General features: G+C 63.7%; 98 protein-coding genes, 1 tRNA gene and 3 pseudogenes (2 of these 102 only partly in view). 68 read left to right on the top strand and 34 right to left on the bottom strand.

Annotated features, from left to right (window positions below; genetic code table 11):
* The 5 genes and pseudogenes from NKJ80_RS13140 to ppa form a co-directional block, all read left to right on the top strand.
* A pseudogene (locus tag NKJ80_RS13140) lies at positions 1-434 on the top strand (TPM domain-containing protein) (its annotated part extends 22 nt beyond the left edge of the window); the annotation flags it as partial.
* 35 nt (positions 435-469) lie between these two features.
* A complete protein-coding gene (locus NKJ80_RS13135; RefSeq protein ID WP_352497691.1) occupies positions 470-1,360 on the top strand; it encodes a TPM domain-containing protein in 891 nt (296 codons plus the stop codon).
* 6 nt (positions 1,361-1,366) lie between these two features.
* Positions 1,367-2,005 carry a TPM domain-containing protein gene (locus NKJ80_RS13130; protein WP_352497690.1) on the top strand — a complete coding sequence of 213 codons (639 nt, stop codon included), beginning with the start codon at positions 1,367-1,369 and terminating at the stop codon, positions 2,003-2,005.
* 168 nt (positions 2,006-2,173) lie between these two features.
* Positions 2,174-2,680 (top strand): GNAT family N-acetyltransferase, encoded by a 507-nt coding sequence (locus NKJ80_RS13125; RefSeq protein ID WP_023668622.1) that lies wholly within the window; start codon positions 2,174-2,176, stop codon positions 2,678-2,680.
* 122 nt (positions 2,681-2,802) lie between these two features.
* Positions 2,803-3,336, top strand: a complete 534-nt coding sequence (ppa, locus tag NKJ80_RS13120) for an inorganic diphosphatase (protein ID WP_023668623.1) — start codon at positions 2,803-2,805, stop codon at positions 3,334-3,336.
* 228 nt (positions 3,337-3,564) lie between these two features.
* Here ppa and NKJ80_RS13115 read toward each other — a convergent pair whose 3' ends face one another.
* Positions 3,565-4,158: a hypothetical protein gene (locus NKJ80_RS13115; protein WP_352497689.1), complete on the bottom strand. Its 594-nt coding sequence runs from the start codon at positions 4,156-4,158 to the stop codon at positions 3,565-3,567.
* A gap of 253 nt (positions 4,159-4,411) precedes the next feature.
* Complete coding sequence (locus NKJ80_RS13110; RefSeq protein WP_023698744.1) at positions 4,412-5,029, bottom strand: TetR/AcrR family transcriptional regulator; 618 nt, start codon at positions 5,027-5,029, stop codon at positions 4,412-4,414.
* A gap of 68 nt (positions 5,030-5,097) precedes the next feature.
* Between NKJ80_RS13110 and NKJ80_RS13105 the strand changes: the two genes are divergently transcribed.
* Together NKJ80_RS13105 and NKJ80_RS13100 are read left to right on the top strand one after the other, a co-directional pair.
* On the top strand, positions 5,098-6,381 hold the full coding sequence (locus tag NKJ80_RS13105) for an MFS transporter (RefSeq protein ID WP_031244297.1): 1,284 nt from the start codon (positions 5,098-5,100) through the stop codon (positions 6,379-6,381).
* 260 nt (positions 6,382-6,641) lie between these two features.
* Entirely contained in the window at positions 6,642-8,216 is a 1,575-nt protein-coding gene (locus NKJ80_RS13100) for an alkaline phosphatase D family protein (RefSeq protein WP_352497688.1), read from the top strand.
* Between the two features lie 46 nt (positions 8,217-8,262).
* Here NKJ80_RS13100 and NKJ80_RS13095 read toward each other — a convergent pair whose 3' ends face one another.
* Positions 8,263-8,541 carry a hypothetical protein gene (locus NKJ80_RS13095; protein ID WP_352497687.1) on the bottom strand — a complete coding sequence of 93 codons (279 nt, stop codon included), beginning with the start codon at positions 8,539-8,541 and terminating at the stop codon, positions 8,263-8,265.
* Between the two features lie 197 nt (positions 8,542-8,738).
* Here NKJ80_RS13095 and typA point away from each other — a divergent pair, with 197 nt between their 5' ends.
* Positions 8,739-10,568: a translational GTPase TypA gene (gene typA, locus NKJ80_RS13090; RefSeq protein ID WP_352497686.1), complete on the top strand. Its 1,830-nt coding sequence runs from the start codon at positions 8,739-8,741 to the stop codon at positions 10,566-10,568.
* A gap of 59 nt (positions 10,569-10,627) precedes the next feature.
* On the opposite strand, the gene NKJ80_RS13085 is transcribed toward typA, so the two are convergent.
* A complete protein-coding gene (locus NKJ80_RS13085; protein WP_352497685.1) occupies positions 10,628-11,254 on the bottom strand; it encodes a DUF1062 domain-containing protein in 627 nt (208 codons plus the stop codon).
* Between the two features lie 342 nt (positions 11,255-11,596).
* Positions 11,597-12,631, bottom strand: coding sequence for an L-idonate 5-dehydrogenase (locus NKJ80_RS13080; protein ID WP_023830137.1), 1,035 nt, complete (start codon positions 12,629-12,631; stop codon positions 11,597-11,599).
* Between the two features lie 141 nt (positions 12,632-12,772).
* On the opposite strand from NKJ80_RS13080, the gene NKJ80_RS13075 reads away from it, so the two are divergent.
* Positions 12,773-13,387, top strand: a complete 615-nt coding sequence (locus NKJ80_RS13075) for a LysE family translocator (RefSeq protein ID WP_352497684.1) — start codon at positions 12,773-12,775, stop codon at positions 13,385-13,387.
* Positions 13,388-13,412: 25 nt separating this feature from the next.
* Here NKJ80_RS13075 and NKJ80_RS13070 read toward each other — a convergent pair whose 3' ends face one another.
* Positions 13,413-13,853: a hypothetical protein gene (locus NKJ80_RS13070; RefSeq protein WP_023736823.1), complete on the bottom strand. Its 441-nt coding sequence runs from the start codon at positions 13,851-13,853 to the stop codon at positions 13,413-13,415.
* Between the two features lie 3 nt (positions 13,854-13,856).
* Entirely contained in the window at positions 13,857-14,420 is a 564-nt protein-coding gene (locus tag NKJ80_RS13065; protein ID WP_352497683.1) for a peroxidase-related enzyme, read from the bottom strand.
* A 131-nt stretch (positions 14,421-14,551) separates the two neighbouring features.
* Between NKJ80_RS13065 and NKJ80_RS13060 the strand changes: the two genes are divergently transcribed.
* Together NKJ80_RS13060 and NKJ80_RS13055 are read left to right on the top strand one after the other, a co-directional pair.
* A complete protein-coding gene (locus NKJ80_RS13060) occupies positions 14,552-19,342 on the top strand; it encodes an NAD-glutamate dehydrogenase (RefSeq protein ID WP_352497682.1) in 4,791 nt (1,596 codons plus the stop codon).
* A 275-nt stretch (positions 19,343-19,617) separates the two neighbouring features.
* Positions 19,618-20,997 carry an MFS transporter gene (locus NKJ80_RS13055; RefSeq protein WP_023750353.1) on the top strand — a complete coding sequence of 460 codons (1,380 nt, stop codon included), beginning with the start codon at positions 19,618-19,620 and terminating at the stop codon, positions 20,995-20,997.
* Between the two features lie 44 nt (positions 20,998-21,041).
* On the opposite strand, the gene purH is transcribed toward NKJ80_RS13055, so the two are convergent.
* From purH to NKJ80_RS13040, 3 genes are all read right to left on the bottom strand, one after another.
* Complete coding sequence (purH, locus tag NKJ80_RS13050; RefSeq protein ID WP_352497681.1) at positions 21,042-22,658, bottom strand: bifunctional phosphoribosylaminoimidazolecarboxamide formyltransferase/IMP cyclohydrolase; 1,617 nt, start codon at positions 22,656-22,658, stop codon at positions 21,042-21,044.
* 106 nt (positions 22,659-22,764) lie between these two features.
* Positions 22,765-24,489 carry a heparinase II/III family protein gene (locus tag NKJ80_RS13045; protein WP_352497680.1) on the bottom strand — a complete coding sequence of 575 codons (1,725 nt, stop codon included), beginning with the start codon at positions 24,487-24,489 and terminating at the stop codon, positions 22,765-22,767.
* 217 nt (positions 24,490-24,706) lie between these two features.
* On the bottom strand, positions 24,707-25,564 hold the full coding sequence (locus NKJ80_RS13040) for a helix-turn-helix transcriptional regulator (protein ID WP_488473620.1): 858 nt from the start codon (positions 25,562-25,564) through the stop codon (positions 24,707-24,709).
* Positions 25,565-25,642: 78 nt separating this feature from the next.
* On the opposite strand from NKJ80_RS13040, the gene NKJ80_RS13035 reads away from it, so the two are divergent.
* The gene (locus tag NKJ80_RS13035) at positions 25,643-26,575 is read left to right on the top strand and encodes a phytanoyl-CoA dioxygenase family protein (RefSeq protein WP_502902201.1); all 933 of its coding nucleotides are present in this window, start codon (positions 25,643-25,645) and stop codon (positions 26,573-26,575) included.
* A 19-nt stretch (positions 26,576-26,594) separates the two neighbouring features.
* On the opposite strand, the gene NKJ80_RS13030 is transcribed toward NKJ80_RS13035, so the two are convergent.
* Together NKJ80_RS13030 and htpX are read right to left on the bottom strand one after the other, a co-directional pair.
* Positions 26,595-27,980, bottom strand: a complete 1,386-nt coding sequence (locus tag NKJ80_RS13030; RefSeq protein WP_352497678.1) for an RsmB/NOP family class I SAM-dependent RNA methyltransferase — start codon at positions 27,978-27,980, stop codon at positions 26,595-26,597.
* Positions 27,971-28,996 (bottom strand): zinc metalloprotease HtpX, encoded by a 1,026-nt coding sequence (gene htpX, locus NKJ80_RS13025; RefSeq protein ID WP_023700198.1) that lies wholly within the window; start codon positions 28,994-28,996, stop codon positions 27,971-27,973. The genes NKJ80_RS13030 and htpX overlap by 10 nt, the downstream gene beginning before the upstream one ends.
* 105 nt (positions 28,997-29,101) lie before the next feature.
* On the opposite strand from htpX, the gene NKJ80_RS13020 reads away from it, so the two are divergent.
* Positions 29,102-29,308, top strand: coding sequence for a DUF1674 domain-containing protein (locus tag NKJ80_RS13020; RefSeq protein ID WP_023688862.1), 207 nt, complete (start codon positions 29,102-29,104; stop codon positions 29,306-29,308).
* A 101-nt stretch (positions 29,309-29,409) separates the two neighbouring features.
* On the opposite strand, the gene NKJ80_RS13015 is transcribed toward NKJ80_RS13020, so the two are convergent.
* Entirely contained in the window at positions 29,410-30,075 is a 666-nt protein-coding gene (locus NKJ80_RS13015; protein ID WP_352497677.1) for an HAD-IA family hydrolase, read from the bottom strand.
* Positions 30,076-30,255: 180 nt separating this feature from the next.
* On the opposite strand from NKJ80_RS13015, the gene NKJ80_RS13010 reads away from it, so the two are divergent.
* Together NKJ80_RS13010 and NKJ80_RS13005 are read left to right on the top strand one after the other, a co-directional pair.
* Positions 30,256-31,125 (top strand): transglutaminase-like domain-containing protein, encoded by an 870-nt coding sequence (locus tag NKJ80_RS13010; protein ID WP_023700201.1) that lies wholly within the window; start codon positions 30,256-30,258, stop codon positions 31,123-31,125.
* Between the two features lie 387 nt (positions 31,126-31,512).
* Positions 31,513-32,781: a class I SAM-dependent methyltransferase gene (locus tag NKJ80_RS13005; RefSeq protein ID WP_352497676.1), complete on the top strand. Its 1,269-nt coding sequence runs from the start codon at positions 31,513-31,515 to the stop codon at positions 32,779-32,781.
* 67 nt (positions 32,782-32,848) lie between these two features.
* Here the strand turns inward: NKJ80_RS13005 and NKJ80_RS13000 are convergent, their stop codons facing one another.
* Positions 32,849-33,586 (bottom strand): MOSC domain-containing protein, encoded by a 738-nt coding sequence (locus NKJ80_RS13000; RefSeq protein WP_352497675.1) that lies wholly within the window; start codon positions 33,584-33,586, stop codon positions 32,849-32,851.
* 9 nt (positions 33,587-33,595) lie between these two features.
* Positions 33,596-35,551, bottom strand: coding sequence for an acetate--CoA ligase (gene acs / locus NKJ80_RS12995; protein ID WP_023693191.1), 1,956 nt, complete (start codon positions 35,549-35,551; stop codon positions 33,596-33,598).
* A 305-nt stretch (positions 35,552-35,856) separates the two neighbouring features.
* Here acs and NKJ80_RS12990 point away from each other — a divergent pair, with 305 nt between their 5' ends.
* Positions 35,857-36,129 (top strand): usg protein, encoded by a 273-nt coding sequence (locus tag NKJ80_RS12990; RefSeq protein ID WP_023668649.1) that lies wholly within the window; start codon positions 35,857-35,859, stop codon positions 36,127-36,129.
* A gap of 60 nt (positions 36,130-36,189) precedes the next feature.
* Here the strand turns inward: NKJ80_RS12990 and NKJ80_RS12985 are convergent, their stop codons facing one another.
* Positions 36,190-37,224, bottom strand: a complete 1,035-nt coding sequence (locus tag NKJ80_RS12985; RefSeq protein ID WP_352497674.1) for an aldo/keto reductase — start codon at positions 37,222-37,224, stop codon at positions 36,190-36,192.
* A 43-nt stretch (positions 37,225-37,267) separates the two neighbouring features.
* Positions 37,268-38,449: an MFS transporter gene (locus tag NKJ80_RS12980; RefSeq protein ID WP_352497673.1), complete on the bottom strand. Its 1,182-nt coding sequence runs from the start codon at positions 38,447-38,449 to the stop codon at positions 37,268-37,270.
* Positions 38,450-38,576: 127 nt separating this feature from the next.
* On the opposite strand from NKJ80_RS12980, the gene NKJ80_RS12975 reads away from it, so the two are divergent.
* Positions 38,577-39,485 (top strand): LysR family transcriptional regulator, encoded by a 909-nt coding sequence (locus tag NKJ80_RS12975; RefSeq protein ID WP_352497672.1) that lies wholly within the window; start codon positions 38,577-38,579, stop codon positions 39,483-39,485.
* Between the two features lie 51 nt (positions 39,486-39,536).
* On the opposite strand, the gene NKJ80_RS12970 is transcribed toward NKJ80_RS12975, so the two are convergent.
* The 4 genes from NKJ80_RS12970 to NKJ80_RS12955 form a co-directional block, all read right to left on the bottom strand.
* Positions 39,537-40,586 carry an aldo/keto reductase gene (locus tag NKJ80_RS12970; protein WP_352497671.1) on the bottom strand — a complete coding sequence of 350 codons (1,050 nt, stop codon included), beginning with the start codon at positions 40,584-40,586 and terminating at the stop codon, positions 39,537-39,539.
* 132 nt (positions 40,587-40,718) lie between these two features.
* Positions 40,719-41,120, bottom strand: a complete 402-nt coding sequence (locus NKJ80_RS12965; RefSeq protein WP_023728699.1) for a type II toxin-antitoxin system VapC family toxin — start codon at positions 41,118-41,120, stop codon at positions 40,719-40,721.
* Complete coding sequence (locus NKJ80_RS12960) at positions 41,120-41,374, bottom strand: type II toxin-antitoxin system Phd/YefM family antitoxin (RefSeq protein WP_023684084.1); 255 nt, start codon at positions 41,372-41,374, stop codon at positions 41,120-41,122. The genes NKJ80_RS12965 and NKJ80_RS12960 overlap by 1 nt, the downstream gene beginning before the upstream one ends.
* 88 nt (positions 41,375-41,462) lie before the next feature.
* Complete coding sequence (locus NKJ80_RS12955; RefSeq protein WP_352497670.1) at positions 41,463-42,125, bottom strand: YggS family pyridoxal phosphate-dependent enzyme; 663 nt, start codon at positions 42,123-42,125, stop codon at positions 41,463-41,465.
* 148 nt (positions 42,126-42,273) lie between these two features.
* Here NKJ80_RS12955 and leuS point away from each other — a divergent pair, with 148 nt between their 5' ends.
* Together leuS and NKJ80_RS12945 are read left to right on the top strand one after the other, a co-directional pair.
* Complete coding sequence (gene leuS / locus NKJ80_RS12950; RefSeq protein WP_352497669.1) at positions 42,274-44,901, top strand: leucine--tRNA ligase; 2,628 nt, start codon at positions 42,274-42,276, stop codon at positions 44,899-44,901.
* Positions 44,888-45,484, top strand: a complete 597-nt coding sequence (locus tag NKJ80_RS12945) for an LPS assembly lipoprotein LptE (RefSeq protein WP_023750361.1) — start codon at positions 44,888-44,890, stop codon at positions 45,482-45,484. Before leuS ends, NKJ80_RS12945 begins: the two co-directional genes overlap by 14 nt.
* A gap of 89 nt (positions 45,485-45,573) precedes the next feature.
* Here the strand turns inward: NKJ80_RS12945 and fsa are convergent, their stop codons facing one another.
* Positions 45,574-46,230, bottom strand: coding sequence for a fructose-6-phosphate aldolase (gene fsa, locus NKJ80_RS12940; RefSeq protein ID WP_352497668.1), 657 nt, complete (start codon positions 46,228-46,230; stop codon positions 45,574-45,576).
* Positions 46,231-46,320: 90 nt separating this feature from the next.
* Between fsa and NKJ80_RS12935 the strand changes: the two genes are divergently transcribed.
* The 4 genes from NKJ80_RS12935 (at position 46,321) to NKJ80_RS12920 (ending at position 52,659) form a co-directional block, all read left to right on the top strand.
* Complete coding sequence (locus tag NKJ80_RS12935) at positions 46,321-48,504, top strand: primosomal protein N' (RefSeq protein WP_023806387.1); 2,184 nt, start codon at positions 46,321-46,323, stop codon at positions 48,502-48,504.
* Between the two features lie 280 nt (positions 48,505-48,784).
* Positions 48,785-50,989: a TonB-dependent receptor gene (locus NKJ80_RS12930; protein WP_352497667.1), complete on the top strand. Its 2,205-nt coding sequence runs from the start codon at positions 48,785-48,787 to the stop codon at positions 50,987-50,989.
* A gap of 15 nt (positions 50,990-51,004) precedes the next feature.
* Positions 51,005-51,379: a hypothetical protein gene (locus tag NKJ80_RS12925; RefSeq protein WP_155923829.1), complete on the top strand. Its 375-nt coding sequence runs from the start codon at positions 51,005-51,007 to the stop codon at positions 51,377-51,379.
* Positions 51,376-52,659, top strand: coding sequence for an MFS transporter (locus NKJ80_RS12920; protein ID WP_352497666.1), 1,284 nt, complete (start codon positions 51,376-51,378; stop codon positions 52,657-52,659). The genes NKJ80_RS12925 and NKJ80_RS12920 overlap by 4 nt, the downstream gene beginning before the upstream one ends.
* 11 nt (positions 52,660-52,670) lie before the next feature.
* Here NKJ80_RS12920 and NKJ80_RS12915 read toward each other — a convergent pair whose 3' ends face one another.
* Positions 52,671-53,837: an MFS transporter gene (locus tag NKJ80_RS12915; protein WP_352497665.1), complete on the bottom strand. Its 1,167-nt coding sequence runs from the start codon at positions 53,835-53,837 to the stop codon at positions 52,671-52,673.
* Positions 53,838-53,958: 121 nt separating this feature from the next.
* Between NKJ80_RS12915 and NKJ80_RS12910 the strand changes: the two genes are divergently transcribed.
* From NKJ80_RS12910 to NKJ80_RS12890, 5 genes and pseudogenes are all read left to right on the top strand, one after another.
* Entirely contained in the window at positions 53,959-55,746 is a 1,788-nt protein-coding gene (locus NKJ80_RS12910) for an IucA/IucC family protein (protein ID WP_352497664.1), read from the top strand.
* Entirely contained in the window at positions 55,743-56,807 is a 1,065-nt protein-coding gene (locus tag NKJ80_RS12905; RefSeq protein WP_352497662.1) for a GNAT family N-acetyltransferase, read from the top strand. Before NKJ80_RS12910 ends, NKJ80_RS12905 begins: the two co-directional genes overlap by 4 nt.
* Complete coding sequence (locus NKJ80_RS12900; protein WP_352497661.1) at positions 56,804-58,624, top strand: IucA/IucC family protein; 1,821 nt, start codon at positions 56,804-56,806, stop codon at positions 58,622-58,624. Before NKJ80_RS12905 ends, NKJ80_RS12900 begins: the two co-directional genes overlap by 4 nt.
* A complete protein-coding gene (locus NKJ80_RS12895) occupies positions 58,621-59,955 on the top strand; it encodes a lysine N(6)-hydroxylase/L-ornithine N(5)-oxygenase family protein (protein WP_352497660.1) in 1,335 nt (444 codons plus the stop codon). The genes NKJ80_RS12900 and NKJ80_RS12895 overlap by 4 nt, the downstream gene beginning before the upstream one ends.
* A 110-nt stretch (positions 59,956-60,065) precedes the next feature.
* Positions 60,066-60,760 (top strand): annotated as a pseudogene (locus NKJ80_RS12890) (aspartate/glutamate racemase family protein).
* Positions 60,761-60,776: 16 nt separating this feature from the next.
* On the opposite strand, the gene NKJ80_RS12885 reads toward NKJ80_RS12890, so the two are convergent.
* Positions 60,777-60,965 (bottom strand): hypothetical protein, encoded by a 189-nt coding sequence (locus NKJ80_RS12885; RefSeq protein WP_352497659.1) that lies wholly within the window; start codon positions 60,963-60,965, stop codon positions 60,777-60,779.
* A 138-nt stretch (positions 60,966-61,103) separates the two neighbouring features.
* Between NKJ80_RS12885 and NKJ80_RS12880 the strand changes: the two genes are divergently transcribed.
* From NKJ80_RS12880 to lepB, 7 genes are all read left to right on the top strand, one after another.
* Complete coding sequence (locus NKJ80_RS12880; protein ID WP_023684099.1) at positions 61,104-61,499, top strand: AGROH133_08824 family phage infection protein; 396 nt, start codon at positions 61,104-61,106, stop codon at positions 61,497-61,499.
* 246 nt (positions 61,500-61,745) lie between these two features.
* The gene (locus NKJ80_RS12875; RefSeq protein WP_023700226.1) at positions 61,746-62,306 is read left to right on the top strand and encodes a F0F1 ATP synthase subunit delta; all 561 of its coding nucleotides are present in this window, start codon (positions 61,746-61,748) and stop codon (positions 62,304-62,306) included.
* Positions 62,306-63,835: a F0F1 ATP synthase subunit alpha gene (atpA, locus tag NKJ80_RS12870; RefSeq protein WP_023684101.1), complete on the top strand. Its 1,530-nt coding sequence runs from the start codon at positions 62,306-62,308 to the stop codon at positions 63,833-63,835. Before NKJ80_RS12875 ends, atpA begins: the two co-directional genes overlap by 1 nt.
* Positions 63,836-63,869: 34 nt before the next feature.
* Positions 63,870-64,754, top strand: a complete 885-nt coding sequence (locus NKJ80_RS12865; protein WP_023668672.1) for a F0F1 ATP synthase subunit gamma — start codon at positions 63,870-63,872, stop codon at positions 64,752-64,754.
* Between the two features lie 70 nt (positions 64,755-64,824).
* A complete protein-coding gene (atpD, locus tag NKJ80_RS12860; protein ID WP_023698224.1) occupies positions 64,825-66,396 on the top strand; it encodes a F0F1 ATP synthase subunit beta in 1,572 nt (523 codons plus the stop codon).
* A gap of 109 nt (positions 66,397-66,505) precedes the next feature.
* Entirely contained in the window at positions 66,506-66,913 is a 408-nt protein-coding gene (locus tag NKJ80_RS12855) for a F0F1 ATP synthase subunit epsilon (protein ID WP_352497658.1), read from the top strand.
* A 618-nt stretch (positions 66,914-67,531) separates the two neighbouring features.
* The gene (gene lepB / locus NKJ80_RS12850) at positions 67,532-68,185 is read left to right on the top strand and encodes a signal peptidase I (RefSeq protein ID WP_023668675.1); all 654 of its coding nucleotides are present in this window, start codon (positions 67,532-67,534) and stop codon (positions 68,183-68,185) included.
* Between the two features lie 28 nt (positions 68,186-68,213).
* Here the strand turns inward: lepB and NKJ80_RS12845 are convergent, their stop codons facing one another.
* Positions 68,214-69,722: a mannitol dehydrogenase family protein gene (locus NKJ80_RS12845; protein WP_352497657.1), complete on the bottom strand. Its 1,509-nt coding sequence runs from the start codon at positions 69,720-69,722 to the stop codon at positions 68,214-68,216.
* A gap of 175 nt (positions 69,723-69,897) precedes the next feature.
* Here NKJ80_RS12845 and uxaC point away from each other — a divergent pair, with 175 nt between their 5' ends.
* The 9 genes and pseudogenes from uxaC (at position 69,898) to recQ (ending at position 79,130) form a co-directional block, all read left to right on the top strand.
* Positions 69,898-71,307, top strand: a complete 1,410-nt coding sequence (gene uxaC, locus NKJ80_RS12840) for a glucuronate isomerase (RefSeq protein WP_352497656.1) — start codon at positions 69,898-69,900, stop codon at positions 71,305-71,307.
* Between the two features lie 38 nt (positions 71,308-71,345).
* Positions 71,346-72,323, top strand: a complete 978-nt coding sequence (locus NKJ80_RS12835) for a TRAP transporter substrate-binding protein (RefSeq protein WP_023684104.1) — start codon at positions 71,346-71,348, stop codon at positions 72,321-72,323.
* 70 nt (positions 72,324-72,393) lie between these two features.
* Positions 72,394-72,957, top strand: coding sequence for a TRAP transporter small permease (locus tag NKJ80_RS12830; protein WP_023668678.1), 564 nt, complete (start codon positions 72,394-72,396; stop codon positions 72,955-72,957).
* Positions 72,958-74,236: pseudogene (locus NKJ80_RS12825) on the top strand (TRAP transporter large permease).
* Positions 74,237-74,259: 23 nt separating this feature from the next.
* The gene (locus tag NKJ80_RS12820) at positions 74,260-75,036 is read left to right on the top strand and encodes a FadR/GntR family transcriptional regulator (protein WP_023684107.1); all 777 of its coding nucleotides are present in this window, start codon (positions 74,260-74,262) and stop codon (positions 75,034-75,036) included.
* A 20-nt stretch (positions 75,037-75,056) separates the two neighbouring features.
* The gene (kduI, locus tag NKJ80_RS12815) at positions 75,057-75,914 is read left to right on the top strand and encodes a 5-dehydro-4-deoxy-D-glucuronate isomerase (protein ID WP_352497655.1); all 858 of its coding nucleotides are present in this window, start codon (positions 75,057-75,059) and stop codon (positions 75,912-75,914) included.
* On the top strand, positions 75,911-76,678 hold the full coding sequence (gene kduD / locus NKJ80_RS12810; RefSeq protein WP_352497654.1) for a 2-dehydro-3-deoxy-D-gluconate 5-dehydrogenase KduD: 768 nt from the start codon (positions 75,911-75,913) through the stop codon (positions 76,676-76,678). Before kduI ends, kduD begins: the two co-directional genes overlap by 4 nt.
* A gap of 10 nt (positions 76,679-76,688) precedes the next feature.
* Positions 76,689-77,027 carry a cupin domain-containing protein gene (locus tag NKJ80_RS12805; RefSeq protein ID WP_023684110.1) on the top strand — a complete coding sequence of 113 codons (339 nt, stop codon included), beginning with the start codon at positions 76,689-76,691 and terminating at the stop codon, positions 77,025-77,027.
* Between the two features lie 264 nt (positions 77,028-77,291).
* A complete protein-coding gene (recQ, locus tag NKJ80_RS12800) occupies positions 77,292-79,130 on the top strand; it encodes a DNA helicase RecQ (protein WP_352497750.1) in 1,839 nt (612 codons plus the stop codon).
* 1,261 nt (positions 79,131-80,391) lie between these two features.
* Here recQ and NKJ80_RS12795 read toward each other — a convergent pair.
* Positions 80,392-81,330, bottom strand: a complete 939-nt coding sequence (locus tag NKJ80_RS12795) for an AraC family transcriptional regulator (RefSeq protein WP_023693170.1) — start codon at positions 81,328-81,330, stop codon at positions 80,392-80,394.
* A gap of 126 nt (positions 81,331-81,456) precedes the next feature.
* On the opposite strand from NKJ80_RS12795, the gene NKJ80_RS12790 reads away from it, so the two are divergent.
* A complete protein-coding gene (locus NKJ80_RS12790; protein ID WP_352497653.1) occupies positions 81,457-82,350 on the top strand; it encodes an SDR family oxidoreductase in 894 nt (297 codons plus the stop codon).
* A 276-nt stretch (positions 82,351-82,626) separates the two neighbouring features.
* On the opposite strand, the gene NKJ80_RS12785 is transcribed toward NKJ80_RS12790, so the two are convergent.
* Complete coding sequence (locus NKJ80_RS12785) at positions 82,627-83,673, bottom strand: class I SAM-dependent methyltransferase (protein ID WP_023755531.1); 1,047 nt, start codon at positions 83,671-83,673, stop codon at positions 82,627-82,629.
* A gap of 267 nt (positions 83,674-83,940) precedes the next feature.
* Here NKJ80_RS12785 and NKJ80_RS12780 point away from each other — a divergent pair, with 267 nt between their 5' ends.
* Complete coding sequence (locus NKJ80_RS12780; protein WP_023684117.1) at positions 83,941-85,920, top strand: putative bifunctional diguanylate cyclase/phosphodiesterase; 1,980 nt, start codon at positions 83,941-83,943, stop codon at positions 85,918-85,920.
* Positions 85,921-86,061: 141 nt separating this feature from the next.
* Here NKJ80_RS12780 and NKJ80_RS12775 read toward each other — a convergent pair.
* Positions 86,062-86,151: transfer RNA gene (locus tag NKJ80_RS12775), tRNA-Ser, on the bottom strand.
* Positions 86,152-86,518: 367 nt separating this feature from the next.
* Between NKJ80_RS12775 and NKJ80_RS12770 the strand changes: the two genes are divergently transcribed.
* The 3 genes from NKJ80_RS12770 to NKJ80_RS12760 all read left to right on the top strand — a co-directional run bounded on the left by NKJ80_RS12770 (position 86,519) and on the right by NKJ80_RS12760 (position 88,315).
* Positions 86,519-87,226 (top strand): 50S ribosomal protein L21, encoded by a 708-nt coding sequence (locus tag NKJ80_RS12770; protein ID WP_023684118.1) that lies wholly within the window; start codon positions 86,519-86,521, stop codon positions 87,224-87,226.
* A gap of 99 nt (positions 87,227-87,325) precedes the next feature.
* The gene (rpmA, locus tag NKJ80_RS12765) at positions 87,326-87,595 is read left to right on the top strand and encodes a 50S ribosomal protein L27 (RefSeq protein ID WP_015315190.1); all 270 of its coding nucleotides are present in this window, start codon (positions 87,326-87,328) and stop codon (positions 87,593-87,595) included.
* Between the two features lie 132 nt (positions 87,596-87,727).
* Positions 87,728-88,315, top strand: a complete 588-nt coding sequence (locus NKJ80_RS12760) for a GNAT family N-acetyltransferase (protein ID WP_023684119.1) — start codon at positions 87,728-87,730, stop codon at positions 88,313-88,315.
* A 191-nt stretch (positions 88,316-88,506) separates the two neighbouring features.
* Here the strand turns inward: NKJ80_RS12760 and NKJ80_RS12755 are convergent, their stop codons facing one another.
* Entirely contained in the window at positions 88,507-89,370 is an 864-nt protein-coding gene (locus NKJ80_RS12755) for an endonuclease/exonuclease/phosphatase family protein (RefSeq protein WP_023668690.1), read from the bottom strand.
* A gap of 167 nt (positions 89,371-89,537) precedes the next feature.
* Between NKJ80_RS12755 and obgE the strand changes: the two genes are divergently transcribed.
* From obgE to NKJ80_RS12730, 5 genes are all read left to right on the top strand, one after another.
* On the top strand, positions 89,538-90,569 hold the full coding sequence (gene obgE, locus NKJ80_RS12750; RefSeq protein WP_023693164.1) for a GTPase ObgE: 1,032 nt from the start codon (positions 89,538-89,540) through the stop codon (positions 90,567-90,569).
* Positions 90,570-90,571: 2 nt separating this feature from the next.
* Positions 90,572-91,750: a glutamate 5-kinase gene (gene proB / locus NKJ80_RS12745; protein WP_352497652.1), complete on the top strand. Its 1,179-nt coding sequence runs from the start codon at positions 90,572-90,574 to the stop codon at positions 91,748-91,750.
* 3 nt (positions 91,751-91,753) lie between these two features.
* Positions 91,754-93,040, top strand: coding sequence for a glutamate-5-semialdehyde dehydrogenase (locus NKJ80_RS12740; protein WP_352497651.1), 1,287 nt, complete (start codon positions 91,754-91,756; stop codon positions 93,038-93,040).
* Positions 93,041-93,203: 163 nt separating this feature from the next.
* Positions 93,204-93,791, top strand: a complete 588-nt coding sequence (locus tag NKJ80_RS12735) for a nicotinate-nucleotide adenylyltransferase (protein ID WP_031246287.1) — start codon at positions 93,204-93,206, stop codon at positions 93,789-93,791.
* 73 nt (positions 93,792-93,864) lie between these two features.
* Entirely contained in the window at positions 93,865-95,145 is a 1,281-nt protein-coding gene (locus tag NKJ80_RS12730) for an MFS transporter (RefSeq protein ID WP_023732984.1), read from the top strand.
* Between the two features lie 15 nt (positions 95,146-95,160).
* Here the strand turns inward: NKJ80_RS12730 and NKJ80_RS12725 are convergent, their stop codons facing one another.
* Entirely contained in the window at positions 95,161-96,015 is an 855-nt protein-coding gene (locus NKJ80_RS12725) for a mechanosensitive ion channel family protein (protein WP_352497650.1), read from the bottom strand.
* Positions 96,016-96,255: 240 nt separating this feature from the next.
* Between NKJ80_RS12725 and rsfS the strand changes: the two genes are divergently transcribed.
* The 8 genes from rsfS (at position 96,256) to NKJ80_RS12685 (ending at position 104,440) form a co-directional block, all read left to right on the top strand.
* The gene (gene rsfS / locus NKJ80_RS12720; protein ID WP_023668698.1) at positions 96,256-96,633 is read left to right on the top strand and encodes a ribosome silencing factor; all 378 of its coding nucleotides are present in this window, start codon (positions 96,256-96,258) and stop codon (positions 96,631-96,633) included.
* 62 nt (positions 96,634-96,695) lie between these two features.
* Positions 96,696-97,178 carry a 23S rRNA (pseudouridine(1915)-N(3))-methyltransferase RlmH gene (gene rlmH / locus NKJ80_RS12715; RefSeq protein WP_023668699.1) on the top strand — a complete coding sequence of 161 codons (483 nt, stop codon included), beginning with the start codon at positions 96,696-96,698 and terminating at the stop codon, positions 97,176-97,178.
* A 122-nt stretch (positions 97,179-97,300) separates the two neighbouring features.
* Entirely contained in the window at positions 97,301-98,659 is a 1,359-nt protein-coding gene (locus tag NKJ80_RS12710) for a murein hydrolase activator EnvC family protein (protein WP_023668700.1), read from the top strand.
* A 1-nt stretch (position 98,660) separates the two neighbouring features.
* A complete protein-coding gene (locus tag NKJ80_RS12705) occupies positions 98,661-99,986 on the top strand; it encodes a S41 family peptidase (RefSeq protein ID WP_023668701.1) in 1,326 nt (441 codons plus the stop codon).
* Between the two features lie 184 nt (positions 99,987-100,170).
* Complete coding sequence (locus tag NKJ80_RS12700; protein ID WP_352497649.1) at positions 100,171-101,352, top strand: divergent polysaccharide deacetylase family protein; 1,182 nt, start codon at positions 100,171-100,173, stop codon at positions 101,350-101,352.
* Positions 101,353-101,354: 2 nt separating this feature from the next.
* A complete protein-coding gene (locus NKJ80_RS12695) occupies positions 101,355-101,870 on the top strand; it encodes an RNA pyrophosphohydrolase (RefSeq protein ID WP_023737900.1) in 516 nt (171 codons plus the stop codon).
* Between the two features lie 74 nt (positions 101,871-101,944).
* Positions 101,945-103,090 (top strand): alanine racemase, encoded by a 1,146-nt coding sequence (gene alr / locus NKJ80_RS12690; protein WP_023737899.1) that lies wholly within the window; start codon positions 101,945-101,947, stop codon positions 103,088-103,090.
* A gap of 93 nt (positions 103,091-103,183) precedes the next feature.
* Positions 103,184-104,440 (top strand): D-amino acid dehydrogenase, encoded by a 1,257-nt coding sequence (locus NKJ80_RS12685; protein ID WP_023668705.1) that lies wholly within the window; start codon positions 103,184-103,186, stop codon positions 104,438-104,440.
* A gap of 104 nt (positions 104,441-104,544) precedes the next feature.
* Here the strand turns inward: NKJ80_RS12685 and NKJ80_RS12680 are convergent, their stop codons facing one another.
* The 3 genes from NKJ80_RS12680 to NKJ80_RS12670 form a co-directional block, all read right to left on the bottom strand.
* Positions 104,545-106,695, bottom strand: a complete 2,151-nt coding sequence (locus tag NKJ80_RS12680; protein WP_352497648.1) for a phospholipase D-like domain-containing protein — start codon at positions 106,693-106,695, stop codon at positions 104,545-104,547.
* Positions 106,692-107,132 carry a phospholipase A2 family protein gene (locus NKJ80_RS12675; protein WP_023693154.1) on the bottom strand — a complete coding sequence of 147 codons (441 nt, stop codon included), beginning with the start codon at positions 107,130-107,132 and terminating at the stop codon, positions 106,692-106,694. Before NKJ80_RS12675 ends, NKJ80_RS12680 begins: the two co-directional genes overlap by 4 nt.
* Before the next feature lie 123 nt (positions 107,133-107,255).
* Positions 107,256-108,137 carry a LysR family transcriptional regulator gene (locus tag NKJ80_RS12670; RefSeq protein WP_023693153.1) on the bottom strand — a complete coding sequence of 294 codons (882 nt, stop codon included), beginning with the start codon at positions 108,135-108,137 and terminating at the stop codon, positions 107,256-107,258.
* Between the two features lie 365 nt (positions 108,138-108,502).
* Between NKJ80_RS12670 and NKJ80_RS12665 the strand changes: the two genes are divergently transcribed.
* Together NKJ80_RS12665 and NKJ80_RS12660 are read left to right on the top strand one after the other, a co-directional pair.
* Positions 108,503-109,999 (top strand): CoA-acylating methylmalonate-semialdehyde dehydrogenase, encoded by a 1,497-nt coding sequence (locus tag NKJ80_RS12665; RefSeq protein WP_023668709.1) that lies wholly within the window; start codon positions 108,503-108,505, stop codon positions 109,997-109,999.
* Between the two features lie 202 nt (positions 110,000-110,201).
* Positions 110,202-110,501, top strand: coding sequence for a hypothetical protein (locus NKJ80_RS12660; protein WP_352497647.1), 300 nt, complete (start codon positions 110,202-110,204; stop codon positions 110,499-110,501).
* Positions 110,502-110,537: 36 nt separating this feature from the next.
* Here the strand turns inward: NKJ80_RS12660 and NKJ80_RS12655 are convergent, their stop codons facing one another.
* Complete coding sequence (locus NKJ80_RS12655) at positions 110,538-111,227, bottom strand: GntR family transcriptional regulator (protein WP_352497646.1); 690 nt, start codon at positions 111,225-111,227, stop codon at positions 110,538-110,540.
* Between the two features lie 69 nt (positions 111,228-111,296).
* On the opposite strand from NKJ80_RS12655, the gene NKJ80_RS12650 reads away from it, so the two are divergent.
* From NKJ80_RS12650 to NKJ80_RS12635, 4 genes are all read left to right on the top strand, one after another.
* Positions 111,297-112,190, top strand: coding sequence for a dihydrodipicolinate synthase family protein (locus NKJ80_RS12650; protein WP_352462251.1), 894 nt, complete (start codon positions 111,297-111,299; stop codon positions 112,188-112,190).
* Between the two features lie 51 nt (positions 112,191-112,241).
* The gene (locus NKJ80_RS12645) at positions 112,242-113,660 is read left to right on the top strand and encodes an NAD(P)/FAD-dependent oxidoreductase (protein ID WP_280940450.1); all 1,419 of its coding nucleotides are present in this window, start codon (positions 112,242-112,244) and stop codon (positions 113,658-113,660) included.
* 13 nt (positions 113,661-113,673) lie between these two features.
* A complete protein-coding gene (locus NKJ80_RS12640) occupies positions 113,674-114,675 on the top strand; it encodes a 4-hydroxyproline epimerase (protein ID WP_023712006.1) in 1,002 nt (333 codons plus the stop codon).
* A gap of 459 nt (positions 114,676-115,134) precedes the next feature.
* On the top strand, positions 115,135-115,343 hold the beginning of the coding sequence (locus NKJ80_RS12635; protein WP_023668715.1) for a branched-chain amino acid ABC transporter permease. Its footprint extends 694 nt past the window's final position; only the first 209 of its 903 coding nucleotides appear in the window; the start codon lies at positions 115,135-115,137; its stop codon lies off the right edge, out of view.

Here is a 115,343-nt window from a genome sequence, read left to right as displayed (position 1 = left end):
TCTTGCTCGTCAGCGTCGCGGCGCTGGCAGCGGAGCTGCCCGCCCTCGCGGGACGCGTGGTAGACAATGCCGACATCATCGATGCCGCGACCGAGGCGGCGCTCACCCAAAGACTGGCCGATTTCGAGACCAAAGGCTCCGACCAGATCGTCGTCGCGACGGTTCCCAGCCTCGACGGCGAGGAGATCGAGCCTTACGCCACCCGGCTGTTCAACGCTTGGAAGCTCGGCCAGAAGGCCAAGAACAATGGCGTGCTTCTGCTGGTGGCCGTGAACGACCGCAAGATGCGCATCGAGGTCGGCTACGGGCTGGAAGCCACGCTCACCAACCAGCACGCCACACGGATCATTGAAGGCATGGTGCCGGCCTTCCGCGCCGGGGATTTCTCCGGCGGTATTTCCAAAGCGGTCGACGACATGATCATGGTGATTGAGGACAGTCATGGTGGTTGAGGGGAACTGGTGACGGCATGACAGTACGCGTCTTCAATCCGCCAAGACCTGGCCGCGCAGCCGCGACGATCGGCATCGCGCTGTTGACGATGCTCACCATGCTGTTTGTAGCTTTGGCGGCAGACCTGCCGGCACTCACCGGGCGGGTGGTCGACAATGCCGGTATTATCGACGCCGCGACCAAGGCGGCACTGACGCAGAAGCTCACGGATTTCGAGACCAAAGGCTCCGACCAGATCGTCGTCGCCACGATCAACAGCCTCGACGGCGAGGAGATCGAACCCTACGCCAACCGGCTGTTCCGCTTTTGGAAACTCGGCCAGGCCGGCGAAAACAACGGCGTGCTTCTGCTGGTGGCCAAGAACGACCACAAGATGCGCATCGAGGTCGGCTACGGGCTGGAAGGCACGCTGACCGACCTGCACACCAAACTGATCATCGAAAACGACATGGTGCCGGCGTTCCGCGCCGGTGATTTCTCCGGCGGCATTTCCAAGGCCGTCGACGACATGGTCATGGTGCTGGAAGGCAACCCGGAAGAGCTGGAGGCGCGCGGCAAGCGCAACCCGGCCGACCGCAGCACGCCCATCGATCCCGTCGTCGCGGTCTTCCTGATCCTGTGGGCGGCGATGTTCTTCGGCGGCCTGGCGATGGCCTTCCTGCCGCCGATCTTCGGCACCAAGCTGTCGCCGGGCGTGTATAAATGGCTGGGCATGACCTTTCGCTACGGCCAGGGGCCGAGCGGATCGTCCTCGGGCTCCAGCAGCTGGACAACAAGTTCGTCGTCGGGCAGCGGATGGTCATCGGGAAGTTCGGGCAGCAGCTGGTCTTCGGGCTCAAGCAGCGGCGGCGGGTTTTCAGGCGGCGGCGGTTCGTCTGGCGGTGGCGGGTCTTCAGGGAGCTGGTGAGAGAAGATGGCAACACGACCGATCAGCCCACAGGACCATGAGCGCATCGCCACCGCGATCCGCGCGGCCGAGGCCAAAACCGACGGCGAGATCTACTGCGTCGTTGCGCATGCCAGCGACGGCTATTTCTTTCCCGCCGCCTTCATGGCGACATCAGGCATGCTGATTGCCAGCCTCGCCGTCGCCTATGGGCTGGAAGCCTGGTGGCTGTCGATCCGGCTGCCGCATTTCGTCATTGTCCAACTGTCGGCACTGGCCTCGGCGCTGGTGCTTTTGTGGGCGCTGCCCGGCTTGCGCATCCATCTGGTGCCGCGCCGGCAGCGTTACCAGGCGGCACATGACAATGCGCTCAGGCAGTTCCTCGCCCGCAACGTCCACCGCACCACGGCGCGCACCGGCGTGTTGGTCTTCGTGTCGATCGCCGAGCGTTATGCCGAAGTGGTCGCCGATTCGGGCATCGACAGCAAGGTCGGCCAGCATGTCTGGGACGGCGTGGTGCGCGATCTCCTGCAGCATGCCGGCGACGACCAACTCGCCGGCGGCTTCGTCAAGGCGGTCGGCCAGGTCGGCGCGGTGCTGGCCGAGCATTTCCCGGTGACGTCGGGCGACGCCAATGAGCTGGACGATCATCTCGTCGAGATCTGAAGAGCCTGCACGCGCTACCCGGACGGACGCCTGACCGCGCCGGCTGGGTGCGTTTTCCAGGCAGGCTTTGCCCATTGTCAGCAGTGTCGCGATCGGCTGTGAGAAAGCGGTCGGCGGGCTGACCTCGACTCTTGCAAATGGCCGATGCGGGTTTATGGTTAACAAATCATGAATACGCTGAGCATCGACATCAGGAAAGCCGAACCGCGCGACGCTGGCGCCATTGCGGACGTGCACCAGCAGGCTTGGGAGGGCGCCTATTCCGGCATCATCCCGCATCGCTCGCTGACCTCGATGATCAACCGCCGCGGCGCCGACTGGTGGGCCAACGCCATCCGCCGCGCCGCCACCGTTCTGGTGGTCGAGATCGGCGGCACCATCGCCGGCTATGCCACGATCGGCAAGAACCGCGCCCGCGAGCTGAAGCAACAGGGCGAAATCTACGAACTTTACCTGCGTCCGGAATATCAGGGCATCGGGCTCGGCAGCCGGCTGTTCAAGGCGGCGCGGGCGCGGCTTGCCGACCACGGGCTGAAGGGAATGGTGGTGTGGGCGCTGGAAGACAACCAGAACGCACTTTCCTTCTATGCCGGCGCGGGTGGCCGTGACGTCGCCGAAGGCGTCGAGATTTTCGAGCAGAGGGCGCTCAAGAAGGTCGCCTTCGTCTGGGAATGACCGGCCTCGGTTACAAATCATCATAAACCGTGCGCTTCCGTTAGCGCTTCGCACCAATCGCCGCATTGCACCATGCCGCGCCGCCCGCTATCGATCTTGGAGATCGAGAGAGGGATTTAAGCATGCGTATCGAAGCCATTGCCATCGGAAAGAACCCGCCCGAGGACATCAACGTCATCATCGAGGTGCCGATCGGTGGCGAGCCGATCAAGTACGAGATGGACAAGGAGGCCGGCACGCTGTTCGTCGACCGTTTCCTGCATACGTCGATGCGCTACCCCGGCAATTACGGTTTCGTGCCGCACACGCTGTCGGGCGACGGCGACCCGATCGACGTGCTGGTCTGCAACACGCGCGCGCTGGTGCCGGGCTGCGTCATCAATGTGCGACCGATCGGCGTGCTGGTGATGGAAGACAATGCCGGCCAGGACGAGAAGGTCATTGCCGTGCCGTCGCCGAAGCTGACGCTGCGCTACGAAAACGTCACCGAATACACGCAGCTGCCCGAGATCACCCGCGACCAGGTCCAGCACTTCTTCGAGCACTACAAGGATCTCGAGCCCGGCAAATGGGTCAAGATCGAAGGCTGGCACGATTCCAAATACGCCAAGAAGATGATCGTCGACGCGATCGCACGGGCGAAGGCGGCAAAGTAGCGCCGAGAGAGGCCTGCGTCTCGTTCAAGTAAGCGGCAAACGCCAGCGCGAGGCACCCCCCTCTGGCCTGCCGGCCATCTCCCCCTCAAGGGGGGAGATCGGATGTCGCAACGGCTTTCGTCAATTTTCAGCGCCGAAAGAAAAAGCGCCGCCAGCGAAGCTGCCAATCTCCCCCCTTGAGGGGGAGATGCCCGGCAGGGCAGAGGGGGGTGCCTTGCACCCACGTGGCTAGTTATCCACCCGACCAAACGCCGGCACGTTGCCGATGACGGCGTGCTTGTCCCTGCCACAGGCGAAACTCTTCGCCTCGTCCGCCAGCTTGCGCGCCTGGTCATTGGCCTGCGGGTTGCCGGTGGCCAGCACGAGGCCGATGGTGCAGCCGTCGCGGGCTTCCATCTGGGCGACCTTGGCGACGAGCAGCACTTCGGTCGGCTTGTTCTCATCCTCGGGATTGCTGATCGAGCGGCGGTGGATCACCGCGAACGGAACGGCAACGTCGCCCTTGGTCTCGATGCGCCATTCGACCTTGGCGCCTGACGAGTTGAAGCCGGAAAAGCTCTCCCAGACCGAGGTCATCTCGCCGCCGGGCGGAAACCCGTAGAATAGCGATTCACGCGCATCGTCATAGGCGATCAGCACGGGATAGCCGCGATAGCCGGAGCAGGCGAGTTCGGCCCAGTCGCCGTCACCTTCCTCGGCCTGCGCATAGGTGACGCAATCCTTTTGCGAGTCGAGGTCGGTGTAGACGCTGGATATTCCGTCGGCATGGGCGGTTTGGGATAGGGCGGCGAGGGCGAATGGAACAAGCAGCAGGGTTCGCATGCGGACGTCTCCCGTGAAGTTCGCCCCAGCCTATCGCCAAATCTGCGGCCGGCCTAGCGTGCCAATCTCAACGTTGGCGCCGCCCAAATCGCCCTGCCGGGCAATTCTCCCCCTGAACGGGAGAAGTGGCCGGCTGCGCCGCTGGCGACAACCTTGCAACGCTGGCAATTGGCGAAATCGTGATGAGAGCGTTCCTCGCCCCATTTCCGGGAAAGGATGCCGGCAGGTGAGGGGCGGCGCCACGTTCGAAATGTTATTTCTTCAAGCTCGCCTCGATCAGCAGGTCGGCGTTGCGGGCGACCGCTGCCGCCGGGCCTCCGAGGCCGAAGAGCTGGCCGCTGATATAGGCGCCTTCGATCAACAGCAGCAGGCCGTCCCCGAGCGTGTCAGGGTCTTTAGCGCCCATCGCTGCGGCCATGGCGCGCAGGCGGTGGCGCAGCTCCTGCTTGTTGGCCTCGCTGACGACACGCGCCGGATGGCCATGTTCGGGATATTCCACCGCCGCGTTGGTCATGCCGCAGCCGCGATAGTCCGGCCTTTGCGTGCGCTTGCCGACGCGAGTCAGGAAAGCCCTGAGCTGTGCCCGCGGGTCGCCGGGATGGGCAGCCACGGCTTCGTCGAAACGCTCCCAATACTCACGGTCATATTGCCTGAGATAGGAAGCGGCGAGCTCGTCCTTGGAGGGAAAGCTGCGGTAGAGGCTGGGCTTGGTGACGCCGGCGCGCTTGACGATCTCGTCGACGCCGATCGCCCGGATGCCGCGGCGGTAGAACAGGTCGTACGCCACGTCGAGGATTTTCTTGGCAGCCTTGGGCGGTGCGGCTGCATGACCGTCTTTGATGGTCAGTTCAATATTTTTGTCCGTTGGCATGGTATGACTCGATTGACGTGTTACCGATCGGTACGTATACATGTCCTCACCCCGTACCGGTCAGTAACATGATAGCTCAATCCCGTCCCTTTGGCCAGCGCTACGCTTTCGTCGTGGTTGGCGTCATCTTCCTCTGCTTGTTGATCGCGGCCGGGCTTCGTTCCGCACCCTCGGTGATGATGCTGCCGTTGGATAAAAGCTTCGGCTGGGGGCGCGATACGGTTTCGATTGCCGCCGCGATCGGCATCTTCCTTTACGGCCTGACCGGGCCGTTTGCCGCCGCATTGATGGAGCGTATCGGCTTGCGCCGCACGCTGCTTGCCTCGCTTGTGATCATGTCGGGCTCGACCGCGCTCAGCCTGCTGATGACCGAGCCATGGCATCTGTTCCTCACCTGGGGCGTGTTTTCAGGTGTCGGCTCCGGCGCGGTCGCCACCGTGCTCGGCGCCACCATCGTCAACCGCTGGTTCAAGACCAATCGCGGCTTGGTGATGGGGCTGATGTCGGCCTCCAGCGCCACCGGCCTCTTGGTGTTCCTGCCGCTGCTGGCATCGCTCGCCCAGTCGGGCGGCTGGCAGCCCGTCGCTACCGCCGTCTCGATCGCCACCGCCTGTCTTCTGCCGCTGGTCTGGCTGTTGGTTCCGGAGCGTCCCGCTTCGATCGGCATGGTGCGCTATGGCGCCGGGACCGATGACGTGCCGCCGGTATCGCCGGCATCGCAAGGCAATTTCCTGGCGCATACGCTGAACACGCTGCGCCGCGCTGCCGGCACCCGCGTCTTCTGGTATCTGTTCGCCACCTTCTTCATCTGCGGCTTCACCACCAACGGGCTGGTCGGCACGCATCTGATCTCCTTCTGCGGCGATATGGGCATCCCCGAGGTGCAGGCCGCGGGCCTGTTGTCGCTGATGGGCATTTTCGACCTGATCGGCACGACTTTGTCGGGTTGGCTCACCGACCGTTTCGACCCGCGCAAGCTGCTCGGCGTCTACTACGGCATTCGCGGTCTGGCGCTGATCTATCTGCCCTATTCCGGCTTCTCGGCGACCAGCCTGATCATCTTCGCCGTGCTCTACGGTCTGGACTGGATCGCCACCGTGCCGCCGACGCTCAGGCTCGCCAACGAGGCCTTCGGCGACCGCAGCGGCCCGATCGTGTTCGGCTGGATCGTAGCCGGCCACCAGGTCGGCGCCGCCACCGCCGCTGCCTTCGGCGGCACCATGCGCGAATTGCAGGGCAATTACGAACTGGCCTTCCTGATCGCCGGCATGACGGCGATCGTGGCTGCGTGTCTGTCGCTGCTGATCAATACGAGCAGGCCGGCTTTCGATCCGGAGCCGCAAGCGGCGTAAGGCGCGGTACTAATCTCCCCCCTGAGGGGGGAGATGGCCGCGAAGCGGCCAGAGGGGGTCCGTGCGACCGGACTCAGCCTCTTGCGCAGAGGTCGGCGCTCCAAGCGAGGCGACCCCCTTCTGTCGCCTTCGGCGACATCTCCCCCCTCAAGGGCGGAGATCACCTGTCGATTGTTATCAAAGTTTCATCTTCCCGAGATGTGGCTGAAGCATTGAAGCTGGAGCTTGCTGGCACCGTTCGAAGCCATCAGGAGACAGCCATGAACAAGATCTCGTTGACCCGCCGCGCTTTCGTCACCTCTGCCAGCGCCGCCGGTCTGCTCGGCGCATCGGGGCTCGCTTTGCCCTATTATTCGCGCGCCAGCCAGCGCCCGGCCTTCACCCATGGCGTCCAGTCCGGCGATGTCGATGCCTCGAGCGGCATGGTGTGGACGCGCACCGACCGGCCTTCGCGCGTCATGTTCGAAGTGTCGTCGACGGAAAACTTCGCCAATGCGACGCGGCTGGCGCCGCTCGATACCTCGCCGGCCAGCGACTTCACGGTCAAGCGCCTGCTTACCGACCTCGCCTCCGACCAGGATATCTTCTACCGGATGACTGCCGCCGACCTGTCGGATATCAACGCCGTTTCCGAACCGATCGTCGGCCGTTTCCGCACAGCACCCGCCTCGAAGCGCGACATAAAATTCGCCTGGTCGGGCGACACGGCCGGCCAGGGCTGGGGAATCGATGAGACCGGCATGAAAACCTACGCCACCATCGCCAGGCACACGCCGGATTTCTTCCTGCATTCCGGCGACACCATCTATGCCGATGGCGCCATGAAGGACGAGGTAGACCTGCCTGGCGGCGGCAAGTGGAAAAACGTCGTCCTGATCGACGGCAAGCGCAAGGTGGCCGAGACGCTGGATGAGTACCGCGACCAGTGGAAATACAACATGATGGACAAAAACGTTCTGGCCTTGAGCGCCATCTGCCCGACCTTCTACCAGTGGGACGATCACGAGGTGCTGAACAACTGGTCGGATTCGAAGAATCTCGGCGCCGACAGCCGCTACACCGAAAAATCCATCTATGTGCTCGCGGCGCGTGCGGCGCGCGCCTTCCATGAGATGACGACGATCCGCTACGAGCCGTCCGAGCCCGGCCGCGTCTACCGCAAGATCGCGCATGGGCCGCTGCTCGACGTGTTCTTCCTCGACATGCGCTCCTATCGCGGCCCGAACGGCCCCGACATGCAGGAGGACATGACGCCGCAGTCACGCATGCTGGGCGAACAGCAGACGAAATGGCTGAAGCGCGAGCTGACGAATTCCAGGGCGACCTGGAAGATCATTGCCGCCGACATGCCGCTCGGCCTCGTCGTCTGGGACGACGGCGCCAAGAAGGTCGGCGCGGAAGCCATCAGCAATGGCGACAATGGCCTGCCCAAAGGCCGCGAGCTCGAGATCGCCGACCTGTTGCGCTACATCAAGACTGCCGGCATCACCAACACGGTCTGGTTGACCGCCGATGTCCACTACACGGCGGCGCACTATTACAACCCCGACAAGGCGCGGTTCCAGGATTTCAATCCTTTCTGGGAATTCGTCTCGGGCCCGATCCACGCCGGTACCTTCGGTCCCAATGATTTCGACATGACCTTCGGCCCGGAGCTGAAATTCATCAAGGCGCCGACCACCGAACAGGGCCAGAACCTGCCACCCTCGGCCGGCCTGCAGTTCTTTGGCCTGGTGGACATTTCAGGGGCGACAGAGCAGCTGACCGTGCGGCTGATGGATCGCGACGACATCGAGCTTTACAAGGTGACGCTCGATCCGGTGCGGTCGGCGTAAGCCTTTGGGTCGGTGCGAAGGATCGCTATGCCTGGAATGGCAGCCGTCAGTCCGGGTAGCAAACCGTCGGAATCTTCGGCCACACCGCGCTGTCGCAGCCTGCAACCTGCTGCCTCTGCTTGAAAGAGGCGCTGACCGGGCCGGTGACCACGGGGTCGACGCCATCAGGGGCGTCGGCAAACATCTGCTCGGCCGTCCGGTCGGACGACGAAGCCGGATTGGCTTCCTTCACCGTGGCGGCCGATTGAGCGGCATTGGCCGCCAGCAGGGCAGCAAATGCGACCGAAGCGATGAGTGGCCAAAATCGGTTGAGTTTGTCGGTCATGAATTTCGAACTACCCGGGCCCAGAAAGGTTCCCGCCTTGGTTAACAAAACCATCTCACACCGAGATGCTTAAGATTTGATGAGTATTTGGTGGTGCGCCTCCTCTTTCGCAATTGCGAAAAACCCTGTATGAGCCGCGCAACCGAAAGAGGCGGCGCCTTTTGGCCTGCTGCCTGCAACGCTCCCGAGACCACAAAATGAAAATTCGTAATATCGCGATCATCGCGCACGTCGACCATGGAAAAACCACCCTCGTCGACCAATTGCTGCGGCAATCCGGTTCCTTCCGCGACAATCAGCGCGTCGCCGAGCGCGCCATGGATTCCAACGACCTCGAAAAGGAACGCGGCATCACCATCCTGGCGAAGGCGACCTCGGTCGACTGGAAGGACACCCGCATCAACATCGTAGACACCCCCGGCCACGCCGATTTCGGAGGTGAGGTCGAGCGCATCCTGTCGATGGTGGATTCGGCGATCGTGCTGGTCGACGCGGCCGAAGGCCCGATGCCGCAGACCAAGTTCGTCGTCGGCAAGGCGCTCAAGGTCGGCCTGAAGCCGATCGTCGTCATCAACAAGATCGACCGTCCGGACGCCCGCCACGTCGAAGTGGTCAACGAGGTGTTCGACCTGTTTGCAGCGCTTGACGCCACCGACGAGCAGCTCGACTTCCCGATCCTCTACGGTTCTGGCCGCGATGGCTGGGTCTCGGAAAATCCGGAAGGCCGGAAGGACCAGGGCCTGGCGCCGCTGTTCGACCTCGTCATCAAGCATGTGCCGGAGCCGACCGTTCATCCCGGCCCGTTCCGCATGATCGGCACCATCCTGGAAGCCAATCCGTTCCTCGGCCGCATCATTACCGGCCGTATCGAGAGCGGCACGCTGAAGTCCAACCAGGCGGTCAAGGTGCTCCACCATGACGGCACGCAGATCGAAACCGGGCGCATCTCCAAGATCCTCGCGTTCCGTGGCCTCGAGCGCCAGCCGATCGAAGAGGCGCAGGCGGGTGACATCGTCGCCATTGCCGGCCTGTCCAAAGGCACCGTCGCCGACACGTTCTGCGACCTGGCGGTGACCGAGGCGTTGCATGCGCAACCGATCGATCCGCCAACCGTGACCATGTCTTTCCTGGTCAACGATTCGCCGCTCGCCGGCACTGAAGGCGACAAGGTGACCAGCCGCGTCATCCGCGACCGCCTGCTGCGCGAAGCCGAAGGCAATGTCGCGCTCAAGATCGAGGAATCGCCCGACAAGGATTCGTTCTTCGTTTCCGGCCGCGGCGAATTGCAGCTGGCCGTGCTGATCGAGACGATGCGCCGCGAAGGCTTTGAAATCGCCGTGTCGCGTCCGCGCGTCGTCATGCAGAAGGGCGAGAACGGTGAATTGCTGGAGCCGGTCGAGGAAGTCGTCATCGACGTCGACGAGGAGCACGCCGGCATCGTCGTGCAGAAGATGTCGGAGCGCAAGGCCGAGATGGTCGAGCTGCGGCCTTCGGGCGGCAACCGTCAGCGCATCGTCTTCCACGCGCCGACGCGCGGACTGATCGGCTACCAGTCGGAACTGTTGACCGACACGCGCGGCACCGCCGTGATGAACCGGCTGTTCCACGCCTACCAGCCCTACAAGGGCGAACTGCCGGGCCGCACCAACGGCGTGCTGATCTCCAACGAACAGGGCGAGGCAGTGGCCTATGCCATGTGGAACCTCGAAGACCGCGGCCCGATGATCATCGACCCGGGCGTCAAGGTCTATCAGGGCATGATCATCGGCATCCATAGCCGTGACAACGACCTCGAAGTGAACGTGCTGAAGGGCAAGAAGCTGACCAACATCCGCGCCGCCGGCAAGGACGAGGCGGTGAAGCTGACGCCGCCGATCCGCATGACGCTGGAGCGCGCGCTGGCCTGGATCCAGGACGACGAGCTGGTCGAGGTGACGCCGAAGACCATCCGCCTGCGCAAGCTCTATCTCGACCCGAACGAGCGCAAGCGCTTCGAGAAGTCGGCCAAGGTTGTGGGCGCGGCGTAATCGTCTGATTGTCTAAATTCGAGAGGGGCGAAGCACCGATGTGCTTCGCCCTATTTCGATTATCTGCTCGCCCTTGAGATGATGGTTTCTCGGTCGGCTTCGCCGGAGAGATCAATTCGCACGATCGTGCCATCGCGAGCCGGCTTGCGCAAAGCCCTGGCGCCTTCGGAAACGACAAACAGCAATCGTTTCTCCTCCAGCGCCTGAAGCCTTGATCGGGAGATGCCGAGTTCGCCGGCGAGCAGACGGTCGAGCCGCAGCGATGTCGGCATTTCCAGCCCAAGCCTGATTTCAAGCGCGGCTGCGGGTCGGCCTTCGCCGCCGAGCCGGTGTTTGTGAACGGCGACATCGGGAAACTCCTCGACGCGGCCGACCCGGTTTCGCAAAGCCACGACATCGAAGGCATGGCGGCGGGCGAGGGCCGGATCGTTGCTTTCGAGCGCTGCCAGCAGCGCGGGTTCGATGTCGCGGCGGTTGCAGCGTTCGAAAATGCCGAAATTCCACGAATTGTCGCAGTCGATGCAGCGATAGATCAGCCAGACATCAATGCGTTTGCCATTGGCGTTGACGCGGAATTTGTCGCTGCAGCGATAGGCTTTCACGGCGCCGCAGCGGTTGCAGTGGATCAGGGGTCGAGGTGCGATTTCGGGCGCGATTGCCCAGTGGATAGCGAGATGTTGGGACAAGCCGGAAGACCTTCCAGTGTGGAAGTTCTTCAGGTCGGCAATGGCGAGATGCCCATGCGGGCACGGCGTGGCGAGAGCTAGCTATGTCGGAAATCAGCTGTCACGGGCGGCAAAGCGCGCGACAACGGTTCAGCAGTGCCAAACCGGTCTCGAACCGCCGCCTGAGGAACACGTGAAATGGAGCAGGCACCGCTTAATGCGGCGCCCTGCCAAGCGTGATCAGGGGAGTTGGCGAGACCGGCGGTTACTGAGGCAAAATGAAGCTCGAAATGGATGTCGGGACGGCTCTTCTAGCGGCAAGATGCCGAGCGGGCAAGGTTAATAGCGGGTGTCTCGCCATGCTCAGGCGAAGGCGATCTGTACCTTCATCGATTTGTTGCGGTCGCCGGCGATCTCGAAGGCCGCAACCGCCTCGTCCATCGGATAGATGCCGGTCAGCAGCGGCTTGACGTCGACGCGACGGTTGTTGATCAGATCGACGGCCAGCGCGAACTCGTCGTGGAAACGGAAGGAGCCGCGCATTTCGATCTCCTTGGCGACGATGAGATTCTGAGGCAGCGACATGTCGCCGCCTAGGCCGAGCTGCACGAGCACCCCGCGCGGCTTCAGCACATCGAGCCCGGCTCGCACCGCGCGCTCATTGCCGGAGCATTCGAACATGACGTCGAAACTGCCCTTCTCGACATTGTAGCCAGCGAGCTTGTCGGCATCTGTGGCGACATTGATGGTGCGGTCGGCGCCGATCTCGTTGGCCTTGGCCAGAACCGCGTCCATGACATCGGTGACGACGATCTCACGCGCGCCGTGGACACGTGCGGCAAGGATGCTGAGCGCACCGATCGGCCCGCAGCCCGTGACCAAGACCCGCTTGCCGAGCAGCGAGCCGGCGCGGTTGACGGCATGCAGCGTTACCGCGAACGGCTCGGCAAAGGCGGCTTCGTTGATGGAGACATAGTCGGCGATCTTGTGGCACTGCCAAGCCTCGGCGACGAGGCGCTGGCGGAAGGCCCCCTGTATGTGCGGCATCGGCATGGCGCTGCCGTAGAATCGCATGTCGAGGCATTGGTTCTGCACGCCCTGCAGGCAGTAGCGGCACGCATTGCAGGGCCGGCTGGGCGAAATCGCGACGCGGTCGCCGACCACGAGGCTGGAGACGCCGGCGCCAAGCGCCTTCACCGTGCCGGCGACCTCATGTCCGAGGATCATCGGCTCGCGCAGGCGCACCACGCCGAAGCCGCCATGGTTGTAGTAGTGCAGGTCCGAGCCGCAGATGCCGCCGGCCTCGACCGATATTTCGACCTGTCCGGCGCCAGGCGCGCCCGAATCGGTCTCTTCGATGCGCAGGTCTTTTGCGGCGTGGATGACGATTGATTTCACGGCCGCGATCCTTTCTCAAACCGCTGGCACGGGCAAGTCCGATCTCCGAAATGTGTCGCGTTCGTTGGCCCATCAGGCAGAGGGGTGCCAAATTGACGCCGACCGGATATCGTTTGCCATCCAACGCTCGAAGGCTCCGTCATGCACCTCACTTCGCTCCTGATCTTCGCCGCCGCCTTGTTCGTCGCTGCCGGTTCGCCCGGCCCGTCGATCGCCGCACTTGTTGCCCGCGTCATCTCGAAAGGCTTTCGCGACGTGTTCCCGTTCCTGCTTGCCATGTGGATCGGCGAGGGCATCTGGCTGTCGCTGGCGGTGTTCGGGTTGGCGGTCGTGGCGCAGACGTTTCACTTCGCCTTCGTCGTCGTGAAATGGGTGGGCGTCGCCTACCTCGCTTACCTCGCCTGGAAGATGTGGACGGCGCCGGTCGACACTAAAGAAGGCGAGATGCCGCGTGAGGACTCGCCGGCAAAATTGTTCTTTGCCGGCATGGCGGTGACGCTCGGCAACCCCAAGATCATGATGTTTTATCTGGCGCTGCTGCCGACGATCATCGACCTCGCTTCGGTCAGCATCGTCGGCTGGGTCGAACTGACGGCGACGATGGCGGTTGTGCTCATCGCCATCGATCTCGCCTGGGTGATCGCGGCGTCACAGGCGCGCAAACTGTTGAAGAGCAAGCGTGCGATGAAGATCGCCAACCGCATCAGCGCCACGACGATGGCCGGCGCTGCCGGGGCCATCGCGGCGCGATCCTGACCGCCTTTCTATGGGAACCTCAAAGCTAGACTTTGTCCAATAGATCCATGCTATCAGACGTGCCAACTTTCCAGCCGGCGAAGCATCCCAAAACGCCACAGGCCGCGCATCGTACGCCAACATACAGCCAGCGAACGCCGTCACGTTCCGGGTAGATGGAAAACCCGACGCCGATGTTTGCAGCTTCGGAGCCGCACTCGGTGCACGCCCATCGTTCCGGCTGGGCTTCGTCCCAAAATTCCGCACTGTCGCAGATAAGATGCTCGGATCCGCAGACCGTGCACGTTCGTCGCGCCACACCCTCGTCATCGTCGGCATCGAGGAGAAACGAGATGGAACCGCACTTGCAGCGGGCGAGCCTGAAGTCATGAACCTCGGCGTTGTCGGCGCCATAGGCTTCCAAGTATTCTCCGATGTCAGTGGGCTCGCTGCCAACCCACCACTTGCCTGACGTATCTATCGTCATTGGTCACCTCGCCATGGCGTGGTATTCGTCGTTCGGGCGCATGTCGATGGCCGCCGCCACGCGGTTCGACATGTTGAAGAAGGCGGCGGTCGAGGCGATGTCCCAGATGTCGCGGTTGGTGAAGCCGGCGTTGCGCAGTGCTTCCCTGTCCGCCTCGACGATCTTTGCCGGCTCTTCCGTCAGCTTGACGGCGAATTCGAGCATCGCCGTCTGTTTCGGTGAAAGATTGGCAGCGCGGAAGTTCATCACCATCATCTCGCCGAGAGCCGGATCGCCGGAGAGCTGGCGCACCGCCGCGCCATGCGCGGTCAGGCAATAATAGCAATGGTTGATCGAGGAGACGACGACCGCGATCATCTCCCGTTCCAGCTTCGACAGGCCGGATTCACCCAGCATCAGATCATTGTAGGTTTCGGTAAAGGCGCGCAGCTTCTTCTCGTCGAAGGCATAGGCAAGAAGCACGTTGGGAACCAGGCCGAGCTTTTCCTCGCATTTGGCGAAATAGGCTTTTGTCGCCTCGCTCAGTTCCGCGATACCCAAGTCAAGTGCGCTGATTTTGCCGGACATGGGGTCTTCCTCCTCGTTCACCGCCGCCTGACCGTCGAATTCCTGTAATTCTTATCGAGCCGTCAAACCTTTGTCGCCAAACAGCGGTCATCTGCTACCATAGTCGTAAAAGCATGTGACGGGAGGACAACATGGCGAGCGTGAAATCCGCAGCTAAGCCGAAGAAAACAGCCACTGCCGGGGTGAAACCCGACGGGAAGCCGGCCAGGCTCGCCGACTATCTGCTGGCCCGCGCGCCGGCCGAAGACATTGCCGCCTATGACGCCGCCGACCTGGAGCGAGCCGCCGACCTGGCAGGACGTGCGGTCGCCGCCCACAAGAAGGGCCAAAGTGTCGTCGCCGTCGATGCCGGGTCGGGCGTCTCCCGCGAGGGCCGCCCGATGACGATCATCACCGTCGTCAACGACAACATGCCGTTCCTGTTCGATTCGATCCTCGGCGAGATCACAGAAACTGCCGGCGAACCGACTTTGGTCACCCATCCGGTCATCGTCGTGCGTCACGGCAAGGCCGGCGTCGACGAGATCCTCGGCGACGGCAGCGCCCTCAAGGACGATGGCAATCACGACCGCCTGAGCGTCGTCCATGTCCATATTCCGCGCCTGACGGCGGAGCAGGCCGACGCGCTGGCCGACCGCCTGCGCAAGATGCTCAACCAGGTGCGCGCCGCCGTCAGCGACTGGAAGCCGATGCTCGCCCGTCTCGACCAGGCGATTTCCGAATTCCGCTATTCCGCCGTGCCGCTCGACAAGAAGAGCGTTGCCGAGGCCATCGCCTTCCTTGAATGGCTGCGCGACGACAATTTCACTTTCCTTGGCATGCGCGAGTTCAAATATTCCGGCGGCGCGGAGAGCGGCAATCTAGAGCGCGCCGACAAACCCGGTCTCGGCATCCTCGCCGACCCGGATGTGCTGGTGCTCCGGCGCGGCACCGAGGCGGTGACGACGACGCCCGAAATCCGCGCCTTCCTGCATGGGCCGGAGCCGCTGATCGTCACCAAGGCCAACGCCAAGTCGCTGGTGCACCGCCGCATTTATCTCGATTATATCGGCGTCAAAACCTACACCGCCAAGGGCACGCTTGCCGGCGAGTTGCGCATGGTCGGCCTGTTCACCTCGACCGCCTACACGCGCTCGGTGATGAAAATCCCGTATCTGAGGTCAAAGGCCGAGACCATCATCGCCAAGTCCGGCTTCGACCGGCACGACCATTCCGGCAAGGCACTGATCAACGTTCTGGAGAGCTATCCGCGCGACGAACTGTTCCAGGTGCCGGTGCCGATCCTGAAGAAGCACGCCGCGGCCATTCTCGGCCTGGTCGAGCGGCCGCGGGTGCGGGCGCTGGTGCGCGCCGACCAGTTCGACCGCTTCGTATCGATCCTCGTCTTCGTGCCGCGCGACCGCTATGACAGCGTCGTGCGCGAGAAGATCGGCACCTATCTCAAGACCGTCTTCGAAGGCCGTTTGTCGGCTTATTATCCTGCGTTTCCGGAAGGCGGGCTGGCACGTGTGCATTTCATCATCGGCCGCTCGGGCGGCAAGACGCCGAAGGTCGAGCAGGCGGTGATCGAAGCGGCGATCCGCGATATCGTGCGAACCTGGGACGACGCGCTGGCCGAAGCCGCGGAAGCCGTCGGCGGCGATCCATCGCTGAAGGCGATCGCCGCGCGTCTGCCTGAGAGCTATCGCGATTCCTTCAGCGCGGCCGTCGCGCTGAAGGATGCGGGGCGCATCGCCGGCATCAGCACCGCCAACCCGATCGCCATCGACTATTACCGCCATGCCGAGCAGAAACCGCATCAGGCAGCGCTGAAGATCTACCACCACGGCAGCCCGGTAGCGCTGTCGCGTCGCGTGCCTGTGCTGGAAAACATCGGCTTCCGCGTCATCAGCGAGCGCACCTTCGAGGTTGGCGAGGACGGCGGCGACACCGTCTTCGTCCACGACATGGAGCTGGAGAACAGCTACGGCAAGCCGATCGACCTCAGCGATGGCGGCGCGCTGTTCGAGGACGCTTTCCTGTCGGTCTGGCGCGGCGACATCGACAATGACAGCTATAACGGGCTTGCCCAGACCGCCGGCCTGTGGTCGGGCGAAGTCAGCATTCTGCGCGCCTATGGCCGCTACCTGCAGCAAGCCGGTATCCCGCAGAGCCAGGATTTCATCGCGGCCGCGCTCAACCGCTATCCCGACATTGCGCGCGGCCTGCATGCACTGTTCGTCGCTCGTCTCGGCCCGACCGCCGAGACGGAAGGCGTCGTCGCCGCCAAGCACCTCAAGGCCAAGATCAAGGACGCGCTGGAGGAAGTCCCCAACATCGATGACGACACCATCATCCGCCGCTATCTCAACCTGATCGAAGCCTCGTTGCGCACCAATCATTTCGTTGCGGGAACGAAGGCGCGGGGCCAGTCGCTGGCGATCAAGCTGGACTCGCAAGCGGTCGATGGCCTGCCGGCGCCGAGGCCGTGGCGCGAGATCTTCGTCTATGGGTCCGAGGTCGAGGGCGTGCATCTGCGCTTCGGCCCGGTTGCGCGCGGCGGCCTGCGCTGGTCGGACCGCGCCCAGGATTACCGCACCGAGGTGCTCGGCCTGGTCAAGGCGCAGCAGGTCAAGAACGCCGTCATAGTGCCGGTCGGCGCCAAGGGCGGCTTCTATCCGAAGAAGCTGCCGATGAGCGCCGGCCGCGACGCCATCTTCGAGGCCGGCACCTCGGCCTACAAGAATTTCGTTTCCAGCCTGCTGTCGATCACCGACAATATCGGCCTCGATGGCGTCATACCCCCAGCCGGCGTCGTCAGGCGCGATCCTGACGACCCCTACTTTGTCGTCGCCGCCGACAAGGGCACGGCAACCTTCTCCGACACCGCCAATGCCATTTCGGAGAAACACGGTTTCTGGCTCGACGATGCCTTCGCCAGCGGCGGCTCGGCCGGTTACGACCACAAGAAGATGGGCATCACCGCCAAAGGCGCCTGGGAAGCGGTCAAGCGGCATTTCCGCGAGATCAACCGCGACATCCAGGCCACCCCCTTCACCGTCGTCGGCGTCGGCGACATGTCGGGAGACGTGTTCGGCAACGGCATGCTGCTGTCGCCGCAGACCAGGCTGATCGCCGCCTTCGACCATCGCGACATCTTCATCGATCCCGATCCAGACAGAGTGGCGTCGATGGCCGAGCGCGAGCGCATGTTCGCGCTGCCGCGTTCGTCCTGGCAGGACTATGACAAGACCAAACTGTCGGAAGGCGGCGTCATCGTCTCGCGCAGCCAGAAGTCGATCACGCTGCCTGCGGCAGCGGCGGCGGCGATTGGCCTCGCCAAGACCACCGCGACCCCGGCCGAGATCATGACTGCCATCCTCAAGGCGAACGTCGACCTTCTGTGGTTCGGCGGCATCGGCACGTATTTACGGGCCTCGGGCGAAACCAATGCCGAAGTCGGCGACCGCGCCAATGACGCCATCCGCATCACCGCGCTCGATGTGCGGGCCAAAGTGATCGGCGAGGGCGCCAATCTCGGCGTCACGCAGCGCGCCCGCATCGAGTTCGGTCTCGCCGGCGGCCGCTGCAACTCCGACGCCATCGACAATTCTGGCGGCGTCAACTGCTCCGACGTCGAGGTCAACATCAAGATCGCGCTGGCGTCCGCCATGCGCAAGGGATCGCTGACCCGGCCGGCGCGCAACAAGCTGCTGGCCGAGATGACCGACGAGGTCGCCGGCCTCGTGCTGTCCAACAATTACGAACAGACGCTCGCGCTCTCCATCGCCCGCAAGCGCGGCCTTGCCGACATCGCGCACCAGAGCCGGTTCATGGCGGCGCTGGAGGCTCGGGGCCTGCTCGACCGCGCTGTCGAGACGCTGCCGTCGCCGGCCGCCCTTGCCGAGCGCGAGGCGCGTGGCGAGCCGCTGACCCGGGCGGAGCTTGGCGTGCTGCTCGCCTATGCCAAGATCGTGCTGTTTTCCGACATCGTCGCCAGCGACGTGCCTGACGACGCGCATTTCGACCGCGATCTGATGGGCTATTTCCCTGACCGGATGGCGAAGAAATATGCGGCCGAGATCCATGGCCACCGGCTGCGCCGCGAAATCATCGCCCGCGTCGTCGCCAACGATCTCGTCAATCGCGGCGGACCGTCATTCGTCAACCGGCTGCAGGAAGCCACGGGGCGCAGCGCGGCCGACGTGGTGCGCACCTTCGCCGTGGTGCGCGACGGCTTCGCGTTGCCGGCGCTCTATCAGGAGATCGATGCGCTGGACAGCCACATCGACGGCCAGGCGCAGCTCGATCTCTACCAGTCCGTCAGCCGGCTTATCTTCGTGACCAGCGGCTGGTATCTGAAGAACGATGCCGGCACCGCAGCGCTCGGCCAGCGCATTGCCGAACTGCAAGAGGCGCGCATGGCGCTGGAGCCGAAGCTGCTCTCGCTGCTACCGGCCTTCTCGCGCGAGCGGGTCGAGGAGAGGCGGTATGGCCTGTTCAAGGCCGGCGCCCCCGAAAAGCTCGCCGGGCAGCTGGCAATGGCCGATGTGGCGGGACTGATCCCCGACATCGCACTGACGGCGCGCACGGCCAATGCCGACGTCGTCGCCTCGGCCAAGGCGTTCTTCGCCGTCAGCGATGCCTTCCGCATTCCGCGCGTCGAAGAGGCGGCGCGTTCAATCACGCCGTCGGACTATTACGACCAGCTGGCGCTGTCGCGCGCCACCGACACGATCGGCGCGGCGCGGCGCGGCATTGCGGTGGCGGCTCTCGCCGGCCATGCCGGGACGGCGGATCCTGTGGCGGCCTGGCTGGAAGCCGGAGGCGAGCGCGTGGCGCGCATCCGCGAGCGGCTGCAGGCGCTGACCGAAGGCGGGGATATCACCGTGTCCAGGCTGTCGGTGGCTTCGGGGCTGATGAGCGATCTGACGGGGATGTGAACATCTCCGAAACGCCGGCGCCGCCCTCATTGCCCTGCCTGGCATTTCTCTCCGTATAGTGACGAGGAGAAAGGGCGGGCCGTAGCCTTGGCGCCCTTGTTGCAACGCTGGCGACTAGCGAAATCATCGATGAGAGCAACCCTCTCCCCGTCACTATTCGGGGAGAGGATGCTGGCAGGCAGGTGAGGGGCAGCGCGAATCTTTGGCGGTTTGCATGAGCATTCGAAACATGCAGACATGGCATCCGACAAGCGCGGTGTCCCGGGGGAATCATCATGGCGGCGGTAGAAACAGTGCAGCGGGCATCCGGGCACGGCATCTGGGGATGGATGTTCTTCGACTGGGCGGCGCAGCCGTTTTTCACCGTCGTCACCACCTTCATCTTCGGGCCTTATTTCGTCTCGCGCATGGCGAGCGATCCGGTCTCAGGCCAGGCGGCCTGGGGCTACGGCATCGCTGTTGCGGGCCTGGTCATTGCCGTGCTGTCTCCCATCCTCGGCTCGATTGCCGACCAGACCGGGCCGCGCAAGCCGTGGATTGCGTTCTTCGCCTCGATCAAGATCATCAGCCTTTGCCTGCTATGGTTCGCCGCTCCCGGCTCGAACCTTTTCCTGGTGGTGCTGTTCTTTTCTCTCGCTTCGGTCGCGGCGGAATTCTCGACCGTGTTCAACGATTCGATGATGCCGCGCCTGGTGCCGAAGAGCGAGATCGGCCACGTCTCCAACATTGCCTGGGGACTTGGTTATCTCGGCGGCATGATCGCGCTGATCTTTGTTGTCGCCTGTCTTGCGGGTTCGCCGGAGACCGGCAAGACGATCATCGGCATCGACCCGCTCTTTGGGCTCGACCCGAAACTCGGCGAGGACGCGCGCGCCACCGGGCCGCTGTCGGCCGGCTGGTATTTCCTGTTCATCCTGCCGATGTTCTTCTTTACGCCGGACGCCATCAAGGGGATTCCGATCGGGCCCGCGGTGCGCGAGGGGCTGTCGGAACTGAAGTCGACGCTGACTGAAGTGCGCCGGCGCAAAGGCATCTTCCGCTTCCTTGTCGCCCGCATGATTTATCAGGACGGCGTCAATGCGCTGCTCGCTTTGGGCGGCACCTTTGCGGCAGCGATGTTCCACTGGTCGATCACTGAGATCGGCATGTTCGGCATTATCCTCAACGTCGTCGCCATCGTCGGCTGCCTGGTTGCCGCATGGCTGGACACCGCGCTTGGCTCCAAGACCATCGTGATGATTTCGCTCGTCCTGCTCAGCATCGCCACCATCGGCATCGTTTCGACCGGGCCAGGCTACACATTGTTCGGCGCCTGGATGATGCCGGGAGCCGATAGTGGCGGCCTGTTCGGCACGGCGGCGGAAAAGGCCTACATTTTCTATGGCCTGTTAATCGGGCTGGCGTTCGGACCGGTGCAGGCGTCGTCACGCTCCTACATGGCGCGCAGCGTGACCGCAGCCGAATCCGGCCGCTATTTCGGCATCTATGCGCTGGCCGGAAGGGCCACGAGTTTCCTGGCGCCGTTCATGGTGGCGTCGATCACGCTCGCCAGCGGCTCGGCGCGGCTCGGCATGGCGGCCATCGTGCTGTTCCTGGGCGTTGGGATCGCGATATTGATCTGGACGCCGTACCCGGCGGATCAGCCGGTGGAATAGCGCCGCACTTTTCCTTCTCCCCTTGTGGGAAAAGGCAGAGGCGCTCAATGCCTGAAATGCCTCACGCCGGTAAACACCATAGCAATGCCATGCGCGTCGGCAGCGGCGATAACGTCGTCGTCGCGCATCGAGCCGCCGGGCTGGATCACCGCCGTGGCGCCGGCTTCGATGGCTGAGATCAGCCCGTCGGCGAAAGGGAAGAAAGCGTCGGAGGCGACCACCGAGCCCTTGGTCAACGGCTCCGCGAGGCCAGCTGCTTCCGCCGCGTCGAGGGCCTTGCGGGCGGCGATGCGCGAGGAATCGACGCGGCTCATCTGGCCGGCGCCGATGCCGACGGTAGCGCCGTCTTTTGCATAGACGATGGCGTTCGACTTGACGTGCTTGGCGATGCGGAAAGCGAATTTGAGGTCGGCCATCTCGGCCGCACTCGGTGCGCGCTTGGTCACCACCTTGAGCTCGAGATCGTCGACCACCGCGATGTCGCGGCCCTGGACGAGCATGCCGCCGGCGACGGATTTCACAGTGATGCCGCCGGCGTGCGGATCGGGCAGACCGCCGGTGACCAGCAGTCGCAAATTCTTTTTGGCGGCGATGATGCGGACAGCGTCCTCCGACGCGTTCGGCGCGATGATCACCTCGGTGAAGGTTTTTACGATCTCCTGCGCCGCTTCCGCATCGAGGATGCGGTTCATGGCGACGATACCGCCAAAGGCCGAAACCGGGTCGCAGGCCAGCGCTCTCGCATAGGCAGCAGCCAGCGAAGCGTCCTCGGCGACGCCGCACGGGTTGGCGTGCTTGATGATGGCAACGGCGGCGCAGCGGTTGGGGTCGAACTCGCCCACCAGCTCGAAGGCGGCATCGGTGTCGTTGATGTTGTTGTAGGACAGCTGCTTGCCCTGCAACTGGCGAGCCGTGGCGACCCCCGGCCGCTTGTCGCCATTGACATAGAAGCCGGCGCTCTGATGCGGGTTCTCGCCATAGCGCATGACACTTTCCAGCCTGCCCCCGAAGGCGCGCCAGGTCGGATGCTCGATCTCCAGCGTTTCGGCGAACCAGCCGGAGATCGCCGCATCGTAGCTGGCGGTGCGGGCAAAGGCCTTGGCCGCCAGCTTCTGGCGGAAATCCAGCGACAGCGAGCCGATGTTCATCTCTAGCGCGTTCAGCACCGAGGCATAATCGCCGGGATCGGTGACGATGGCGACATAGGCATGGTTCTTGGCCGAGGCGCGGATCATCGCCGGGCCGCCAATGTCGATGTTCTCGACAACAGCGGCATAGTCGGCGCCGGAGCGGCGGACCTCCTCGAACGGGTAGAGATTGCAGACGAGCAGATCGATCGGCTCGATGCCGTGATCGTGCATCGCCTTGGCGTGTTCGGGATCGTCGCGCACGCCGAGCAGTGCGCCATGCACCGACGGGTGCAGCGTCTTGACGCGGCCGTCCATGATCTCGGGAAAGCCTGTCAGTTCCGAGACGTCACGCACCGCCAGCCCCGCCTCGGCGATCGCCTTTGCCGTACCTCCGGTCGAGACCAGCTCGACGCCGGCCGCGACCAGCCCTTTGGCGAAGTCGGTCAGGCCGGTCTTGTCGAAGACGGAAAGCAGGGCGCGGCGGACCGGAAGGAGGTCGGGTGCCGGAATGTTCTTGGCGGCGACGGCCATGGGCTGGCGGCCTTTCAGGGCTGATTGGAGAGCGTTGCCGGGCCGTAGCACATGAGGTCAGGAAATCAAGCCGGAAGCTCGATCAAGCCGGCGCCGGCAACGACGCTCAGCTGTTCTCGGGATAGCCGGCGATGCCGGTGCGCGTGAGCTGCCAATGCACCTCGGCGATCTCCGAGGCCTTGAAGGCGAGCACGATCTGGCGGCTGCGGCGCGGGCCGCCAAGGCCGGCGAAATAGATCGATTCCTCGACCTCCGGCACCACTTCGGTGCAGGTGAACACCCAGGTGTCGGCCTGGTCGGCGGTCAGCACCAGGCGGTCATGCTCGTCCTGCAAAAGGTTGATATCAGGGTGGATGTGGAAGCGCACCACGACGAAGTCGCGGCCATTGTTGCGGATCGCCGCACCGCCCGGGCGGAGGAAGCGATCCCTGCCGGCGAGCACATTGCCCTCGCTCGACAGTTTCAGCTCGCGCTCATGCAGGAAGCCAAAGCGCTGCATATAGCCGTCATGGCGGGCGATGAAGCCTTGCGTGCCCTTCTGGTCGATGCGCTTGCAAGGCACATGCTGCGGGCCGCCGAGCAAGGGTGAGCCGAGCAGGTCGTTGACGCGCAGCGAATGGGAAAACCGCGCCGACGAGGTGTCGTTGATGGTGGCGGTCGAATGCGCCGCGGTGGCACGGGCCAGCGGCCGGAACTCGGCAGCGCCATAGGTGTCGATGCCGGCATTGACGATATAATGCTGGCGACCGGACGAGAGTTCGAAGGCCAGGCACCCGGCATGCGCGGCGTTGGACACATCGACGGCCGGCGACGGGCCGGTATCGGCAATCACCGTAACGCCGCCCATACACAGCCGCTCATAGCCGGAATGCGGCGCGTGCAGCAGCGGCGCGCCGGCGGTGTCGTCGTGGCGCAAGATGGTGGCAATGCGGTCGTGGATGGTCGCGCCCATGCCGTTGAAGCGGGCCAGGCTGCCATCCTGATGGCGGAAGAAACGGAGCGCCGGCAGCATGCGGTCGATGGCGCCCATCAGGGCTGCCGGTGGCGTTTCGGCCTGATTGGCATACGTCTGGCGCAGCGGCAGGAGATCGGCGAGCAGTTCGAGCACCGCCATCGGGTTGCGCGAAATATGGCCGCCGTCGGGAAGGATCTGGCGGTCGAGTTCTTCCGCCAGGCTGCGGGTGGCGCCGCGCAGTGCCGAGGCCGGCGCCGGCAGCGACAGCGCGGCGAAGGCAAGCGCGATACGAGCGCGCAGCCTGTCCTTGCCGTCCGGCATCTCGCGCGCCATCGAGCGGAGATAGCGGATCTGCACGGCGAGCGATTTCAGGAAGGCGCGATAGAACGGAAATTCGGCCCCTTGTAGGACAACCGAGGAGTGTTGCAACCAGGCAATGACTCGCTTGGCGGTGGTGCCGGGCTCCCAGGCTATGCCGGAAATCTGGTTGCCATGCATGGCGATCCAGTCGGAGACAAGCGCGCGTGCATTGGCGGCGGCCAGCTCGGTGCCGGCGGCGCGCATATGGCGCAGCCAACGGAAGCCGTGCAGCGTCTTCACCCAGCCGCGATTGGCGACATCGATCTGGAATGGCGATTTGCCGCCGGTCTCGACCAGATGTCCCGACAGCGGATAGCGGCCATAGTAGATCTCGAGCGCGATCTGCGGATCGGCGAGCCTGAGGTCGGGCGGTGCAATCAGGACGCGTTCGGGCGTGCGCCCGGAATAGCGCCAGCGATAAACTGGCCCCGCGCGAAGGCGCCGGCGCGTCTTGCGCCAAAACTCCTTAGCGACAAGCGTCCACAGACGTGTCGTGCTGCCGGCAGCCAGTGCCAAAACCCCTCCTCGTCGCCTGGAGATAGAGCATGCTGTCGCCCGAAAACCGCGTCACACTTTTCGGCATCATGTTCCGGTACCCCAGCACAAGCTTATATGATTCAAGAACTTATGCGAAGTCGAATTCCGCCGACGTGAAGCGCCTCACGCTGCCGGCCACCGACCCACCCCGAAAAAAGTCAAGCGCTTCGCGGGTTTAAGCCCGGCAATCCTGCACTCACTTGCGGTTGTGGCGAGACCGAAATTCGCTGGGCGAACAGTTTTCGCGGTCGCGAAACAGACGGGAGAAATAGAAGGCGTCGTGGATGCCGACGGCGGCCGCAATGGACTCGATGGGCGAATCGGAGGCGGCCAGCATCTGTTTGGCGCGGTCGAGCCTCGTGCGCAGTTGGAAGGCCTTGGGCGACATGCCGGCTGCCCGCGCAAATCTGCGCCGCAAGGTTGCCGGCGACATCGAGAATTTCGCGGCGAAGGCATCGAGATCGACCGGGTCGCACGCGCAGCGGCGCAATTCGTCGACGATGGGCTGCATGTCGGCGGCATCCTGGAGGCTGTGGTTTCGTTGACGGCTGTTCCAATCCATTGCCTGGCGGGCAGCACGCACGACGATGCGATGCATCGTGGCGGCGGCTTCTGCCTGGCTCAGCATCGTATCGAGCGACAGCTCACCATGCAGCCTGTCGAACAGCCGCTGCATTTTGCCGAGGTCGCGCAAGGGGACGACAGGGGCGTCCTCGGCAATCAGCCGCAGCCGGGTGAAATCGCGTATCAAGGCGCCGTCGAAGAGCGCCCAGCGTTCGAGCCAGCCCGATGCGTCCGGCCCGTAGGAATGCATCCTCCCGGGAAGCAGCCAGAACAGGGCCGGCGCTTGGATCGTCTGCATGCCGGCAGTCCTGGTTTCAAGCCAGCCTTGACCGTTCTCAATCAGCACCACGGCGAATTCCGGCAATTTGCGCGCTTGGATCGCCTGCGTGACGCGATGCCGACCAATCCCTGTAACCGACAGGCCGCCGGCCGCGGCCGGTGCGGATCTGTAGAGTGCGTAAGAGAGATCGTTCATGAGCGAAAAGTCCATGGCTTCGTTCCGTCCATGGGCGAGTGTGCAAACAGTATGGCATTTCCAGCTAAGGATGGAAAATCGCAGGTGGCTGAAATGTCTAGCTCAACAGGTGGCATGCAACGACGGAGTCCTGTTGCGTCAATCGATCTGAACGCCAACGGCATGACATTATCGATGGCGCCGAACCGGTTGGGTCATCTCGTGCCGACCGACGCCGGGATCGGCATCGATGCCATTCGAGGCCTCCTTGCCGAGCAAGGCTATGTCTGGCTGAAAGGTATGCTGCCGCGCCGCGACGTCATGGATTTTCGCGGCTGGGTGTTTTCGTATCTGGCCGACACCGGCTTGCTGCAGCCCGGGTCCGATCCCGCGCTTGGCCTGGCGGCCGGCACGTTCGACCGTCAGCTCGCCGATCGCCGGTTGATGGCGCTGGTTCGCTCCACCGCCTATGAAGGGTTCTGCGCACAGCCCCTGATGGCTCGGCTAATGGATGGGTTTGTCGGCGGGCTGTCCTATTTGCACAAGCGCAAGATCATGCGTTTCACCCAACCGGGCTCCACTGTGGCGACGCCGGCGCATTACGACCTCGTCTATCTGCGCGGCGGCACTAGCCGCATCGTCACTGCCTGGATCCCGATCGGCGACGTTCCCGTCGACATGGGCGGCCTGGTCTATCTCGAGGGATCGCACGCCATCGGCCTCGACATGGAGGCCCGGTTCGCCAGGGACAATGCCGGGCTGAGCCCGCAGGAGCGCATCAGCGCCTACAACAGGAACATGAGCGAGGGCGGCTGGGTGTCGAAGGACCTGCCCGACATGGCGGAGCGGTTCGATACACGCTGGCTGATCGCGGATTTCGAGGCCGGCGATGTCGTCCTCCACTCGCCCTACATGATCCACGCCTCGACAACCAACCAGAGCGCGGAGGGGCGTATCCGGCTCTCCACCGATATCCGCTACCAGAATATCGATGATGAGATCGATGCAAGGTGGGGGAAGCACTGGTCCTTGGACGACATGCTTTAGGCATGTCGTCGCGTCGGAGTCAGGCCAGTCGTCGCATGCGGGCGGCGAAGAAGCCGTCCAGGCCGGAAACCCCTGGCGAACCAAGGTCAAGATCGGCGGGTGTGGTGCGCAGCGTGCCTTGCGGGGTCAGGAAGGCGTCGATGCCGGCGATTTCGCCGGGCTGCAGCGGATCGTCGGCGACGGTCTTGCTGCCGGCCAGAAAGGCGCGATACAGATCCTCGCCTTCGATCGGGTCCAGCGAACAGTTGGAAAAAACAATCCGGCCGCCCGGTTTGACCAAAGTGACGGCGCGGGCGAGCAGCTTTGCTTGCAGATCGGCTAGCTTTTCGACGTCGGCTGCCGTCTTGGTCCATGGCACGTCCGGGTGGCGCCGAACCGTGCCGGTGGAAGAGCAGGGCGCGTCGAGCAGGACGGCATCGAAAAGCTCCGCCGGCTGGTATTTCAGCAGATCGGCCTGCACGATCTCGGCGGACAGCCCAAGCCGTTCGAGGTTCTGCGTCAGCCGCGCCAGCCGGTTCTTCGAGGTGTCCAAGGCGGTGACTTTGGCGCCGGCAAGGATAAGCTGAGCGGTCTTGCCGCCGGGGGCGGCGCAGAGGTCGGCGACGCGTAATCCTTTGACATCGCCGAACAGCCGCGCCGGAAAACTGGCGGCGGCGTCCTGGACCCACCATGCGCCTTCGCTGAAGCCCGGCAGTTCGGTGACGGAGGCGCTGAGCTTTTCCACTCGCACCGTGCCGGTCGGCAGCACGATGCCGCCGAGCTTTTCGGCCCACAGTTCGGGATCGGCCTTGACCGTGAAATCGACCGGCGCCTCAACGCGATGCGCCGCCAGGATCTGTCTGGTCATCTCGGCGCCATAGGCGGCCTTCAGCCGGTCGGAGAACCATTTTGGCGCCTCGTCGGTGGCGGCAAGAGCTGCCGGCAGTTCGGTCTCCTTGGCCCGCACCAAAGTGCGCAGCACGCCGTTAACGAGGCCGGAAAAGCGCTGCGTGCGTGGGTCCGACTTGGCGTGGGTCACAGCCAAATCGACGGCGGCGCTGTCGGGGATGTCGAGGAACAGGATCTGCGCCGCCGCAACATGCAGGATGTGCGACAGCGCTGTGGCGTTGGGCGGCAGCGGCTTTTCAAGGCGGCGGGCGAGGAGCCCGGCAATGGTCATGCGGTAGCGCAGCGCGGTTACCAGTATGGCGCGCACCAGGCCGCGGTCGCGCAAGTCGAGCACCTTGTATTGCGGATGGCCGTTCTCGTGGTCCGTCAGCCCGTCGAGCGGCGTTTTGGCGTCGATAACGGCGGCCAGCAGCCGCGCCGCGGCCTTGCGCGCGGCGAGGCCGGCGACGAATTCGTCCGAGCTGTTTTCGCGATCGCCTGAATGTGCGGGCCGGGATCTGGCGCCGCTCACGACCACGGACCTTTGGGTCCGGTCGGATTGCGGCCCCACGGATTGGCTTTCGGCTTGGCCGGTTTGGTCGGCTGCGTGGGGCGTGCTGCCTTGCCCCACGGACCTTGCTCGGCATCGGCCGGCAATTCTTCGATCGGCTCTGGCGTCGGCGCCTGGCGCGGCGCCGGCTGGCGGCCTGCCATGTCGCGCGCCATCGCCTGCAGCGCGGCGATGCGGTTGTCGGTGTTCGGGTGGGTCGAAAACAGGCTGTCCATTCGCTCGCCGTGAAGAGGATTAATGATGAAGAGATGCGCGGTCGCGGGATTGCGTTCGGCATCCGGGTTGCGGATGCGTTCGGCGCCGCGGGCGATCTTGTCAAGCGCTGATGCCAGCCAAAGCGGATTTCCAACGATTTCGGCGCCGCGCCGGTCGGCCTCGTATTCGCGGGTGCGGCTGACCGCCATCTGCACGATCATGGCGGCGAAGGGCGCGACCAGCATCGCCACCAGCACGCCGACAAAGCCGAACGGGTTGTTGTTGTCGCGGCTGCCGCCGAAGAAGAAGGCGAAATTGCCGAGCATCGAGATGGCGCCGGCGAGTGTCGCGACAATGGTCATGGTCAGCGTGTCTCGATGCTGGATGTGGGCCAGCTCATGCGCCATGACTGCCGCCACCTCCTCATGCGACAGGCGCTCCAGCAGCCCGGTCGAGGCCGCGACCGCGGCGTTCTCGGGATTGCGGCCGGTGGCGAAGGCGTTCGGCTGCGGATTGTCGATCAGATAGGTCTTGGGCATCGGCAGGCCGGCCTGCTTGGCCAACGCCTCGACGATGGCGTGGAATTCGGGCGCGTTCTTCGCGTTGACCTCGACGGCGCGGTTCATCGACAGCACCATCTTGTCGGCATTCCAGTAGCTGAACAGATTGGTGCCCGCGGCGACCAGGAAGGCGATCATCATGCCGCCGGTGCCGCCGATCAGAAAGCCGACGCCCATGAACAGCGCCGTCATCGCGGCCAGAAGCATGGTGGTGCGTAGCGTGCTCATCATCTGCTCCCTGTGCGGCCGTGGCAAAAAAAGGTCGATCGGGGTGAACTCATGGCTATATGATGGGAAACGCCGCCCTTCGTTTCAATCCGCCCGGACTATCGCATGACCGACCAACCCAGCAAAGCCGATGCCGACCGGGAGAAGGACCTGACGCCGGCGGCCAGCCGAGCGCTGGCTGAAGCCGAGGCGCGCCGTGAAGCGTATCGCCAGAAGGAAGCTGCGCTGCCGAAGGAAATCGGCGGCCGCGGCGGCAAGGAACCCGGCCGCTACGGCGACTGGGAAGTGAAGGGACTGGCTAGCGATTTCTAGGGGTTCAGGAACGGAAGAACTGGGGAACTGGTGAACTGAAGAGTTGAAGAAAAAGGCGCATAGCAGTCCTCCAGTCCTCCAGTCCTCCAGTCCTCCAGTCCTCAGGCCGCGCTGCGCTGTGCCCCCAGCGTCATCCAGCCGCTGTCATCGATGGCGATGGAGACGGTTTCGTAGCCGCCAATCGAGTTGTGCTGAGTCGTCATTGGATGCTGGTGAGTGGCGCTGATCACCATCACCGACGCGCCCGCTGCTTCCGCCGCCGCGATACCGGCCGGTGCGTCCTCGAAGACCAGACAGTCGGCGATATCGACGCCGAGCCGTTTTGCCGCCAGCAGAAAACAGTCGGGCGCCGGCTTGCCGTGCGACACATCCTCGGCCGCGACCACCAAGGCGGGAACCGGGATGCCGGCGGCCCGCATGCGCAGCAGCGCCAACGGGCGCGGCGCCGAGGTGACGATCGCCCAGCGCTCTGGCGGCAAAGCGTTGAGGAACGGCACGGCGCCGGCGATCGGCAGCACGCCTTCGACATCGTCCGACTCGGCCTGCAACAGCACAAACGCCTCATGAACAGGGTCGACGCCGGGAAGCGCCAGCCTGGTGATGGTCTCGACGGCCCGCACGCCGTGGATCGTCGGCAGGAAGGCTTCGACGTCGAGACCGTGCTTAAGCGCCCACGCCGCCCAGACGCGCTCGGCCGAGGCGATCGAATTGAGCACCGTGCCATCCATATCGAACAGGAACGCGGCGAATTTTCTGCCTGCAAACATCAGGTTTTCCACGGGGTTAGGGATCGTTTCGGGAGGGTCAAAACATGTCGTGCGACCGTAACGTCGCCACGCCTGCCTGGGAAGCTGCGGGAGAGCCTTTTCGATAGTTCCAGGGAACCATGGTCCCGCCTCTGGCGTTTTGAGCATACTGTTTTCCACGGGATCGAAGGGGCAATCATTGTGCTGATCCGGCTCGGCTACGAAATCGCCATTGAATGCGTCGGCGCCACGCCGGTCATCTCGCTGCTTGATATCCACAGGGATCGTCAGGCCGACATCAAACGGCAGACGCGCGTGCTGACGTCGCCTTCAGTGCCGAGCAAGGTCTATCACGATCTGTTCGGCAATACCTGCCGCCGCTTCACCGTACCCGCCGGCAGTTTCCGCATTCTCTATGACGCAGCCGTCGAGGACAGCGGCGAGCCTGACGCGGTCAACACGCTGGCCAGGGAAGTGCCGGTGGCGGAACTGCCGGACGATGTACTCGGCTACCTCCTCGGCAGCCGCTATTGCGAGACCGATCATCTGAGCAGTCTGGCCTGGCAGCTTTTCGGCCATGTTCCCTCTGGCTGGGCGCGGGTGCAGGCGATCGTCGACTATGTCCACAACCGGCTGTCCTTCGGCTATGGCTATGCGCGGTCGACGCGCACCGCGGCCCAGGCGCATGAGGAGCAGGTTGGTGTATGCCGCGACTTCGCCCATCTGGCGATCACGCTCTGCCGCTGCATGAACATCCCGGCCCGCTACGTGAACGGCTATCTCGGCGACATCGGCGTGCCGGCAGATCCGGCGCCGATGGATTTTTCAGCTTGGATGGAAGTGTTCCTCGACGGCAAATGGTATACGTTCGACCCCCGTCATAATCGTCCGAGGATAGGCCGCGTCGTCATCGCGCGCGGTCGTGATGCCACGGACGTGCCGCTGCTGCACAGCTTCGGGCCGCATCAGCTCTCGTTGTTCAAGGTCTGGACCTATGAGCAGGAAGGCAATCTGTTCAACCCGCCCTATCACGGCGTCGACAAGACCGTCAGCGCGCGGATGCTGGCGTGACCGGATTCTGATCGGCTTCGACACACAATCCGGAAATGGAAAAGGCCGCCGCTTCTTGACGAAGCCGGCGGCCTTCCGTGTTTCCGTCCGTGGCGCGGCCAATGGCGGCGACCGAGGTCACCCGCCGCGCTTATCGCGCCTTAACGGGAAGACTGCTTCCCGAAAGTGCAATCCGCTGAGGCCACGTTCTGGAAAACGAAATCACTCGACATCGGATCACCTCCTTTCGATTTGTTGAACACGTACAGATGATGGGGTGCGTTGCAGCAAAAAACAAGATGCCGATTTGAAATAGCTTGCGAGCCGCCTTTTGCGCCGGGTTGCGAAGAGCCGCGAGGGCGGGCAAAATCCATGTAAGGTGGATTGTCAGGACTCGGGAGGATTGCCATGGAGGCAGCCGAGAAGGCCGCGCGCATCGTGCGAACGGTGATCGAAACGCTGAAGCCGGGTTTTGCGGTCAAGCTGTGGACCGGCGAGCGGATCGGTCCCGCCACCGGGCCCGTGCTCACCATCAACGACCAGGACATCGTCTGGCAGGTGGTAAAGCGGCCATCACTGTCGACGCTGATCGAGATGTGGATTTCCAAGACGATAGACATCGAAGACGGGACGATTTTCGATTTTTATGCACTGCCGTCGCAAGGCAAGCTCAGGACCAAGCTCAAGTCGCTGCCGAAGCTGGCGATCCTGCGCGACCTGCCGGCGGTGCTCCTGTCACGCAAGCAGATGAGTGCACGCACCGATCTGTCGGGTCGCAACCCCTATGTCAGCGGGTCGAGCCAGGAGGCGATCCAGCATCACTACGACATTTCGAATGCCTTCTACCGGCTCTTCCTCGACGAGCGCATGGTCTACAGCTGCGGCTACTTCAAGGATTTCGCCAATGGCATCGACCAGGCGCAGGCCGACAAGCTCGACCATATCTGCCGCAAGCTGCGGCTGAAGCCGGGCGAAAAGCTGCTCGACATCGGCTGCGGCTGGGGCGCCATGCTGATCCACGCGGCCAAAAATTATGGCGTCGTCGGCCATGGCGTGTCGCTGTCGCAGGCGCAGACCGATCTCGCCCGCGAGCGCATCCGCACCGAAGGGCTGCAGGACCGCATCACCATCGAGATCAAATCCTATGCGGAACTCAAAGGCTCCTTCGACAAGATATCGTCGATCGGCATGTTCGAGCATCTCGGGCTCGCCAACCACGCCACCTATTTCAAGACCATCCATCGCTTGCTGAAGCCCGGCGGCATCTATCTGCACCACGCCATCACCAGGCGCAGCAAGGGCGACTTGAAGAAAACCTTGCGCAAGGGGCCGGAGTTCAAGGCGCTGCTCAAATACATTTTCCCAGGCGGCGAACTCGACACGATCGGCATGACGCTGGGCAATCTGGAGGCGCATGGCTTCCTGGTCTACGACGTCGAGAATCTGCGCGAGCACTATGCGCGCACCTGCCGGCTGTGGGCCGAGCGGCTGCAGGCTCGCTTCGACGAGGCGGTCGCCGAAGTCGGCGAGGCCAAGGCACGGCTGTGGCTGCTTTATCTCACCGGCTGCTCGATCACCTTCGAGCGCGCCTCGGCGCAGATTTTTCAGACCGTCGTCACCAAACGCGCACGCGGCCCGAGCGGGCTGCCGCCGACACGGGCGGATCTGTATCGGTAGGGATAAGGATTCGGGGCCGAACCCCACGCTTTCCAAGGTCTGCGATTCGCTGCCTCGCGGTAGAGGCCTACACGAACCGCATCGGCGCGCCGATCTCGACGCGGGCCGGCCTGTCCACAGTGCAATAGACGCCAAGATTGTGCGCGTTGTGGCGGACCAGATTGCGCAGGATGCCGGGATCGTGGTCGAAGCCGTCCTGGCTGATGATGGTGAAGCCGCAGCGGCGGCACGGCTCCGAGACGGTCACCAGCAGATCGCCGATGGCGAGCTTGCGGCCAATCCATTCGGTCTCGGGAAACGAGCCTTTGACCGCCGCCATGTCGACGACGATGTTGGGGCGGAAGCGGCGCGGATCGGGAATGCCTTCGGGGTGCAGCGCCTTGAGCCGCGCCAGCGATGCGGTGGTCAAGAGATGGATCGGCGCTTTGCGGTAGCGCGCCGCGGTGAGCGGGCCGGTGTAGCCGGGAGCGTTGTCCTGGCTGAACGGCCTGATCGAGGCGGCGAAGCCGAGATAGGCCGAGACGGCGCTGTCGCATTCCACACCCGGCACTGCCAGCCAGTCGCCGTCGGGAACGGCGATCTCCAGCTTGCGGTCCTTGCTCAGCCGGGTGCGGATGCGCGGCACCTTGTGCCACTTGGCGTCGCGGTCGGGCCGCGCGATCTCATTGTCCGAGACATCGACAAGGCCGAACAGCCGGTCGCCGTCGATGGTTTCAAGGCCGACCGAAATGGCGTACTGGCGTTCGCCGGCAAGCGAACTTGCGGGGTAACGCCAGAGCTCCGTGACTGCGCCCAGTGCAGCCATCAAATCCCCTCAGCCCTTCTTGTTCTGGCGGTTGGCGATCAGATCATCGACCACGGCCGGATCGGCCAGTGTCGAGGTATCGCCGAGCGCGGAAAAATCGTCCTCGGCGATCTTGCGCAGGATACGGCGCATGATCTTGCCGGAGCGGGTTTTCGGCAGTCCGGGCGCGAACTGCAGCTTGTCGGGCGAGGCGATGGCGCCGATCTCCTTGCGGACATGGGCCACGAGCTCCTTGCGCAGTTCCTCGCTCGGCTCCACGCCTTTCATCAAGGTAACGTAGCTGTAGATGCCCTGGCCCTTGATGTCGTGGGGATAGCCGACGACAGCTGCTTCCGACACCTTCTCATGGCTGACGAGCGCCGATTCGACCTCGGCCGTTCCCATGCGGTGGCCGGAAACGTTGATGACGTCGTCGACGCGGCCGGTGATCCAGTAATAGCCATCGGCGTCGCGGCGACAGCCGTCACCGGTGAAGTATTTGCCCTTGTAGGTGGAGAAATAGGTCTGCACGAAGCGGTCATGATCGCCATAGACGGTGCGCATCTGGCCGGGCCAGGAATCGGCGATGCAGAGATTGCCGTCGGCCGCCCCTTCCAGCACCCTACCTTCGCCGTCGACCAGCTGCGGCCTGATGCCGAAGAAGGGCCGCGTCGCCGAACCAGCCTTGAGGTCGGTGGCGCCGGGCAGCGGCGTGATCAGGATGCCGCCGGTCTCGGTCTGCCACCATGTGTCGACGATCGGCACCTTGCCGTTGCCGACGATGTTGAAATACCACTCCCAGGCTTCCGGATTGATCGGTTCGCCGACTGAGCCCAGCACGCGCAGCGACTTGCGCGAGGTCTTCTTCACCGGTTCGTCGCCGGCGCCCATCAGCGCGCGCAGTGCCGTCGGCGCAGTGTAGAAGATGTTGACCTTGTGCTTGTCGATGACTTCCCAGAAGCGCGACTGCGAGGGGTAATTCGGCACGCCCTCGAACATCAGCGTGGTGGCGCCGTTGGCGAGCGGGCCATAGACGATGTAGCTGTGGCCGGTGACCCAACCGACATCGGCGGTGCACCAGTAGATATCGCCATCATGGTAGTCGAAGACATATTGGTGGGTCATCGAGACATAGACGAGATAGCCGGCGGTGGTGTGCAGCACGCCCTTCGGCTTGCCGGTCGAGCCTGAGGTATAGAGGATGAACAGCGGATCCTCGGCCTTCATCTTCTCCGGCTTGCAGTCGCCTTTCACCGTGGCGATCTCGTCATGGTACCAGATGTCGCGTCCCTGAACCCAGCCGGTCTTGCCGCCGGTGCGGCGCACGACGACCACCTTATCGACCTTGGTGCCGGCCTTGGCGGCGATTTCGATCGCTCTGTCGGTGTTTTCCTTCAGCGGGATCGGCTTGCCGCCGCGCAGGCCCTCGTCGGCCGTGATGACGAAGGTCGACTTGCAGTCATCGATGCGGCCGGCCAGCGCGTCCGGTGAAAAGCCGCCGAAGACGATCGAGTGGATGGCGCCGATGCGGGTGCAAGCCAGCATCGCGTAGGCCGCTTCCGGGATCATCGGCATGTAGATGGTGACGCGGTCGCCCTTCCTGACGCCGTGCTTCTTCATCACATTGGCGAGCCGGCAGACATGCTCGTAGAGCTCGTTATAGGTGATCTTCTTGTCGTCGTAGGGATTGTCGCCTTCCCAGATGATGGCTGTCTGGTTGCCGCGCTTCTTCAAATGGCGGTCGATGCAGTTGTAGGAGACGTTGGTTTCGCCGTCCTCGAACCATTTGATCGAGACCTTGCCCTCGAAGGAGGTGTTCTTGACCTTGCTGAACGGCTTGAACCAGTCGATGCGCTTGCCGTGCTTGCCCCAGAACTTGTCCGGATTCTTCACGCTGTCAGCATACCATTTGAGGTAGGTGTCATTGTCGATCAGCGCATTCTTCTTCCACGCCGGCTGGACGCGGTGGATCTTCACCTCGGACATGTCTTCACTTTCCTCCCAAACCACCCCGCCGGCTTGACCACAGCCAGGATCACGGCGACGCAGCCGCGAATTCGGCGGCATTATTAACAGTTCCGCGCTGACGGCAACATTAGACGTTGGATTCGCGTGGCGGGATGCCGCAGCTCCCGTCTCGGTTGTATCAGCACTCGGCAGCGGTCGCTGCTAACTGCATGTTTTCGTGCATAAAACCCGACTGGGATCAGGAAAATCATAGACAGTTAAGGAACGGCGCGCACAATTCGGTGTTGGGAGGAATGGAGAATCAACTAGGCCAAGGGGCTGTCATGCGCGATCATTCCGAAATGGACCTGATGCTCAAGGGGTATGGCCTGACCACGGCCAAGATTCTATACCATTTTCCCGACCACCCGCATCTGCTGCAGAGCTTCATCTGGCAGGATTACGATCTGGCGCCGAAGTTTCCGGTGCTGATCAAGTTCATCGAGTTTTGGAAGGCCAGGCTCGACGGGCCGCTGCATTCGATCAGCTACACGCACCAGAAGCTGATCGCGCCGAACGAATGGCGGAAGGTGGATGGGGAGTTCGTGCTGCACTGAGCGGCAGTATAGCTGATCTCCCCCGCGAGGGGGGAGATTGGCAGCTTCAACGTCGTGCGATCACACCGCAGGCGGGTTCAGTCGGGCGAAACCTTCCTGGCGGCGATAAGGGAAGTACGGGTAGGGCGCGGTCACTTCGCTTGCCTTGTCGAGCTTTTTGACCTGCTCCGGCGTCAATGCCCAGCCGACGGCGCCGAGGTTCTGGCGCAGCTGTTCCTCGTTGCGGGCGCCGATGATGACCGAGGACACGGTCGGGCGCCGCAACAGCCAGTTGATGGCGATCTGCGGCACGGTCTTGCCGGTCTCTTCAGCCATCGCATCAAGCGCATCCATGACCCGGTAGAGATGTTGGTCCGCGACCGGCGGGCCGAAATCGGCGGTGTCGTGCAGCCGGCTCTTTTCCGGCAGGGGCTGGCCGCGGCGGATCTTGCCGGTCAGGCGGCCCCAGCCGAGCGGGCTCCACACCAGCGCGCCGATGCCCTGGTCGATACCGAGCGGCATCAGCTCCCATTCATAGTCGCGACCGACCAGCGAGTAGTAGACCTGATGCGCGGCGTAGCGCGGATAAGCATGCTTGTCAGCTTCCGCCAGCGATTTCATCACCTGCCAGCCGGAGAAGTTGGAGACGCCGACATAGCGCAGCTTGCCGGCGCGCACGAGGTCGTCCAGCGTCGACAACACCTCCTCGATCGGCGTGCCGGCATCGAAGGCGTGCAGCTGCAACAGGTCGATGTAATCGGTGCCCATGCGCTTCAGGGCGGCGTCGACGGCTTTGATCAGCCGCGAGCGCGACGAGCCGTAGTCGGCCGGTCTGTCGCCCATCGGCAGCGAAGTCTTGGTCGAGATCAGCACCGCGTCGCGGCGGCCTTTGATGGCTTCGCCAAGCACTTCCTCGGAGGCGCCGTTCGAATAGACATCGGCGGTGTCGAACAGATTGACGCCGGCCTCGAGGCAGATGTCGATCAGCCGCCGCGCTTCCTTGGCATCGCTGTTGCCCCAGGCCCCGAACAGCGGCCCGGAGCCGCCGAAAGTGCCGGCGCCGAAAGAGAGTGCGGGCACTTTCAGGCCCGATGCGCCGAGACGTCGATAATCCATTTTATGCTCCTTGATGATGTCGAAGAAGGATTGCGCGTGATGCTCATGACTGGGCGCAGACCGGCACCCCGATTGTGGGGGCGCGATCGAGGCGCAGCGCCAGGGCAGCGACGCCAAGAGCCGCGACCGGCAGCAAAGCGGCGATCCAGGTTAGTGAGCCGAGGCCGAGGCCATGGGCAATCACCGCGCCGCCAAGCCAAGCGCCGGCGGCATTGCCGTGGTTGAAGGCGGCGATGTTGAAGGACGAGGCGAGGCTCTGGCCCGCGCCTTGCGCCTTTTCCAGCACCCACATCTGCAGCGGCGCCACGGTGGCGAAGGCGGCGGCACCAAGCAGGCCGACATAGATGACGGCCAGGATTTGGCTGTGGACGGCGAAGGTCATTGTGGCCAGCACCAACGCCAGCACCACGAGGCTGCCGAGCACCGCCGGCACCAACCAGCGGTCGGCGACCTTGCCGCCAAGCAGATTGCCGGCGATAAGACCGCCGCCGAAGACGAGCAGGATCGGCGACACCGCGGCCTCCCTGAAGCCGCTGATCTCGGTGAGCAGCGGGGCGATGTAGGTGAAGACGGCGAAGACGCCGGCATAGCCGAGCACGGTGGTGGCGAGGCCGAGCAGCACCGGCGTGCGGCGCAGCACGGCGAGGTCGGCGCGCAGATTGGTCTTCTCGGGCGCTTCCTTGCTGCGCGGCACCAGAAGCAGGATGACGGCAAAGGCTGCCAAGCCGACCAGGGTTACCGCCCAGAAGGTGGCGCGCCAGCCGAAGGCCTGGCCTAGCCAGGTGCCGAAGGGCACGCCGAGGATGTTGGCGATAGTCAGTCCGGTGAACATCAGCGCGATCGCCGAGGCTTTCTTGTTGGGCGCGACCAGGCCGGTGGCGACCACCGAGCCGACGCCAAAGAAAGTGCCATGGGCAAAGGCGGTGATGATGCGGGCGCCCATCAGCGTCCAGTAGTCGGGGGCGATCGCACAGGCGAGGTTGCCGAGCGTGAAGATCGCCATAAGGGCCAGAAGGACGGTCTTGCGGGGCCAGTTGCCGGTGGCGATGGTCAAAAGCGGCGCGCCGATGACGACGCCCAACGCGTAGCCCGAAATCAACTGGCCGGCGGCCGAGATCGAGATTCCGAGATCTTTGCTGACATCGATCAGCAGCCCCATGATGACGAATTCGGTGACGCCGATGCCGAAGGCGCCGGCAGCGAGGGCGTAGAGAGCAAGAGGCATGGCGGTTTCCAGTTCGAACTCGAATGAGCGCGCTGTCCAGACCCGCGCCCCGACCGCAGAGATCGTGTTGCCATGCCTTGTGAACCAGACTTGCCTCGGGCATATTTCCTGTGAAATAGATTCACAAATGGCCAGACCCGATATCAACCGTTCCGGCGAGATCGAAGTGTTCGTCCGCGTCGTCGAGGCAGGCAGTTTCTCGGCTGCGGCTCGTTCGCTGCGTATGACACCGTCGGCGGTGAGCAAGCTGATCGCGCGACTGGAGGCAAGGCTCGGCGCGCGGCTGGTCACCCGCTCCACGCGCAAGCTGCAGCTGACGCCGGAAGGGACGGCGTTCTATGACAGCGGGGTGCGCATCCTGGCCGATATGGCGGCGGCCGAGCGCGAGGCCGCCGTGGTTGCCGCGCCGCGCGGACGGCTGCGCGTCAACTCCTATGTGCCCTTCGGGGTGCATCGGCTGATCCCGCTGCTGCCTGATTTCCTCGAACGCTACCCCGGGATTTCGGTCGATCTGGTGCTGACCGACAGCGTCATCGATTTGATGGCTGAGCGTGCCGACGTCGCCATCCGCGCCGGGCCGCTCGGCGAGTCGCGGCTGGTGGCGCGCAAGCTCGGGCAAAGCCGGATGACAGTCGTTGCCGCACCGTCCTATCTCAAGACGCATGGCACGCCGCTGGTTCCAGCAGATCTCGACCGGCACAATCGCATGGCTTTCGGCTTTGTCCGGCATGTCGATGGCTGGTCGTTTGTCGATGCAACCGGGAACGCCGTCATGGTGCCGATCACCGGAAACACGCTGGTCGGCGATGGCGAGTCGATGCGGTTGATGGCGGTCGGCGGCGCCGGCATCGCCCGGCTGGCACACTGGCATGTGGCCGATGACATCGCGGCGGGGCGGCTGACGGCGCTGCTGGAGGATTTCAATCCGGGCGACGAGGAGCCTACCCACGCCGTCTATGTCGGCCAGGGCCGGCATTTGCCCGCACGGGTGCGGGCGTTTCTCGACTTTCTGGTCGAGAGCGTGCGGATGAGCTGAAAAGACGTTGGGGAGCCAGATGACCCTCCAAGCATCAGGCGACAGCGATGACTATTTCTTCGGGGTGAACGGCGACGGGCGGCGACCGGCGGCCTGACGCTCCAGCATCCAGCCGGGATATTCGGCCGGCAGCGCGCTGACCTCATCCAGTTTGGCGAGATCGTCGGCGTCGAGCTTCACCTCGGCCGCAGCTAGGTTCTGCTCGAGCTGCTCCATGCGGCTGGCGCCGATGATGACGCTCATGACGAAAGGTTTGGCCAGGACATAGCCGAGCGCCACCGTGGCGACGCTGACGCCGTGCTTCTGGGCGATCTCGCGCATGACGGCGACAGCCGCCCAGGCGCGGTCCTCATTGACCGGCGGGAAGTTGAAGGCGGCGCGGCGGCCTTCGCCATTGCCGGGCGCGCCCGGTCCGTACTTGCCGGACAGCAGGCCACCGGCCATCGGCGACCAGACCATGAGGCCGAGCTTCTCCTCGTTGATCAGCGGCACGATCTCGCGCTCGAGGTCGCGGCCGGCGATCGAATAATAGGACTGGATGGTCTCGAAGCGGGAAAATCCCTTGCGCTCGGCTATGCCGAGGGCCTTAGAGATGCGCCAAGCCGCCCAGTTGGAGACGCCGACATAGCGGACCTTACCGCTGGCAACGAGATCGTCGAGCGCCCGCAGCGTCTCGTCGATGGGGGTCACCGTGTCGGTGCCGTGCAGCTGGTAAAGATCGATATGGTCGAGCTGCAGCCGCTCCAGGCTGCCCTCGACCGAATCCATGATGTGGCCGCGCGAAGAGCCGCGCTCGTTCGGGCCTTGGCCCATGGCGCCATGCACCTTGGTGGCAATGACGACGTCCGAGCGCTTGACGCCAAGATCCTTGAGCGACTGGCCAAGCAGGCGTTCGGACTGGCCGAATGAATAGACGTCGGCCGTGTCGAAGAAATTGACGCCGGCGGCGATGGAACGGGCAACGATGTCGTTGACGCCCTTCTGGTCGAGGCTGGCGATCAGGCCCCATTGGGCATTCTCGCCGGCGGCGCCGAAGGTCATGGTGCCGAGGCACAGTTCGGAGACGAACATCCCCGTGTTTCCGAGTTGATTGTAGCGCATGGTGGCTCCAGCAGATTGGTGATGACGCCAAGCAAATAGGAACGGCACGTTTCGTTTCCAGTCGTGGCGCAATGATGGGCCGGCTCTGGCTCAACCTGCGGCCGACCCCAACACCGGATCAACACAGGCGGGTCAGGCTTCCCAAGGGTTGAACATTGTGACGCCAGTATCGTCGAAATCGGCGACGTTGCGTGTGACCAGTATGAGGTCGTGGAAGAGCGCCGTCGCGGCTATAAGCCCATCTGCGTCGCCGCGCGTGCGGATCGCGGAGATGCGACCCCATTGGGCAGCGATGCTCTCGTCTATGCCGAGAATTCGGTTTTCGTAGCTGTGGCGCAGACCGTGGAACCACGCTGCTAAATGGTTTGCAGTGTCGGGGTCGTTTCGCCGCTTCATTTCGATTCCGCGTGCGATTTCACCGAGCGTGATGACGCTTAGAAACAGAGACTGGCGCTCTTGCTTGATTATCCAATCCGCCACTGGCCCCTCTCGCTTTCGCGCACCCGACACGACGTTCGTGTCCAGAAGAAACATCAGAGGTCCACGTCTCTGCCGGGCCCCTTGGAGCGGCGATTGACCTCTTCGACGAAGTCGTCGTCCCACTCGGGACCGGAAAGAAGGTATTCCGCAAGTGAGGGCTTAGAGCCGACGAGCCTTTCGTATTCTTCAGCGGCCAACACGACAGCAGCGGGCTTTCCACGCAAGGTGATGGTCTGCGGGCCCTTTTCACGAGCCTGCTGAACCAGCTTCGAGAGATTGTTTTTTGCGTCCTGCAGATGCCAGTTCATGGAAGATACCTAGCTAGCTTGGCTAGATATAGCATCGCTGCAGCGATGCAGCAACAAATGCTACTGTTAGGGCCGCGAGATCCCGAGGCTACCGGCTTCCAAAAATCGCTGACCCGACCCGAACGCTGGTGGCGCCGAAGGCTATGGCGGTCTCGAAGTCGCCGGACATGCCCATCGACAGTTTTGCGACCCCGGCCTCCTTGCCGAGCTTTTCCAGCAGGGCGAAATGCGGGCCGGGGTTTTCGTCGGCCGGCGGGATGCACATCAGGCCTTCGATGGCGAGGCCATGGACATCGCGGCAGCGGGCGACGAAGGCGACGGCGTCGCGCGGCCCGATGCCGGCCTTTTGCGGCTCAGAGCCGGTATTGACCTGGACGTAGAGTTTCGGCGTGCGGCCCTGGCGCACGATTTCCTTGGCGAGTTCGGCGGCGATCTTTTCGCGGTCGACGGTCTCGATGACGTCGGCGAGAGCGACGGCTTCCTTCGCCTTGTTCGACTGCAGCGGGCCGATCAGATGCAGTTCGATATCAGGGAATTCCGCTTTCAAGGCCGGCCATTTGCCTTGCGCTTCCTGCACGCGGTTTTCGCCGAAGACGCGCTGGCCTGCTTCGATGACCGGGCGGATGACGTCGGTCTCAAAAGTCTTCGACACCGCAACCAGCGTCACCGAACCGGCGTCACGGCCGGCCTCGCGCTCGGCGGCAGCGATCCTCGTCTTGACGGCGAAAAACTGTTCGACGGCGCTGGCCATGCCCATATCCTGCCTGTCTTTAATCGTCTTGGCCGGCTCGCCGCAGTTGACGGGTCCGGCAATCCATGGTGAACACCGCGACGACATTTACCTTGGCCACCGGGCCTTGTCCGGCGGTCTGCGCCTGCTTTTAAGTGAAAATCATCCGATGGCAACCGAACGATACAATCCGCGCGCGTCAGAGCCCAAATGGCAGAAGGCCTGGGCCGAAAAGAAGCTGTTCGAAGCGCATAACAACGATCCAAAGCCGAAATACTACGTGCTGGAGATGTTCCCCTATCCCTCGGGGAAGATCCATATCGGCCACACCCGCAACTACACGATGGGCGATGTGGTGGCGCGCTACAAGCGGGCCAAGGGCTTCAACGTGCTGCACCCGATGGGCTGGGACGCTTTCGGCATGCCGGCCGAAAACGCGGCGATGCAGAACAAGGTCCATCCCAAGGAATGGACCTACGCCAACATCGCCGCCATGCGCGAGCAGCTCAAGATGATGGGCCTGTCGCTGGACTGGGCGCGTGAGTTCGCCACCTGCGACGTCGACTATTACCACCGCCAGCAGATGCTGTTCCTCGATTTCGTCGAAAAGGGGCTGGTGACGCGCAAATCCTCCAAGGTCAACTGGGACCCGGAGGACATGACGGTGCTCGCCAACGAGCAGGTCATCGACGGCCGTGGCTGGCGCTCGGGCGCGCTGGTCGAACAGCGCGAGCTGACGCAGTGGTTCTTCAAGATCACCGACTACGCGCAGGACCTGCTCGACTCGCTGAATGGTCTCGGCGAGTGGCCGGAAAAGGTCAAGCTGATGCAGCAGAACTGGATCGGCCGCTCGGAAGGGCTGCTGATCCGCTGGCCGCTGGCCGCTCCGGTTGGCGATGCGAAGGAACTGGAGGTCTACACGACCAGGCCCGACACCATTTTCGGCGCGTCGTTCATGGCGGTTGCCGCCGACCATCCGCTGGCCAGGAAGGCCGCCGAGACCAATCTCGATCTGGCCAAGTTCATCGACGAAATCAGGCATATGGGCACGTCGGTGGCCGCACTGGAGACGGCCGAGAAGAAAGGTTTCGACACCGGCATCCGCGTCGTGCATCCGTTCGACGACTCGTGGACGTTGCCGGTCTATGTCGCGAATTTCGTTTTGATGGAATACGGCACCGGCGCCATATTCGGCTGCCCGTCGGGCGACCAGCGCGACCTCGATTTCGCCAACAGATACGGCCTGCCGGTGATCCCGGTGGTGATGCCGGAGGATGCCGACGCCAAGACCTTCCAGGTCACGGAAGAGGCCTATGTCGATGACGGCGTGATGATCAATTCGCGCTTCCTCGACGGCATGAAGCCGGAGCAGGCGTTCGACGCGGTCGCAAAGCTGCTGGAGCAGAAAAGCATCGGCGGCCGGCCGATGGCCGAGCGCAAGGTGAACTTCCGCCTGCGCGACTGGGGCATTTCGCGCCAGCGCTACTGGGGCTGCCCGATCCCGATGATCCACTGCGAGGATTGCGGCGTCGTGCCGGTGCCGAAGGCCGACCTGCCGGTCAAGCTGCCCGACGACATCGAATTCGACCGTCCCGGCAATCCGCTCGACCGTCACCCGACCTGGCGGCATGTGAAGTGCCCGCAATGCGGCAAGGATGCGCGGCGCGAGACAGACACGATGGACACATTCGTGGATTCATCCTGGTATTTCGCGCGCTTCACCGCGCCCTGGGCCAATGAGCCGACCGAGCCCAAGGCTGCCGATGACTGGCTGGCCGTCGACCAGTATATTGGCGGCATCGAGCACGCGATCTTGCATCTGCTCTATTCGCGCTTCTTCACCCGCGCCATGCGTGCCACCGGTCATCTCGACCTGGCCGAGCCGTTCAAGGGCCTGTTCACGCAAGGCATGGTGGTGCATGAGACCTACCGCGTCGGCGGTGCGTCGAGCAATGGCCGCTGGCTGTCGCCGGCTGAGGTCAGGATCGAGGATGTCGGCGGCAAGCGCCGCGCCATCGAGATCGCCACCGGCGAAGAGGCGGCGATCGGCTCACTCGAAAAGATGTCGAAGTCGAAGAAGAATACGGTAAGCCCGGAAGACATCACCGATGGCTACGGCGCCGACACTGCGCGCTGGTTCATGCTGTCGGATTCGCCGCCCGAGCGCGACGTCGAATGGACCGACGACGGCGCGGCCGGCGCGCACCGCTTCATCCAGCGCATCTGGCGCCTGGTGTCGATCGCCGCCGAGACGCTCGACGGTGTCAAGCCGCAGGCGGCGAAGGAGGGCGAGGCGGGTGCCGTTTCCAAGGCCGCGAACAAGATCCTGAAGGCCATCGGCGAGGATATCGAGAAGCTCGGCTTCAACCGCGCCATCGCCCGCATCTACGAACTGGCCAATGCCTTGACCGCGCCGCTCAACGACGTCGCCGAGGGCAAGGCCGACGCGGCGCTGAAAGGCGCCTGCCGCGAGGCGGTGGAGATTCTTGTGCATGTGGTCGCGCCGGTCATGCCGCATTTGGCCGAAGAGTGCTGGCACACGCTGGGCGGCACCGATCTGGTCGCCGAACGGCCATGGCCGGTCTATGATCCGGCGCTGGTCGTCGACAACGAGATCGTGCTGCCGGTCCAGGTCAACGGCAAGAAGCGCGGCGATTTGACAATTGCCCGCGACGCGGACCAAGGTGCGGTCGAAAAAGCGGTTCTGGCTCTCGACTTCGTGCAGAAAGCGCTGGAAGGTAAGGCGCCCCGCAAGGTGATCATCGTGCCGCAGAGGATCGTCAATGTCGTTGCTTGACCTCAGAAGGATGGGGCCCGATCTGGAAAAGACGACGCGCTTGCTGCGCCGCGCAGCGCTGTACGGCATGGTCGCTTCGATGGCGCTGGTTTCGGCCTGTACGGTCAGGCCGCTCTATTCCAGCGCGCCGTTGACGGCCGGCTCGACGCTCAGCGCTTCAGCGGAACTGGCGTCGGTCGCGGTCAAGCCGGTCAAGACCCGCTACGCCCAGCAGGTCCGCAACAATCTGATATTTGCCTTTGGTCAAGGCGCCGGCGAGCCGCCGGCGCCGGTCTACATGCTCGATCTCGGCGTCACCGAACTGGTCGAATCGGCCGCGGTGGTGCAGATCCAGACCGACGAAGACGAGCCGACGGCAGGCACGGTGACGCTGACCGCAAACTATGTGCTGACCGATGCCAGGACCGGCGTGGTGATCGCAACCGGCAAACGGTCGATCCCATCATCCTTCGACAAGCCGACGCAGGAGTTCGCCTCCTACCGGGCGCAGCTCGACGCCGAGAACCGCGCCGCGCGTGAACTGGCTGAAATGGTGAGCCTGTCGGTCGCCCAGGACTTGGTCAGGCACGGCAAGAAGGCCTGAGCATTCCCTGGCGCTGCCAACTAGACTTTTAGCAGTCCGCAACAAAAAGGCCGGTTTCCCGGCCTTTCTTCGTTTGTATCGAACCGATCTCAGCCGATCTTCTGGCCGGTCTTGGCCCAGTCGGCAGCGAACTGATCCAGGCCCTTGTCGGTCAACGGGTGCTTGACCAGCGCCTTCAGCGTCGCGGCCGGCACGGTAACGACATCGGCGCCGATCAGGGCTGCCTGCTTGACGTGGTTCACGGTGCGAACCGAAGCGACGAGGATCTCGGTGTCGAAATCGTAATTGTCGTAGATCTGCCGGATCTCCTGGATCAGTTCCATGCCGTCCGCGCCGGTATCGTCGACGCGGCCGACGAAGGGCGAGATGAACGAGGCGCCGGCCTTGGCCGCCAGCAGCGCCTGGTTGGCCGAGAAGCACAGCGTTACATTGACCATGCGGTTCATCTCGGTGCGGATCGTCTTGCAGGCGCGCAGGCCGTCGAGCGTCAGCGGCACCTTGATGCAGACATTGTCGGCGATCTTGGCCAGGATGTTGGCCTCGGCCATCATGTCCTTGTATTCGACCGCAACAACCTCGGCCGAAACCGGGCCCTTGACGATGTCGCAGATCTGCTTGGTGACCTCGGCGATCTTGCCGCCGGATTTCAGGATCAGCGAGGGATTGGTGGTCACGCCGTCGAGCAGCCCCAGGTCGTTCAGTTCCTTGATGTCCTTGATGTCAGCGGTGTCGACAAAAAATTTCATGGGGGTCTCCTGAAAGATTTCCATGTGCATGCCATGCACATTCGGGGTTGCCCTTTGATCTAGACCAAAGTCGGGGCAAGGTCACGCCCGATGATCGAAGATTCGCCCTTTGTCGCAGCCGCGCCGGTGCTGGTGCCGATGCCGGCCGAACGGCCCTACACCTACGCTGTGCCTGCCGGCGTGCGCGTGGTGCCGGGCTCGATCGTGCGCGTGCCGCTCGGTCCGCGCCAGGTTGCCGGCATCGTCTGGGATGGTGCGGTCGAGAATATCGACGCCAAAAAGCTGCGCCCGATCGAACAGGTCTTCGACTGCCCGCCGATCGACCGCGGCATGCGCCGCTTTGTCGACTGGCTGGCGCAGTACACGCTGTCGCCGCCCGGCATGGTGGCGCGCATGCTGTTGCGCGCGCCGGAGGCGTTCGATCCCGAACCATGGATCGAGGGCCTGCAGCGGACCCTCGTCATGCCCGACCGGATGACGGATGCCAGGACGCGCGTGCTGGAGACGGCGGAAGGGGGGCTTGCCTGGACGCGATCCGGCCTGGCGCACGCGGCGGGCGTGTCGTCGACGGTGGTCGAGGGGCTCAAGGCGCAAGGCGTGTTCGAGACGGTGATGATCCCGCCTCGACCGGTGGTCGCCGCGCCCGATCCCTCCTACGCCATGCCGGAGCTGATGCCGGACCAGGCAGACGCGGCCGCCATGCTGCGCGCCAATGTCGCGGCCGCTGCTTTCAACGTCACGCTGCTCGACGGCGTCACCGGCTCGGGCAAGACGGAAGTTTATTTCGAAGCGGTGGCGGCAGCCCTGGACCAGGGCAGGCAGGTGCTGATCCTGCTGCCGGAGATCGCGCTGACGCATGCCTTCCTCGAACGCTTCCAGCAGCGTTTCGGCGCCAAGCCGGCGGAATGGCATTCCGACCTGCCGCCCCGAATGCGCGAAAAGGTCTGGCGACAGGTGGCGGAAGGCGGCGTGCGCGTCGTCGCCGGCGCACGCTCGGCGCTGTTCCTGCCGTTCCGCGAGCTCGGGCTGATCGTCGTCGACGAGGAGCACGACCCCGCCTACAAGCAGGAGGATCGCGTCTTCTACAATGCGCGCGACATGGCGGTGGTGCGCGGCCATATCAGCGGCTTCCCGGTGGTGCTGGCGTCGGCGACGCCATCGGTCGAAAGCCGGGTCAATGCGCAGCAGGGCCGCTACAGCAGGGCGGTGCTGTCGGCGCGCTTTGCCGAAGCCGCGCTTCCCGATCTCAAGACGATCGACCTGCGGCGCGCGCCGCCGGCCCGGGGCGGCTTTCTGTCGCCGCTGCTGATCGACCAGATGCAACGTACGCTGGAGAAGAAGGAGCAGTCGCTGCTGTTCCTCAACCGGCGCGGCTATGCGCCGCTGACGCTGTGCCGTGTCTGCGGCCACCGCTTCGGCTGCCCGGTTTGTTCGGCCTGGCTGGTCGAGCACCGCTTTCGCGGCCAACTCGTCTGCCATCATTGCGGGCACAATGAGAAGCGGCCGGAGGCTTGTCCGGAATGCGGCACGCTCGACCATCTGGTCGCCTGCGGGCCTGGCGTCGAGCGGATAGCTGAAGAAGTCGTGGCGCATTTCCCCGACGCGCGCACGATCGTCCTGTCATCCGATTTGATGGGCGGGGTGCGCCGGCTGCGGCTGGAGCTCGAGGCCATCGCCAATGGCGAGGCCGACATCGTCATAGGCACGCAGCTGGTCGCCAAGGGCCATAACTTTCCCAACATGACGCTGGTCGGCGTCGTCGATGCCGATCTCGGCCTCGCCAATGGCGATCCGCGCGCCGCTGAGCGCACCTTCCAATTGCTCAGCCAGGTGACTGGACGCGCCGGCCGCACCGGCAAGAAGAGCCTCGGCCTGCTGCAGACTTTCCAGCCGGACCATCCGGTGATGCGGGCGATCGTCTCGGGCGATGCCGAGGCCTTTTACGAACGCGAGATCACTGAGCGCGAACGGGCAGCCCTGCCGCCCTTCGGCAGGCTTGCCGGCGTCATCGTCAGTGCGGTGACGCGGGCCGAGGCCGAAGGCCACGCGCGCGGCCTGCGCCGTGCAGCACCCCAGGCCAGCGACCTGTTCGTGCTCGGTCCGGCCGAGGCGCCGCTGTCGCTGCTCGGTGGGCGCCATCGTTTCCGTTTGCTGATCCAGGGTGAAAAGCGCGCCGACATCCAAGGCTTCATCCGCACCATGCTGGCCGAAGGGCCGAAGCAGCGCGGCTCGGTCCGCGTGCAGGTCGACATCGATCCGCAGAGCTTCTTGTAAGCACAAAGGCTGACGCCGCCGCCGGCCGCCCGTAAGCCGTTTGTCAAGAAAACTCAGCATCTTAGTGCCGGCTAAAATGCGCGCCGTTCATGTACCCGGCTCCCATCCGTTCGCTGACTAATCCTGATTTGAAAAGCCACAAAATAAATGTTGACTCGTTTTATCATGAATTATAACTGGGCCTTTCCGCTCTGGCGCTGGGGACCAGGGCATGGATGGGGACAGCATGCGCAGATTTTTCAGTACGCTTCTTTGGTCATCGGCTTTGGGTTCGTCGATTATGGCAGGCGCGGCATTTGCCCAGGAAGCCGCTCCGACGGACCAGCAGGGAGCCACCGTGCTCGATCAGATACTGGTCACCGGCCGCAATGAAAGGTCGATTTCCAGCGTCGCTCAGTCTGTCCAGGTCGTGGAACAGGAACAGGTCAAGGAAGCCACGCAGGAAAATATCGACGCCGCGACCCTGATCAGCCGCATCGTCCCCGGCTACGCGCCACGCAACCAGACCATTTCCGGCGCTTCGGAAACCTTCCGCGGGCGCAGCGTTCTCATCATGGTCGACGGTGTGCCGCGCAACACACCGCTGCGGGACGTCTCACGCATCCTGTCGATGATCGACCTGAATTCGGTCGAGCGCATCGAAGTCATCAATGGCGCGTCCAGCCTTTATGGTGCCGGCGCCACCGGCGGCACGATCAACTTCATCACCAAGCGCGGCGACAGCGACAAGCCGAAGGTGACGGTGCGCACCGGCGTCACCGCCTTCACCGAGAATCCCGGCAAATCGGCCGGGCCCAGCACCAGCGTCTCGGTCGAGGGCAAGAAAGGCGATTTCGACTATTTCTTCTCGGCGTCCGGCGATCTGTCGCGTCGCACCTATGACGGCCACGGCAACGAGGTGGCTTCGGACGCCATGCTTGGCCAAGGCGGCGGCGACCGCACCGGCACGGGCAATCTGTTCGGCGTGGCCGGCTACCAGTTCGATTCCAGGCGCTTCGAGGCCAGCGTCGACTGGACCTATGCCAACCAGAAGCCGGACTGGTTCACCGATTACACGACCAATCCCGTCTCCCCGGATTTCGGCGATCCCTATGAAGGCAAGCCGCTGAAGGAAGATTCGAAATATCTGACCGCCAAATACACCGACAGCGACTTCGCGCTCGGAAACCTCGAGGTCAAGGCGTTCTACAACGACATCTTCAAGCAGTCGCCCTTTACCAAATTCTCGGCCGTCAACAGCCAGGTGTATTTACCGACGAACCCGACGCGGCCGGTGATCCTGCCGCCGGGTACGGACCCGACCGCCGACTTCAACCAGACGGCGCTGCAATCGCGGCGCAGCGGCGTCAATCTGACTGTCAACACGCCGATGGACTTTATCACTCAGGGCAGCACGCTGACCTGGGGCGCCGACTACGTTTTCGATGCCACCGATCAGCAGCTGACCAACGGCCAGGACGCCATCTCGCCCACGACCCAGAACTCGGTTGCCTTGTTTGCGCAGGGCGAAATTCCGGTGACGGATCGCTTTCGCATCAGCGGCGGCGCGCGCTACGACCAGTTTTATCTCAACGTTGAAGACTTCACCCGGCCTGCCGCTGCCGTTCTGCTAGGCCGCAACATTATCGGCCTGCCGGCGATCCGGGTGACCGGCGGCTCGTTCGACTACGACGCCGTCACCTTCAACGCCGGCGCCGTCTACGATCTGACCGAAAGGATGCAGCTTTTCGGCAATTTCTCGCAAGGCTACAGCCTGACCGACATTGGCGGCTTCACCCGCCGGGCCGGGTTGAACTCCAACGCCGAAACCTGCGACGCCTATGGCACCGCCATCCGGCCGCTGCTGCCGTGCACCAACGCGCCGGATTACGCGATCAGCTATGCCGATATCGCGCCTGAACCCCAGCTGGTGAACACCTGGGAAGCCGGTCTGCGCGGCGATTGGGGCGACTATCGCGGCGGCGTCAGCACCTATCTGTCGACCTCGGACAACGGCGTCAGCTACGACATCGTCAACAACCGGGTGTCGCAGCAGAAGGAACGTATCTGGGGCGTCGAAGCCAATCTCGAGGCAGACCTCAGCGGCATGTTTACGCTGGGCGGATCGGTCGGCTATGTCGAAGGCAAATACGACGCGGATCGCGACGGCCACATCGAAGCGAACGAGTATCTGCCGAACAACCGTGTCCCCTCGACCTACAAGGGCCTGGTCTATCTCACCACCCGTTTCGAGAACGAGCTGACCCTGCGCAGCGAGTTGGAGCTGTTTTCCGGACGCGACCGCATCGCCACCCAGGAACTGGACGGTGCAGCACTGGTCAATCTCGCCGTCTCGAAGACGTTCGGCAATGAAAGCGTGCTGAACCTTGCCGTGCGCAATGTGTTCGACACCTACTACATCAACCCTTCCGCATCGGCGACCCGCGGCGCCGACGTTCCGGGTCTGGGACGTTCGGTTGCGTTGTCCTACCAGATCACATTCTGAGGGGCGGCGGTGGCGGTGTCTCTCCAACGAAACGGTGCATTGGTCTCGCTGCTGGCAGAAGCGCCAGCCGATCCGGCGGATGGCGCGCGCTATATCGAGGCGCTCGGCCGCCTTTCGCAGGAACGGGAGCCGTTCGTGCTCCTGGTCGATATCCGCATCGAGATCGCGCTGAGCGACGCCCAGCGCAAGGCGCAAAACCTCTGGTACAAGGCGGAACGCGAGCAGCTCGAAAAAGCCTGCCGCGCCTGTGCGCTGGTGCGCCCCGCCGCCGACGAGAACATGCAGCGCGTCTGGCAAAGCCTGTTCGGCTTTCCAGTGCTCGTCACCCGCAGCCGGGCGGAGGCCGGCGCCTTCCTGAACGGTTACGCACCGAAGGACTATGTCAAATGAGCGCCGACGCAGACCGGCCGGCGCCCGCCGGGCTTTCGCGCCTGCGGCTTTTCGTCGTTCTCGCCTGCCTTTATCTGGCGCAGGCCATCCCGAGCTATCTGTTTGCCGCGGCGATCCCGCCGATCCTGCGCGAGCAGGGCGTGTCGCGCACCGCCATTGGCTCGATGGCGCTGCTGATGCTGCCGCTGGTGCTGAAATTCCTATGGGCGCCGCTGGTCGACCGCTTTCGGCCAATGGCCCGCGCCCATCGCGCCGGCTGGGTCATCATCACCCAGATCGGCGTCATCGCCGGCATCGCCGCCATGCTTTGGATCGAGCCGACCGATGTCGCCGGTATCTTTGCCGTCGGCCTTGTCGTGAGCCTGTTGATGTCGACCCAGGACATCGCCACCGACGGCTACGCGGCCAAATATCTCGACCCGAAGGACAGGCCGATCGGCAATGCGATCCAGGGCGGCGCCGTCGCGCTCGGCGTCGTTCTCGGCGGCACGCTCGGCCTGTTGGCTTATCATCATGCCGGCTGGCAAACCATGGTGGCCATGGTGGCCGCGCTGTCCATCATCCCGCTGGTCGCCGCCTTCGCCATGCGCGAGACCGATCCCGTCGCCAGCGCGCCGCAGGCGGCCATCGACCGCCCCTCGATCCTGCGCTTTCTGCGCCGGCCGGAGGCACGCCAGATCCTGTGGATCGCGCTCATCTACCGCGCCAGCGAGGGGCTGGTGAAGTCGATGGAAGGCTCCTATCTCGTCGATGCCGGCGTGCCGCTCGATATCATCGGTTATCTCTCGGGCGGTGCCGCGCTCACCGTCGGGCTCGGCGGCTCGGCGCTGGCGGCGTGGCTGCTGCACAAAAGGGGCGCCGCCTCGGTGCTCGGCCTGCTCGGCGCGCTGCGAACCATCTGCTTCCTGATCTTCGCGCTGCACGCTTTCGGCGCTATCGCCGGCTTCTGGCCGATCTTCGGCGCCTCGTTCCTGCAGACGCTGGTGCGCTACATGGAGATCGTGGCGCTCTACAGCCTGTTCATGTCCGTCACGTCGTCGGACCAACCCGGCACCGATTTCACCATCCTGTCCTGCGCCCAGCTCATCGTCTACCTCGTCGGCTCCATGCTTGCCGGCCGCCTTGCCGACATGCTCGGCTACTCCGCGTTGTTCACCCTGGCGACAGTGCTGTCGGGCATCGCCGTGGTGGCGACCTATCGCATGCTGAATGCCCATTTCGCCGATGCCGCAAAGACCCAGCCAGGAACGCCGATGCCGCTGCCGGAGGTCGCCGAATGAGCGCGGGTTCGCTAGTGCTTATGAACCATGGCTGCAAGACCGGCGGCGGCCAGAGCCAGCGCCGCGCAGCCGGCCAGCGGCGCAAAGGGCCAGAGCGTGAAGGCGAAGCCGCCGGCCAATGCGCCGATGCTCTGGCCGAGCACATGGGTGCTGGTGAGCCAGCCGGCCGCCGCGCCCTGCTCGCCGGGCTCCAGGCGCTTCATCAGCCAGGCGGTGTAGCCGGGTGTAGCCAGGGCAATGCCGGCCGCTGCCACCACCAGAGACGCTGCCGAGGCAACATGGCTGGCCGTGACGGCCAGCGCCGTCATGCCGACGCAAACCATGAGACAGCCGACGATGACGCTGTTGCGCTCCGCCAGCCGCAGGCGCGCCATGAGCAGTCCCTGGACCAGAACCATGACGACGGCGACCAGCATCAGGGCCAGGCCGGTCAACGTCGTGGCCTGCGTCGCACCAAGGCCAAAACGCTGCTGGGTCATCGGGCCGAGCATCATCTGCACCTGTCCGAAGCCGAGCGTCAGGCACAAGCCCATCGCCAGGCAAGGCAGAGCGCGGCGATCGAAGGGCGATATTCCACGGCCGACGTCGGCCGCCCTGCCGTCGGTCCGTCCGCCGGCTTCCCCTTTGCCCCGCGCGAGCCACAGCAACAGCGGGCTGAACAGGAACAGGATGGGCGGCAGCAGCGGCGACAGGACGGCAGCCGTTGCCGCCAGTGCGCCGGCCAGCCGCCCCATGCTGACGCCGGCGCCAAGCAGTCCCAGCGCGGCCTGTCGCCTGTCATCGGCAACCGAGCGGCTGGCCCAGACCTGCGCCGTCGGCATGACGCCGGACGCGGCAAAACCGTACACGGTTCGCGAAAGCATCAGCAAAGCGATGCCCAGCGCGGCTCCCGTGCCGGCTATCAGCAGAATGGCGAACACCGCCTGGCCGGCCAGCATGGCGAGGCCGAGCAAGCGCAGCAGCCTGGCATGGCCAAGCCGCTCGCCCATGCGACCCCACAGCGGCGAGCCGACCAGAAAGGCCGCCGCGCCGACAGCAGTTGCCGCGCCGATAGCAAACGTGTCGAGCCTCAGCCGCTCCATCACCAGGGGAACGAGCGATACGAAGGCCGACTGGCCGAAGCCGATTGCCGAGACCGCGATCGCCAGGCGGCGAAGAAGCGAAGATCGATTTTTCATACTGGTCGTCATAACGCGAAGCTTATTTCCTGGTTAGAATAAATAATCAACAGAAATGTTCTAATAACCACAGCCTATAAGATATAATACTACAGTATTGTGTGGATTTATGAGGATGCACATGGAACAAGTAAAACCAGAATCTTCCTCTGCATTAAGCCCGTTCCTCAACGCGTTGCTGCGGGAATGGGATGGCTGGGAATTCGTCGACGCCAGCCAAACCGGGCTGTTTCGGCCGCAGGCGGCCGTGCTGCGTCTGAATTTCCCTGCCTCGCGCGCGGCGGTGCTCGTCGAGGCGCGGCATCGCTCGAAGGTTGGTTACCACGATTTCGCGATGCCGCTCTGGCGCCTCGATATTAGTAGCGAGGGGGCCGATGGCGAGGCGTCCGAGATCGACCTTTTCAGCCTTTTGGCGCTGATCCTGGCGGATCCCGACATTGCCGGCCGGGCGACAGCGAAAAGCCGACTGACCTTCCTGCGCCGCAGCCTGGCCAGCATCGCCGCAATCGCTGACGCGACTGCGGCGCGTGGATCGTCGCGGCCCTTCTCCGAAGGCGATCCTGATTTCATCGATGCCGAAAGCGCCCTGCGCTTCGGCCATGCCGTGCATCCGGCGCCGATGAGTCGCGAAGAGTTCACGCACACGGATTCCGCGCGCTTCGGGCATGAATACTGCAATGCGTTCAAACTGCGCTGGTGGGCCGTCGACCCGACCATCCTCACTGGGGGCAGCGTCGAGCCGCTAGATGTCACCGAGATGGTCCGCGGGCTTGCCGCCAGCGATCCGCAGCTGCTTGCTCGGGCTGGCAAGCAACAGGGCAAGGTTCTCGTTCCGATGCATCCGTGGCAGGCCGTACGGCTCATGCTGGAAGACCGCGTCGAGCGCCTGTTTTGCGCCGGCCGTATCGTCGATGTTGGGCTCGGCGGACCAGCGTGGCGGGCCACGACCTCGCTGCGCACGGTTCATTCAGCTGAAGCCGAGTGGATGCTGAAATTCTCGCTCAGCCTGCGCCTGACTAATTCCAGGCGCATCGTCGAGGAGCATGAGTGCCGGCGCGGCCTTTCGGTGCACCGGCTGGTCAAGGGCAAGCTCGGCGGCGCCTTGCAGAGCCGCTGCCCAACCATGACGGTGCTGGGTGAGCCCGCCTGGTTCGGCCTGCGTGACGAAGACGGCCGGCTGATGACGGATACCATTGTCTCGTTTCGCGAAAACCCGTTTCGCGGCACGGGCAATCCGCCGGCTGCCGTTCTCGGCGCGCTTTGCGAGCGCCATCCCGGCCGTACCGAAAGCCATCTGTCCGACCTGGTCCACCGTATCGCCCGCGACGAGAAGCGACCTGTCGAGGAAACGGCGCGTTTGTGGTTCGAGCGTTTCCTTCATGCTGCCATCGAGCCGTTTATCGTTGCCTTCTCGGAATTAGGCCTGCTGTTCGGCGCCCATCAGCAGAACCTCGTCGTCGGTCTTTCCGGAGGCTGGCCGAATGCGCTCTATTTTCGCGACTGCCAGGGCACTGGTTATGTCGAGGAATTCCTGCCCAGGCTGCGCGAATTCGTGCCCGAGGCCGGTCAGGCGGGCGATCATGTCTTCCCAGCGGAAGCGGCCGCGAAGCTGTTCGGCTACTATCTGGTCGTCAATGGCGCTTTCGCCGCCGTCGCAGCCCTTGCCGCCGCTGGCCTTACCAACGAAGACGATCTGCTGGCGATATTCCGCCGCTCGCTCGAGCGGCTGGCCGCCACGCCGATGGCTGACCGGTCCTGCGTCGACTATTTGCTCAACGCGCCGACGCTCGCCGCCAAGGGCAATTTCCTGATCGCGCTGCGCGACATCAATGAGAACACCGAAGTGACCGACCCGCTGGCAGGTTACGTCGAGCTTCCGAACCCCCTGCATGTGAGAGAATACGCATGAACATCGAGGCTGCGAAAAACTGGTCACCCGCCACCGTCGCCGGCAACGAAGGATGGCAGCATCTGGCCTCGGCCGCGGAGCCGCTCGCCATCCGTGCCGGCGATGGCCATGTCAGCCTGGTCAACGCTGAGGGAACAGGGGTGGGACAGGCCCGCATCTCCGACGCGGATGGCCGCCTGCTCATCGACGATGTCGCGTTTATTGGCGGTCGCCTCGACCAACCGCAAATCCTGGCAGGTCTCGTCGACGCCGTGCTGCGCCTGCATCCTTCCTTCGACTGCGCCTTCCTGCCGGCGGCCAAGACGCTGTGGCCGGTTTCGGCGCTGGCCACCGAGACGGTTCCGGGTGAACCGGAATGCGCCGTCATCCATCGCTCGGTCCTGCGCCAGCTGCCGCTGCTGTGGCGCAGCCAGGCCTCGCATGTCACCTATCCGGCATTGACGACCGCTATCGGCCCGGAAGACCGGCTGCCGCCATTGCGCCAACCGCGCCCCTGCGGCCCGATGTACGAACGCTGGATTCCGGAGATCGGTCTCACCGTGTCGCTGCGCCCGATCGACCGCCGGACCGATCTCGACCTCTTCCATCGCTGGATGAACGATGGCCGTGTCGCCTTCTTCTGGGAACTTGCCCAGAGCCATGAAGAGCTCGACAAATATCTCGCCGAGCAGGAAAGCGATCCGCACATCTTCGGCGTCATCGCCAGCTTCGATGGGGAGCCGACCGGCTATTTCGAGTTCTACTGGGCCAAGGAGGACCGGCTCGGGCCTTATTACGAGCCACTCGACTGGGATCGCGGCTGGCATGGGCTGATCGGCAATACGCGCCATCTCGGCCGGCCGAAGACGCTGGCTCTGTTCCGTTCCGTCACCCACTATCTGTTCCTCGACGAGCCGCGCACGCAGCGCGTCGTCGGCGAGCCACGCGCAGCGCACCAGAAGATGCTGAGCTATTGCGCCGGCGCCGCCTACGACAAAGTCAAGGAGTTCGACTTCCCGCACAAGCGCGCGGCACTGGTCTGCTGCGAGCGGGAACGCTTCTTCCGCGAGGTGCCGCTGTGACGGTGCAGCAACCGATTGCCAAAGCGGGCGAGGCGACACGCTGGGCCGCGATCAACCGCGATGCCGTCGCCAAGGCCATTTCCGAACTGACCTTCGAGGAGTGCCTGTCGCCCCGCGAGCTTTCGCCCGGCCGATGGAAACTGACGCTCGGCCCCGGCGTGACCTATCGCTTTGCCGCGACGCGGCGCCTGTGGGGTCAGATCGCCGTCCGTCCGGAGACGCTGACCCGCGATGCCGGCATCGAGCTGCCGGTCGACGATGCGGTCGCCTTCTTCGCCGACGCGCGCGAGACGCTCGGCATGCCGCCGGCAACATTCTGCACCTATGCGAAGGAGCTTTACAACACGCTGATGGCCGACATGCGGATCGCCAAAGCCCGCGGCAATCGACCAGCCGCCGAACTAGCCGCGCTGCCGGATACCGAGTTGCAGGCATTGCTCGACGGCCATCCGAAGGCGCCCGCCAACAAGGGCCGGCTCGGCTGGGGACGGGACGACTTCGAGCGCTACGCGCCAGAATCGGCTGCCGCATTCCAGCTCTTCTGGCTTGCCGCCGCCAGCGATCGCTGCCTGCTGGCGCTTGACTGCGGGCTCGACGAAGAGGCGCTGCTGCAGGCCGCACTCGGCGACTACGAGCGCGCAAGGCTCGAAGCGGCTTTCAGCGCCGCCGGGATCTCGCGATCGACGCATAGGCTGCTGCCGGTCCACCCCTGGCAGTGGCAGGCGATGATCGCCTCGCAATATGGTAGCGAGATCGCCGCCGGCCGGCTGGTGCCGCTTGGCCAGTTCGGCGATCCGTTCCTGCCCCTGCAGTCGCTGCGCACTCTTGCCAATGTGGCGCGGCCCGAGGCGCTGCACGTCAAGCTGCCGCTGACCGTCCTCAACACCTCAGCGTGGCGCGGCGTGCCGGGCAAATACATGGCGATCGGCGCCGATCTGTCGCGCTGGCTGGCCACGGTGGCGGCCGCGGACCCGGTGCTCAAGGACGTCAAGGTGCTGAAGGAAGTCGCCGGCGCCTTCTATCCGCATCCGCACTATACCGGCGTTGAAGGTGCGCCCTATCAGTTTTGCGAGATGCTGGGCGCCATATGGCGCGAAAGCCCCGAAAAGGATCTGACAGCGGGCCAGCGGCCGATGATAATGGGCGCCCTGCCGCAGCGCGACGCCCATGGCAGGCCGATCGCCAGCGCCCTGATGGAGCAGTCCGGCCTTGGTCCGGAGGCATGGCTCGATCGCCTGTTCTCCACGGCCTTCGTGCCGCTCTACCACTTCATGTGCCGTTACGGCCTCGGCTTCATCGCCCATGGCCAGAACGTCACCATCATCCTCGACGGAGCGGCGCCTCTCGGCGTGGCGGTCAAGGATTTCCAGGGCGACCTCGATCTCGTCGACCAGCCGTTTCCCGAACTGGCCGGCCTCGACCCCAAAATCCTGTCGACGCTGAAGCGCCGGCCCCCGGCACATCTTCTCCAGCATCTGCAAACGGGACACATCGTCAGCGTTCTGCGTTTCCTGTCCGAGGCGCTGGCCGCCTATGACCGCTTCGACGAGAGGACTTTCTACGCCATCCTGGCCGGCGCCATCCGGCGCTACCAGGCGCAGAACCCGGATCTGTCGGAACGGTTCGCGCTCTTCGATCTGTTTGCTCCGAAGATCCCACGCATCGCCATCAACAAGGTGCGCTTCGCCATCGGCTACGGCGACAGCGGCGAACGCCCTCTGCCCGACCTTGGCACACCGCTCGACAATCCGCTTAACCCCGAGTCAGCCCGGCGATCTCCCATCAGCCCAGCCAGCTCCATAAGGAGTTCGCCATGACCCATACGCTTGACCTCGCAGGCATCGGCATCGGGCCGTTCAATCTCAGCCTCGCCGCCCATCTCGATGCGGTGGACGGCGTCGAAGCGCGCTTCTTCGATCGGGCGACGCGGCTCGAATGGCACCCGGGCATGATGCTGCCGGGCGTCGAACTGCAGACATCCTTCCTCAAGGATCTCGTCACCGCGACGCATCCGACCAGCCCATGGTCGTTCATGTCCTATCTGGTCGCGCAGAAGCGGTTCTATGAATTCCTCAACGCGGATTTCTCAGCCATCCCGCGGCCGGAATTCGCCCGCTATCTCGGATGGGTCGGCGAGAACTTGTCTTCGCTGCGCTTCGCCAGCGCCGTCGACCGGATCGACTTCGACGGAACGAATTTCAGGCTGCGTATCGGCCGCGAGCAGGTGAACGCGCGCAATCTCGCCATTGCCGTCGGGCTGGTGCCCAACATCCCCGCCTGGGCGCGGGCGGCGGCATCCGATCAATGCTTCCACAACGCCCAGGCCGCCAACCGCCTCGATCGCCTGAGCGGACAGCGTGTCGCCGTGATCGGCGGTGGCCAGAGCGGCGCCGAAGTGCTTCTGCATCTGATCTCCTCCGACCGCTTCGCCGGCCGCGAAATCGAGTGGATCTCGATGCGGCCGAATTTCCTGCCACTGGACGACTCGCCTTTCACCGACGAACTCTTCACGCCGGGCTATGTCGAAAGCTTCCATCGGCTGCCGCAAGGGCGGCGTGAGACGATCCTGGAACAGCAACTGCTTGCCGGTGACGGCGCATCGACGAGCACACTGAAGGCGATCTATCGCCAGCTTTACACGCTGCGGCACCTCTCGGAGGAAGCGACGGCGGTCAACATGACGCCGCACCGCGAAGTGCTGAACGTGACGCGGGAAGGCAGCGAATACCGGCTGATCATGCGCAACGGCTTCGACGGCGCCATCGAGACGCGCACCGTCGATGCGGTGGTTCTGGCCACCGGCTATGCCTTTGCCATTCCTGATTGCATGGCGCCGCTCATGAACAGGATCGCGCTGGACGAGCGCGGTCATTACAGGCTCAACGCCAGCTTCGAGGTCGAATGGGACGGGCCCGACGACCGCCGGATCTACGCGCTCAATGCCGGCCGGCTCAGCCATGGCATAGCCGAGCCGCAGCTCAGCCTGATGGCTTGGCGCAGCGCCAAGATCGTCAATTCGCTGCTCGGGCGGGCACAGTTCGATCTCGATCTGACCGATCCGCCGGTTGCCTGGAGTTCAAGGCACACGATACAAAGCCTGCATCATCTCGGCGCCAATGCGAGGATGACCGAATCGGGCGCGCGGTGATGTTTGTGGAGGCGGGCCGAAGAGCGTGGTACGGCGCGCGTTAAGGTTGACATCGACCCGTAAAGCTTTTCTGTGAGAGAGATCGTTCGGTCCTGCTGGAGGCTCAGCGCATGAAAACCATTGGCCTCATCGGCGGCATGAGCTGGGAATCGACGGCGATTTATTATCGCCTGCTCAACGAGATCGTGCGCGAGCGGCTGAGCGGGCTGCATTCGGCAAAGCTGTTGCTCTATTCCTTCGACTTCGCCGAAATCGCCGACCGGCAGCATCATGGCGACTGGGACAGTGCGGGCGTGCTGCTGGCGAATGCGGCGCGCAAGCTGGAGGCGGGCGGCGCAGAGGGGCTTTTGATCTGCACCAACACCATGCACAAGCTCGCCGACCGGGTGCAGGCGGCGGTGTCGATCCCGCTTATCCACATTGCCGACGCCACGGCCGTCGCGGTCAAGGGCGCCGGCGTCAAGCGGCCGGCGCTGCTGGCGACCCGCTTCACCATGGAGCAGGATTTCTACAAGGGCCGGCTGACGGAGAAATACGGGCTGCAGCCCGTGGTGCCGGACAGGCCGGGCGCGACATGGTGCACCAGGTAATCTACGACGAGCTCTGCCGGGGCATCGTCAGCGCGGCATCGAAGGCGGCCTATATCGACGAGGTCGCCCGTCTGCGGCGCGATGAGAAGATCGATGGCGTCATCATGGGCTGCACCGAGATCACCATGTTAATTGGCCAGCGCGATTTCGACATTCCGGTGTTCGACACCACGCGCATCCATGCCGAGGCGGCGGTCGCATTCATGCTGCCCTGAAGGGCCAAAACAGAGATCAGGGCTGGGCGGCCACGGTGACATTGCCGCTGCCGACAACTTGCAGCTTCCATCGATCTGCTTCCGTGCCGGCCAGATTGAGGTACCTGGTCAGGAAATAAAGGCGATCGGTGTCGGGGCCTTTGGCTGTGCAAAACCGGTCCTGCAGATAGGAGGGAGGCGTCGCCTGATAATACAGGTTGGCCACGATGCTGGGCGGACGCGCGCGCGGCCTAAACAGCCTTCCGCTCCTTCACGAATTGCGTGCCAAAACTGCCGCGCGCTTGACTTCTTTTTGCAGCGACATTCAATACATCCGGCATTGCTGTGAGGGGATGAAAGCAAGATGGAATTTGCGTTTCCGTGGCCGACCAGCCAGGGCGAATGGCTGGCTTGGTCCAGCGCCGTCGTCACCTTGGCGCTCGGTCTGCTGTTTTTCCTCGCGCCAGGGCTGGCATTTCGGATTCTGCGGCTGCAGGTCCGGCCCGAAAGGGCAGCGGCAATCGCGGAAGGGCGCGGCCGCATGTCGGGCTTTTATCTCGGCGTCAGCCTGTGCTGCATTCTGTTGGCGCAGCCGTGGCTCTATATGGCACTCGGCTTTTCCTGGCTGTTCACCGCTTTTGGCCGTTTGCTGTCGATGATGTCGGACGGCGCCAACACGCCTTTCAACTGGGCGTCGATCGTCGTCGAACTCGTCCTGGCCGCGTTGCCGCTTGCCTTCGTCTTCGGCTTTCTGCCCTGAATCGGCAGCCAATCCAAAGGCTTCGGTTGAACTCTGCGGCCGGATGCGACAATAGTGCCCGAAAAGCATGCGGGACGACGCATTGCGGTCTTAAAATGCCTGTGCTAGACGGCAATCGACTTTCGGCCGGGGATAGCGGAAGCCGCGCCTCCGTGCTTGGAAAAACTTAGTAAGGTCAAAGATTTAGCCAGAGTTTTTGCTCGCGCCAACAATCTGCGGCCCCTCAGACAAGAGAAAAGACGGTCCGTGGCTCAATCGTCATCGCCAATCTCAGGTGTCGCAGAACGTTACGCGGGTTCGCTGTTCGAACTTGCGCTGCAGTCGAATTCGGTGGCCAAGGTCGAGGCCGACCTCAACAGTTTCGCCAAGATGCTGGATGACAGCGCCGACCTGACGCGCCTCATCAACAGCCCGGTGTTCTCCAGCGAGGACCAGGCCAAGGCAATCGCGTCGATCGCCGACAAGGCCGGCATCACCGGCCTGACCGGCAATTTCCTGCGCGTCGTCGCCCGCAACCGCCGGCTCTTCGCGGTGCCCGGCATGATCAAGGCATTTCGCCGGATCTCTGCCGAACAGCGCGGTGAGACATCAGCCGAGGTCACTTCGGCGCATGAACTGACGGCTGCCCAGCAGACGGAACTCAAGGCCGCGCTGAAAAGCGTCGCCGGCAAGGACGTGGCCATCACCGTTACCGTCGATCCGTCGCTGCTCGGCGGGCTGGTGGTCAAGATGGGCTCGCGCCAGATCGATACGTCGCTCAAAACCAAACTCAATTCGCTCAAGCTTGCACTGAAAGAGGTCGGCTGATGGACATCCGCGCCGCGGAAATTTCCGCAATTCTCAAAGACCAGATCAAGAATTTCGGCAAGGAGGCCGAGGTCTCCGAAGTCGGCCAGGTGCTGTCCGTCGGTGACGGTATCGCTCGCGTCTACGGCCTCGACAATGTCCAGGCCGGCGAAATGGTCGAGTTCCCCGGCGGCATCCGCGGCATGGCGCTCAACCTCGAAGCCGACAATGTCGGCGTCGTCATCTTCGGCGCCGACCGCGACATCAAGGAAGGCGACATCGTCAAGCGCACCGGCGCCATCGTCGATACGCCTGTCGGCATGGGCCTGCTCGGCCGCGTCGTCGACGCGCTAGGCAATCCGATCGACGGCAAGGGCCCGATCAAGGCGACCGAACGCAAGCGCGTCGACGTCAAGGCGCCAGGCATCATCCCGCGCAAGTCGGTCAACGAGCCGATGTCGACCGGCCTCAAGGCCATCGATGCGCTGATCCCCGTTGGCCGCGGCCAGCGCGAGCTGGTCATCGGCGATCGCCAGACCGGCAAGACCGCGATCATCCTCGACACGATGCTCAACCAGAAGGCCGTGCACGACAACGGGCCGGAAAAGGAAAAGCTCTACTGCGTCTACGTCGCCATCGGGCAGAAGCGCTCGACGGTCGCGCAGTTCGTGAAGGTTCTCGAAGAGCGCGGCGCCCTTGAATATTCGATCATCGTCGCCGCCACAGCTTCCGATCCGGCGCCGATGCAGTTCCTGGCGCCGTTCACCGGCGCCACCATGGGCGAATATTTCCGCGACAACGGCATGCATGCGCTGATCAGCTATGACGATCTGTCGAAGCAGGCCGTCGCCTATCGCCAGATGTCGCTCTTGCTGCGCCGCCCGCCGGGTCGCGAAGCCTATCCGGGCGACGTGTTCTACCTGCATTCGCGCCTGCTCGAGCGCGCCGCCAAGCTCAACGACGATCTGGGTGGCGGTTCGCTGACCGCGCTGCCGATCATCGAGACGCAGGCCAACGACGTGTCGGCCTACATCCCGACCAACGTGATCTCGATCACCGACGGCCAGATCTTCCTCGAAACCAACCTGTTCTTCCAGGGCATCCGTCCGGCGGTCAACGTCGGCCTGTCGGTGTCGCGCGTCGGTTCGTCGGCGCAAATCAAGGCGATGAAGCAGGTCGCCGGCTCGATCAAGGGCGAGCTCGCGCAGTACCGCGAAATGGCTGCGTTCGCGCAGTTCGGCTCCGATCTCGACGCCGCCACGCAGCGCCTGCTCAACCGCGGCTCGCGCCTGACCGAACTGTTGAAGCAGCCGCAGTTCTCGCCCCTCAAGGTCGAGGAGCAGGTCACGGTGATCTTCGCCGGCGTCAACGGCTATCTCGACAAGCTGGCGCTGAACCAGGTCGGCAAGTTCGAGCACGGCCTGCTCAGCCATATGCGCTCGGCCGGCAAGGACGTGCTGGACGGCATCCGCAAGGAAAAGGCGCTGTCGGACGATCTGCGCGCCAAGCTGAAGGCCGAGATCGACGCCTTCGCCAAGACCTTCGCTTGAGAAGAAGCCGGACGCTCGGGATCAGGTTTGAAGCATGCCTTCATTAAAAGACCTTCGTAACCGTATCGCCTCGGTCAAGGCGACGCAGAAGATCACCAAGGCGATGCAGATGGTCGCCGCGGCGAAGCTGCGCCGCGCGCAGGAAGCAGCGGAGGCGGCGCGTCCCTATTCCGAGCGGATGGGTGCGGTGCTGGCCAATATCACGCAGGCGATCGGCGGCGGCGGCGATGCCCCGGCGCTGATGACCGGCACCGGCAAGGACGATGTGCATCTGCTCGTCGTCTGCACCGCCGAGCGCGGCCTGTGCGGCGGCTTCAACTCGCAGATCGCACGTCTGGCCCGCGACCATATCCGCCGGCTTCTGGCCGACGGCAAGCAGGTCAAGATCATCTGCGTCGGCAAGAAGGGTTTCGACATTCTGCGCCGAGACTATGCCTCGCTGATTATCGACCGCGTCGACCTGCGCGATGTCAAGAAGCTCGGCTTCGTCAATGCCGATGCGATCGCCCGTAAGATCATCCATCTGTTCGGCGAAGGCGGCTTCGATATCTGCACGCTGTTTTATTCGCAGTTCAAGTCGGTGATCAGCCAGATTCCGACCGCGCAGCAGATCATTCCTGCCGGCGTGGCTTCCGCTCCCGCCGAAGCGACCGCCGGTGGCAATGCCGTCTACGAATACGAGCCGGAGCCGGGCGAGATCCTCACCGACCTCATTCCGCGCAACATCTCGGTCCAGGTCTTCCGCGCGCTGCTCGAAAACGCAGCCGGCGAGATGGGCGCCAAAATGAGCGCCATGGACAATGCAACGCGCAATGCCGGCGACATGATCAACAAACTGTCGATCACCTATAACCGCCAGCGGCAGGCGCAGATCACCAAGGAACTGATCGAAATCATTTCGGGCGCCGAAGCGCTCTAGGCGCGACCGCCAGGAGGTCATCGACCTTCTGATGGAGCGTGAGAAACAAAGGACGAGAAGGGTAAAGACGATGGCGAAAGCAGCGACCCCCGCGAAGACGGCCCCCAAGGCGGCCGCAAAGGCTCCGGCAGCAGCGGCGAAGGCCGCTCCGGCCAAGAAGGCGGCCGCGCCCGCCAAGGCCGCGGCCCCGGCAGTGAAGACGACGAGCGTTGCCGTCAAGAAGACCGGCGCCATCGGCAAGGTTCGCCAGGTCATCGGCGCCGTCGTCGACGTGCAGTTCGGCGATCATCTGCCGGCCATTTTGAACGCTATCGAAACCTCCAATGTCGGCAACCGCCTGGTGCTCGAAGTTGCCCAGCATCTGGGCGAAAACACCGTGCGCTGTATCGCCATGGATTCCACCGAAGGCCTGGTTCGCGGCCAGGACGTCTATGACACCGGCGCGCCGATCACCGTTCCGGTCGGCCCGGGCATGCTCGGCCGCATCATCAACGTCATCGGCGAGCCGGTCGACGAAGAAGGCCCGGTCGACGGCATCGAGATGCGCGCCATCCACCAGCCGGCGCCTACCTATGTCGAACAGTCGACGGAAGCGCAGATCCTGATCACCGGCATCAAGGTGCTCGACCTTCTGGCGCCCTACGCCCGCGGAGGCAAGATCGGCCTGTTCGGCGGCGCCGGCGTCGGCAAGACGGTTCTGATCCAGGAGCTGATCAACAACGTCGCCAAGGCGCATGGCGGCTTCTCGGTCTTCGCGGGCGTCGGCGAGCGCACCCGCGAGGGCAACGATCTTTATCACGAGTTCATCGAGTCCGGCGTCAACAAGAAGGGCGGCGGCGAAGGCTCCAAGGCGGCACTGGTCTATGGCCAGATGAACGAGCCGCCGGGCGCGCGTGCCCGCGTCGGCCTGACCGGCCTGACGGTCGCCGAATATTTCCGCGACCAGGGCCAGGACGTGCTGTTCTTCGTCGACAACATCTTCCGCTTCACGCAGGCCGGTTCTGAAGTGTCGGCGCTGCTCGGCCGTATTCCTTCGGCCGTGGGTTACCAGCCAACGCTGGCCACCGACATGGGTGCGCTGCAGGAACGCATCACCACAACGACCAAGGGTTCGATCACTTCGGTGCAGGCGATCTACGTGCCGGCCGACGATTTGACCGACCCGGCGCCTGCGACCTCGTTTGCCCACCTGGACGCGACGACCGTGCTCAACCGCGCGATCTCGGAAAAGGGCATCTACCCCGCCGTCGATCCGCTCGACTCGACCTCGCGCATGCTCGATCCGCTGGTCGTCGGCGAGGAGCACTATGCCGTCGCCCGCCAGGTGCAGTCGATCCTCCAGCGCTATAAGTCGCTGCAGGACATTATCGCCATCCTTGGCATGGATGAGCTGTCGGAAGAGGACAAGCAGACGGTGGCCCGCGCCCGCAAGATCGAGCGCTTCCTGTCGCAGCCGTTCTTCGTCGCCGAAGTGTTTACGGGTGCGCCGGGCAAGCTGGTCGACCTCGCCGACACAATCAAGGGCTTCAAGGGCCTCTGCAACGGCGACTACGATCACCTGCCGGAAGCCGCCTTCTACATGGTCGGCGGCATCGACGAAGCGGTCGAGAAGGCTCAGCGCCTGGCGGCTGAAGCAGCGTAATCAAGGCAATAGGGAGTAGTCAGTAGTCAGTAGTGAATAGCGGCCGGGTGATCAGGACAGCTGTCCTCGCCCTACTCCCCACTCACTATTCCCTACTCACTAAATTGACATGGCTGAAGCTTTCAAGTTCGAACTGGTCTCGCCGGAGCGCCTCCTGGTTTCCGAGCAGGTCGAGTCCGTCGTCATTCCAGGCGCCGAAGGTGAAATGACGGTCATGGCGCACCATGCGCCGGTCATGACCACGATCAAGCCGGGCGTCGTCACGCTGAAGACAGCGGCTGGCAAGGAAGAGCGCTATGTGGTGTTCGGCGGCTTTGCCGACATCGTCCCGGCCGGCTGCACGCTGCTCGCCGAATCGGCGGTCGCCGTCGGCGATATCGACCGCGCCGATCTCGCCCGCCGCATCCAGGAAGCCAAGGAAGACGCCGCCGACGCCAAGGACGACCAGAGCCGCAGCAAGGCGGAGCAGTTCCTTAGCCAGCTTACCACGCTCGAAGGCGCGTTGCTGCCGGCGTAAGCCGCAGAATGACTTGAAGAAAAGGCCGGGCTCAGCCCGGCTTTTTTGTTGCGGCCGCCATCCTGGATCGTCTCGCATAGGCGCAGGGCCTTGGCGGGATTTCAGGGCGGGCAGCCAGCATGATCAGATCGGGTGGCGGCATGCCGGCTGCCAGTCAGGGCGAGATGAGCTTGTATTAGGCGATGGCGCCGGCGGAACCGCGATTTGGCTGCGGCGGTACAGTCGGATCGGGGCTTGCCCCTGCTTTCTGGTTGTTCGACAGTCCGGCTGTCTATCGATTTGGGGTGGCCGATGACGGAACAGACAACGCAACCGGAAGCGGCCTCGCGATCCCGGTGGACGACGGCGCTGATCGCGGCCTTTGGCGGTCCGTTCGGCGGGTTCCTTTGGATCGGCGCCGGCCGGCCGGCGGTTGCCAGCCTGGTGGTGATCAGCGCCATAAGCATTGCGCTGACATATGTGGGATTCCCGGTTCTGCCGGGGGTCGATCTCGCCTGGCTGGTGGATCTCTCCAGTTTAGGTCTCATGGTCCTGTGGGTAGCGCTCGTCGTGCCTTTCGCGTCACGATACAGACCGAACCGGTGGTATTCACACTGCCTTTCGGTGCTGCTGTTGGCCATGCTGACCTCCTACGGAGCCGCGTTAGCGATCCGCACATTCCTCTTCCAGCCGTTTTCGACCCCGGCAGGCAGCATGACACCAACGCTGGAACTCGGCGACTATTTCTTCGTCTCGAAGTTTGCCTATGGTTACAGCCGCTACAGTGTTCCTCTTGGGCTGCTGCCCTTCGAAGGCCGGATCTTTGCCGCCGAGCCGAAGCGCGGAGATATTGTGGTGTTCAAATTTCCAGCGGATCCGAGCATCGACTACGTCAAGCGGGTCGTTGGACTGCCGGGCGACAAAATCCAGATGGTCGACGGAATCCTTCGCATCAATGGTGTGGCGGTCAAACTCGAGGATGTTGGTCCGTACAGCTCCGAGGACTCTCCCCAAAGCGCCAGACTGCAACGTGAAACCCTCCCCAACGGCGTTTCCTATTCCGTCATCAGTCTTACGGACAATTCAATAACCGACAACACGCGGGTGTTCGACGTGCCCGAAGGCCACTATTTCGTGCTTGGCGACAACAGGGATAATTCCTCCGATAGCCGGCTCAGTGTCGGCTTCGTTCCTGCCGAAAACCTGGTCGGCAAGGCAGTGCGACTGTTCTGGAATTCGCAAGGCACGGAGTATTCGTCGCGGCAGAGGCTGGACGCTCCGGCGGGACAATAGGCTTGAAATGGGCGGTTCCGGACCAGCTTCAGCCTACGTTTGTCGGCTCCGGTATGCCGAGCGCTGAGAGCGCAAGCACGATCCCGCCTTGCAGGATATGCTCGCGATGAGCGGCGACCAGTTCGATCAGCGTCTGCCGCTCGGGCTTGCCGCTGGCGAAGCCGGCCCAGTCGAACACCGCCGCTACTCGTTCCAGCATCCGTCGTTCGTCGAGCGCCGCCAGTGCCGCGTCGAGCGGATCGGTAAAGTGGGCTTCCGGCAGGTCCTTGCCGCGCGCCTCGCAGGCGGCGATCCAGGCGGCGATCACCAGCGTCAGATGCTCCGGGACCAGGCCGGCCTGGATGCGCTCGATGGCGGTAGCGACAATGCGTTGCGGCAATTTCTGGCTGCCGTCATTGGCGATCTGCGCCGTGCGGTGGGCAAGCGCTGTGTTGGAGAAACGTTCGGCAAGTTCGGCCGTATAGGCTGACGTGTCGAGCCCGGCATCCCCAGGCAATGTCGGGATGGCCTCGGCCCAGAGCCGGTCGACGAACGCGCGGATCGCGGGATCCGCGAAGGCGCGGTCGACGGTGACGTGGCCGCTGAGCAGGCCGATATAGGCGATGCCCGAATGGGCGCCGTTGAGCAGCCGAAGCTTCATGTCCTCGAACGGCCGGACATCCTCGACCATGGTGACGCCGAATTTCTCCCAGGCCGGGCGGCCGGCTGGAAACCTGTTTTCGATCACCCATTGCCGGAACGGTTCGGTCATCACCGGCCAGGCGTCCTCGAGGCCGAGTTCGACCGCGATGCGCGCCCGGTCGGCATCGGTGGTTGCCGGCACGATGCGGTCGACCATGCTCGATGGGAATGCAACGTCATCGGCTATATGACCGGCGAGGGCAGCGTCGCCTGAAGCAGCAGCGCCGGCATCGCGCAGTTTTGCAAACCCGACCAGCAGCCGGTGCAGCGTGGCGCCATTGGCCGGAAGGTTGTCGCAGCACAGCACGGTGAAGGGCGGCGTGCCGGCGGCCCGGCGTCGCACCAGCGCTTCCGCCAGGAATCCATGCGCTGTCCTGGGAGATCCGGGATTGCCCAGATCGTGGACGATATCGGGATGGTTTTCGTCGAGGCTGCCGTCGGCGGCCCTGAGATAGGCCTTTTCGGTGATGGTCAGGGTGACGATGCGGGTGCGCGGGTCGGTCAGCGCGGCCAGCACCGCGCCGGGGTCTTCCGGCGCGACCAGCATCGACTGGATCGAGCCGATAATGTGCAGCGCTTCGCCATCGCTGCCGCGCACCGCCAGCGTGTAGAGCCCGTCCTGTGGCGTCAGCGCATCGCGCGTGTCGGGGCTGCGCAGCGAGACGCCGACAATGCCCCAGCCGGTCTCGCCCGCCGCTAGGCAGTCATCGACATAGGCGGCCTGATGGGCACGGTGGAAGGCTCCAACGCCGAGATGGACGATGCCTGGGGCGACACTGGCGCGATCATAGGGGGGGACCGCGACCGAGGCCGGCAAGGATTGCACTGTTGCGTTGGAAAGGCGTCTGCTGGTCATGGCGCGGCTTGTCGCTGGATGGTGAGCGGGGCGGGATCTGCTAGCGGCCTAACATCCGCTCTTCCGCCGCACAATGACCTGACGCCGGTTAAAAGTCATCATACAACAATCCAGTTTTTGTATGTTGACATTATTTCTTTCCAATCCTACCGATATCGCCCCTGGGAGGAACGACGTGGCGGGACTGACCGATCCGGATCTGCTTTTTGCCGCCGAAGGGCGCGCGCTGTCGATCGCGCGCGATCTCCATGCCGGCATCAAGGACCTGCCGATCATCAGCCCGCACGGCCACACCGATCCGCGTTGGTATGCGCTCAACGAGCCATTCCCCGATCCCGCGCAATTGCTGGTGGTGCCCGACCACTACATTTTCCGTATGCTGTTCAGCCAGGGCGTGCGGCTGGAAGATCTCGGCGTCCCGACCCTCGACGGCTCGCCGGTCGAGACCGATCCCAGGGCGATCTGGCGGCGCTTCGCCGAGCACTATTACCTCTTCCGCGGCACGCCGACGCGGTTGTGGCTCGACCATGTGCTGGAGCATCTGTTCGGCATCGAAGAGCCGCTCAACGCCAGCACCGCTAGCCGCCATTACAACACCATCGCGGCGCTTTTGCAGCGCGACGATTATCGCCCACGCGCGCTGTTCGAGCGCTTCAACATCGAGGTCATCGCGACGACCGAGGGCGCACTCGACGATCTCCAATGGCACAAGACGATCCGCGACAGCGGCTGGCAGGGCCGCGTCATCACTGCCTACAGGCCGGATGCCGTCGTCGATCCCGACTTCGAAGGATTTTCGGCCAATCTCGATCGTCTGGGCGAGATCGCCGGCTGCGACACCGGCACATGGGCCGGCTATCTCGACGCGCATCGCCAGCGCCGCGCCTTCTTCAAAAGCTTCGGCGCAACCTCGTCGGACCACGGCCATCCGACGGCCGAGACCGCCAATCTTTCCGATGCGGCGGCGGAAGAGCTGTTCAACCGCATCCGCCGCGGCTCGGACGACGAGCGCGAGCGCAAGCTGTTTCGCGCCCAGATGCTGACCGAAATGGCCAAGATGAGCCGCGACGACGGGCTGGTCATGCAGATCCATCCCGGCTCCTGGCGCAACCACTCGCCTGGTGTTTTCCAAAAATTCGGCCGCGACAAAGGCTTCGATATTCCGACCCGCACCGACTATGCCGCGGCGCTCAAACCCTTGCTCGACTGCGTCGGGCTGGAGCGCGACCTCTCCATCATTCTGTTCACGCTCGACGAGACCAGCTACGCGCGCGAACTGGCGCCGCTGGCCGGCGTCTATCCGGCGTTGAAGCTCGGGCCGGCCTGGTGGTTCCACGACAGTCCGGAAGGCATGCGCCGGTTCCGCGAGATGACCACCGAGACCGCCGGCTTCTACAACACCGTCGGCTTCAACGATGACACCCGTGCCTTTCCGTCGATTCCCGCCCGTCACGATGTGGCGCGCCGGGTTGACTGCGCCTTTCTCGCCCGTCTCGTCGCCGAGCACCGGCTGCGTGAGGACGAGGCGCATGAGCTGGCGCGGGAGCTTGCCTACACGCTTGCCAAGAAGGCGTACCGGCTGTGAGCCGGGCGCGTGGAATTTTAAAAGGGAGGAAGACAGTCATGTTGCATTTTTCAAAACTGATGGCAGCCACATTCGCCTTCGGCTCGCTGATGATCGGCGTTGCCGGCGCCCAGACCGTACTGCGCTCGGCCGACACCCATCCGGACGGGTATCCGACCGTCGAGGCGGTCAAATATCTCGGCGAGCTCATCAAGGAGCGCACCGCCGGCCGCTATTCGGTCGAGGTCTATCATTCGGCGCAGCTCGGCGAGGAAAAAGACACGATCGAGCAGACGCAGACCGGTGTCATCGATCTGAACCGCGTCTCGATGGGTCCGTTCAACGGCATCGTGCCGGAAACCGCGGTGCCGTCGCTGCCCTACATGTTCCGTTCGGTCGAGCACATGCGCCATGTCATGGACGGGCCGATCGGCGACGAGATCCTCAAGGCCTTCGAGACGCATGATCTGGTCGGCCTTGCCTTCTACGATTCCGGCGCCCGTTCCTTCTACAACACCAAGAAGGACATCACCTCGATCGCCGATCTGAAAGGCATGAAGTTCCGCGTCATCCAGTCCGACGTGTTCGTCGACATGGTCAACGCGCTTGGCGCAAACGCCACGCCGATGGCCTATGGCGAGGTCTATTCGGCGCTCGAAACCGGCGTCATCGACGGCGCCGAGAACAACTGGCCCAGCTTCGAATCCGCCAAGCACTACGAAGTCGCCAAGCACTATACCGTCGACCAGCACCAGATCGTGCCGGAAGTGCTGGTGATGTCGAAATCGAGCTGGGACAGACTGACGCCGGAAGACCAGGCGATCGTCAAGCAGGCGGCCAAGGATAGCGTCGTCAAGATGCGCGAATTGTGGGACGCGCAGGAGAAGAAGTCGCGAGAGATCGTCGAGAAGGCCGGCGTCAAGGTCAGCGAGATCGACAAGCAGCCGCTGATCGATGCGATGAAGCCGGTCTACGACAAGTATCTGAAGACGCCGGAGCTCAAGGACCTCGCGACGCGCATCCAGGCGACCAAGTGATTTTCTGGCGGGGCGGCATGGCGCCGCCCCGCCAATCGCTTTTAGGGGACGGAAAGACCGGGAGGATCGGATGACTGCGGGAACGGCCAGGAGCGGAGCGCCACCGCGCTTCAGCGCGGTGCTTTCGAAGATTTGCGACGGTGCGCTCTATCTCGCGGGCATCGGGATGGTCGCCATGACCGCGCTTGTTGCCTACCAGGTGTTTTCCCGCTTCGTGCTCAACGCGTCACCGAGCTGGACCGAAGTCACCGCCATCATGCTGATGAACTGGTTCATCTTCCTGGGCGCTGCCGTCGGCGTGCGCGAGAATTACCATATGGGCTTCGACGTGCTGCTCTATATCCTGCCCAAGGGCAGCAAATGGGCGCTGCGCACGCTGTCCGACCTGATCGCGTTCGGCTTCGGCTTCGGCATGGTCTGGTACGGCTGCAAGCTGGTCGGGCTGACCTGGCACACTGTCATCCCGGCGCTCGAACTTCCCGGCGGTTTCGACTATCTGCCGCTGGTTGCCGGCGGCTTTCTGATCTGCCTGTTCTCGGCCGAACGCATCGCGCTGCGCTGGTCCGGCGCCGACATCGACAAGGATATCAATCTCGAAGAAGTGCCGGAAATGCCGGCCGTGCAGGAGGCCTAGATGGAACTCTGGATCCTGTTTGGCGTCTTCACGCTTTTGATGTTTGCCGGCACGCCGATCGCCTTTTGCCTGGGTGCGGCGTCCTTCGCCACCGTGCTTTATCTCGGCCTGCCGCCCCTGGTGGTGTTCCAGCAATTGAAGTCGGGCATGTCGGCGTTCTCGCTGATGGCGATCCCGTTCTTCATCTTTGCCGGCGACCTGATGGTGCGCGGCGGCATCGCGCAGCGCATCGTTTCCTTTGCCGGCTCGCTGGTCGGTCATGTCCGCGGTGGGCTCGGTCAGGTCAACATCATCGCCGCGACGTTGTTCGGCGGCATTTCCGGCTCGGCTGTGGCGGAAGCCGCTGCCGTCGGCGGGCTGATGATCCCGCAGATGAAAGCGCGCGGCTACGGAGCCGACTATGCCGTCAACGTCACCTCGATGGCGGCGCTGATCGCGCTGCTTCTGCCGCCGTCGCAGAATGATCATCTATTCGATCGCCGGCGGCGGCAAGATTTCGATCGCCGACCTGTTCACCGCCGGTATCCTGCCTGGTCTGCTGTTCGCCGCTTCGCTGATGGTCACCGCCTATTTCGTCGCCCGCAGCCGCGGCTACCCGGTCGAGGCTTTTCCCGGCTTCTCGCGTGTCGGCCAGCTGGCGGTCATCGCCATCCCCGGACTTCTGCTCATCGGGATCATCTTCGGCGGCGTTCGCTCGGGCATTTTCACGGCGACGGAAAGCTCCTGCATCGCCATCATCTACGCTTTGCTGGTCACCGTCTTCGTCTACCGGTCGATGGCCTGGGGCGATTTCGTCCATGCCACAAAGGGCGCGGTGCGCACGACCTCAATGGTGCTGCTGATCATCGGCACGGCGGCCTCGTTCAGCTGGCTGATGGCCTATCTCAAAGTGCCGGTGTTGCTGATCGCAGGCATGAACGCCATCTCCACCGATCCGCTGGTGGTGCTGCTTCTGCTCAACGTCTTGATGCTGCTGCTCGGCACCTTCATGGACATGGGGCCGATGATCATCATCTGCACGCCGATCTTCCTGCCGCTGGTCACCCATTACGGCGTCGACCCCGTGCATTTCGGCGTCATCACCATCCTCAATCTCGGCATTGGCCTCAACACGCCACCGGTCGGCACGGTGCAGTTCGTCGCCTGTGCCGTCGGCAAGATTACGGTCTGGGAAGCGATGCGCTCGATCTGGCCGTTCTATGGCGCGGGCATCGTGGTTCTGGGGCTGGTGACCTATATTCCGGCGATTTCGCTCTGGTTGCCGAGCGTGTTCAAATAGGCGTCTTCAAACAGGGGTGCGATATGGCATCGGATAGCGCTGTTGATCTCAGGGTCGAGAGAAAACCCAAACTGTCGGAGACCGTCGTTGCGGCGATCCGCAAGCAGTTGCAGGCGGGCGAGATCCTGCCCGGCCACAAATTGCCGACCGAGGGCCAGCTGACCGAGACCTTCGGCGTCAGCCGCACCGTCATCCGCGAAGCGCTGGCCAAGCTCGCCGCCGACGGGCTGGTCGAGGCGCGCCAGGGCGCAGGCGTGTTCGTCACCGAGCACATCTCAACGATGTTCGGCGCGCTCGCCGCCGACATGGGCAGCAAGGATTCCATCGCGCTCAATGTGCTCGAAGTGCGCCTGGCCGTCGAAATCGAATCGGCCGGGCTCGCCGCCATTCGCCGCAACGCCGCGCAGGAAGCAGCGATCCAGGAAGCGTTCTTCGAATTCGAACGGCTGCTTCTCAACAGCGAGCCGACCGGTCCGGCCGATCTCGCCTTCCACCGGGCAATCGCCAGCGCCACCAACAACCCGTTCTATGTCGAGATGCTCGATGTGCTCGGACGCCGCGCCATTCCCTGCGACGTGACCTCGCCCTGGTCGACGGAACTTGTGCAATCCGACAGCTATCAGCGCGGGCTGCAGCGCGAGCATCTGGTGATCCTGAATGCGATCACGTCAGGCGACGCCGAAGCCGCGCGCGAGGCGATGCGCACCCATCTCACCGCCAGCCAGCAGCGCTACCGCGAGCGCCTGCACGCCCGCCAGGTCTTTTATGCCGACTCGGTCAGGGCGACGGCATCCGAATAACCATTTCAGCCGGAGCAGTAATGTCTCAAAGTCACCCGCATACCGATTTCACCTCGCGTTTCGCCATCGACCCGGTTGCCGCGGCTTCTATGGGCACCGACGAACTGCGGCACAACTTCCATATTGACGACCTGTTCCAGCCGGGACGCGTCAGCCTGACCTATGCCCATTATGACCGCATGATCGTCGGCGGCGCCGTGCCGGAAGGGACAGCGCTGCCGCTGGAAGCGATCAAGCCAACGGGGACCAGGAATTTTCTCGACCGCCGCGAGCTGATCATCGTCAACATCGGCGGCGCCGGCTCGGTGACGGCAGATGGCGACACCCACCAGTTGCAGGCGCGCGACATGCTCTATCTCGGCATGGGCAGCACCGACGTTTCGTTCGCATCGGCCGATGAGGGCGCACTGGCCAAGTTCTATCTGCTCAGCGCGCCTGCGCATCACACCCATCCCAACCGGCTGATCCGCATTGGCGATGCCAAGCGCCTCGATCTCGGCAGCAAGGAAACCTGCAACGAACGCTCCATCTTCCAGTTCATCCATGCCGATGGCGTCAAGACCTGCCAACTGGTGGTCGGTATGACCCAACTGGCGCCGGGCTCGGTGTGGAACACCATCCCTTGCCATGTGCATGACCGGCGCATGGAGGCCTATCTCTATTTCGACCTGCCGGAGACGGCGCGCGTCTTCCATTTCATGGGCGAGCCGGACGAAACGCGGCATCTGGTGATGGCCAACGAGGAGGCGGTGCTGTCGCCGGGCTGGTCGATCCATTCGGGGGCCGGCACCTCCAATTACGCTTTCATCTGGGCGATGGCCGGCGACAACGTCGACTACACCGATGTCGACCCGGTGCCGCTGGGCGAATTGCGGTGAGCGGCCATTCCTCCTTCAGCCTGGCCGGCAAGCGCATCCTGATCACCGGCGCAAACACCGGCATCGGCCAGGGCATCGCGGTCTCGATCGCGCGTGCCGGCGGTACGGTCATAGGTGTCGGCCGCTCGGCGATGGACGACACGGAAAGACAAGTCGCGGAAGCCGGCGGCCAGTTCGAGACTGTGCGGTGCGATCTCGCCGATCATGTTGCCGCCAAGGCGATGCTCGACCAGGTGTGGGAGAAGACCGGCCCGATCGACGGCCTGGTCAACAATGCCGGCATCATCCGCCGCGCCGATGCGGTCGATTTCTCCGAGGCCGATTGGGACGACGTCATCGACGTCAATCTGAAGACGCTATTCTTTCTCAGCCAGGGTTTTGCCAGGCGCGTGCTGACCGACCCGAGGCGGCGCGGCAAGATCGTCAACATCGCCTCGGTGCTGAGTTTCCAGGGCGGCATCCGCGTCGCGTCCTACACCGCGTCGAAACATGGCGCGCTCGGCATAACCCGGCTGCTGGCCTGCGAATGGGCGGCAAAAGGCATCAACGTCAACGCCATTGCGCCCGGCTATATCGAAACCAACAACACCGAGGGGTTGCGCGCCGATCCCGACCGCAGTGCTGCCATCCTGGCGCGCATTCCGGCGGGACGTTGGGGCGGGCCGGAAGACATAGGCGATGCCGCCGTGTTCCTGCTGGCGCCAGCGTCCGACTATATGCATGGCGCGGTGATTCCCGTGGACGGCGGCTGGCTGGCGCGATGAGGAGATGGTCATGATTGAAGCAAAGATTTTCGCACAGCCCGGCGAGAGCGCCTGGACGCCGACGCCGGACGGCAACAGACGCCGCGTTCTCGTCTCCACCGATGAGCTGATGATGGTCGAGTTCGGCTTCGACAAGGGCGGCGTCGGCGCACTGCATTCGCACCCGCATGTCCAGGCCAGCTATGTCGCCGAAGGTCGCTTCGAGGTGACCATCGACGGCCGCACCGCGACCATCGAGACCGGCGGCAGCTTCATCGTGCCGTCCAATCTGGTGCACGGCGTCAAGGCGCTGGAGGCCGGGCGCCTGGTCGACAGCTTTACCCCGCACCGCGCCGATTTCCTGGCCTGAACCTTTTTCGGCAATTCCAGAAACAGGAAACCCGCGCCTCCTGGGGAGGCGCGGGCTGTTGCCTGTGCGCTCGTGGCGCAGCGGTACTCGAAACATCGCCGCAGGGTTGGACGGTGCCGCAACATGGTGAAGATAGGTTTAACGATGCCAATCAGGTCGATCGCCGGTGGGGTGTTGCTGCTGCTTGTTGTGGTCACGCAGGGGCTGCGCTAATCGTTCTGTCCACGCCGCTGCTTCGGGCGGCCGATCGCAAAAACATCAGTGATGCAGATATCGACGACAAGCGTGCCGACGCACGATCCCAAACGGCGCGTCCTCAAGGACGTGTTCGGCTTCGACGATTTCCGTCCCGGACAGGCCGCGGTGATGGAGGCGCTGCTTGGCGGCCGCCATGTGCTGGCCGTCATGCCAACGGGTGCCGGCAAATCGCTGTGCTACCAGGTTCCGGCGCTGGTCAAGGGTGGGCTGACCATTGTCGTTTCGCCGCTAGTGGCGCTGATGCAGGATCAGGTCGCGGCACTGCGCCTCGCCGGCGTCGCCGCCGATACGATCAATTCCTCGATCGACCGTGATGCCAATGTCGCGGCATGGCGCCGCGTCGCGTCGGGCCAGACGCGGCTGCTCTACCTCGCGCCGGAACGGCTGATGACCGAGCGGATGCTGGATGCGCTTGCCAGGCTCGATGTCAGCCTGATCGCCATCGACGAGGCGCATTGCATTTCGCAGTGGGGGCCGGCGTTCCGGCGCGAATATGAAGACCTGTCGCAGCTGCGTGGCATCTTTCCCGACGTACCGATCATTGCGGTGACGGCGACGGCGGACGAGACGACGCGGGCAGACATCGAGAGACGGCTGTTTGGCGGGCGTGTCGAAACGCAGGTGCTTGGCTTCGACCGGCCCAACATCAAGCTTGCCATCGAGCCCAAGCAGGACAGCAAGCGGCAGTTGCTCAACTTCATCGAGCGCCATCAGGGGCGCAGCGGCATCGTCTACTGCCTGTCGCGCAAGAAGACCGAAGAGATGGCGGCATTCCTCGAAAAGAACGGCGTGACCGCGCTCGCCTATCACGCCGGGATGAGCAAGGAGGCGCGTGATGCCAACCAGAACGCCTTCATGACGCTGTCGGGCGTCGTCATGGTGGCGACCATCGCCTTCGGCATGGGGATCGACAAGCCTGATGTCGCCTATGTCTTCCACACCGACCTGCCGGGCAGCCTCGAAGCCTATTACCAGGAAATCGGCCGCGCCGGTCGCGACGGCCGGGCGGCGGAGGCGCATATGCTTTACGGCCTTGGCGACATCCGCATGCGCCGCATGTTCATCGACGACGAGGACGCCGCTGTCGAACACAAGCGCCGCTCGCATGGCCGGCTCGATACGCTGATCGGCTATTGCGAGACGGCCGAGTGCCGCCGCCAGGTGCTGCTCGGTTATTTCGGTGAAGAGGCGGTCCCTTGCGGCAATTGCGACAATTGCCTGGAACAGGCGCCGCGCGCCGACGGCACCGCCGAGGCGCGCCTCATCCTGGCGGCGGTGGCGCAGAGCGGCGAGCGCTTCGGCGCCGGCCATGTCATCGACATCCTGATCGGCCACGAGACTGAAAAGATCGCGGCAAGGGGGCATCACAGGCTGCCAGCCTTCGGCAATGGCGCCGCGCACAAGAAGGATTTTTGGCAATCTATGATTCGCCAGCTGGTCGCGAACGGTTTCCTGATGCCGGACCCGGCCGGCCATGGCGGGTTGGCCATCGCGGACAAGGGCCACGCACTCGGCCGGGGCGAGGTGCCGTTCCAGTATCGGGTCGAGATGCGCACGCGCGCCGCGCGCCGCGCGGCTCGCGCCGGGCAGAGCCCTCAGAGCGAAAATGTCGATGCGTCGCTGCTCGCGGCGCTCAAGACGGTGCGGCTGCGGCTGGCCAAGGAACGCCAGGTGCCAGCCTATGTGGTGTTTTCGGATCGTACACTGATCGACATGGCCGAGCGTCGTCCGCAAGACCTCGACGATTTTGCCGAAGTGAATGGCGTCGGCGCCGCCAAACTCAAGGAGTTCGGCAAGGCTTTTGTGAGCGCCATTGCCGCGCACCTTTCCGAGACGCCAGGCTGAAAGGGTTTTGCTGGACCAAAGCCCGATCCGGCATCAGTACGCCTTCAACTTGCCCGCCCGCTTATCCTTTCATTTTGGCGCTACCCTGCCGTAGGGGGAATGGCCTTCCAAATTGTATGGAACCGTGACGACAACACACATTCCTGAATCTATGCGGTCGATTCTTCGGATGGAGCCGTGACTATGGAACCCGCTGTTGCGCGCGGGTGGCGGTTTTCTTGGCCTTGGAGACGCTACGTTGGCAGCCGCTATCCGCTGAGCCGAATGGTATGATTCAGACCATCTTTGTTGTTGAAAACCCGCTTTCGACGGGAGTATAGAACTCGACGTTACCATTGCTTTCGTAGGAGGCTGTGGTGGATAACGTGGGTCCAATCCGCAAAGCATTGCCTTGCGTGGAAGTGGTCGAAGCCGGCGGCGAATGGGTCCGTTCGTGTGGCCAAGGAAGACCAGGAAATTACCCGATCATTCGTGATTGAATCGTTTGCGCTGTCCTATGCTGAGGGCCAGCGGATACGCCTGGATCTCGACAAGTTCGTTCGTCTGTAGAGAGGCTAAGCCCGATGAAAGACCGGTGGGAACCTGACCACCAGTTCATTGAAAGCGCCCGCCGTAGCCAGCTCCGAGCGGAGAGCCAACTGGACTCCCTGCAATCGACCATCGCCGAAACGCGACGCGTCCTAGAGGCTTCACGGAAGCTCTTGGAAAAGATTGCCGAGCGGGAACACCATACCCAGCCATAGGGAATGGCCGGTGCAGGTTGGGCATGCTTGTGGGGCTTCACCGCACCGGCCACTGCGGGAAGATATGAGGCCCCTCGCGCCGCCTAAGATATAGGCATATTAGCAATCGCGCAATTAACCCTATTGCGCTACCCAGCCGTAGAGGCAAGGAAATCGGAGAAGTTGGTGCCGGTTAACCGCCAGCACGCGAGCAAGTCATTCTGAAAGCATGAAAAACGCGATTTTGCTCGTGCCAATTGAGCGTCTGAAATCTAGTTCCTGCTGCCGATTATCCCTAAGTTAACTGAAATACTTATATTCCCGAAGGGTTGCGAATCAGTCGATTGTCAAGCGCATGCCATGGAGCAAGCAAGGGATCGATCTGAGCAGAAGGGCCGCAGCGGTCGAAGCGCGCTGGGAAATCCGAGCGGCTTCGGCAATTGTCCGCTCTGGCTCGCCCGCTACAACTCGACTCGCGCAGTGTGGACGGGCGCTTCAGCCTTTAAGGGCAAGGTGATCAAGGCGATCGGATCGCCGCCTCAGGCGGCTTCGCGTTCGGCCTGCGCAGTCAGGTCCGGCTCCCGGCGGCTGTACTGCCGCGGCGAACAGCCCATGACGCGCTTGAATGCCGTGCTGAAGGCGCTTTCGGATTCGTAGCCGAGCGCCAGCGCGATGACGGAAACCGGATCGCCGGAATGCATCAGCCTGTCGCCGGCCAGCATCATGCGCCAGCGCGTCAGATAATCCAGGGGTGAGGCCCCGACCGTCTGCTTGAATCTGAGCGCAAAAGTCGATCGCGACATGCCCGCGCGCTCCGCCAGTTGCTGCAATGTCCAGCCATGCGCCGGGTCCTCGTGCATGGCGCCGATCGCCGCGCCGATCTGCCTGTCGGTAAGTGCGAACAGCCAGCCGACATTGCCTTGCGCGGTCATATGCAGGCGCAAGGCCTCGATCAGGATCATGTGGGCGAGGTGCTCGACGATGAGAAAGCCGCCGGGACGCCGCTGGCGCAATTCCTGCATCATCCGCTCCACCGGCCAGCGAAGCGCCGAATGGTCGCTCTCGCCGCGGATGTGGACGATGGGCGGCAGCATCCGCAAGAGGATGCCGGCATGGTCGCCGGACAGCGTGAAGCGACTGCTGACCAGGAGGAAATCGCCGCCGCCATTATGGACGGTGATGCCGCCGGTCCGCGCCGGTGAAAAGATCGTTCGCGCATCGACCGTCGGCAGGCCGAGATCGCTGGCAAGGCGGAAAGGCCGGCCGCGCGGCAACAGGAAGCAGTCGCCCACGTCCAGCCGCACCGCGTCAGGGACGCCCTCGACCGACAGCCAGCATCGGCCGGACACCACGGCGCCGCATTTGATGGCGGCCTGCTGGTCAGGAAACTGGATCGCCCAGTCGCCACCGGTTTCCAGCCCAGCCGACAGGTAATTGCGCGGCTTCAGTAGCGACAGCACGTCTGACAGCGGATCCATGAGCGTTCTCGGACGATTGCGAAGATATCTCGGATTTTACAGTATAGATCGTATGATCTCAAACTTCTATCTCCTTCGCAACGGGCTGCCTTTACGGCGTTCGACAAAAACCAAGGAGAAATGATCATGCGTGTGTTCGTTACGGGCGCCACCGGTTTTGTAGGTTCGGCGGTTGTGCGGGAATTGCTCGGGGCGGGCCATCAGGTGCTTGGCCTCGCACGGTCGGGAGCAGGTGCGAAGTCGATCGTGGCAGCGGGTGCCGAGGTGCATCGCGGCGATATCGAGGATTTCGACAGCCTGCGCAGCGGCGCTGCCCAATCGGATGGCGTCATCCACACGGCCTTCAACCACGACTTTTCGAGATTCGCCGCCAGTTGCGCAGTTGACCAGCGCGCCATCGAAACGCTCGGCGCGGCGCTCGAGGGTTCCGAGCGGCCGCTGCTTGTCACCTCCGGCCTCGCCGGTTTTGCGCAGGGAAGGCCGGCAACCGAAGACGACAAACCCGCGCCGCCGTCGGCCTCCATGCCGCGCGCTTCGGAGGCAACGGCCGTGGCGTTCGCAGCGCGCGGGGTGCGCGCATCGACGGTGCGGCTGGCGCCGACGGTCCATGGCGAGGGCGATCACGGTTTCGTGCCGATGCTGATTGCCATTGCGCGTGAAAAGGGCGTCTCGGCCTATGTTGGCGACGGCGCAAATCGCTGGGCGGCGGTGCACCGGTTCGACGCCGCCACCCTGTACAGGCTGGCGGTGGAGAAGGGGGCGGGCGGCGTCAGCTATCATGCGGTTGCCGAACAGGGCGTGGCGAGCAAAGAGATCGCCGAGATCATCGGCCGCCGGCTCGGCCTGCCGGTCGCTTCCATAGGCCCCGAGGACGCGGCTGCGCATTTCGGCTTTCTCGGGCATTTCATCGGCAGGGACTTGTCGGCGTCAAGTGAGCAGACCCGCACTGCGCTGGGATGGCAGCCGACCGGGCCGGGGCTCATCGCCGATCTCGATCGTGCCCGCTATTTCGAGGCCTGATCAGGCCGGCCAGTCGCGTTGCATTGCACGACCGACAGCCTGGCGATCAGCGGCAGTGCCAGCAACACGGCCAGACGCAGCCCGCCGAGCGGGCAGCACCGTCGTGCTGCTGGAACCGCCGCCACATCTGTATGGCGGCAAGCAGAACGAACACGGCGTAGGCCGCCCGCAGCCCGGACGACCTGCTCGCCCGTCGCCGGAAAGCCGGCGAAGGCATGGCCTCGTCATGGCAGACCTACCTTGTTACGGGGATGCGCGCGCGATTCCCGCGCCTAGTTAGAGATCGCCCTTCCTCACCTTGCCGTAAACGATATTCCGGTTCGAGCCATAGTAGACTTTCGCGTCGAAAGGACTCCCGCCGAGGGCGGCATTGATGATGTCCCACATATCGTCGGCCGAACGTAGGATGAGCGGCCAATCCATGAAAGTCTCCATGTAACCATCCGTCGTTATCTCGTCGCTGAAATTGGCAAACAGGAATTCGCCACCGGGCTTGACGAGTTCCATGGCTCTTTGAAGCAGGCGGATGCCGATGGCACGCGGCAGGTAATCGTAAAGCCCCGATGCGTAGACGAGATCGAATGTGCCAAGGGCGTAGGCGCGGCGCAGGATGCCGCGTACGGAACCCTGGACTGCCTCGACTGCCGTGCCGGCAAAGTCGTGGTTCACCGTGGCTACGCTGACGGGGTCCTGATCCAGGCCGATCCAACGTTGCAGTTTATGCCTGGCCAACGCATCGGAGCGTTCGGCTTCCCTGAGGTGGCCGCAGGCAATCGCCAGCACCTCAGCCTTTTCCACACTGCTGGCCGTCTCGTCCACGGTCCTGGCCAGAATATCCCGCCGCTCGCGCCCCGCCACCGAACTGGCAGCTTCACTGGTGTACGCATAAATTTGCCGACCAAGTAAGGTCGACGAGGCCACGATCTCGTCGGCGATCGGATGCTTGTAGTAAATATCCAGCAGGCCTGCATCGCCCGAATACCCGCGCGGTTTTTCGACCGACCACCGCGTGAACGGGTCTTGGAGCAAATATTCCGCGACCCGATGCTGCTGAGCCAAAGGAACGAGTTTCTGCCAGACCGCGGGAGCAACCTGCCGGCGGAGCTTGTGGAGTCGCCCCGCCAAACGATGGACGACGGGGGCGGCCGGTTTGTTTCGCGCAAAGGCTTGATGAGCAAGGTCCAGTATCAGGGCGAGCTGGGCCGTGCTGTCCCTCAACTCGTCGGAGTCAGCCGCCTCTTCGGAGGTCGCAACATGTTTCTTCATCAGCCTGGTGGTGACCAGGCTGTATTGGTCGAGCTGCAGTTTTGGCTTGATAGGCATGCCGTTTACTCTCCGGTTTACCGCCCCGGTCCCCGGCCAGCAGCATAGGTGCGCCGCCAACCAATGCTAACAATTTTAATAAAATTTTAGTAAAATTTTAATCAACGGAACGGCCATCAATCCTGCAAACTGGCTAAATCCGAACCGCCCGTTTACCCTCGGTTAGCGACATCTGACTTTTCTTGCGGACAGGGACGTCTTCATTCCCCGACCGCAGGCGACGTCGGCTGTTGCATTCGCTACTGCAGATCGCGGAGGAGCGTTGCGATGCAACTGAGCGAGGACGTTGCCCAGAAGGTGGCGGCAGCGATTGGACGTCCGCGGTGGCATTCCGCCGATCCGGAACTCCTGACACTGTTCCTGCAGAAGGATGCCGATGAGAATCGCAGCCTTGTGCGATGGGGTATTGCGGCTGCTGTATTCAGCTATGTGGCCTATGGCCTTTTCGATTGGTTTCTTTTTCCGGATATCGCCGGCCGGCTTGTTTTGACGCGCGTTACGCTAGGGATCACTTCCCTGGCGCTTGTCGAATTTGTCGCCCGACGGGGCTTTGCCCTTGCCACCTTGCACCTTGTAGCAGCGCTGGCGATTGTATCCGGTGCCCTTGGGTGGCTCGTCTCCGCTGTTGGAACAGAGCATCAGGATGCCCTCTCCCATTTCATGGTTTTTGGCACCGTGTTCATCCTGGGTGCGAATCTGTTCTTCAACTTCCGTTTTTGGCTTTCAGCCCTTGCCTCCGCGACGGTCGCCGCAAGCTTTGTGTACGCCGCGATGTTCTCCCTTCAGGCCGACATCGCCGGTCGGGTCGTGTTGTCGGCCTATTTCGTGAACTGCCTCGTCTTGTCGCTTTATCTTTCGTGGCGGCTGAGCCTGGAGCGTTACCAGACCTTCCTGCACGCGCTTCGGGCACAATTCCAGGAGCAGGCTGCTATCAAGAAGGGGCAAAAGCTAACCGAAATCGCCGACACCGATCCGCTCACGGGAATGAAGAACCGCAGGGCGATCATTCGAGAATTCTCGGAGCTGCGCGAAGACTGGGCCGCGGACGACGACGAGATAGGGCTCATTCTGATCGACGTCGACTACTTCAAAAGGTTCAATGACGGACTTGGTCATCAGGCCGGCGACGATTGCCTGATCAAACTCGCCCATGTCCTCTCCGAGATGGCGGCTGCCAACAACGCCATCGCGGCCCGCTATGGCGGAGAAGAATTCGTCATTCTCTGCAAGGTCACCGGGCGGGCTCACCTTCATGAGATAACGAAGAAATTCTGTCGCGCTGTAGAGGATTTGGATATCTACCACCCTGATCGGGGCGACAAGCTCAACATCGTAACGATCAGTGCCGGGGCGTCGTTGACGCGCGCCGATCAGAGCATAGAGCTTAGAATCCTGCTGCAGGAAGCTGACCGCGCGCTCTACGCGTCCAAGTTTGCCGGTCGGGCTACGTTCACGATTTACGACCCGCACGCCACCAGCCAGGATCGCTCCGGCGAAAATCTTTCAGAACTGCTGAAGGTGGCAGTTTCCAACCAGCTCGTTTCTGTCGCTTACCAGCCAATTCGCGAGCTGGCGTCGGGCCGCGTGCTGGGGCACGAGAGTCTGATGCGTGTATGCGACTTCGACGGCACCATGATCAGTCCGTCCGTATTCATACCCGTTGCCGAGCAGACCGGAGCGATCGTGGAACTGGGTACATGGCTGATCGATCGAGCCTGCGGTGACATGGCGGAATACGGATTGGGCTCGGTCGTGACGGTGAACGTATCCGTTCTTCAGCTCAAGGCTCCCAACTTTTCACTCCGGATCACCGAAATCCTTGGCAGGCACGGCCTTGCGCCCCAGAAACTGGCCATCGAAATCACCGAAGGCAGTGACATCTTTCTGGAGGCGCAAGCGGTCAGAAACGTGGAGCGGCTGCGAAAACTCGGCGTTCAGATCTGGCTGGACGACTTCGGAACGGGATTTGCCGGCTTGACATGGCTCCGCCGCTTCAAATTCGACGTGGTCAAGATTGATCGCAGCTTCCTCCACGATTGCCAGACGTCTCGTGGCTTGAGCCTGTTGCGGGACATGGTCGGGCTGCTTCGCAATCTCGGCCATGTCGTGCTCGCCGAGGGCGTCGAAACGGAGGAGCAGTACATATTGCTGCAGCGCCTGGGGGTAAATTTGATGCAGGGCTTCCTCACCGGGCATCCAGTCCCGATCGAAGAGGTTAACCAAATAAGGCAAGGCCTTGTTGCCTAGCGGCAGCCTCTACGCTGAAGCTTCGGAGGGCATCCTGCTTCGTTCCGGTCCCCCCTACGCTACTTCGTAGCTTCGGGCGACACTCCTACGCCCAGATGCGGTTCCGGGTGGCCTGCCACCCGAAGCCCGCAGGGCGTAGGGTGGCGGAGAGGGAGGGATTCGAACCCCCGATGGGCTTGCACCCATGCCGCATTTCGAGTGCGGTGCATTCGACCACTCTGCCACCTCTCCGCGGTCATGGTCGGCCGTTGCCGGCGCGGCGCACTAGATAACGGCTGGGCGGGCAGGTTACAAGGCCAAATCCGCGGGGAAATTCAGCTTCCTGTGCGGGCTTTGCCGGGAGGGCTGCGCCGCGGCCACGTCGGCAGATAGGCCAACCGGTCTCGACCAGAGGGATCGGGCGCGGCAAGGAGGCCGCATGGCCAAGGAATCCGGCCGTTTGCCTTGACTCGTACCGAACCTTCGGTTAGGGGAAGCGCGCAATCGGCGTGGAGGGTTCTTCCACGCCGCTTGTTTTTCGAACCCGCAGACTGACAAAAAGACGGCCGAACCGCGTGACGCGGCTCATCGAGGCCGACCGAACAGCGAAAGGCAAAAAATGTTCGCAGTCATTAAAACGGGCGGTAAGCAGTATCGCGTTGCCGCCAACGATCTCCTGAAGATCGAGAAGCTCGAAGCCAATGTCGGCGATATCGTCGAAATCGGCAGCGTCCTCGCCCATGGCGAAGGCGAAAATGTCACCTTCGGCGCCCCGTTCGTCGATGGCGCTCTGGTCACGGCGGAAGTCGTCGAGCAGGGCAAGAACCGCACCGTCATCGCTTTCAAGAAGCGCCGCCGGCAGAATTCGCGCCGCAAGATCGGCCACCGCCAGCTTCTGACCACCGTGCGGATCGCCGAGATCCTGCTGGGTGGCGCCAAGCCTTCCAAGAAGGCCGCAGCCAAGGTGGAAGCCAAGGAAGTCAAGGCTGACGTAGCGCCCGAGGCGAAGGCCGAGGCCGCGACGAAGGAAGCCAAGGCGAAGAAGGAAGCCAAAGCCGAGGTTGCTCCGAAGGATGAAGCCAAGACGGAGGCCGCCGTCGCCGCGCCGCTGTTCAAGGCGCCGAAGGGCGAGCCGGACGATTTGGCCGTGATCAAGGGCATCGGCCCGGTTGCCGCCGGCCAGCTGCACGAGCAGGGCATCACCACCTTCGCCCAGCTTGCCAAGCTGTCGGACAAGGACGTGGCCAAGATCGACGCGCACATGCCCTTCAGCACCGACCAGATCAACGACTGGCGCGAGCAGGCCAAGGAACTGGCGAAGAAGTAAAACGAACCGGCGACAAGGTCGCCGGATCGGACTTGAAACGGAACGCGAACGCGTTCATAAGACCATTCAAGCGCCCCAGGGCGCATCGGAGTTAGTTAGATGGCACACAAGAAAGCTGGCGGCTCGTCGCGCAACGGTCGCGACTCGCATTCCAAGCGTCTGGGCGTGAAGAAGTTCGGCGGCGAAGCCGTCATCCCGGGCAACATCATCATCCGTCAACGCGGCACCACCTGGCATCCCGGCGTCAATGTCGGCATGGGCACGGACCACACCCTTTTTGCGCTCGAGACCGGCGCAGTCACCTTTAACAAAAAAGCCAACGGCCGAACCTACGTATCGGTCAACCCGATTACCAAAGCCGCGGAGTAGCCGGTTCCGCACTATAAAACCGGCGCCCATCTCGGGAACCGGTGTCTGGCCAAACCAGTGAATGGAGCCAGGAAAAGGATCAGGGGAGATGGGTTTTCCATCTCCCCTTTTTTCTTGCCTGGAGGACGTCGAATGGTTGCCGAAGCGGAAGACACCGAAGACGAAAGTTACGCGATAGATTGCCCGGTGCTGGCCACGGAGCGGCTGGTGATGCGCGCCCCGTGTGAAGCCGACATCGCGCAACTGGTCGAGCTTGCCGACAACCGTCACGTCGCCGAGATGCTGGCCCGCATGCCGCACCCCTATGGCGAGGCCGAGGCACGCGCCTTCCTGGCTATGACCCGGTCGCGCCGGGCCGGCATCGCCTACGCCCTGACGCTCGCCGGCACCGACATTTTCGTCGGCTGCGCCGGCCTCAACATGACCGATCGAGGGCTGGAACTCGGCTACTGGATCGGCGAGCCCTATTGGAAGCGCGGCTATGCGACGGAGGCCGCGCACGCGTTGGTCGACCTTGCCTTCCAACGGACGTCGATCCACGTGCTGCAGGCTTCGACGCGGGTGATCAATCCGGCCTCGCGCCGGGTCATCCACAAATGCGGCTTCCAGTATGCCGGCCAGGGCATGCTGAACTCGATCGTCGCCGGCCAGGTGCCGGTCGAGCGGTACCGGCTGGACAGAAAGACCTGGATCAGTCTTCGAAACTGGGTGCATTTCTAGGTGTTTTGATATTCAGGTGAGGCCGGCCTGCAAACGCGGGTTTTATGCGCTTCCGGTGCACGTACTTAAGTAAACTCCGCTCCGGTTCTCGAAAACCAGTGTTTTCGGCTCGGCCTGACCTGAATCTCAACACCTAGGCGCGTGCCTCCAAACGACAGGTTTGGAAACGTTGGTTGTGGATCGGGCTCAACTCAGCCCATCTCGACCCAAATCGGGAGATGGTCCGAACCGACCGCTTGCGGGTCGACCCACAGGCGCTTCAGCGATCCGGCGAGCGAGGCCGAGGTAAAGATGTAGTCGATGCGCTTGTGGCGGCTTGTGTCTTCGGGTCGCGTGGGATCGACCCAGGTGACGACGTCTGGTGTGTTCAGGCGCTGGGCGACGTCGACGGCGAGATCGGCGGTCAAGGGCATGCCGAATTCATGGTCCGGGCGGCCGACGAGTTCGACATATTCGGGCGAGCCGGGCAGCATGTTGAAGTCGCCCATGACGATGAAGGCTTCGGGATAGGGCAGGTCCGGCAGGCCGATCTCGGGAATGCCGGAGAGACCGCCGCCCTCGAAGGCATAGTTCAACAGGCGCTGGCGCAGGAAACGGATCTGGCTGGCGCGCTCAACCGGACTGCGATGGTCGAGATGCGTGGAATAGAAGCGGATGAAGCCGAGCGGGGTCTCGACCAGCGCCTCGAGTGCGCCGCGCTGGAAGTTCATCGCCTCAAGGCTGCGGCTGCGCGGCAAAAGCAGATTGCGCGACAGATGGATCGGCGTCTTCGACAGCACCATGTTGCCGAGCTGGAAAGTGGTGGTGATGGCGCGGCCGGCCTCCAGGCGCGAGCCGACATTGACCTCGAAATTGCTGCCGTAGGCGGCAAAATATTCGGGCAGCGCCTCACCGATCTCGGCGACCATGTCGCGGTTGCCGTTCCTCGGATTGTTGCGGGTCACTTCCTGCAGCGCGATCACGTCGGCGCCGCGAACCGCCTCGGTGATGCGGCCGAGATCGTAGCGGCCATCCAGACCGATACCGTACTGGATGTTGTAGCTCACAACCTTCATTCCCGCGCCCCTCAAGCTCCGTCCGCGAACACTGCTACCGCGTCCCCGACAAAAGGGCATCCGGCGCTTTAGTCGCAAAACGGCCTCGCCCTTGGCCGCGCCTTGGTTTAGAGCAAGGCGCAAGATCTAGAGCAAAGCCGCAAGGCCAACAGAAACTGCGTAGTCCAATGAAATTTCTCGATCAAGCCAAGGTTTATATCCGCTCCGGCGACGGTGGCGCCGGCTCTGTGTCGTTCCGGCGCGAAAAATTCATCGAGTTCGGCGGCCCGGATGGCGGCGACGGCGGCCGCGGCGGCGATGTCTGGCTGGAAGCGGTCAACGGTCTCAACACGCTGATCGACTATCGCTATCAGCAGCATTTCAAGGCCAAGACTGGTGTCCACGGCATGGGCCGCAACATGACCGGCGCCAAGGGCGCCGATGTGACGCTCAAGGTGCCGGCCGGAACCCAGGTGTTTGCCGAGGACAATGAGACGCTGATCTGCGACCTGACCGTGGTCGGCCAGCGCTTCCTGCTGGCCAAGGGCGGCAATGGCGGTTTCGGCAACCAGCATTTCAAGACCTCGACCAACCAGGCGCCTCGCCGCGCCAATCCCGGCCAGCCCGGCGAAGAGATGAATGTCTGGCTGCGGCTGAAGCTGATTGCCGACGCCGGCCTGGTCGGGCTGCCAAATGCCGGCAAGTCGACTTTTCTGGCAACCGTCACCGCGGCCAAGCCAAAGATCGCCGACTACCCCTTCACCACGCTGCATCCAGGTCTCGGCGTTGCCCGCATCGATGCGCGCGAATTCGTCATCGCCGACATTCCGGGCCTCATCGAGGGCGCGCATGAGGGTGTCGGCATCGGCGACCGGTTCCTCGGCCATGTCGAGCGCACGCGTGTGCTTTTGCACCTGGTCTCGGCGCAGGAGGAAAATCCTGGAAAGGCCTACAAGACCGTGCGCGCCGAGCTGGATGCCTATGGCAATGGGCTGATCGAGAAGGTCGAGATCGTGGCGCTGAGCCAGGTCGATATCCTCGACGCCGATGAGCGCAAGAAGAAGGTTGCGTCGCTCAAACGCGCTGCCGGCCGCGCGCCGATGCTGCTGTCGGCGGCCACCGGCGAGGGCGTCGAAGCGGTGCTGCGGGCGCTGATGGCGGTTGTCGGCGAAGCGCGCGACAGGGCTGCCGCTCCCGTCGAGACCCGCTGGGACCAATAGCGATGACGGCGCAATCGCTGACAAAATACCGGCGCATCACAGTCAAGATCGGTTCGGCCTTGCTGGTCGACCGCACCAGCGGCCTGAAGCGCGACTGGCTTGCCTCGCTTGCCGAGGATATTGCGGTGCTCGCCAATGGCGGCGCCGAGATCCTGGTCGTATCGTCCGGCGCCATTGCGCTCGGCCGCACCATTCTCGGTCTCGGCAAACGGGCGCTGAAGCTGGAAGAAAGCCAGGCGGCTGCGGCCGTCGGCCAGATCGCGCTGGCCGGCGCGTGGTCGGATGCGCTGGGCAAGGGTTCGCTGAAATCGGGCCAGATCCTGCTGACGCTGGGCGACACCGAAGAGCGCCGCCGCTATCTGAATGCCCGCGCGACGATCTCGACGCTGCTCAAGATGAAGGCGGTGCCGGTCATCAATGAGAACGACACGGTGGCGACCTCCGAAATCCGCTATGGCGACAATGACCGGCTGGCGGCCCGGGTGGCGACGATGATGGGCGCCGACCTGCTTGTGCTGCTCTCCGACATTGACGGGCTCTATACGGCGCCGCCGGCGCGCGATCCCGATGCAAAATTCATTCCGGTGGTCGACCGCATCACGCCCGATATCGAGGCTATGGCCGGGGCGGCCGCATCCGAACTGTCGCGCGGCGGCATGCGCACCAAGCTCGATGCCGGCAAGATCGCCACCGCCGCCGGCACCGCCATGATCATCACCTCGGGCACCAGGCTGTCGCCACTGATGGCGATCGAACGTGGCGAGCGCGCCACCTTCTTCAGGCCGAGCGCCAATCCGGTGAAAGGCTACAAGACCTGGATCGCCGGCCAGCTCGAACCGGCCGGGCGGCTCACCGTCGACGCCGGCGCCATCGGTGCGCTGCTGTCCGGCAAATCTTTGCTGCCGGCCGGCGTCAGGCTGGTCAGCGGCAATTTCTCGCGCGGCGACACGGTGGCCATCCTGTCGCCGGAAGGGCGCGAGATCGCGCGCGGGCTTGTTGCCTACGATGCCGCCGATGCCGTAAGGATCGCAGGCCTGAAGACCGCCGAGATCGAAACCGTGCTCGGCTACGAGGCGCGCTCGGCGATGATCCACAGGGACGATCTGGTGGTGACCGATCCGGGTGACCAGATACGGCCTGCCGGCCAGCTATGGGCCGGGGGCGAGGTAAGCGGAGGATGAGACATGCTGAAGTTGCATGAACAATCCGGGGATGACACCGTCGCGCTGATGGCTGATATCGGCCGCCGCGCCCGCGCGGCCGCCCGACCGTTGGCGATTGCGACCGCCGCCGCCAAGGATGCCGCACTTCTCGCCATGGCCGACGCGATCATCGCGCGCCAGCAGCAGATTCTCGATGCCAACGCCATCGATGTCTCTAACGGACACGAATCGGGCTTGTCCGGCTCCTTCATGGACCGGTTGAAGCTCGATCCGGCGGGCACCCGTGCCATGGCGGATGGCATCCGTGAAATCGCCGAGCTCAGGGACCCGGTCGGCGATGTGATTGCCGCCTGGGATCGCCCCAACGGCCTGCAGATCGAGCGCGTGCGCACGCCGCTCGGCGTTGTCGGCGTCATTTATGAAAGCCGGCCGAATGTGACGGCGGATGCCGGCGCGCTCTGCCTCAAGGCCGGCAATCCGGTGATCCTGCGCGGCGGCTCGGATTCGCTCAATTCGTCCGCCGCCATTCATGCCTGCCTGGTCGAGGGGCTGAAGGCCGCCGGCCTGCCGGAAGACGCCATTCAGCTGGTGCCGACCACCGACCGCGCCGCCGTCGGCGAGATGCTGAAAGGGCTTGGCGGCAATCTCGACGTCATCATTCCGCGGGGCGGCAAGAGCCTGGTCGGGCGCGTCCAGAGCGAGGCGCGGGTGCCGGTCTTTGCCCATCTTGAAGGCATCTGCCATCTCTACATCGACCGCTCGGCCGATCTCGACATGGCGGTCAGGATCGCCGTCAACGCCAAGATGCGGCGCACCGGTGTCTGTGGCGCTGCAGAGACTTTGCTGGTCGACCGCGCGGTGGCCTCCACACATCTGGTGCCGATCCTCGACGCGCTAAGCGCCGCCGGCTGCGAGATCCATGCCGATCAGGAAGTGATGAAGCTGTTCTTCGACGCCAAGCCGGCGACCGATGCCGACTGGGTGACCGAATATCTCGACGCCATCATCGCGGTAAAGCTGGTAGACGGGATTGCCGGTGCCATCGACCATATCGAGACGTTCTCCTCACATCACACCGAGGCGATCATCGCCGAGGATGCAGAGGCTGTGCAGCGCTTCTTCAACGAGATCGACTCGGCGATTCTCCTGCACAATGCCTCCACCCAGTTCGCCGATGGCGGCGAGTTCGGCATGGGCGCCGAGATCGGCATCGCCACCGGCAAGATGCATGCGCGCGGACCGGTTGGCGTCGAACAGCTGACCTCGTTCAAATACCGCGTGCGCGGGTCGGGACAGGTGAGGCCTTGAGCGCTGGCCTTACCCTCCCCCTTGTGGGGAGGGTGGCGAGCGCAGCGAGCCGGGTGGGGGTACGACGCTGAATTCTGCAATACCCCCACCCCGCTCCGCTTCGCGGATCGACCCTCCCCACAAGGGGGAGGGTGGGGCGCCTCTTTCCTCGCACTACCTCCGCATGCCGCATGCCGAGAAAGGCCTCGCCGTCGGCCTGTTCGGCGGATCGTTCAACCCGCCGCATGCCGGCCATGCGCTGGTGGCGGAAATTGCCTTGCGGCGCCTCGCGCTCGACCAATTGTGGTGGATAGTGACGCCAGGCAATCCGCTGAAGAGCACGAGGGAATTGGCGCCGCTGAGCGACCGGCTGCTGCAGTCGGAGCAGATTGCCAAGAACCCGAAGATCAAGGTCACCGCCTTCGAGGCGGCGCATCATATCCGCTTCACAGCCGACGCGCTGGCGTTGGTCAAGGCACGCAATCCCGGCGTCGATTTCGTCTGGATCATGGGCGCCGACTCGCTTCGCGATTTCCACCGCTGGCAGCGCTGGCGCCAGATCGTCATGACCTTCCCGATCGCCGTCATCGACCGCCCGGGCGCGACGCTGTCCTTCCTGTCCTCGGTCGTGGCCAAAACCTTCGACTATGCCCGCGTCGACGAGGGTGACGCGCCCCGGCTCGCCCGCATGAAGGCGCCGGCCTGGACTTTTATTCACGGCCCGCGTTCGTCGCTGTCATCGAGTGCTATTCGCAAGCAAGCCAAGGGGTAACTCGTAAGGCCAGATCGCCGATGTCGCTTTTACGGCGGCCTTTCGCGATTGGCTGGGCGATGCTGCGCTGGATATGGCCACTTCAGTGAACCAGACCGACATCGACCCCAATCATGGCGCCCCGCCGGCGCCCGTGATCGCCATTGCCAGCGTAATCGTGTCGATGGCGCTGATCGCGGTCGGCAACGGGTTGATGTTCGCCTATATCCCGGTCCGGCTTGGCGTCGAGCGCTTCGATCCGACCTGGGCCGGGCTGATCATCACCGGCCTGTCGGCCGGCGGGCTTGCCGGCTGTATCCTGACCGGGCCGCTGGTGCGCCGCGTCGGGCACGCCCGCGCCTTCATGGTGCTGTCGGCGCTGATAGCGCTGTCCAATGCCGCCATCGGCGCCGGCACCTACCCGCTGCTGTGGATCGCGGCGCGCGCGCTTTACGGTTTTGCAATATGCGGCCTGTTCATCGTCGCCCAGAGCTGGCTCAACGATGCCGTCGCAAACGCCATTCGCGGCCGGGTGATGGCGGTGTTTTACGTCGCCTATGTCGCCGGACTTGGCGTCGGCTATGCCCTGCTGGCGGCGGTCGACATCGCGACGGCGCAGGCGCCGCTGATCGGCATTGCCTTCACCGCGGTGTCGATCCTGCCGGTCGGCATGACGCGGTTGGCTCAACCGCCGCCACCTCGCGCAGCCTCCGTGGCGCTTGGCCGCGCCTGGCGGATCTCGCCGGTCGGCGTGGCCGGCATGCTGGCCGTCGGCGGCCTGTCGATGGCGATCGCCGGGTTCGCACCGATCCATGCCACGGCCAAGGGCTACAGCCAGGCCGATGTGGCGCTGCTTTTGTCGGCCATGCCCGTCGGCACGCTGATCCTGCAGATCCCGCTCGGCTGGATTTCGGATCGTACCGATCGCCGTTACGTGCTGGCCGGCGCTGCGGCACTGGCCATCGTTGCCGGTATTCTGGCTATCGGCTTTGACGGTGGCGCTCTGGCGGTGCTGGTGGTGATCTATGTGATCTGGGACGGCGCTTCGGAATCGATCTATTCGCTGGCCAGCGCACACGCCGCCGATCGCGCCGGCAAGGACGACATGGTGGCGCTGTCGAGTTCGCTGCTGTTTGCCTGGTCGCTGTCGGGTTTCATCGTGCCAGGTATCGTGACGGCCCTGTCGGCCGTCTATGGAACGCAGGCCTTCATCTATGTGGCGATCATCATCGCCACCGTGTTCTGCCTGTTCGTGCTGTGGCGAGTGGCGACGACGCAGGCCGTTCCCGCCACGGCGACCGGCAGTTTCGCGCCGATGTCGGCGCAGGCGCCATTGCCGGTGGAGCTCGCCTACGCCCCGGAAGATCAGCGCTGAACGGTTTCACAGCTCCTACTGCCTGGTGGCGGCAGTTTCCTGTCGGGCCTCCGGCGGAGGTGCGGGAACCGAAATGGCTTCGGCGTCGAAGGCCTGCTTGACGCGTTTGGTGAGATCGATCTGGGTGGCGAAGAAATCCGCCGCCGTGGTCCAGTAGCGCAAGGTGATGGCGACGCTGGCATCGCCTACCGTGGCGACGAAGGCGATCGGCGCCGGCTCGCGTTTGATGCGGCGCTCGCCGCCGGCGACGCCGAGCATGGTTTTCTGCGCCAGGTCGATGTCGTTCCAGGAGCCGATGCTCAGCGTGACATCGCCGCGGCGCACCCCATTGCGGGTAAAATTGCGCACCGGCTGGTTCCACAGCGTCGAATTGGGCGCCAGCACATAGACGCCGTCTGTCGTGCGGAGCTTGGTGGCGAACAGGCCGATTTCCTCGACGGTGCCGGCAATGGCGCCGACCTCGACATATTCGCCGATGCGGAATGGCCTGAGCGCCAGAAGCATGATGCCTGCGGCGATGTTCTGCAGCGTGCCTTGCAGCGCCAGGCCGATTGCCAGCCCGATGGCGCCGATGGCGGCGATGATCGAGGCCGTCTGAACGCCGAACTGGCCGAGCACCATGATGACGACCAGGATCAGGATGGCGTAGCGCACGATCTTCGAGAAGAAATGGCGCAGCGTCGCGTCGAAACCATGGATATGGCCGAGGCCGGCTGAGATCGATCGTTCTGCGAGCCCGGCGACGAGATAGCCGACGACCAGCAGGATGATGGCGCCGATGGCGGAGAAGGAATAGGAAACGATCAGCGTGCTGAGTTGCGCAAGGCCAGCCTGCACGGTGAGCAGCGTGTTCTGGGGGTCGATTGGCATCAGGAAAATCCGTTTGGGGGTGTGTCGATAACCTCTGCCGCGGCCATGGGTTCCGATTTTTCTCAAGGCGCCGGAACCGGAAGTCGTGCACTGCGTTCGCGGTGGCAGGGCCTCCCGTCTTGAAACTGCAAGGGAACTCTGCCTATCTATAGGGTGTCACCTGATTTCGTGGGTGATTTGGTTGTTCTTGCTGCGAAAGGAAATACACTGAGAACAGCATTGCGGAAGAAGGCTGACATCATGCCTTCGCCGGCCAGGATCAGCGTAGATGACGCCGTGTCCCGTGCCATCAAGACAGTCCTTGCCAGTCTGGAAGACTCCAAGGCCGAAAATATTGTCTCAATCGACATTCAGCGGAAATCGAGCCTCGGCGACTATATGGTCATCGCGTCGGGCCGGTCGCACCGTCATGTCTCGGCTGTCGCCGACCACCTGCTCAAGGCGCTCAAGGATGCCGGTCTCGGCACGGCGCGCGTCGAGGGGCTGTCCGGCGCCGACTGGGTCCTGATCGATTCAGGCGACATCATCGTCCATGTCTTCCGCCCAGAAGTCCGCGAATTCTACAATCTTGAAAAGATGTGGCAGGCGCCGGACCTCGAGGAAGAGACCTTGCACTGAGCTTCGTCTCATGTCGTAACCATCCTGGGTGCGACATGGATTGAAAGCTCGCCGAGGCAGGGATGAAGATAGCAGTTCATGCCGTGGGCCGGATGAAGGCCGGCCCCGAGAGAGAGCTCGCCGACCGCTATTTCGAGCGTTTCGCCAAGAGCGGCCCGGCGATCGGGTTCGAATTCTCTGGTGTCGCCGAGATCGCCGAGGGACGAGCCCAGAACGCCAATGAGCGCCGCCGCGAGGAAGGCCAGAAGCTGCAGGCACAGCTGCAGCCGGGCACGGCGCTGTTCCTGCTCGACGAACGCGGCAAAAACCTGTCCTCAGACGATTTCGCCAGCCGTATCGGCCAGCTGCGCGATGGCGGACGCAAGGCGTTGGTCATCGCCATTGGCGGCGCCGACGGGCACGACCAGTCGATTCGCGATCAGGCTGAGCTGATGGTCTCGTTCGGCGCGGCGACCTGGCCGCACCAACTGGTGCGTGTCATGCTGGGCGAGCAGCTCTATCGGGCGGCAACGATTCTTTCGGGACATCCCTACCACCGTTCGTAAATCAGTGGGTCGAGGGTCAATCGTCCGGATTTCCGCCCCAATGCGCGGCTGTTTTGTGCTAGGCTTCGGTTCGATCATGGTTGATGGTTCGTTAACGAAGCCACGCATAGAGTCGGGCTTCAATGGCTGACAACGGGAAATCACGAACGGGCTTCCGGCACGCGCGCTGCGGCATCGCTGCGGCGGTGGTTTTGCTGTCGCTCGGGCTTGCACGGGCCGAAAATACGCTGGACGTGGCGCCCGACCCCGATCTGAGCCGTGCCGAATATGAGAAGGTGTCGGCCGAGATCACGCTGTCGTCCGAACGGCTGGCCAAGCTCGCCGCCGACATTGCTTCGGTCAAGAAGGACCATGCCTCGATCACCGCGGCGCTTATCCAGTCGGCTATGACCGAGCAGAAGCTCGGCCAGGACATCGAGGATATCGGCGCCAGGCTCGAAGGACTGAAGGGCGAGGAACAGAAGATCCGTGTCTCGCTGGCGGCGCGGCGCGACGTGCTGGCCGAGGTGCTGGGCGCGCTGCAGCGCATGGGGCTCAATCCGCCGCCGGCGATCCTGGTCAAGCCGGAAGACGCGCTGTCGTCGGTGCGCAGCGCCATCCTGCTCGGCGCAGTGGTTCCGGAACTGCGCCAGCAGACCGACAAATTGCTGGCCGACCTCAGGGAACAGACCCGGGTGACGGCCTCGATCGAGGCCGAGCGGACGCGGCTGACGGCGGCGGTCGGCGAGCAGACGGCGGAAAAGAAACGCCTCTCCATGCTGCTCGAAGCCAAGCAGAAGCTCGAGGCGGACACCTGGACGGCGATGGCCGCTGAAAAGCAGCGGTCCCAGGCGCTTGCGGCCAAGGCCGGCAGCCTGAAAGAGCTGATCGCTTCGCTTGAAGCCGACAAGAGCCGCAAGGCGGCGGATGCCGTCAAGGCAGGCGAACAGAAAGCGGCCGACAGCGATAAGCCGGACGCCGATAACGCCGATGCAGGCACAACCGCGTCGACGGAGCTGGCTTCGCTGCCCGTGCCGGAAGGCAACCGCCTCACCGCCGCCGCGCCGTTTTCGGCACTTCAGGGACAAGTCTCGCTGCCGGTCACCGGCAAGATCAAGCTGCGTTTCGGGGCCGATGACGGTAACGGCGCGGTGATGCTCGGCGACATGGTTGCGACACAATCGGGAGCCATCGTCACGGCACCGGCGGACGGAAATGTGCTTTATGCGGGGCCTTTTCGCTCCTATGGTCAACTCTTGATCCTCAATGCGGGAGACGGCTATCATGTCGTCCTGGCGGGGATGAGCAGAATCAGCGTCGCGTCTGGCCAGTCGGTGCTCGCAGGAGAGCCGGTCGGCGCGATGGGAGAGGCCCGGGTGGCAAGCACCTCGGCCTCGAAGAATGGAAATGCCACGCCGGAACTCTATGTCGAGTTCCGCAAGGATGGAAAACCCGTCGATCCGACCCCATGGTGGGCGGACCGCTTCTCTGGAAGGACGTGAAATGATGCGGAAACTGTCGCTTCTTATTGCCGGTGCGCTGATGGGCGCGTCAGCGATGAGCCTGGTCTATGGCGCGCCCGGCTCGACGGCGAACGCTGCAGGCTCCGAGACCTACAAGCAACTGGCGATCTTCGGCGACATCTTCGAGCGCGTGCGGGCGCAGTATGTGACGCCGCCGGACGACAAGTCGCTGGTCGAAAACGCCATCAACGGCATGCTCACCTCGCTCGACCCGCACTCCTCCTACATGAATGCCGAGCAGGCGCAGGACATGCGCGTGCAGACGAAGGGTGAGTTCGGCGGCCTCGGCATCGAGGTCACCATGGAGAACGACCTGGTCAAGGTGATCACGCCGATCGACGACACCCCGGCTGCCAAGGCAGGCGTGCTGGCCGGCGACTATATCGCCAAGATCGACGGCCAAGAGGTTCGCGGCCTGACGCTCAACGATGCAGTCGAAAAGATGCGCGGCCTCGTCAACACGCCGATCAAGCTGACCATCCTGCGCCAGGGCGCCGACAAGCCGATCGAGTTGACGGTGGTGCGCGATATCATCAAGGTCAAGGCGGTCAAGTTCCGGGTCGAGAACGACATCGGCTACATGAAGATCACCTCCTTCACCGAAAAGACCTATGACGACCTCGAGAACGCCATCGACACGATCAAGAAGCAGGTGCCGAATGACAAGCTCAAGGGCTATGTGCTCGATCTCAGGCTCAATCCGGGCGGCCTGCTCGACCAGGCGGTGAGCGTGTCCGACGCCTTCCTCGACCGTGGCGAGATCGTCTCGACCCGCGGCCGCGACCCGAAGGACGTCACACGCTTCGACGCCAAGGCAGGCGACGACATCGGCGCCAAGCCGCTGATCGTGCTCGTCAATGGCGGTTCGGCCAGCGCCTCCGAGATCGTCGCCGGCGCGCTTCAGGACCTGCGCCGCGCCACAGTGGTCGGCACGCAGTCGTTCGGCAAGGGCTCGGTGCAGACCATCATCCCGCTTGGCGAGAACGGCGCGCTGCGCCTGACGACGGCGCTCTATTACACGCCGTCCGGCAAGTCGATCCAGGGCAAGGGCATCACGCCCGACATCAAGGTCGACCAGCCGCTGCCGCCCGAACTGCAGGGCAGGGACCTGACGCGCGGCGAATCGGACCTCAAGGGCCATATCAAGGGCGCCGACGAGAGCGATACCGGCTCGGGCTCGGCTGCCTATGTGCCGCCGGATCCGAAGGACGATCTGCAGCTGATCTATGCCGAACAGCTGCTGCGCGGCCAGAAGACCGATCCGGCATTCCCGCCGAATCCGGAGAAGGCAGTGCTCAACCAGTAAAATCGACTGGTAGCTCTGGCTGCCCAATCGAAGCGATGCAATGCTGCCGGGACCGTGAGGTTCCGGCAGTTTGATTCGGGGACCGCTGGGCGCTGCGCCTCAAAAGGCGCAGGGGACGCGCCGTCAGTTTTGGATCTGCGCATGGCGAAAAGATTTCGCTGATCACGCGCCCGGGGGATGCGGCTTGGCTGACGTCGGCAAGGACATCGAACGCCCGCTCGGACAGACCGTCCGACCGCGTGCCGCGTCGCGCGGGATCAGCGCTGGCGCCGTCGCGGCGACGCTGGTCGTGCTGGCCGCGGTCGGCATCTCCGGTGCGATCGCGCTGCGCGAGAAGCCGTTCCGCAAACCGGAAGCAATCGCGCTCTCGACGCCGAAGGTGACGGCGGCGGCCGAGCCCGCGGCCGCAGCGCCCACTGCTCAAGCGACGGCGGCAGCGCCGAAGGCGGAAACGCCCAAGGCCAGCGGTCCGCAGATCATCCATGTGCAGTCCCAGGAGGGTGATGGCCCGCCCAATGCAGCCATCGTCATCCACGACCCGTCGACGATCGGCCAGAGCCTGAAGATCGCGCATATCCCCGACAGGGCGCTGATCGAGGCCAGCGACACCGGCCCGTTGCCGGTTCGCGCCGCTGACGGCCGGCGGCCGTTCGATGTCTATGCGCGGCCGTGGTCGGGTTCGCGTGGCGCTCGAGTGGCAATCGTCATCGGCGGGCTTGCCGTGTCGCAGACCGGCACGCAGGCCGCGATCGCCAAGCTGCCGGCCGAAGTGACGCTGGCTTTTGCGCCGCAAGGCAACAGCATCGGCCGCTGGATGCAGGCGGCACGGCAGAGCGGGCATGAGGTGGTCATGCAGGTGCCGCTCGAACCGTTCGACTATCCCAACGTCAATCCCGGCCGCAACACGCTGACGGTGGCGGCAAGCCCGGACGACAATCTGAAGAATCTGCGCTGGGCGCTGTCGCGGACCACCAACTATACCGGCGTCATGAACTATATGGGGGCGCGCTTTTCGGCCGACGCGACGGCGATGGGGCCGTTCATGGCCGAGCTTGGCAAGCGCGGCCTTGCCTATGTCGATGACGGCTCGTCCGCGCGGAGCCTGGCGTCCGATCTCGCCTTGAAGGACGGTGTGCCATTCGTCGCCGGCGATACGGCAATCGACGCCGTGCAGGACCGCGGCGCCATCCTGAAAAAGCTCGACGCGCTGGAAGCGACCGCGCGTGCCAAAGGCTCCGCCGTCGGCATCGGCTCGGCCTTCGACCTCACCGTCGATACCGTGGCGTCCTGGGTGGTCGAAGCAAAAAAGCGCGGCATCGAGATCGTGCCGATCTCGGCGGTGGCCATCGACCCGGAAAAAGGCTGATCATGACGAAGAAACCTGTCGACCCCGAGACGCTGCCTTACCGCCCTTGCGTAGGACTGATGATCCTCAATGGCGACGGGCTGGTCTGGGTCGGGCACCGCATCGCCGAACCGGACAGCGAATTTGCCGGGACCACGCAGCTCTGGCAGATGCCGCAAGGCGGCATCGACGAGGGCGAGGAGCCGCTGCAGGCGGCCGGGCGCGAGCTCTATGAAGAGACCGGCATGCGCTCGGTCACGCTGCTCGACGAGGCGCCGCACTGGATCAACTACGACCTGCCGCGCGATCTGGTCGGCATCGCCCTCAAGGGCCGCTATCGCGGCCAGACGCAGAAATGGTTCGCCTACCGCTTTCACGGCGAGACCAGAGAGATCCAGATCAATCCGCCGCCGGGCGGCCACACCGCCGAATTCGATGAATGGGCATGGCGGCCAATGCAGGACCTGCCCGATCTGATAGTGCCGTTCAAACGCAAGGTCTATGAGGACGTGGTGACGGCGTTCCGGCATTTGGCTTAGGCGGCTCGCTGTTGCGACGTCCATGATCTGTCCTTACTGATAGGGTTTGTTTCGTGCTCTGGTCAGGAGCGGGGATGAGCAGCGCCTCAGGGAAGTCATTGCATTCTGCACCGGAAGCCGGCTTGCAGCCGATCAGCGAAGCGGCGGCCGGCGCCGTTCTCACCATCGATCTCGGCGCTATCCGAGAGAATTACCGGCGGCTGAAGGCAAAGCTCGGCGGCGTGCGCTGCGCCGGCGTCGTCAAGGCCGACGGTTACGGGCTCGGCGCGCGGCAAGTGGCGGCGGCACTGGTTGCCGAAGGCTGCGACAGCTTCTTTGTCGCGCATCTCACCGAGGGTGTCGCGCTGCGCGACGCACTCGGACCGAAGCTGGAAATCCATGTGCTGAACGGCCTGCCGCCGGGCTCGGAACCTGAAGCGGTGGCCGCCGACCTTGTTCCCGTCATCAACAGCACCGGGCAACTGAAGGCGTGGAGCGAGGCAGGCCAAAAGGCCGGCCGCAAGCTCAAGGCCGCCATCCAGGTCGACAGCGGCATGTCGCGGCTGGGCATGGCGCCGGCAGAGGTCGAGGCGCTTACGGCCGATGCTTTCGCCGGCGTCGATGTCGTCCTCGTCATGAGCCATCTGGCCCGCGCCGACGAACCGACCAATGCGGCCAATGACGCGCAACTTCGGGAATTCGAACGGCTGCGCAAAATGCTGCCCAGGGCGCCGGCGTCGCTCGACAATTCCTCCGGCATCTTTCTTGGGCCGCGCTATCAGTACGACCTCGCGCGTCCTGGCGCTGCGCTCTACGGCATCAATCCGACGCCTGATGAGGCGAACCCGATGCTGCCGGTCGTGCGGCTCGAGGCAAAGATCATCCAGACACGCGGCATCGATAAGGGCGCGGGCGTCGGCTACGGACATGCGTTTCTGGCCAGCGGTCCCTTGCGCGCGGCCACGATCTCGCTCGGCTATGCCGATGGCTGGCACCGGCGCGCGGCTTCGGCTGCCTGGCTCGACGGCGTGCGACTGCCCTTTGTCGGGCGGGTGTCGATGGATTCGATCATACTCGACATCTCGGCCCTGCCGGCCGGCCGGCTGCGCGAGGGCGACCTTGTCGAACTCCTAGGCCCCTCGCAGAGCGTCGATGACGCCGCCGGTCATGCCGGCACGATCGGCTATGAAATCCTGACCAGTCTCGGCCCCCGCTTCCACCGCCGCTATGTCAACTCATAGAGCCGCGACACGCCGCCCCTTGGCGGACGCCGCAGAATCCGGCAGACAGGAGGCGGCGGCCCTCTGACGGAAGTCGTCGTGGAGAGTGATGCGATGAAGATCTTCGTGTTGGGCGGCGGCGTTATCGGGGTCACCACTGCCTATTATCTCGCTGAGGCCGGCCACGAGGTGACGGTGTTCGACCGCCAGAAAGGGCCGGCGCTGGAAACCAGCTTCGCCAATGCCGGCGAGATCTCGCCGGGCTATGCTTCGCCCTGGGCCGGCCCCGGCATTCCGCTGAAGGCAATCAAGTGGCTGTTGATGAAGCACGGCCCGCTGGTGGTGCGGCCGGCCTTCGATCCGTATATGTGGACATGGCTCATCAAGATGCTGCGCAATTGCACCGCGGATCGCTACGCCATCAACAAGGCGCGCATGGTGCCGCTCGCCGAATACAGCCGCGACACGCTGAAGGCGCTGCGCGAGGCGACCGGCATCGCTTATGATGAGCGGACCAAGGGCACGCTGCAGCTGTTTCGCACGCAAAAGCAGCTCGACGGCACCGGCGGCGATGTCGAGGTGCTGAAGAAATATGGCGTTCCCTACGAGTTGCTCGATCCCGAAGGCTGCATTGGGGCCGAGCCGGCGCTGGCCGGCGTGCGGGAAAAGTTTGTCGGCGGGCTGAGATTGCCCGGCGACGAAACTGGCGACTGCAAGATGTTCACCGATCGGCTGGCCGAGCTCTGCGTGGCGCGCGGCGTCACGTTCGAGTACGGTACGCAGATCCGGCGCTTCTCCAAGAACCGCAATCGCATCGTCAGCGTCGGCACCGACCAGCGCTCGCGCGCGGCCGACGCTTATGTGCTGGCGCTGGGCAGCTATTCGGCGCGCTTCATGCGCCTGCTCAGGCGCCCGATCCCGGTCTATCCGGTCAAGGGCTATTCGATCACCGTTCCGATCAAGGACGCGGTCGCCGCCCCGGTGTCGACGGTAATGGACGAAACCTACAAGGTGGCGATCACCAGGCTCGGCGACCGCATCCGCGTCGGCGGCACGGCGGAGATTTCCGGCTTCGATCTCAGGCTGCATGAATCGCGCCGGCGCACCCTCGAACATTCGGTCGGCGATCTGTTTCCGGATGGCGGCGACCTCAAGGCGGCGTCCTTCTGGTGCGGGCTGCGGCCGATGACGCCGGACGGGCCGCCGCTGGTCGGCCGCACCGAGTTCTCCAACCTCTATCTCAACACCGGGCACGGCACGCTTGGCTGGACCATGGCCTGCGGCTCGGCCAAGGTGCTGTCCGACATCATCTCCAGCAAGGTGCCTGATATCGATGTGCGGGAGCTGGGGCCGGAGCGGTATTTGAGGTAGGGGTGCTTTCTAAAGCTCGCGGGCCAGCACCCCCTCTGTCCTACCGGACAGAGGGGGTGTAAAGGATCGCTACAGAACGGCATTCCTTCAGCCTCGCCAGCCTCTCAAAACGCCTCCTTCACCCAGCCCTTCGAGAACAGCCACCGGTAGGCCCAGGGGATCATTACCTTGGTCGATACCGGATTCGAATGGGCGACATAGTCGTCGTAGACCGGCTGCATCCTGGCGTAGAAGGCAGGGTCGAGCACCGTCATGCCGTTCTCCAGATCGTGGAAGAAACTGCGGTTGTTGAGATTGACCGACGAGATCGTCACCAGCCTTTCGTCGATCATCATGATCTTGGAGTGCAGCACGACATCGGGCGCCTTGAATTCGCGGATGTTGATGCGGTCGCCATATTTCTCGACGAACAGCTTGTTGAGCGCGGTCAGCAGCTTGCCGCCAATATCGCCCTTGAGGTCGATGCGGCCGACAATGTCGATCCTGACGCCGCGCGCCAGCGCCCGCTCGATGGCCAGGCTGAGCTTCGGCGTCAGATTAAGGTAGGGATTGACGATCTCGATATGGTGCCGGGCAGTGTCGATCAGCTCGACGAAATAGGTCTCGAGCGCATGGTTGTCCTCGTAGGGCACGGAAATGAAATGGCGCACCGTGCCCGGCGGGCGCCGGCTGTCGGAGCGCACCGGAATGGAGAAGGGCCTTGCGATGTTGGTGTCGGCGTCGCGCAGCCACAATGTCGAGAGATGCGCGGCCAGCGTCTCGACCGTGGCCGGGTCGGCAAACTCGATGTCGAAATCGCTCCAGTTCGAATAGTAGTTGAGCGAGAGGCCGTCGGTCTTGCCGTATTGCTCGAGGTTCGGATAGCGCGACAGGTCGATCGGCTTGTGGAACAGGAAGCCGTCATGAATGTTGCGGCCGCCGATGATGACGCGCGAGCGGGCGGGATCCTCGGCAAGTGTCGCCAGCATCTTGACGTGATGGGTCTTGTGCAGCTGTGACAGTTGCTCGTCGACCGGCGCGCCGTGGTCGGCCCGCCAGCGATATTCCTGCAACTCGACATTGGGATAATCGGCCGCCAGCCGGTGCAGCAGCGCGTCGTCCTTGTCGCGCTCCAGCACGTCTGTGACCATGATGCGCACTTTGGTGCCGAGGCCTGCGTGATGGCGGATCAGCCGCTCGATGACGCGGCCGGAAAAATCGGCCTTGAACTCCAGCGACGACAGATAGACCAGCTTGAGTTTCGGCGCGCGCGAGAAATCGAGCGGCAGTTCGGGGTCGGCCTTGTCGAAGGCGCTGTCGGGTAAAGGCGCGCCGAGCAGCGCTTCGACCTTGGCGTTAAAGCCGTCGCGCGACTTGCGTAACAGGCGCGGTGACCCGAGCGGCAGCGAACAGCTCTGCGACAGCCAGCGGCCGGCGTAAAAGACGCTGGCAAGCTTATCCAGGCGGGATGGATCGGGCACTGGACAACGCTCGTAGCGGCTGTCGAGCGCGGCTATCGCCGGATAGGCAACCTCTTCGCGCAGGATGGTGAGCGGGGCGCCTGCCGGCGCCAGACTGGAGCTGAGCTTGAGGCTGCAACGGTTCAAACCATCGCTGGGGAACAGGCTGGCGGTTTGCCCGGCCGACAGGCGGAGGCGGAAGGCGGCACCGCTCGCCACGCTGCGCGAGCCACCGCCGGCGCGAATCGCCAGCGCCCCGTCGCAGGCGCCAGATATCTCAACCGGCTGCTTTCCCGCCTGGCGCATCACGATCTCGATCGAGCGCGCCTGCAGGCCGGAAAAGCTGAACGTCTTTGGCGCGGAGGGCCGCGCGGCGGCGTTGACATAGAGCGTCTGCCGCGACACGCGCCAACGGCCGTTGAAATGGCCTTCGCCGGTGCCCCTACCTGCCGGCATCTGTTCGGCGCTAACCGGCTTCGCCAGCTGTTCCAGCGTCCGGTAGGTGGCCTGGAAATCGCGGTTGGCGATGGCGTGGCGGTCATGGCCGAACGGACCGGTGCCGTTCGCCCTGTCGATGGCGCCGATCTGGTTGTGGGCGAGCAGCGCCAGGAACTGCCTTTCATAGTCGCTGGCACCGGCATCGCCGAAAAACGCTGCTGCTGCAGTCTGCGGTCCGGGCGTGCCGGCCGATACCGACGGCCGGCCGCAATCCTTCGCATCGGGGAAGAAATCGCAGCTGTGCCGGATCGGGGCGGCGCAACCGACAAGGGCCGCCAGCCCCAGCCCGGCCAGAGCCAGGCAGATGGCGCGGTTCATCCCGTGGCCCCGTTCATCGTCTTCAGCTCAGCCGGGTCGCGCGGCGGCATAAAGCCTTGCGGAAAGACCTTGCAGACGGGAAGTGCGAAAGTGGCGATCAAAAGCTCGGCCTCGCCGCGCACCTTTTTCGGCGCTGTCTTGTCATCACGGATCGCCTTTGCCGAGGCGACGAGCGCGCCGTCGCAGTCGCAATGATTATGGCGCGCGATGTAGCAGGCGTCATGGATTTGGCAGGCGCTGTCGAGGCGATTGACAGGGCGAGCCGAGAGGTCGCCGGTGCGGGTGCCGGGACCGCAGTAATTGCCGAAGACGAAAGGCGACGGGCGGGCCATTGCGATGCGGACCGGCTTGGGCAGTTCGGCTTCCGGAACTGCGGTCCATGGATTGGCGCAGGCGGAAAGCGCGACAAGCGGCAAGATGGCGAGCACCGCTCGCATTTTGATCCGCACCAGCTTTGCAAAAAAGTGTCCCACCCGGCGCAGCCAATCCCTAATGATAGGCGACATCGCGCTTGTTGCCACACTGGCCGATTTTGTGGCGAAGGCAAGGCGGCGCGGCCATCAGACAAACAGCCCGCGCTCTCTCTCGACCGCCTTGGTGATGAAGTTGGCGACGATCTGCACGCGGCGCAGCGGCCGGACCGATTCATGATAGACCAGCCAGTAGGCGCGGCGGATCGGCGTCACGATGTCGACGGGGATCAGCTCCGGCATCGAGCGGGCGACAAAGGTGTGCAAGATGCCGATGCCAGCGCCCGACCGCACCGCTTCGGCCTGGCCCAGCGCTGAGGAGATGGCGAAGCTGGTGCGCCAGTCCGGGCTGAACTCTGCCGCATAGTCGAGCGACGGGCTGACGATCAGGTCTGGGACATAGCCGATCAGCGTATGCTGGCCGAGTTCGGCAGCGGTTTCGGGTAAGCCGTGCGCCTGCGCATAGGCGCGCGAGGCAAACAGGCCGAGTGTGTAGTCGACCAGCTTTCCCGCCACCAGCCTGCCTTCGCTCGGCCGCTCGACGGTGATGGCGATGTCGGCCTCGCGCCGCGACAGCGAGAAGGAGCGCGGCACCGGCACCAGTTGGATGGTGAGTTCGCGGTGCAGCGCGGTCAGCGCGCCAAGACGCGTGGCGAGGAATGCGACGCCAAACCCGTCGGGCGCGCCGATGCGCACGGTGCCTGAGATATCGTCGCCTTCGCCCGACACGGCGGAGCGCGCGGCGATCATGTCGGCTTCCATGCGCTCGGCAATGTCGAGAAAGCGCTGGCCGGCCGGCGTCAGCTCGCTGCCGGTGGTAAGCCGGCGAAACAGTTTTGTCCGTAACGCATCCTCAAGCGCTGCGATGCGGCGCGAGACGGTGGCGTGATTGAGTTCCAGCCGCTTGGCGGCGCCAAGGATCTGCCCGGCGCGGGCCACGGCGAGGAAGATGCGGACGTCATCCCAGTTCATGGGGGTGGTCCGGGCTAGCGGCGAACGCGGCGTTCCCGCCCACCCCCCTCTGGCCTGCCGGCCATCTCCCCCGCAAGGAGGGAGATTGGCAGCTCCGCCACCTGCGTCTCTTTTGCTGCGTTGAAGATTTGCGAAGGCGGCGGCCACATCTGATCTCCCCCCTTGCGGGGGAGATGTCCGGCAGGACAGAGGGGGGTGTGACGGAGCGCAACCTTCGGGCCTTTCAGCAATCTGTAATTTGCGGCAATTAATGCACACTCGTCCTTCGTTGTCTATTTCTTGCACAACGGTTGCGTTTCCCCTCGCGTTGCCTTCGCGCCTGCAAAGGCGTTGAATGCTTCATCACAAACTCAGGGAGAGAAACCATGATCGAATACGGTCATTTCATCGGCGGCAAGCATGTCGCCGGGACCAGCGGGCGCAAGCAGGACGTCATGCAGCCCATGGACGGCTCGGTGCGCGGCACGGTGGCGCTGGCGTCGCCGGCGGAACTGCGTGCGGCTGTGCTGAACGCCAAGGAAGCACAGATCAAATGGGCTGCGACCAACCCGCAGCGGCGTGTGCGCGTGCTGATGAAGTTTCTTGAACTGGTTGCTCGCGACTATGACGAACTGGCCGATCTCCTGGCGCGCGAGCACGGCAAGACCATCGCCGACGCCAAGGGCGACATCCAGCGCGGCCTCGAAGTGGTCGAAGTCTGCATCGGTGCGCCTCACATGATGAAGGGCGAGTTCACCGACGGCGCCGGCCCCGGCATCGATGTCTATTCGATGCGCCAGCCGCTTGGCGTCGTTGCCGGCATCACCCCGTTCAATTTCCCGGCGATGATCCCGTTGTGGAAGATTGCCCCGGCGCTGGCCTGCGGCAACGCCTTTATCCTGAAGCCTTCCGAGCGTGACCCTGGCGTGCCGATGCGCATCGCCGAACTGTTCCTCGAGGCTGGCCTGCCGGCTGGCGTTCTCAACGTCGTCAATGGCGACAAGGATGTCGTCGACGCCATCCTCGACGATCCTGATATCAAGGCTATCGGCTTTGTCGGCTCGACGCCGATCGCGCATTACATCTACTCGCGCGGCACGGCCGCGGGAAAACGCGTGCAGTGCTTCGGCGGCGCCAAGAACCACATGGTCATCATGCCCGATGCCGACATGGACCAGACCGTCGACGCGCTGATCGGCGCGGGCTACGGCTCGGCCGGCGAGCGCTGCATGGCGATCTCGGTTGCCGTTCCCGTCGGCAACGACACCGCCAACCGGCTGATGGAAAAGCTGATCCCGCGTGTCGAAAGCCTCAAGGTCGGCCCGTCGACGGATTCGTCCGCCGATTTCGGCCCGCTGGTGACGGCGCAGGCATTGGAACGCGTCAAGGGTTATGTCGACACCGGCGTCAAGGAAGGCGCCAAGCTGGTCGTCGATGGCCGCGGCTTCTCCATGCAGGGCTACGAGGATGGCTACTATATGGGCGGCTGCCTGTTCGACAATGTGACCGCTGACATGCGCATCTACAAGGAAGAGATCTTTGGTCCGGTGCTGTCGGTGGTGCGTGCGCCGACCTATGAGAGCGCCATCAAGCTCGCCAACGATCATGAGATGGGCAATGGCGTGGCCATCTTCACCCGTGACGGGGATGCTGCTCGTGATTTTGCTTCGCGCGTCCAGGTCGGCATGGTCGGCATCAACGTGCCGATCCCAGTTCCGATCGCTTACTACACGTTCGGCGGCTGGAAGGCGTCGTCCTTCGGCGACCTCAACCAGCATGGTCCGGACGCGTTCCGCTTCTACACCAAGACCAAGACGGTGACCTCGCGCTGGCCCTCCGGCGTCAAGGACGGTGCCGAGTTCGTCATCCCGACGATGAACTGACCGGACGATTTCGAAGATCGGCAAGAAGGCCCGGGTTCAACGTCCCGGGCCTTTCTTTGTACGAAACCGACATTGGCGATCACGTTCAAGCGATGGAACCAAGAGCCTGTCATCTGCCTTAAATTGCATTCCTGCCGTGTGCAGGCCATCAAAATAGCGCCGGTTGCAGCCGGGGTTCTCGTCTGGCGCAAGGAGGTGTCAGATGACACGACGTCTTGTGGCGGCGATATTCTTTGCGGTGTTCGCGATGTCCGGCATCGCCGAGGCCAAAGCCGATCAATGCGCGGCGCGGACCGACTTGGTCAAGGCGCTCGGCGAGAAGTTCCACGAAAGCCAAGCCGCTCGTGGCCTGGTGAACCCGAATGTGGTGCTTGAGATATTCGTCTCCGACCAGGGCACCTGGACCATCCTGGCTACCGACACACACGGCCAAAGCTGCATCATCACGGCTGGCGAAGGCTGGGACGGGGCGACCATGGCCGCAGTCTTGCCGGGCACCTGATAAAGACCGGTCGGAAGTCTGGAGCAGAGACGGAGTTCAGCGTGTGGCGGCCACTTCGGCATGGCCGCGCAGCAGTGCCATAAGGCGTTTGGCGTCCTTGGCGGCAGCCTCTTCGTCACCAGCCAGGATCGAGCGGATTAGCGCGACGTGGTGCTCGGCCGATTCGGCCAGTCCTGTGTCGGCCATGTAGCGGAACCAGAAGCGGCGGCTGTGGGTCTGCAGGGGCGCGGCCAGACGGGCCGCAAACGGGTTGTCGGCGGCCATCGCCAAGGCCTCGTCGAGCGCCTTGTCGGCCTGGATGAAGGCCAGCACATTGCCCGAGATGACGGCCTTCTGCATGGCAAGGGCTGCCTCATGAAACAGGTCGGCGGCCTCACGGGTGACGAAGCGGGCGGCCGAGCGCGCCAGCACCACCTCGACGCCGCGCCTGGCATCCAGCACGCGCAGCCAGTCGCCGGGATGAAGCGGGGCAATGGCGATGCCGGCGCGTGGCCTGACATCCAGCAGTCCTTCCCAGGCGAGGCGCTGGATCGCTTCGCGCACCGGCGTGCGTCCTAGCGCCAGCTTCTCGATGAGGGCGCCTTCGGTGACAAAGCTCGCCGGCGCCAGTTCCAACGTCACGATCATATGCTCGAGTACATGGTAGGCCTTGGCGGCGGCCGGCTCGGGGTATGCTGTCTCACTGGATATCAAAGGTGGGCTCCTGATATATCTCACATATATCATAACGAATTCCGCGTTGACAGCCGGTTTTCAAATAGATATACGGCTGATATATCAGATGGAGAGACGATCATGTGGACCGGAGTTTTCCCCGCCGTCACGACCAAGTTTACTGATGACGACCGCCTCGATCATGCCGAGATGGAGCGCTGCCTTGCTTTGCAGATGGAGGCAGGCTGCGACGGTATCATCGTCTGCGGTTCGCTCGGCGAAGGGCCGATGCTGTCGCATGACGAGAAGATCGAGGTGCTGAAGACTGCCCAGAAAGTTGCAGGCAACAAGCCGGTGCTGCTGACGGTCAACGAGGCGGGCACCCGCGAGGCGGCGAGCATCGCAAAGCGCGCGAGCCGGGAAGGCGCCAACGGGCTGATGGTGGTACCGAGCCCGATCTATCACACCAACCCGGAAGAGACGGTCGCCGCCTTGCGCGCCGTCGCTCAGGCCGGCGACCTGCCGGTGATGATCTACTCCAACCGCCTCGCCTACCGCGTCGACGTCACCGTCGACCAGATGGAGGAACTGGCCGCCGACAAGCGCTTCGTCGCCATCAAGGAGTCCTCCGACGACATCCGCCGCTCGACAGAGATCATCAACCGCTTCGGCGACCGCTACGATTTGTTCACCGGCGTCGACAATCTCGCCTTCGAGGCGCTGTCGGTGGGCGCCATCGGCTGGGTGGCGGGTCTGGTCGTCGCCTTCCCGCGCGAGACCGTCGCCATCTACCAGCTGATGAAGCAGGGCCGCCGCGAGGAGGCGCTTTCGATCTACCGCTGGTTCCGGCCGCTGCTCGATCTCGATGTCTCGACCTATCTGGTCCAAAACATCAAGCTTGCCGAAGTGCTCGCGATCGACACAAATGACCGCGTGCGCATGCCGCGCCAGCCGCTGTCGGGCGAGCGCCGCAAAGCGGTCGAGAAGATCGTCAAGGACGCGCTGGCGGTACGGCCGAAGCTGCCGCAGTTCTGAAGGCTTTCTTCTCCCCGTGCACGTGCACGGGGAGAAGATGGCGGCAGCCAGATGAGGGGCAGCGCCGACGTGCAAGGAAATTCCAGGGACACAGAGGAGGGCCGCCGCCCCTCATCCGCCCTTCGGGCCCCGCAGCCCTTCGCTGGCGCTCCGGGCGTTCGTCGTTCGGAAAGCCAAGCAGTCGGCTTTTCCACCGCTTCGCGGACCACTCCTCACCCCCGTGAACGGGGAGAAGGGGTAGATATCGCCATTGTCGGTGGCGGCATTGTCGGCATCTGCGCGGCGGCCATGCTGGCCGAGGCCGGGCGCAGCGTCACGGTCTTCGACCGCACCGGCATCTGCGAGGAGACGAGCTCCGGCAATGCCGCCGCCTTCGCCTTCTCCGACGTGCTGCCGCTGGCGCATAAGGGCATGATGCGGCACTTGCCGAAATGGCTTGCCGATCCGCTCGGGCCACTCAGCATCCCGCCGGCCTACTTGCCGAAGCTGTTGCCTTGGCTGTTGCGCTTCTGGCGCGCTGGCGCACCAGAAAAATATGAGGCGAGCCTTGCTGCTCAGGCAGGCATGATGAAGCTCGCCGAGGCTGAATGGATGGGCCTGCTCGACCGTTCCGGCACGCGGCTGATGCTGCGCGAGGACGGCTCGCTGGAGCTTTATGAAAGCGAGGCCGAATTTCAGGCCGGGCTGCCGGGCTGGGCGGCGCGCGAGCGCTTCGGCATCGGCTTTCGCCATGTCGAAGGCGACGAACTGGCGCGGCTGCAGCCGGGACTGTCGCCGCGCTTCATCAAGGGCACCTTCGTGCCGGGCTGGAAGACCGTCGCCGATCCGAAACTGCTCGGCAAGGGGGTGTGGGCCTATGCCGAAAGGCTGGGCGCGCGTTTCGAAAAGGCGCGCATAGAGCGCGTCGCCGCCAATCCTGATGGCGCGACGCTGACGCTGACGGACGGCACGACCAGGCAGGCAAGACATCTTGTCGTGGCCGCCGGGGCATGGTCGCATCTGCTGACGAAGGCGCTTGGCGACACCATCCCGCTCGAAACCGAGCGCGGCTACAACACGACACTGCCGAAGACCGCTTTCGACGTGCAGCGGATGCTGATCTTTTCCGGCCATGGCTTCGTCATCACGCCACTCGAGACGGGCTTGCGCGTCGGCGGCGCCGTCGAGTTGGGCGGTCTCGACCGGCCGCCGAATTTTGCGCGTTCGAAGGCCATGCTGGAAAAGGCCAGACAATTCCTTCCGGGGCTGGACGCGTCAGGTGGCCGCGAGTGGATGGGGTGTCGCCCGTCGCTGCCGGATTCGTTGCCCGTCATCGGCGCGGCGCGCACCGCGTCCAACGTCGTCTACGCCTTTGGCCATGGCCATCTCGGCCTGACCCAGGCGGCGGCCAGCGGCCGCTTGATCCGCGATCTTGTTCTCGGGCAAACTTCGCGGATCGATCTTGCTCCCTTCAGCCCGCAACGGTTTTGAGTTCGAGGAAATCATGGCCAAAAAATCCTTCTTTTGCATCGACGGCCATACCTGCGGCAATCCGGTGCGGCTGGTCGCCGGCGGCGGTCCCTTGCTCGAGGGGTCGACGATGATGGAGCGGCGGGCGCATTTCCTGGCGGAGTATGACTGGATCCGCACCGGGCTGATGTTCGAGCCGCGCGGCCACGACGTCATGTCGGGCTCGATCCTCTATCCGCCGACGCGCGAGGATTGCGACATAGCCATCCTGTTCATCGAGACGTCGGGCTGCCTGCCGATGTGCGGCCACGGCACGATCGGCACGGTGACGATGGCCATCGAACATGGGCTGATCAAGCCGAAGACACCCGGCGTGCTCCGGCTCGACACACCGGCCGGGCTGGTCATCGCCGAATACAAGCAAGTCGGCGACTATGTCGAGGAGGTGCGCATCACGAATGTACCGTCCTTCCTTTATGCCGAGGGACTGACGGTCGACTGCCCGCAGCTTGGCGAGATCACCGTCGATGTCGCCTATGGCGGCAATTTCTACGCAATAGTCGAGCCGCAGGCGAATTTTCGCGACATGGCTGATTATTCCGCCGGCGATTTCGTCGCCTGGAGCCCTGTGGTGCGGCAGCGGCTCAACGAGAAGTACTCGTTCGTGCATCCGGAAAACCCCGGCATCAACCGGCTGTCCCACATGCTGTGGACCGGCGAGCCGACGGTGGAGGGGGCCGACGCACGCAACGCCGTCTTCTATGGCGACAAGGCGATCGACCGCTCACCTTGCGGCACCGGCACCTCGGCGCGCATGGCGCAGCTCCATGCCAAGGGCAAGCTCAAGGCCGGCGACAGTTTTGTCCACGAATCGATCATCGGCTCGCTGTTCAAGGGCAAGGTCGAGAAGGACGTCACTGTTGCCGGCAAGCCGGCCATCATTCCCTCGATCGGCGGCTGGGCGCGGATGACCGGCCTGAACACCATCTTCATCGACGACCGCGATCCGTTCGCGCACGGTTTTGTGGTTAAGTGATACGGTAGGCTGCCGATCATCCACCGAGACCAGGACTTGGACCCAGAGCGGGACCTCTTGGCAAACCAGTCAGCGAAAGGTTAGCGCGTTGGGCGAGGCATCCACCGCCATAAGTCGGGAAGTAACCCTGTTGCAGCTGGTCAGTACGGAATGTGGCTAAAAAACGAAACCCGCCAACAACGCAAGGATTCGTCTCATCACCGAATTTTGACCGGGATTTCTTCGAAATGAGGTCGCTGGCCCGGCTGAATCGTCAAAGACATTGCGTTATGCCAATGATAGGGTCCGCGATAGTCCAGGGGTCGGGAGCAAAAAAACGGGCAATCGGAAGGCGTGCCGGCAAAACACGCTCGACGTTTGAAAAATCACGTTGCAATCCGGGCTCGAAACTTTACGACTAGGGGAAATACGAAAAGGAATGCGTCTGCATGGGCGACATTCCAGGGGAGCCATGTACACATGCAGTACTTTGTCCAGCAGCTTATCAATGGGCTGACGCTGGGATCGATCTATGGGCTGATCGCAATCGGCTACACGATGGTCTACGGCATCATCGGCATGATCAACTTCGCCCACGGCGACATTTTCATGGTCGGGGCATTCGCCGCCCTCGTTGTCTTCCTCATCCTCGGCTCCTTGTTCTATTCGGTCCCGGTCGTCCTGGCGCT

Origin of the sequence: Mesorhizobium sp. M0030 (assembly GCF_040323695.1) — a bacterium.
Taxonomy (GTDB): Bacteria; Pseudomonadota; Alphaproteobacteria; order Rhizobiales; family Rhizobiaceae; genus Mesorhizobium.
The sequence above is the reverse complement of the archived record's forward strand: the minus strand, read 5'-3'. Positions and strand labels throughout refer to the sequence as shown.

Bases quoted from the DNA above. Each gene is read 5' to 3' on its own strand.
- NKJ80_RS13135 (WP_352497691.1), top strand. From the start codon at position 470: ATGACAGTACGCGTCTTCAATCCGCCAAGACCTGGCCGCGCAGCCGCG.
- NKJ80_RS13130 (WP_352497690.1), top strand. From the start codon at position 1,367: ATGGCAACACGACCGATCAGCCCACAGGACCATGAGCGCATCGCCACC.
- NKJ80_RS13125 (WP_023668622.1), top strand. From the start codon at position 2,174: ATGAATACGCTGAGCATCGACATCAGGAAAGCCGAACCGCGCGACGCT.
- ppa (WP_023668623.1), top strand. From the start codon at position 2,803: ATGCGTATCGAAGCCATTGCCATCGGAAAGAACCCGCCCGAGGACATC.
- NKJ80_RS13115 (WP_352497689.1), bottom strand. From the start codon at position 4,158: ATGCGAACCCTGCTGCTTGTTCCATTCGCCCTCGCCGCCCTATCCCAA.
- NKJ80_RS13110 (WP_023698744.1), bottom strand. From the start codon at position 5,029: ATGCCAACGGACAAAAATATTGAACTGACCATCAAAGACGGTCATGCA.
- NKJ80_RS13105 (WP_031244297.1), top strand. From the start codon at position 5,098: ATGATAGCTCAATCCCGTCCCTTTGGCCAGCGCTACGCTTTCGTCGTG.
- NKJ80_RS13100 (WP_352497688.1), top strand. From the start codon at position 6,642: ATGAACAAGATCTCGTTGACCCGCCGCGCTTTCGTCACCTCTGCCAGC.
- NKJ80_RS13095 (WP_352497687.1), bottom strand. From the start codon at position 8,541: ATGACCGACAAACTCAACCGATTTTGGCCACTCATCGCTTCGGTCGCA.
- typA (WP_352497686.1), top strand. From the start codon at position 8,739: ATGAAAATTCGTAATATCGCGATCATCGCGCACGTCGACCATGGAAAA.
- NKJ80_RS13075 (WP_352497684.1), top strand. From the start codon at position 12,773: ATGCACCTCACTTCGCTCCTGATCTTCGCCGCCGCCTTGTTCGTCGCT.
- NKJ80_RS13070 (WP_023736823.1), bottom strand. From the start codon at position 13,853: ATGACGATAGATACGTCAGGCAAGTGGTGGGTTGGCAGCGAGCCCACT.
- NKJ80_RS13065 (WP_352497683.1), bottom strand. From the start codon at position 14,420: ATGTCCGGCAAAATCAGCGCACTTGACTTGGGTATCGCGGAACTGAGC.
- NKJ80_RS13060 (WP_352497682.1), top strand. From the start codon at position 14,552: ATGGCGAGCGTGAAATCCGCAGCTAAGCCGAAGAAAACAGCCACTGCC.
- NKJ80_RS13055 (WP_023750353.1), top strand. From the start codon at position 19,618: ATGGCGGCGGTAGAAACAGTGCAGCGGGCATCCGGGCACGGCATCTGG.
- purH (WP_352497681.1), bottom strand. From the start codon at position 22,658: ATGGCCGTCGCCGCCAAGAACATTCCGGCACCCGACCTCCTTCCGGTC.
- NKJ80_RS13040 (WP_488473620.1), bottom strand. From the start codon at position 25,564: ATGGACTTTTCGCTCATGAACGATCTCTCTTACGCACTCTACAGATCC.
- NKJ80_RS13035 (WP_502902201.1), top strand. From the start codon at position 25,643: ATGTCTAGCTCAACAGGTGGCATGCAACGACGGAGTCCTGTTGCGTCA.
- htpX (WP_023700198.1), bottom strand. From the start codon at position 28,996: ATGAGCACGCTACGCACCACCATGCTTCTGGCCGCGATGACGGCGCTG.
- NKJ80_RS13020 (WP_023688862.1), top strand. From the start codon at position 29,102: ATGACCGACCAACCCAGCAAAGCCGATGCCGACCGGGAGAAGGACCTG.
- NKJ80_RS13015 (WP_352497677.1), bottom strand. From the start codon at position 30,075: ATGTTTGCAGGCAGAAAATTCGCCGCGTTCCTGTTCGATATGGATGGC.
- NKJ80_RS13005 (WP_352497676.1), top strand. From the start codon at position 31,513: ATGGAGGCAGCCGAGAAGGCCGCGCGCATCGTGCGAACGGTGATCGAA.
- NKJ80_RS13000 (WP_352497675.1), bottom strand. From the start codon at position 33,586: ATGGCTGCACTGGGCGCAGTCACGGAGCTCTGGCGTTACCCCGCAAGT.
- acs (WP_023693191.1), bottom strand. From the start codon at position 35,551: ATGTCCGAGGTGAAGATCCACCGCGTCCAGCCGGCGTGGAAGAAGAAT.
- NKJ80_RS12990 (WP_023668649.1), top strand. From the start codon at position 35,857: ATGCGCGATCATTCCGAAATGGACCTGATGCTCAAGGGGTATGGCCTG.
- NKJ80_RS12985 (WP_352497674.1), bottom strand. From the start codon at position 37,224: ATGGATTATCGACGTCTCGGCGCATCGGGCCTGAAAGTGCCCGCACTC.
- NKJ80_RS12980 (WP_352497673.1), bottom strand. From the start codon at position 38,449: ATGCCTCTTGCTCTCTACGCCCTCGCTGCCGGCGCCTTCGGCATCGGC.
- NKJ80_RS12975 (WP_352497672.1), top strand. From the start codon at position 38,577: ATGGCCAGACCCGATATCAACCGTTCCGGCGAGATCGAAGTGTTCGTC.
- NKJ80_RS12970 (WP_352497671.1), bottom strand. From the start codon at position 40,586: ATGCGCTACAATCAACTCGGAAACACGGGGATGTTCGTCTCCGAACTG.
- NKJ80_RS12965 (WP_023728699.1), bottom strand. From the start codon at position 41,120: ATGTTTCTTCTGGACACGAACGTCGTGTCGGGTGCGCGAAAGCGAGAG.
- NKJ80_RS12960 (WP_023684084.1), bottom strand. From the start codon at position 41,374: ATGAACTGGCATCTGCAGGACGCAAAAAACAATCTCTCGAAGCTGGTT.
- NKJ80_RS12955 (WP_352497670.1), bottom strand. From the start codon at position 42,125: ATGGCCAGCGCCGTCGAACAGTTTTTCGCCGTCAAGACGAGGATCGCT.
- leuS (WP_352497669.1), top strand. From the start codon at position 42,274: ATGGCAACCGAACGATACAATCCGCGCGCGTCAGAGCCCAAATGGCAG.
- NKJ80_RS12945 (WP_023750361.1), top strand. From the start codon at position 44,888: ATGTCGTTGCTTGACCTCAGAAGGATGGGGCCCGATCTGGAAAAGACG.
- fsa (WP_352497668.1), bottom strand. From the start codon at position 46,230: ATGAAATTTTTTGTCGACACCGCTGACATCAAGGACATCAAGGAACTG.
- NKJ80_RS12935 (WP_023806387.1), top strand. From the start codon at position 46,321: ATGATCGAAGATTCGCCCTTTGTCGCAGCCGCGCCGGTGCTGGTGCCG.
- NKJ80_RS12930 (WP_352497667.1), top strand. From the start codon at position 48,785: ATGGCAGGCGCGGCATTTGCCCAGGAAGCCGCTCCGACGGACCAGCAG.
- NKJ80_RS12920 (WP_352497666.1), top strand. From the start codon at position 51,376: ATGAGCGCCGACGCAGACCGGCCGGCGCCCGCCGGGCTTTCGCGCCTG.
- NKJ80_RS12915 (WP_352497665.1), bottom strand. From the start codon at position 53,837: ATGAAAAATCGATCTTCGCTTCTTCGCCGCCTGGCGATCGCGGTCTCG.
- NKJ80_RS12910 (WP_352497664.1), top strand. From the start codon at position 53,959: ATGGAACAAGTAAAACCAGAATCTTCCTCTGCATTAAGCCCGTTCCTC.
- NKJ80_RS12905 (WP_352497662.1), top strand. From the start codon at position 55,743: ATGAACATCGAGGCTGCGAAAAACTGGTCACCCGCCACCGTCGCCGGC.
- NKJ80_RS12895 (WP_352497660.1), top strand. From the start codon at position 58,621: ATGACCCATACGCTTGACCTCGCAGGCATCGGCATCGGGCCGTTCAAT.
- NKJ80_RS12880 (WP_023684099.1), top strand. From the start codon at position 61,104: ATGGAATTTGCGTTTCCGTGGCCGACCAGCCAGGGCGAATGGCTGGCT.
- atpA (WP_023684101.1), top strand. From the start codon at position 62,306: ATGGACATCCGCGCCGCGGAAATTTCCGCAATTCTCAAAGACCAGATC.
- NKJ80_RS12865 (WP_023668672.1), top strand. From the start codon at position 63,870: ATGCCTTCATTAAAAGACCTTCGTAACCGTATCGCCTCGGTCAAGGCG.
- atpD (WP_023698224.1), top strand. From the start codon at position 64,825: ATGGCGAAAGCAGCGACCCCCGCGAAGACGGCCCCCAAGGCGGCCGCA.
- NKJ80_RS12855 (WP_352497658.1), top strand. From the start codon at position 66,506: ATGGCTGAAGCTTTCAAGTTCGAACTGGTCTCGCCGGAGCGCCTCCTG.
- lepB (WP_023668675.1), top strand. From the start codon at position 67,532: ATGCTGACCTCCTACGGAGCCGCGTTAGCGATCCGCACATTCCTCTTC.
- NKJ80_RS12845 (WP_352497657.1), bottom strand. From the start codon at position 69,722: ATGACCAGCAGACGCCTTTCCAACGCAACAGTGCAATCCTTGCCGGCC.
- NKJ80_RS12835 (WP_023684104.1), top strand. From the start codon at position 71,346: ATGTTGCATTTTTCAAAACTGATGGCAGCCACATTCGCCTTCGGCTCG.
- NKJ80_RS12830 (WP_023668678.1), top strand. From the start codon at position 72,394: ATGACTGCGGGAACGGCCAGGAGCGGAGCGCCACCGCGCTTCAGCGCG.
- NKJ80_RS12820 (WP_023684107.1), top strand. From the start codon at position 74,260: ATGGCATCGGATAGCGCTGTTGATCTCAGGGTCGAGAGAAAACCCAAA.
- kduI (WP_352497655.1), top strand. From the start codon at position 75,057: ATGTCTCAAAGTCACCCGCATACCGATTTCACCTCGCGTTTCGCCATC.
- NKJ80_RS12805 (WP_023684110.1), top strand. From the start codon at position 76,689: ATGATTGAAGCAAAGATTTTCGCACAGCCCGGCGAGAGCGCCTGGACG.
- recQ (WP_352497750.1), top strand. From the start codon at position 77,292: ATGCAGATATCGACGACAAGCGTGCCGACGCACGATCCCAAACGGCGC.
- NKJ80_RS12795 (WP_023693170.1), bottom strand. From the start codon at position 81,330: ATGGATCCGCTGTCAGACGTGCTGTCGCTACTGAAGCCGCGCAATTAC.
- NKJ80_RS12790 (WP_352497653.1), top strand. From the start codon at position 81,457: ATGCGTGTGTTCGTTACGGGCGCCACCGGTTTTGTAGGTTCGGCGGTT.
- NKJ80_RS12785 (WP_023755531.1), bottom strand. From the start codon at position 83,673: ATGCCTATCAAGCCAAAACTGCAGCTCGACCAATACAGCCTGGTCACC.
- NKJ80_RS12780 (WP_023684117.1), top strand. From the start codon at position 83,941: ATGCAACTGAGCGAGGACGTTGCCCAGAAGGTGGCGGCAGCGATTGGA.
- NKJ80_RS12770 (WP_023684118.1), top strand. From the start codon at position 86,519: ATGTTCGCAGTCATTAAAACGGGCGGTAAGCAGTATCGCGTTGCCGCC.
- rpmA (WP_015315190.1), top strand. From the start codon at position 87,326: ATGGCACACAAGAAAGCTGGCGGCTCGTCGCGCAACGGTCGCGACTCG.
- NKJ80_RS12760 (WP_023684119.1), top strand. From the start codon at position 87,728: ATGGTTGCCGAAGCGGAAGACACCGAAGACGAAAGTTACGCGATAGAT.
- NKJ80_RS12755 (WP_023668690.1), bottom strand. From the start codon at position 89,370: ATGAAGGTTGTGAGCTACAACATCCAGTACGGTATCGGTCTGGATGGC.
- obgE (WP_023693164.1), top strand. From the start codon at position 89,538: ATGAAATTTCTCGATCAAGCCAAGGTTTATATCCGCTCCGGCGACGGT.
- proB (WP_352497652.1), top strand. From the start codon at position 90,572: ATGACGGCGCAATCGCTGACAAAATACCGGCGCATCACAGTCAAGATC.
- NKJ80_RS12740 (WP_352497651.1), top strand. From the start codon at position 91,754: ATGCTGAAGTTGCATGAACAATCCGGGGATGACACCGTCGCGCTGATG.
- NKJ80_RS12735 (WP_031246287.1), top strand. From the start codon at position 93,204: ATGCCGCATGCCGAGAAAGGCCTCGCCGTCGGCCTGTTCGGCGGATCG.
- NKJ80_RS12730 (WP_023732984.1), top strand. From the start codon at position 93,865: ATGGCCACTTCAGTGAACCAGACCGACATCGACCCCAATCATGGCGCC.
- NKJ80_RS12725 (WP_352497650.1), bottom strand. From the start codon at position 96,015: ATGCCAATCGACCCCCAGAACACGCTGCTCACCGTGCAGGCTGGCCTT.
- rsfS (WP_023668698.1), top strand. From the start codon at position 96,256: ATGCCTTCGCCGGCCAGGATCAGCGTAGATGACGCCGTGTCCCGTGCC.
- rlmH (WP_023668699.1), top strand. From the start codon at position 96,696: ATGAAGATAGCAGTTCATGCCGTGGGCCGGATGAAGGCCGGCCCCGAG.
- NKJ80_RS12710 (WP_023668700.1), top strand. From the start codon at position 97,301: ATGGCTGACAACGGGAAATCACGAACGGGCTTCCGGCACGCGCGCTGC.
- NKJ80_RS12705 (WP_023668701.1), top strand. From the start codon at position 98,661: ATGATGCGGAAACTGTCGCTTCTTATTGCCGGTGCGCTGATGGGCGCG.
- NKJ80_RS12695 (WP_023737900.1), top strand. From the start codon at position 101,355: ATGACGAAGAAACCTGTCGACCCCGAGACGCTGCCTTACCGCCCTTGC.
- alr (WP_023737899.1), top strand. From the start codon at position 101,945: ATGAGCAGCGCCTCAGGGAAGTCATTGCATTCTGCACCGGAAGCCGGC.
- NKJ80_RS12685 (WP_023668705.1), top strand. From the start codon at position 103,184: ATGAAGATCTTCGTGTTGGGCGGCGGCGTTATCGGGGTCACCACTGCC.
- NKJ80_RS12680 (WP_352497648.1), bottom strand. From the start codon at position 106,695: ATGAACCGCGCCATCTGCCTGGCTCTGGCCGGGCTGGGGCTGGCGGCC.
- NKJ80_RS12675 (WP_023693154.1), bottom strand. From the start codon at position 107,132: ATGCGAGCGGTGCTCGCCATCTTGCCGCTTGTCGCGCTTTCCGCCTGC.
- NKJ80_RS12670 (WP_023693153.1), bottom strand. From the start codon at position 108,137: ATGAACTGGGATGACGTCCGCATCTTCCTCGCCGTGGCCCGCGCCGGG.
- NKJ80_RS12665 (WP_023668709.1), top strand. From the start codon at position 108,503: ATGATCGAATACGGTCATTTCATCGGCGGCAAGCATGTCGCCGGGACC.
- NKJ80_RS12660 (WP_352497647.1), top strand. From the start codon at position 110,202: ATGACACGACGTCTTGTGGCGGCGATATTCTTTGCGGTGTTCGCGATG.
- NKJ80_RS12655 (WP_352497646.1), bottom strand. From the start codon at position 111,227: ATGATATATGTGAGATATATCAGGAGCCCACCTTTGATATCCAGTGAG.
- NKJ80_RS12650 (WP_352462251.1), top strand. From the start codon at position 111,297: ATGTGGACCGGAGTTTTCCCCGCCGTCACGACCAAGTTTACTGATGAC.
- NKJ80_RS12645 (WP_280940450.1), top strand. From the start codon at position 112,242: ATGAGGGGCAGCGCCGACGTGCAAGGAAATTCCAGGGACACAGAGGAG.
- NKJ80_RS12640 (WP_023712006.1), top strand. From the start codon at position 113,674: ATGGCCAAAAAATCCTTCTTTTGCATCGACGGCCATACCTGCGGCAAT.